The organism is Corallincola holothuriorum (assembly GCF_003336225.1).
GTDB classification, from domain to species: Bacteria; Pseudomonadota; Gammaproteobacteria; order Enterobacterales; family Neiellaceae; genus Corallincola; species Corallincola holothuriorum.
The window spans coordinates 461,371-576,713 of sequence record NZ_QPID01000002.1 but is presented as its reverse complement, the minus strand read 5'-3'; the positions used below and the strand labels follow the sequence as shown (position 1 = coordinate 576,713).

At 49.4% G+C, this 115,343-nt stretch carries 114 protein-coding genes and 3 tRNA genes (2 of these 117 only partly in view); 35 read left to right on the top strand and 82 right to left on the bottom strand.

Annotated features, from left to right (window positions below):
* A protein-coding gene (locus DU002_RS05515; RefSeq protein WP_114337352.1) for a GNAT family N-acetyltransferase crosses the window boundary here: on the bottom strand, nt 1–9 show its 5' end (the start). Its footprint begins 510 nt before the window's first position; 9 of the gene's 519 nt are visible here — the first part of the coding sequence; its start codon is at nt 7–9; its stop codon lies beyond the left edge, outside the window.
* A 221-nt stretch (nt 10–230) separates the two neighbouring features.
* Here DU002_RS05515 and DU002_RS05510 point away from each other — a divergent pair, with 221 nt between their 5' ends.
* The 9 genes from DU002_RS05510 to DU002_RS05470 all read left to right on the top strand — a co-directional run bounded on the left by DU002_RS05510 (nt 231) and on the right by DU002_RS05470 (nt 7,883).
* Nucleotides 231–584 carry an MbcA/ParS/Xre antitoxin family protein gene (locus DU002_RS05510; RefSeq protein WP_114337351.1) on the top strand — a complete coding sequence of 118 codons (354 nt, stop codon included), beginning with the start codon at nt 231–233 and terminating at the stop codon, nt 582–584.
* The gene (locus tag DU002_RS05505) at nt 581–1,327 is read left to right on the top strand and encodes an RES family NAD+ phosphorylase (protein WP_114337350.1); all 747 of its coding nucleotides are present in this window, start codon (nt 581–583) and stop codon (nt 1,325–1,327) included. Before DU002_RS05510 ends, DU002_RS05505 begins: the two co-directional genes overlap by 4 nt.
* Nucleotides 1,328–1,578: 251 nt before the next feature.
* Entirely contained in the window at nt 1,579–4,368 is a 2,790-nt protein-coding gene (locus DU002_RS05500) for a monovalent cation/H+ antiporter subunit A (protein ID WP_114337349.1), read from the top strand.
* On the top strand, nt 4,368–4,736 hold the full coding sequence (locus DU002_RS05495) for a Na+/H+ antiporter subunit C (RefSeq protein WP_114337348.1): 369 nt from the start codon (nt 4,368–4,370) through the stop codon (nt 4,734–4,736). The genes DU002_RS05500 and DU002_RS05495 overlap by 1 nt, the downstream gene beginning before the upstream one ends.
* A complete protein-coding gene (locus DU002_RS05490) occupies nt 4,733–6,235 on the top strand; it encodes a monovalent cation/H+ antiporter subunit D (RefSeq protein ID WP_114337347.1) in 1,503 nt (500 codons plus the stop codon). Before DU002_RS05495 ends, DU002_RS05490 begins: the two co-directional genes overlap by 4 nt.
* Nucleotides 6,235–6,735 (top strand): Na+/H+ antiporter subunit E, encoded by a 501-nt coding sequence (locus DU002_RS05485; protein ID WP_114337346.1) that lies wholly within the window; start codon nt 6,235–6,237, stop codon nt 6,733–6,735. The genes DU002_RS05490 and DU002_RS05485 overlap by 1 nt, the downstream gene beginning before the upstream one ends.
* Nucleotides 6,729–6,998: a K+/H+ antiporter subunit F gene (locus DU002_RS05480; protein WP_114337345.1), complete on the top strand. Its 270-nt coding sequence runs from the start codon at nt 6,729–6,731 to the stop codon at nt 6,996–6,998. Before DU002_RS05485 ends, DU002_RS05480 begins: the two co-directional genes overlap by 7 nt.
* Before the next feature lie 9 nt (nt 6,999–7,007).
* Entirely contained in the window at nt 7,008–7,394 is a 387-nt protein-coding gene (locus DU002_RS05475; RefSeq protein WP_114337344.1) for a Na+/H+ antiporter subunit G, read from the top strand.
* A gap of 42 nt (nt 7,395–7,436) precedes the next feature.
* Nucleotides 7,437–7,883: a phosphate-starvation-inducible PsiE family protein gene (locus DU002_RS05470; RefSeq protein ID WP_114337343.1), complete on the top strand. Its 447-nt coding sequence runs from the start codon at nt 7,437–7,439 to the stop codon at nt 7,881–7,883.
* Between the two features lie 48 nt (nt 7,884–7,931).
* On the opposite strand, the gene DU002_RS05465 is transcribed toward DU002_RS05470, so the two are convergent.
* From DU002_RS05465 to DU002_RS05450, 4 genes are all read right to left on the bottom strand, one after another.
* Nucleotides 7,932–8,156, bottom strand: a complete 225-nt coding sequence (locus tag DU002_RS05465) for a DUF2375 family protein (protein WP_158537969.1) — start codon at nt 8,154–8,156, stop codon at nt 7,932–7,934.
* 220 nt (nt 8,157–8,376) lie between these two features.
* On the bottom strand, nt 8,377–10,221 hold the full coding sequence (locus DU002_RS05460) for an alpha-amylase (protein ID WP_199405168.1): 1,845 nt from the start codon (nt 10,219–10,221) through the stop codon (nt 8,377–8,379).
* Nucleotides 10,222–10,472: 251 nt separating this feature from the next.
* Nucleotides 10,473–11,387 (bottom strand): cation diffusion facilitator family transporter, encoded by a 915-nt coding sequence (locus DU002_RS05455; RefSeq protein ID WP_158537968.1) that lies wholly within the window; start codon nt 11,385–11,387, stop codon nt 10,473–10,475.
* Nucleotides 11,388–11,560: 173 nt separating this feature from the next.
* On the bottom strand, nt 11,561–12,889 hold the full coding sequence (locus tag DU002_RS05450; protein ID WP_147271779.1) for a DUF5610 domain-containing protein: 1,329 nt from the start codon (nt 12,887–12,889) through the stop codon (nt 11,561–11,563).
* 299 nt (nt 12,890–13,188) lie between these two features.
* On the opposite strand from DU002_RS05450, the gene DU002_RS05445 reads away from it, so the two are divergent.
* The gene (locus tag DU002_RS05445; protein ID WP_114337338.1) at nt 13,189–14,361 is read left to right on the top strand and encodes a cation:proton antiporter; all 1,173 of its coding nucleotides are present in this window, start codon (nt 13,189–13,191) and stop codon (nt 14,359–14,361) included.
* A gap of 12 nt (nt 14,362–14,373) precedes the next feature.
* Here the strand turns inward: DU002_RS05445 and DU002_RS05440 are convergent, their stop codons facing one another.
* The 3 genes from DU002_RS05440 to ylqF are packed head-to-tail and all read right to left on the bottom strand — an operon-like array spanning nt 14,374 to nt 15,903.
* Nucleotides 14,374–14,673 (bottom strand): TfoX/Sxy family DNA transformation protein, encoded by a 300-nt coding sequence (locus DU002_RS05440; RefSeq protein ID WP_114337337.1) that lies wholly within the window; start codon nt 14,671–14,673, stop codon nt 14,374–14,376.
* Nucleotides 14,654–14,941, bottom strand: a complete 288-nt coding sequence (locus DU002_RS05435) for a DUF1244 domain-containing protein (protein WP_114337336.1) — start codon at nt 14,939–14,941, stop codon at nt 14,654–14,656. Before DU002_RS05435 ends, DU002_RS05440 begins: the two co-directional genes overlap by 20 nt.
* A 41-nt stretch (nt 14,942–14,982) precedes the next feature.
* Nucleotides 14,983–15,903: a ribosome biogenesis GTPase YlqF gene (gene ylqF / locus DU002_RS05430; RefSeq protein ID WP_114337335.1), complete on the bottom strand. Its 921-nt coding sequence runs from the start codon at nt 15,901–15,903 to the stop codon at nt 14,983–14,985.
* Nucleotides 15,904–16,278: 375 nt separating this feature from the next.
* On the opposite strand from ylqF, the gene DU002_RS05425 reads away from it, so the two are divergent.
* From DU002_RS05425 to DU002_RS05410, 4 genes are all read left to right on the top strand, one after another.
* Nucleotides 16,279–19,647: an esterase gene (locus tag DU002_RS05425; RefSeq protein ID WP_114337334.1), complete on the top strand. Its 3,369-nt coding sequence runs from the start codon at nt 16,279–16,281 to the stop codon at nt 19,645–19,647.
* A gap of 178 nt (nt 19,648–19,825) precedes the next feature.
* Nucleotides 19,826–20,047, top strand: coding sequence for a hypothetical protein (locus tag DU002_RS05420; RefSeq protein WP_114337333.1), 222 nt, complete (start codon nt 19,826–19,828; stop codon nt 20,045–20,047).
* Nucleotides 20,048–20,076: 29 nt separating this feature from the next.
* Nucleotides 20,077–20,463, top strand: a complete 387-nt coding sequence (locus DU002_RS05415) for an RNA recognition motif domain-containing protein (RefSeq protein WP_325048490.1) — start codon at nt 20,077–20,079, stop codon at nt 20,461–20,463.
* Nucleotides 20,456–20,719: a VF530 family protein gene (locus DU002_RS05410; protein ID WP_114337332.1), complete on the top strand. Its 264-nt coding sequence runs from the start codon at nt 20,456–20,458 to the stop codon at nt 20,717–20,719. The genes DU002_RS05415 and DU002_RS05410 overlap by 8 nt, the downstream gene beginning before the upstream one ends.
* A 35-nt stretch (nt 20,720–20,754) precedes the next feature.
* Here DU002_RS05410 and DU002_RS05405 read toward each other — a convergent pair whose 3' ends face one another.
* The 8 genes from DU002_RS05405 to ffh all read right to left on the bottom strand — a co-directional run bounded on the left by DU002_RS05405 (nt 20,755) and on the right by ffh (nt 27,169).
* On the bottom strand, nt 20,755–21,045 hold the full coding sequence (locus DU002_RS05405; RefSeq protein WP_114337331.1) for a SelT/SelW/SelH family protein: 291 nt from the start codon (nt 21,043–21,045) through the stop codon (nt 20,755–20,757).
* A gap of 5 nt (nt 21,046–21,050) precedes the next feature.
* Nucleotides 21,051–22,187 (bottom strand): bifunctional chorismate mutase/prephenate dehydrogenase, encoded by a 1,137-nt coding sequence (gene tyrA, locus DU002_RS05400; RefSeq protein ID WP_199405167.1) that lies wholly within the window; start codon nt 22,185–22,187, stop codon nt 21,051–21,053.
* Between the two features lie 16 nt (nt 22,188–22,203).
* On the bottom strand, nt 22,204–23,277 hold the full coding sequence (locus DU002_RS05395; protein ID WP_114337330.1) for a 3-deoxy-7-phosphoheptulonate synthase: 1,074 nt from the start codon (nt 23,275–23,277) through the stop codon (nt 22,204–22,206).
* Between the two features lie 305 nt (nt 23,278–23,582).
* Complete coding sequence (rplS, locus tag DU002_RS05390; protein WP_114337329.1) at nt 23,583–23,930, bottom strand: 50S ribosomal protein L19; 348 nt, start codon at nt 23,928–23,930, stop codon at nt 23,583–23,585.
* 30 nt (nt 23,931–23,960) lie between these two features.
* Complete coding sequence (trmD, locus tag DU002_RS05385) at nt 23,961–24,707, bottom strand: tRNA (guanosine(37)-N1)-methyltransferase TrmD (RefSeq protein WP_114337328.1); 747 nt, start codon at nt 24,705–24,707, stop codon at nt 23,961–23,963.
* A 19-nt stretch (nt 24,708–24,726) separates the two neighbouring features.
* Entirely contained in the window at nt 24,727–25,257 is a 531-nt protein-coding gene (gene rimM / locus DU002_RS05380; protein WP_114337327.1) for a ribosome maturation factor RimM, read from the bottom strand.
* Between the two features lie 24 nt (nt 25,258–25,281).
* Complete coding sequence (gene rpsP / locus DU002_RS05375; protein ID WP_114337326.1) at nt 25,282–25,533, bottom strand: 30S ribosomal protein S16; 252 nt, start codon at nt 25,531–25,533, stop codon at nt 25,282–25,284.
* A gap of 268 nt (nt 25,534–25,801) precedes the next feature.
* Nucleotides 25,802–27,169: a signal recognition particle protein gene (gene ffh / locus DU002_RS05370; protein WP_114337394.1), complete on the bottom strand. Its 1,368-nt coding sequence runs from the start codon at nt 27,167–27,169 to the stop codon at nt 25,802–25,804.
* A gap of 209 nt (nt 27,170–27,378) precedes the next feature.
* Here ffh and DU002_RS05365 point away from each other — a divergent pair, with 209 nt between their 5' ends.
* Together DU002_RS05365 and DU002_RS05360 are read left to right on the top strand one after the other, a co-directional pair.
* Nucleotides 27,379–28,185, top strand: a complete 807-nt coding sequence (locus tag DU002_RS05365; protein ID WP_114337325.1) for a cytochrome C assembly family protein — start codon at nt 27,379–27,381, stop codon at nt 28,183–28,185.
* Nucleotides 28,186–28,252: 67 nt separating this feature from the next.
* Entirely contained in the window at nt 28,253–29,530 is a 1,278-nt protein-coding gene (locus DU002_RS05360) for an HlyC/CorC family transporter (protein ID WP_114337324.1), read from the top strand.
* 72 nt (nt 29,531–29,602) lie between these two features.
* On the opposite strand, the gene DU002_RS05355 is transcribed toward DU002_RS05360, so the two are convergent.
* Complete coding sequence (locus DU002_RS05355; protein WP_114337323.1) at nt 29,603–30,145, bottom strand: lipocalin family protein; 543 nt, start codon at nt 30,143–30,145, stop codon at nt 29,603–29,605.
* A gap of 10 nt (nt 30,146–30,155) precedes the next feature.
* On the bottom strand, nt 30,156–30,773 hold the full coding sequence (locus DU002_RS05350; RefSeq protein ID WP_114337322.1) for a transglycosylase SLT domain-containing protein: 618 nt from the start codon (nt 30,771–30,773) through the stop codon (nt 30,156–30,158).
* A 214-nt stretch (nt 30,774–30,987) separates the two neighbouring features.
* Between DU002_RS05350 and DU002_RS05345 the strand changes: the two genes are divergently transcribed.
* The gene (locus DU002_RS05345) at nt 30,988–31,632 is read left to right on the top strand and encodes a LysE family translocator (protein WP_114337321.1); all 645 of its coding nucleotides are present in this window, start codon (nt 30,988–30,990) and stop codon (nt 31,630–31,632) included.
* 24 nt (nt 31,633–31,656) lie between these two features.
* Here DU002_RS05345 and gshA read toward each other — a convergent pair whose 3' ends face one another.
* The 4 genes from gshA to DU002_RS05325 form a co-directional block, all read right to left on the bottom strand.
* Nucleotides 31,657–33,222, bottom strand: a complete 1,566-nt coding sequence (gene gshA / locus DU002_RS05340; protein WP_199405166.1) for a glutamate--cysteine ligase — start codon at nt 33,220–33,222, stop codon at nt 31,657–31,659.
* Nucleotides 33,223–33,323: 101 nt separating this feature from the next.
* The gene (locus tag DU002_RS05335) at nt 33,324–36,197 is read right to left on the bottom strand and encodes a M16 family metallopeptidase (RefSeq protein ID WP_114337320.1); all 2,874 of its coding nucleotides are present in this window, start codon (nt 36,195–36,197) and stop codon (nt 33,324–33,326) included.
* 137 nt (nt 36,198–36,334) lie between these two features.
* Nucleotides 36,335–36,754, bottom strand: coding sequence for a YqaA family protein (locus DU002_RS05330; RefSeq protein ID WP_114337319.1), 420 nt, complete (start codon nt 36,752–36,754; stop codon nt 36,335–36,337).
* The gene (locus DU002_RS05325) at nt 36,751–37,710 is read right to left on the bottom strand and encodes an NADP-dependent oxidoreductase (RefSeq protein WP_114337318.1); all 960 of its coding nucleotides are present in this window, start codon (nt 37,708–37,710) and stop codon (nt 36,751–36,753) included. The genes DU002_RS05330 and DU002_RS05325 overlap by 4 nt, the downstream gene beginning before the upstream one ends.
* A 107-nt stretch (nt 37,711–37,817) precedes the next feature.
* On the opposite strand from DU002_RS05325, the gene DU002_RS05320 reads away from it, so the two are divergent.
* Nucleotides 37,818–39,086 carry a dicarboxylate/amino acid:cation symporter gene (locus DU002_RS05320; RefSeq protein WP_114337317.1) on the top strand — a complete coding sequence of 423 codons (1,269 nt, stop codon included), beginning with the start codon at nt 37,818–37,820 and terminating at the stop codon, nt 39,084–39,086.
* An 18-nt stretch (nt 39,087–39,104) separates the two neighbouring features.
* Nucleotides 39,105–39,275 carry a hypothetical protein gene (locus DU002_RS19415; RefSeq protein ID WP_165569518.1) on the top strand — a complete coding sequence of 57 codons (171 nt, stop codon included), beginning with the start codon at nt 39,105–39,107 and terminating at the stop codon, nt 39,273–39,275.
* A gap of 63 nt (nt 39,276–39,338) precedes the next feature.
* Here DU002_RS19415 and DU002_RS05315 read toward each other — a convergent pair whose 3' ends face one another.
* The 12 genes from DU002_RS05315 to recA form a co-directional block, all read right to left on the bottom strand.
* Entirely contained in the window at nt 39,339–40,469 is a 1,131-nt protein-coding gene (locus DU002_RS05315) for a sodium ion-translocating decarboxylase subunit beta (protein ID WP_114337316.1), read from the bottom strand.
* 12 nt (nt 40,470–40,481) lie between these two features.
* The gene (gene oadA / locus DU002_RS05310) at nt 40,482–42,254 is read right to left on the bottom strand and encodes a sodium-extruding oxaloacetate decarboxylase subunit alpha (protein WP_114337315.1); all 1,773 of its coding nucleotides are present in this window, start codon (nt 42,252–42,254) and stop codon (nt 40,482–40,484) included.
* Between the two features lie 16 nt (nt 42,255–42,270).
* Nucleotides 42,271–42,513 carry an oxaloacetate decarboxylase subunit gamma gene (locus tag DU002_RS05305; RefSeq protein WP_114337314.1) on the bottom strand — a complete coding sequence of 81 codons (243 nt, stop codon included), beginning with the start codon at nt 42,511–42,513 and terminating at the stop codon, nt 42,271–42,273.
* A gap of 445 nt (nt 42,514–42,958) precedes the next feature.
* Nucleotides 42,959–43,035, bottom strand: a tRNA-Arg gene (locus DU002_RS05300).
* Between the two features lie 55 nt (nt 43,036–43,090).
* Nucleotides 43,091–43,167: transfer RNA gene (locus tag DU002_RS05295), tRNA-Arg, on the bottom strand.
* A gap of 15 nt (nt 43,168–43,182) precedes the next feature.
* Nucleotides 43,183–43,275, bottom strand: a tRNA-Ser gene (locus DU002_RS05290).
* 168 nt (nt 43,276–43,443) lie between these two features.
* A complete protein-coding gene (gene csrA, locus DU002_RS05285) occupies nt 43,444–43,638 on the bottom strand; it encodes a carbon storage regulator CsrA (protein WP_114337313.1) in 195 nt (64 codons plus the stop codon).
* Nucleotides 43,639–43,769: 131 nt separating this feature from the next.
* Nucleotides 43,770–44,996: an aspartate kinase gene (locus DU002_RS05280; protein ID WP_114337312.1), complete on the bottom strand. Its 1,227-nt coding sequence runs from the start codon at nt 44,994–44,996 to the stop codon at nt 43,770–43,772.
* Nucleotides 44,997–45,013: 17 nt separating this feature from the next.
* A complete protein-coding gene (alaS, locus tag DU002_RS05275) occupies nt 45,014–47,641 on the bottom strand; it encodes an alanine--tRNA ligase (RefSeq protein ID WP_114337311.1) in 2,628 nt (875 codons plus the stop codon).
* Between the two features lie 186 nt (nt 47,642–47,827).
* A complete protein-coding gene (locus DU002_RS05270) occupies nt 47,828–48,580 on the bottom strand; it encodes a hypothetical protein (protein WP_114337310.1) in 753 nt (250 codons plus the stop codon).
* Nucleotides 48,581–48,657: 77 nt separating this feature from the next.
* Nucleotides 48,658–49,062, bottom strand: a complete 405-nt coding sequence (locus DU002_RS05265; RefSeq protein WP_114337309.1) for a regulatory protein RecX — start codon at nt 49,060–49,062, stop codon at nt 48,658–48,660.
* 29 nt (nt 49,063–49,091) lie between these two features.
* On the bottom strand, nt 49,092–50,132 hold the full coding sequence (gene recA, locus DU002_RS05260; protein ID WP_114337308.1) for a recombinase RecA: 1,041 nt from the start codon (nt 50,130–50,132) through the stop codon (nt 49,092–49,094).
* 302 nt (nt 50,133–50,434) lie between these two features.
* On the opposite strand from recA, the gene mutS reads away from it, so the two are divergent.
* Nucleotides 50,435–53,020, top strand: coding sequence for a DNA mismatch repair protein MutS (gene mutS / locus DU002_RS05255; RefSeq protein ID WP_114337307.1), 2,586 nt, complete (start codon nt 50,435–50,437; stop codon nt 53,018–53,020).
* 103 nt (nt 53,021–53,123) lie between these two features.
* Here the strand turns inward: mutS and rpoS are convergent, their stop codons facing one another.
* The 14 genes from rpoS to rlmD all read right to left on the bottom strand — a co-directional run bounded on the left by rpoS (nt 53,124) and on the right by rlmD (nt 67,229).
* Complete coding sequence (rpoS, locus tag DU002_RS05250; protein ID WP_170308591.1) at nt 53,124–54,116, bottom strand: RNA polymerase sigma factor RpoS; 993 nt, start codon at nt 54,114–54,116, stop codon at nt 53,124–53,126.
* Between the two features lie 63 nt (nt 54,117–54,179).
* Complete coding sequence (locus DU002_RS05245) at nt 54,180–55,043, bottom strand: peptidoglycan DD-metalloendopeptidase family protein (RefSeq protein WP_114337306.1); 864 nt, start codon at nt 55,041–55,043, stop codon at nt 54,180–54,182.
* A gap of 12 nt (nt 55,044–55,055) precedes the next feature.
* A complete protein-coding gene (locus DU002_RS05240) occupies nt 55,056–55,634 on the bottom strand; it encodes a YqaA family protein (RefSeq protein ID WP_114337305.1) in 579 nt (192 codons plus the stop codon).
* Entirely contained in the window at nt 55,634–56,275 is a 642-nt protein-coding gene (locus DU002_RS05235) for a protein-L-isoaspartate(D-aspartate) O-methyltransferase (protein WP_114337304.1), read from the bottom strand. Before DU002_RS05235 ends, DU002_RS05240 begins: the two co-directional genes overlap by 1 nt.
* Nucleotides 56,272–57,027: a 5'/3'-nucleotidase SurE gene (gene surE / locus DU002_RS05230; protein WP_165419325.1), complete on the bottom strand. Its 756-nt coding sequence runs from the start codon at nt 57,025–57,027 to the stop codon at nt 56,272–56,274. The genes DU002_RS05235 and surE overlap by 4 nt, the downstream gene beginning before the upstream one ends.
* Nucleotides 57,028–57,032: 5 nt before the next feature.
* A complete protein-coding gene (gene truD / locus DU002_RS05225) occupies nt 57,033–58,067 on the bottom strand; it encodes a tRNA pseudouridine(13) synthase TruD (RefSeq protein WP_114337302.1) in 1,035 nt (344 codons plus the stop codon).
* The gene (ispF, locus tag DU002_RS05220; RefSeq protein ID WP_114337301.1) at nt 58,064–58,540 is read right to left on the bottom strand and encodes a 2-C-methyl-D-erythritol 2,4-cyclodiphosphate synthase; all 477 of its coding nucleotides are present in this window, start codon (nt 58,538–58,540) and stop codon (nt 58,064–58,066) included. The genes truD and ispF overlap by 4 nt, the downstream gene beginning before the upstream one ends.
* Nucleotides 58,531–59,244, bottom strand: coding sequence for a 2-C-methyl-D-erythritol 4-phosphate cytidylyltransferase (gene ispD / locus DU002_RS05215; protein WP_114337300.1), 714 nt, complete (start codon nt 59,242–59,244; stop codon nt 58,531–58,533). The genes ispF and ispD overlap by 10 nt, the downstream gene beginning before the upstream one ends.
* Nucleotides 59,237–59,530 carry a cell division protein FtsB gene (ftsB, locus tag DU002_RS05210; protein ID WP_114337299.1) on the bottom strand — a complete coding sequence of 98 codons (294 nt, stop codon included), beginning with the start codon at nt 59,528–59,530 and terminating at the stop codon, nt 59,237–59,239. Before ftsB ends, ispD begins: the two co-directional genes overlap by 8 nt.
* 118 nt (nt 59,531–59,648) lie before the next feature.
* Nucleotides 59,649–60,950, bottom strand: coding sequence for a phosphopyruvate hydratase (gene eno, locus DU002_RS05205; protein ID WP_114337298.1), 1,302 nt, complete (start codon nt 60,948–60,950; stop codon nt 59,649–59,651).
* 85 nt (nt 60,951–61,035) lie between these two features.
* Nucleotides 61,036–62,673 (bottom strand): CTP synthase, encoded by a 1,638-nt coding sequence (locus DU002_RS05200; protein WP_114337297.1) that lies wholly within the window; start codon nt 62,671–62,673, stop codon nt 61,036–61,038.
* Nucleotides 62,674–62,813: 140 nt separating this feature from the next.
* The gene (gene mazG / locus DU002_RS05195; RefSeq protein ID WP_114337296.1) at nt 62,814–63,614 is read right to left on the bottom strand and encodes a nucleoside triphosphate pyrophosphohydrolase; all 801 of its coding nucleotides are present in this window, start codon (nt 63,612–63,614) and stop codon (nt 62,814–62,816) included.
* Between the two features lie 40 nt (nt 63,615–63,654).
* Nucleotides 63,655–65,850, bottom strand: a complete 2,196-nt coding sequence (gene relA, locus DU002_RS05190; protein ID WP_114337295.1) for a GTP diphosphokinase — start codon at nt 65,848–65,850, stop codon at nt 63,655–63,657.
* Between the two features lie 5 nt (nt 65,851–65,855).
* Nucleotides 65,856–67,229, bottom strand: coding sequence for a 23S rRNA (uracil(1939)-C(5))-methyltransferase RlmD (gene rlmD, locus DU002_RS05185; protein ID WP_114337294.1), 1,374 nt, complete (start codon nt 67,227–67,229; stop codon nt 65,856–65,858).
* Between the two features lie 103 nt (nt 67,230–67,332).
* Between rlmD and barA the strand changes: the two genes are divergently transcribed.
* Nucleotides 67,333–70,068, top strand: a complete 2,736-nt coding sequence (gene barA / locus DU002_RS05180) for a two-component sensor histidine kinase BarA (RefSeq protein ID WP_114337293.1) — start codon at nt 67,333–67,335, stop codon at nt 70,066–70,068.
* Between the two features lie 36 nt (nt 70,069–70,104).
* On the opposite strand, the gene acpS is transcribed toward barA, so the two are convergent.
* The 11 genes from acpS to rpoE all read right to left on the bottom strand — a co-directional run bounded on the left by acpS (nt 70,105) and on the right by rpoE (nt 79,033).
* On the bottom strand, nt 70,105–70,485 hold the full coding sequence (acpS, locus tag DU002_RS05175) for a holo-ACP synthase (RefSeq protein ID WP_114337292.1): 381 nt from the start codon (nt 70,483–70,485) through the stop codon (nt 70,105–70,107).
* Nucleotides 70,486–70,487: 2 nt separating this feature from the next.
* A complete protein-coding gene (pdxJ, locus tag DU002_RS05170; protein ID WP_114337291.1) occupies nt 70,488–71,225 on the bottom strand; it encodes a pyridoxine 5'-phosphate synthase in 738 nt (245 codons plus the stop codon).
* On the bottom strand, nt 71,222–71,953 hold the full coding sequence (recO, locus tag DU002_RS05165) for a DNA repair protein RecO (RefSeq protein WP_114337290.1): 732 nt from the start codon (nt 71,951–71,953) through the stop codon (nt 71,222–71,224). The genes pdxJ and recO overlap by 4 nt, the downstream gene beginning before the upstream one ends.
* Nucleotides 71,954–72,856 carry a GTPase Era gene (gene era / locus DU002_RS05160; protein ID WP_114337289.1) on the bottom strand — a complete coding sequence of 301 codons (903 nt, stop codon included), beginning with the start codon at nt 72,854–72,856 and terminating at the stop codon, nt 71,954–71,956.
* Complete coding sequence (gene rnc / locus DU002_RS05155; protein ID WP_114337288.1) at nt 72,846–73,523, bottom strand: ribonuclease III; 678 nt, start codon at nt 73,521–73,523, stop codon at nt 72,846–72,848. Before rnc ends, era begins: the two co-directional genes overlap by 11 nt.
* Nucleotides 73,524–73,550: 27 nt before the next feature.
* Nucleotides 73,551–74,468: a signal peptidase I gene (lepB, locus tag DU002_RS05150; protein ID WP_114337287.1), complete on the bottom strand. Its 918-nt coding sequence runs from the start codon at nt 74,466–74,468 to the stop codon at nt 73,551–73,553.
* 9 nt (nt 74,469–74,477) lie between these two features.
* Entirely contained in the window at nt 74,478–76,274 is a 1,797-nt protein-coding gene (gene lepA / locus DU002_RS05145) for a translation elongation factor 4 (protein ID WP_114337286.1), read from the bottom strand.
* Between the two features lie 63 nt (nt 76,275–76,337).
* Complete coding sequence (locus DU002_RS05140; RefSeq protein ID WP_114337285.1) at nt 76,338–76,823, bottom strand: SoxR reducing system RseC family protein; 486 nt, start codon at nt 76,821–76,823, stop codon at nt 76,338–76,340.
* Complete coding sequence (locus DU002_RS05135) at nt 76,823–77,809, bottom strand: MucB/RseB C-terminal domain-containing protein (protein ID WP_114337284.1); 987 nt, start codon at nt 77,807–77,809, stop codon at nt 76,823–76,825. Before DU002_RS05135 ends, DU002_RS05140 begins: the two co-directional genes overlap by 1 nt.
* A complete protein-coding gene (locus DU002_RS05130; protein ID WP_114337283.1) occupies nt 77,810–78,436 on the bottom strand; it encodes a sigma-E factor negative regulatory protein in 627 nt (208 codons plus the stop codon). It lies immediately after the preceding gene.
* Between the two features lie 18 nt (nt 78,437–78,454).
* Nucleotides 78,455–79,033 (bottom strand): RNA polymerase sigma factor RpoE, encoded by a 579-nt coding sequence (rpoE, locus tag DU002_RS05125; protein WP_114337282.1) that lies wholly within the window; start codon nt 79,031–79,033, stop codon nt 78,455–78,457.
* Nucleotides 79,034–79,220: 187 nt separating this feature from the next.
* Here rpoE and nadB point away from each other — a divergent pair, with 187 nt between their 5' ends.
* Nucleotides 79,221–80,831: an L-aspartate oxidase gene (nadB, locus tag DU002_RS05120; RefSeq protein ID WP_114337281.1), complete on the top strand. Its 1,611-nt coding sequence runs from the start codon at nt 79,221–79,223 to the stop codon at nt 80,829–80,831.
* Here the strand turns inward: nadB and DU002_RS05115 are convergent.
* Together DU002_RS05115 and DU002_RS05110 are read right to left on the bottom strand one after the other, a co-directional pair.
* Complete coding sequence (locus DU002_RS05115) at nt 80,828–81,295, bottom strand: protein YgfX (RefSeq protein WP_114337280.1); 468 nt, start codon at nt 81,293–81,295, stop codon at nt 80,828–80,830. The genes nadB and DU002_RS05115 overlap by 4 nt on opposite strands.
* Nucleotides 81,282–81,533 carry an FAD assembly factor SdhE gene (locus DU002_RS05110; RefSeq protein ID WP_114337279.1) on the bottom strand — a complete coding sequence of 84 codons (252 nt, stop codon included), beginning with the start codon at nt 81,531–81,533 and terminating at the stop codon, nt 81,282–81,284. The genes DU002_RS05115 and DU002_RS05110 overlap by 14 nt, the downstream gene beginning before the upstream one ends.
* A 128-nt stretch (nt 81,534–81,661) precedes the next feature.
* Here DU002_RS05110 and ygfZ point away from each other — a divergent pair, with 128 nt between their 5' ends.
* Nucleotides 81,662–82,645 carry a tRNA-modifying protein YgfZ gene (gene ygfZ / locus DU002_RS05105; protein ID WP_114337278.1) on the top strand — a complete coding sequence of 328 codons (984 nt, stop codon included), beginning with the start codon at nt 81,662–81,664 and terminating at the stop codon, nt 82,643–82,645.
* Nucleotides 82,646–82,668: 23 nt separating this feature from the next.
* On the opposite strand, the gene DU002_RS19265 is transcribed toward ygfZ, so the two are convergent.
* The 5 genes from DU002_RS19265 to prfB all read right to left on the bottom strand — a co-directional run bounded on the left by DU002_RS19265 (nt 82,669) and on the right by prfB (nt 88,349).
* The gene (locus DU002_RS19265) at nt 82,669–82,908 is read right to left on the bottom strand and encodes a hypothetical protein (RefSeq protein WP_130566478.1); all 240 of its coding nucleotides are present in this window, start codon (nt 82,906–82,908) and stop codon (nt 82,669–82,671) included.
* A gap of 310 nt (nt 82,909–83,218) precedes the next feature.
* Entirely contained in the window at nt 83,219–83,713 is a 495-nt protein-coding gene (gene ilvN / locus DU002_RS05095) for an acetolactate synthase small subunit (protein WP_114337276.1), read from the bottom strand.
* Nucleotides 83,713–85,431, bottom strand: a complete 1,719-nt coding sequence (locus DU002_RS05090; RefSeq protein WP_114337275.1) for an acetolactate synthase 3 large subunit — start codon at nt 85,429–85,431, stop codon at nt 83,713–83,715. Before DU002_RS05090 ends, ilvN begins: the two co-directional genes overlap by 1 nt.
* Before the next feature lie 303 nt (nt 85,432–85,734).
* Nucleotides 85,735–87,216 (bottom strand): lysine--tRNA ligase, encoded by a 1,482-nt coding sequence (gene lysS, locus DU002_RS05085; RefSeq protein WP_114337274.1) that lies wholly within the window; start codon nt 87,214–87,216, stop codon nt 85,735–85,737.
* Nucleotides 87,217–87,251: 35 nt separating this feature from the next.
* Complete coding sequence (gene prfB / locus DU002_RS05080; RefSeq protein WP_114337273.1) at nt 87,252–88,349, bottom strand: peptide chain release factor 2; 1,098 nt, start codon at nt 88,347–88,349, stop codon at nt 87,252–87,254.
* 228 nt (nt 88,350–88,577) lie between these two features.
* Here prfB and DU002_RS05075 point away from each other — a divergent pair, with 228 nt between their 5' ends.
* A complete protein-coding gene (locus tag DU002_RS05075; RefSeq protein ID WP_114337272.1) occupies nt 88,578–89,639 on the top strand; it encodes a PLP-dependent cysteine synthase family protein in 1,062 nt (353 codons plus the stop codon).
* A gap of 278 nt (nt 89,640–89,917) precedes the next feature.
* On the opposite strand, the gene DU002_RS05070 is transcribed toward DU002_RS05075, so the two are convergent.
* Complete coding sequence (locus DU002_RS05070) at nt 89,918–90,679, bottom strand: outer membrane protein OmpK (RefSeq protein WP_114337271.1); 762 nt, start codon at nt 90,677–90,679, stop codon at nt 89,918–89,920.
* Nucleotides 90,680–90,911: 232 nt separating this feature from the next.
* Here DU002_RS05070 and DU002_RS05065 point away from each other — a divergent pair, with 232 nt between their 5' ends.
* From DU002_RS05065 to gltS, 4 genes are all read left to right on the top strand, one after another.
* Nucleotides 90,912–92,153 carry an O-antigen ligase family protein gene (locus DU002_RS05065; RefSeq protein WP_114337270.1) on the top strand — a complete coding sequence of 414 codons (1,242 nt, stop codon included), beginning with the start codon at nt 90,912–90,914 and terminating at the stop codon, nt 92,151–92,153.
* 83 nt (nt 92,154–92,236) lie between these two features.
* On the top strand, nt 92,237–93,472 hold the full coding sequence (locus DU002_RS05060; protein ID WP_114337269.1) for an O-antigen ligase family protein: 1,236 nt from the start codon (nt 92,237–92,239) through the stop codon (nt 93,470–93,472).
* Nucleotides 93,469–94,533, top strand: coding sequence for a patatin-like phospholipase domain-containing protein (locus DU002_RS05055; RefSeq protein ID WP_114337268.1), 1,065 nt, complete (start codon nt 93,469–93,471; stop codon nt 94,531–94,533). Before DU002_RS05060 ends, DU002_RS05055 begins: the two co-directional genes overlap by 4 nt.
* 70 nt (nt 94,534–94,603) lie before the next feature.
* A complete protein-coding gene (gene gltS / locus DU002_RS05050) occupies nt 94,604–95,803 on the top strand; it encodes a sodium/glutamate symporter (RefSeq protein ID WP_114337267.1) in 1,200 nt (399 codons plus the stop codon).
* A 75-nt stretch (nt 95,804–95,878) separates the two neighbouring features.
* On the opposite strand, the gene DU002_RS05045 is transcribed toward gltS, so the two are convergent.
* Nucleotides 95,879–96,787: an ROK family protein gene (locus DU002_RS05045; protein WP_199405165.1), complete on the bottom strand. Its 909-nt coding sequence runs from the start codon at nt 96,785–96,787 to the stop codon at nt 95,879–95,881.
* A 287-nt stretch (nt 96,788–97,074) separates the two neighbouring features.
* Here DU002_RS05045 and cspE point away from each other — a divergent pair, with 287 nt between their 5' ends.
* Complete coding sequence (gene cspE, locus DU002_RS05040; protein ID WP_114337266.1) at nt 97,075–97,281, top strand: transcription antiterminator/RNA stability regulator CspE; 207 nt, start codon at nt 97,075–97,077, stop codon at nt 97,279–97,281.
* Nucleotides 97,282–97,366: 85 nt separating this feature from the next.
* On the opposite strand, the gene DU002_RS05035 is transcribed toward cspE, so the two are convergent.
* Entirely contained in the window at nt 97,367–98,260 is an 894-nt protein-coding gene (locus DU002_RS05035) for a LysR family transcriptional regulator (RefSeq protein WP_114337265.1), read from the bottom strand.
* A 95-nt stretch (nt 98,261–98,355) separates the two neighbouring features.
* Here DU002_RS05035 and DU002_RS05030 point away from each other — a divergent pair, with 95 nt between their 5' ends.
* Nucleotides 98,356–98,796, top strand: coding sequence for a PACE efflux transporter (locus DU002_RS05030; protein WP_130566470.1), 441 nt, complete (start codon nt 98,356–98,358; stop codon nt 98,794–98,796).
* Nucleotides 98,797–98,839: 43 nt separating this feature from the next.
* Here DU002_RS05030 and recJ read toward each other — a convergent pair whose 3' ends face one another.
* From recJ to DU002_RS05010, 4 genes are all read right to left on the bottom strand, one after another.
* Entirely contained in the window at nt 98,840–100,573 is a 1,734-nt protein-coding gene (gene recJ, locus DU002_RS05025; RefSeq protein WP_114337263.1) for a single-stranded-DNA-specific exonuclease RecJ, read from the bottom strand.
* 9 nt (nt 100,574–100,582) lie between these two features.
* Nucleotides 100,583–101,335 (bottom strand): bifunctional protein-disulfide isomerase/oxidoreductase DsbC, encoded by a 753-nt coding sequence (gene dsbC / locus DU002_RS05020; protein WP_114337262.1) that lies wholly within the window; start codon nt 101,333–101,335, stop codon nt 100,583–100,585.
* Nucleotides 101,336–101,502: 167 nt separating this feature from the next.
* Entirely contained in the window at nt 101,503–102,408 is a 906-nt protein-coding gene (gene xerD / locus DU002_RS05015; RefSeq protein ID WP_425455758.1) for a site-specific tyrosine recombinase XerD, read from the bottom strand.
* Nucleotides 102,401–102,880: a methylated-DNA--[protein]-cysteine S-methyltransferase gene (locus tag DU002_RS05010; RefSeq protein WP_114337260.1), complete on the bottom strand. Its 480-nt coding sequence runs from the start codon at nt 102,878–102,880 to the stop codon at nt 102,401–102,403. Before DU002_RS05010 ends, xerD begins: the two co-directional genes overlap by 8 nt.
* Before the next feature lie 83 nt (nt 102,881–102,963).
* Here DU002_RS05010 and fldB point away from each other — a divergent pair, with 83 nt between their 5' ends.
* Complete coding sequence (fldB, locus tag DU002_RS05005) at nt 102,964–103,491, top strand: flavodoxin FldB (RefSeq protein WP_114337259.1); 528 nt, start codon at nt 102,964–102,966, stop codon at nt 103,489–103,491.
* Between the two features lie 85 nt (nt 103,492–103,576).
* Here the strand turns inward: fldB and brnQ (DU002_RS05000) are convergent, their stop codons facing one another.
* Both brnQ (DU002_RS05000) and brnQ (DU002_RS04995) read right to left on the bottom strand, forming a co-directional pair.
* Nucleotides 103,577–104,902 carry a branched-chain amino acid transport system II carrier protein gene (gene brnQ / locus DU002_RS05000; RefSeq protein WP_114337258.1) on the bottom strand — a complete coding sequence of 442 codons (1,326 nt, stop codon included), beginning with the start codon at nt 104,900–104,902 and terminating at the stop codon, nt 103,577–103,579.
* A gap of 38 nt (nt 104,903–104,940) precedes the next feature.
* On the bottom strand, nt 104,941–106,290 hold the full coding sequence (gene brnQ, locus DU002_RS04995) for a branched-chain amino acid transport system II carrier protein (protein WP_114337257.1): 1,350 nt from the start codon (nt 106,288–106,290) through the stop codon (nt 104,941–104,943).
* A 256-nt stretch (nt 106,291–106,546) separates the two neighbouring features.
* Here brnQ (DU002_RS04995) and srmB point away from each other — a divergent pair, with 256 nt between their 5' ends.
* From srmB to DU002_RS04975, 4 genes are read left to right on the top strand one after another with little or no spacing between them, the layout of a single operon-like run.
* Nucleotides 106,547–107,845 (top strand): ATP-dependent RNA helicase SrmB, encoded by a 1,299-nt coding sequence (srmB, locus tag DU002_RS04990; RefSeq protein WP_114337256.1) that lies wholly within the window; start codon nt 106,547–106,549, stop codon nt 107,843–107,845.
* 23 nt (nt 107,846–107,868) lie between these two features.
* The gene (gene dmeF / locus DU002_RS04985; protein ID WP_114337255.1) at nt 107,869–108,912 is read left to right on the top strand and encodes a CDF family Co(II)/Ni(II) efflux transporter DmeF; all 1,044 of its coding nucleotides are present in this window, start codon (nt 107,869–107,871) and stop codon (nt 108,910–108,912) included.
* A 30-nt stretch (nt 108,913–108,942) separates the two neighbouring features.
* Complete coding sequence (locus tag DU002_RS04980) at nt 108,943–109,386, top strand: hypothetical protein (protein ID WP_114337254.1); 444 nt, start codon at nt 108,943–108,945, stop codon at nt 109,384–109,386.
* Nucleotides 109,387–109,425: 39 nt separating this feature from the next.
* The gene (locus DU002_RS04975; protein WP_114337253.1) at nt 109,426–110,289 is read left to right on the top strand and encodes an MOSC domain-containing protein; all 864 of its coding nucleotides are present in this window, start codon (nt 109,426–109,428) and stop codon (nt 110,287–110,289) included.
* A gap of 45 nt (nt 110,290–110,334) precedes the next feature.
* On the opposite strand, the gene DU002_RS04970 is transcribed toward DU002_RS04975, so the two are convergent.
* The 7 genes from DU002_RS04970 to DU002_RS04940 form a co-directional block, all read right to left on the bottom strand.
* On the bottom strand, nt 110,335–110,928 hold the full coding sequence (locus DU002_RS04970; protein ID WP_233496424.1) for a class I SAM-dependent methyltransferase: 594 nt from the start codon (nt 110,926–110,928) through the stop codon (nt 110,335–110,337).
* 141 nt (nt 110,929–111,069) lie between these two features.
* Nucleotides 111,070–111,339, bottom strand: a complete 270-nt coding sequence (locus tag DU002_RS04965; RefSeq protein ID WP_114337251.1) for a hypothetical protein — start codon at nt 111,337–111,339, stop codon at nt 111,070–111,072.
* A gap of 178 nt (nt 111,340–111,517) precedes the next feature.
* A complete protein-coding gene (gene yaaA / locus DU002_RS04960; RefSeq protein ID WP_114337250.1) occupies nt 111,518–112,291 on the bottom strand; it encodes a peroxide stress protein YaaA in 774 nt (257 codons plus the stop codon).
* Between the two features lie 73 nt (nt 112,292–112,364).
* Nucleotides 112,365–112,790: a tetratricopeptide repeat protein gene (locus DU002_RS04955; protein ID WP_114337249.1), complete on the bottom strand. Its 426-nt coding sequence runs from the start codon at nt 112,788–112,790 to the stop codon at nt 112,365–112,367.
* Between the two features lie 177 nt (nt 112,791–112,967).
* On the bottom strand, nt 112,968–114,389 hold the full coding sequence (locus tag DU002_RS04950) for an alanine/glycine:cation symporter family protein (protein ID WP_114337248.1): 1,422 nt from the start codon (nt 114,387–114,389) through the stop codon (nt 112,968–112,970).
* Between the two features lie 41 nt (nt 114,390–114,430).
* A complete protein-coding gene (locus DU002_RS04945) occupies nt 114,431–114,952 on the bottom strand; it encodes an O-acetyl-ADP-ribose deacetylase (protein ID WP_114337247.1) in 522 nt (173 codons plus the stop codon).
* 43 nt (nt 114,953–114,995) lie between these two features.
* Nucleotides 114,996–115,343, bottom strand: partial view of a response regulator gene (locus DU002_RS04940; RefSeq protein ID WP_114337246.1) — the 3' end only. 1,287 nt of this gene lie beyond the right edge of the window; only the last 348 of its 1,635 coding nucleotides appear in the window; the start codon falls outside the window, past its right edge — the gene reads right to left on this strand; it ends in the stop codon at nt 114,996–114,998.

Genomic DNA, 115,343 nt, shown 5'->3' with positions numbered 1-115,343 from the left:
GATGATCATATTTTCACCATTAGAGGAGTTCTTCAAAGAACGAGATTTCCCGGATAAATAACCAATTTAAACCGTGCAGGTAAAGGCTATCCAGTGCCAGCAAATCCTATCTCATCATCAAATGAGTATGCTGAGCCCAACGCACTGAATCTAAGACAAACAAGAACAGAGCTATGCAAACGCAACATTATGAACTATATTGTGCATATGCAACATATTGGAGTGTCGCTATGTCCGCTATCCCCCATGCATCACCTGAACATGTGCTTGCCAAGGCAGTGAAAAATGCCGCTAAGCAGTTAGGTTTATCTCAGTCTGAATTATCAGAAGTGATAGGTAAAGATCGCAGTGCTATCAGCCGCAATGGCATCCATATCGAAAGCAAGCCAGGGCAATTGGCTGCCCTGCTTATCCGCTGCTATCGCAGCTTGTATGCACTGATGGGAGGCGACACTGCGAATATGCGCCACTTTATGCAAACCGAGAACAAACTTACCCACGGTATTCCTGCCCAGCAGATCCGCGATGTCCAGGGGCTGGTCAGGGTCACTGAATTCCTTGATGCAATGCGAGGGCGTGGATGAAGCTCACTATGGACTTCACCTTCTCATCGGTAGAAGGGGAATTGATACGGATCGTCGAAAGTCAGCAACAAATCGCCACCATGCAACTGGTGGATGATCTGGCCGAACAGTATCTGCTCGAGCAACTACTGGAACAATCTAAGCCACCTCTGCCGGCTCACGCCGCACACCTGCACTTTCTGCTTGCCACCTCATTTCGTTATCCACCATTAAAATGGGGTTCCCGTTTTGGTACGGTGCACGAGCCTAGCTTGTTCTATGGCGGCCTATCGGCCACCACAGCGATGGCAGAAACCGCTTATTACCGTCTGGTATTCTGGCACAGCATGGCCAGTGCGCCACCAAACCCGATTAAAGCACAACACACAGTATTTACTGCCAGCTATGCCTCCCATGCGGCGGTAGATCTGCGTCAGGTAACATTCACAGAGGGTAATATTGATACCGCTGATCCTATTGATTACACCGCTTCGCAGGCCGTCGGTGCCCTGCTTCGAGAACAAGAGGCCGAAGTGATCATCTATCCGTCGGCGAGGGATCCACAGCATGGTCTAAATATCGCCCTGTTTACTGCCGATGCTTTCGCCTGTCCGACACCACTGGCGCAATGGCCTATGCTTTCTTTTGTGGATGGTGAGCGAGTACAGTTTCATAGCACAGCCAAGCAGTTTGGCATGCCAGAGATCTGCGCATTTACCCTGCCACAATTTCAAATTAATGGCGTGCTTCCTCATCCAGCATAAAGGCCTAGATGTTGCTTTTAATCAACGAAAGCCGTGGATAATCACTATTTAGAGAACTTTTTTACTAATTGGTTATCGGAGAGTAGACGCTTATTTTAGAACAGACAGATGATCATCATGCGCGTTCAACTATCGCACTATCATTTTGTCATCATGGTATTGCAGAATGAGTTTAAGTAGCGATGGCTGGTGTAACTAACTATTATGGCTAAATATTTTATTTCCTCACTATACTGGAGCACCCACTACAGATGAGTTTGTTCCTAATCCCCCTGTTGCCCTTAATAGGCATTTTGGTTCCTCTTTTCACTGAGCGTTTGGGCCGCAATGCCTGCGCTACTGCAACGGCAGTACTGCCAGCCTGTTCGCTAGCATTGGTGTTAATGGCAGCGCCTAACGTATTTGACGGTGTGGTGATCCAGCAACAACTGGGCTGGATCCCAGCTTTAAATTTAGATCTTTCATTCCATCTGGATGGTTTGGGTTTTCTATTCAGCTTGCTGATCTTGGGTATTGGCCTGTTGGTGATCCTGTACGCGCGTTATTACCTCTCGGAAAAAGAGGCTGTTGGACGTTTCTACAGTTATCTCATTATGTTTATGACAGCCATGCTTGGCGTCGTATTGTCCAGCAACCTGATCCAGCTTTGGTTCTTCTGGGAACTAACCAGTGTGAGCTCCTTCCTGCTTATCAGCTTCTGGGGTCACAATACCGATGCCCGTAAAGGTGCACGGATGGCATTGGCGATCACAGGTGCTGGTGGTTTAGCACTGCTAGCGGGATTATTACTAATAGGTAATCTCGTCGGTAGCTATGATCTGCGCGCAGTACTCGATAGTGGCGACATCATTCGTAACAGCTCGCTCTACCCAGTTATCTTGTTACTGGTTTTAGGCGGAGCATTCACCAAATCCGCCCAGTTTCCATTCCACTTCTGGTTACCCCATGCAATGGCGGCACCGACACCGGTCAGTGCCTATCTGCATTCAGCGACCATGGTGAAAGCTGGCGTGTTCTTACTAGCGCGCTTTTATCCGGTGTTAGCAGACACAGAACTGTGGTTTCTCATTGTCACATTAACGGGATTATCCACTCTGTTAATGGGCGCATATATCGCTCTGTTTAAACACGATTTAAAAGGTCTGCTGGCCTACTCCACCATTAGTCATTTGGGCCTAATTACCCTGTTATTTGGTCTCAATACTGAGCTGGCAGCCATTGCGGCCGTGTTCCACATCATTAACCACGCGGTCTTTAAAGCCTCGCTGTTTATGGCTGCTGGGATTATCGACCACGAATGTGGCACCCGAGATATGCGGGTAATTAATGGCTTGTGGAAGTACATGCCAATCACTGCCACGCTGGCAATGGTGGCAGCAGCATCAATGGCGGGTATTCCACTACTGAACGGCTTTTTGTCGAAAGAGATGTTCTTCGCCGAAACACTCCATCAAAGTACCCTGGGCGCTTTATCCTGGTTGATACCGGTATTGGCCACGGTGGGGGGCGCACTGGCGGTGGCCTACTCACTGCGTTTTATCCACGATGTGTTCTTTAATGGTGAGCCAAAAGAGATTCCGAAGAAGCCCCACGAGCCGCCACGATATATGCGGGTACCGGTGGAGATCCTGGTCGCTATCTGTTTGCTCGTAGGCATCTTTCCGCAATGGACCGTTGGTCCCTTGTTAGATGCCGCATCCATGGCTGTACTTAACGCGCCACTACCTAAATTTGACCTAGCGTTGTGGCATGGTATCAACCTGCCTTTGATGATGAGCCTGGTGGCCGTTGTTGCAGGTAGTACGCTCTATTATCATCGTAGAAATCTGTTCCGTTTTCAGGCTCAGTTTCCTGAAGTGGATGCCAAAGTCGTCTTCCACAATGTCGTCAACGGCATCATGTTGTCGGCAAGAAAGCTCAATGCAAAACTAGAGAATGGCTCGCTACAGCGTTACGCGTTTTTACTCTTACTGTTTGCCCTACTGCTGGCTGGCGCGCCGTTACTGTCTTTGGATCTGAGCTCATACGCGGAGACCACACCACCCGATGGTGTTTTTATCACCGGAACGATTCTGCTCATGCTTGGCTCTATCATGACTGTCTTATGGAGCCACAAACGCATTGTCGCTTTGCTGATGTTATCTCTGGTGGGGGTGATCGTGTCTGTCGCCTTTGCCTACCTGTCTGCGCCCGATTTAGCCTTAACCCAACTTTCGGTCGAGGTCGTGACAATTATCTTGTTACTACTGGCGCTGTTCTTCCTGCCGCAAGAATCATTGATGGATCGCACCAAACCGAGCCATATCGTCCGTGATCTCAGTTTGGCGACGTTGATAGGCAGTGTGGTGGGTACCATCAGCTATGCGCTGCTAACCCAACCACTAGACAGCATCTCTACCTTCTTCCTGGAGAATAGTAAGAGTGGCGGTGGCGGTACCAACGTAGTCAACGTGATTCTGGTCGACTTCCGCGGCTTTGACACCATGGGTGAAATTGCCGTTCTTGGGATCGCCGCACTGGGGATCTACAAATTGCTCGCAGGCATGACCTTATATATGCCATCAAAAGATATGGCTAACCGCCCTTGGGCAAAAGAAAAGCATCCGATGATCTTATCTGTGGTTTCTCAGAGTTTGCTCCCTCTGTCACTGCTGATCTCCGCTTATATTTTCCTTCGTGGACATAACTTACCGGGTGGCGGCTTTATCGCTGGTCTGGTGACGGCAGTTGCATTGATCCAGCAATACCTCGCACACGGCGTCGAATGGATGAGTAAGCGGGTTAAAATCAGTTACCACAGCATGATTGGTGTCGGCCTATTAATCGCATTGCTCAGTGGCTTAGGAAGTTGGCTGTTTGACCGCCCATTCCTGACCAGTTGGTTTGATTATTTCTCACTACCAGTGGTGGGTAAATTTGAGCTCGCCAGTGCCATGGTCTTTGACTTAGGGGTATATCTGACGGTGATTGGCGCGACACTGCTGATCCTCGCCCATCTGGGTAAATTGACCACCACCGAACGACTGGAGGAGAAGTATTAATGGAAGCCTTATACGCAGCCTGCGTCGGTCTGATGACCACCTGCGGCATCTTTATGATGCTACGGGGTCACACATTTACCCTAGTGATGGGTCTACTGATGTGCTCATACGCAGTGAACCTGTTTCTGTTTGGCAGCGGGGGCTTAACTCTGGATGCACCTGCCATTTTGGGACAAGCAAAACAGCATGCAGATCCACTGCCTCAAGCCTTGGTCTTAACCGCCATCGTGATCGGCTTCGCGATGACAGCCTTTGCGGTCATTTTGGCGATGCGTGGTCGCGCTGATTTAGGCAACGACCATGTTGATGGCGAAGAGCCAATGGATCCATTAGCCAAACCTTCAGTCCCAACTCAGGAGACGAAATGAAGTTAGTCGATCATATCGCCGTTCTCCCTGTACTGCTGCCATTCCTCGCAGCGATCTTACTGATCCTGCCTCCTTTGCAAGGGCGCATACAGTGGCAACGTAGCTTTGCTATCGCAGCTAACCTGCTGCTATTAATTATCTCTGTTTGGCTATTGGTAACGATCAATAATCAGGGAATTCAAGTGTATGCGCTGGGCAACTGGCAGGCACCATTTGGCATTTCACTGGTTGCCGATACGATGGCAGCTTTGATGCTATTGCTTACCAGTGTGCTGGGACTCTCTGCTCATCTGTATGCCTGTGCCGGTGACGATGCTCGCGGCAGCTTTTTCCATCCGCTGTTCATGTTTCAGTTAATGGGTATCAACGGTGCATTTCTAACTGGCGATGCTTTCAATATGTTCGTGTTCTTCGAGATCCTGTTGATCGCCTCCTATGCACTCATGATCCATGGCGGCGGCAAACAGCGTACCCAAGCGAATATTCACTATGTATTTTTAAACCTCATCGGTTCCACGCTATTTCTATTTGCCTTAGGCACGCTTTACGGCACCCTAGGAACGCTTAACTTTGCCGACATGGCGGATAGAGTGGCCTATTTGCCAACCGAACAGTTACCTCTGGCGAAAGCTGGAGGCCTGTTACTACTTGCGATATTTGGCCTTAAAGCCGCGCTATTACCATTACAGTTCTGGTTGCCCCGTACCTACAGCGCCGCAACACCGGCGGTTGCGGCACTGTTTGCGATCATGACCAAAGTGGGTATCTACAGTATTTGGCGTATTCATGGCGTGATTTTTGGTGAACAAGCCGGTGAGCTGGCCAATATGGCACAAGCCTGGCTATGGCCGTTGGCATTCTTAACGCTAGCCATGGGCTGTATTGGTGTCTTAGCCAGCCAAAGCCTGCGTTTACTGGTGGCTAATTTGGTCATTATCTCTGTCGGTACTTTGCTGATGGCTGTCGCGATCAACACCGAACAAACAACGGCGGCTGCGCTTTATTATCTAATCCACAGCACGCTCGTCGCCGCAGCGCTGTTTCTAATCGCTGGTATCGTGCAACAACTGCGCGGTAAAGCGGAAGATCGCTTTGTCACCGCCAGAAAGATCGCCAAACCAGCTTTTATTGGCACCTGCTTTTTTATTGCGGCATTGACGGTTATCGGCATGCCGCCATTTTCCGGCTTTGTCGGTAAAGCACTATTACTGAAATCTACCATCGACCAGCCGCAAATGGCTTGGTTTTGGGGAGCGATATTGATTGCCGGACTTATCTCCTTAGTCACCTTGGCTCGGGCAGGTACTACCCTGTTCTGGCGCTCCCAAGGCAACCAAGTCACCAGCGAATCAACACCTGCTTTGCAGATAGTTGGCGTGGTTATACTACTGGCTTGCTTCCCGTTACTGGTCGCCTTTGGTGGGCCTGTAACTGAGCTGACTCAACAAGCCGCGGCACAACTATACCAAGGCATCACATTAACAGCAGGAGCCATGTAATGAAGATACACCGCAGTTTTGCCCTGCTGCCAACCCCATTTCATAGTTTGTTGTTATGGCTGGTATGGCTGGCGCTAAATGATTTTTCTGCTGGCCACATGGTGCTTGGCGCATTTTTAGCCATAGGTATTCCATTGTTGGTGTCGCCCTTGAGTGCCGATGAACCTGTGGCGAAGAAGCCGCTGGTCGCATTGCGCTATTTCTTTATGGTGCTGTGGGATATCGTCGTATCGAACATAGAGATGATGAAACGGGTGCTGGGACCGATTAAACGCCTGAAACCAGGTTTTATTGTGGTGCCATTAGATCTCAGTGGCGAACTGCCTCTAACCATTTTCACCAGCACTATTTCATTAACACCGGGGACTGTCAGCGTCGAATTTTCTGAAGATAAGAAGTGGCTCTACGTTCATGCTCTGCATATCGATGACGAACAAGCGATGGTGGCACATATTAAGCAACGCTATGAGCAGCCACTAAAGGAGGTATTTGGATGTTAACCATCAGTATTATGATTGCCTGCGGAATGGTGTTAATAGCGCTAATTCTGAACTCCTGGCGGCTGGTTGTTGGGCCCAATACACCAGACCGGATCATCGCGGTGGACACTATGTATATCAATAGCATCGCGTTGATTTTACTACTAGGTATGTATCGTGGATCACCACTCTATTTTGAAGGTGCTCTGTTAATCGCGCTGCTGGGCTTTATCAGTACCTCAGCATTCTGCAAATACCTGCTGCGCGGCGACATCGTAGAATAAGGAATCGTTATGCCATTTTGGATAGAGGTCATTGCCTCGGCTTTACTGCTACTGGGCGCATTCTTTATGTTGCTTGGCTCAATCGGCTTGGTCAGGCTACCGGACTTTTTTACCCGTCTGCATGCGCCAACAAAAGCGACAACATTAGGCATAGGTGCCACCTTGTTAGCCTCTTTATTGATGTTTACCTACCAGACGGGTGAATTCGGTATAAAAGAATTACTTATTACCATGTTCCTGTTTATCACTGCGCCAGTGGCAGCCCACTTACTCGCCAAAGCGGCACTACATCACCGAGTTACCGTTTTAGGTGATGAAAAGACTCAGCAACGAATAGTCCAAGCGAGAAAGCAAGCACCGCCGGTAGACGAACCTTTGGACACGAAAGTTGACTAACTAGTAGCAACCTACTGAAAAACAGAGGCTAGGAGTCGATAGATGAAGTTAAATAGGGATGACAAACTAATCAATCGACTCCATGTTGTTATTCACTGGTCAGTCAAAGTGCTCGCCATATTGATGGTATTTGTTATCGTCATGGGGGTAATTGACGTAGGTTGGACGCTATACGAAAAACTGACCACGCCACCAACCTTTATCTTGACCATCTCGGATATGCTGGCGACTTTTGGTGCCTTTATGGCGGTACTGATCGCTATCGAGATCTTTATCAATATCACGGTGTACCTTCGTGATGACGTCATCCACGTAAAGATCGTCATGGCTACCGCATTGATGGCGATAGCCCGAAAGGTAATAATTTTAGATCCTGAGAAACTCAGCCCTGAATATACCGTGGCTATTGGTATTGTATTCTTAGCTGCAGCGATTGCTTATTGGGTAACAAACAAGATACCAAGAAAAGAGCAACTCGACGATCAATAGCCCTGACTCGGTTCAACGAGCTAGCATATATGCAGGCAAAATCGCTGCCTATACATACTCCACTTCACTCACCCCGTCATAAAACTCGGCGTTCACGGTGATGTCATCAACTTGACCATCAAGTACCGCCACTAACAATTTTCCTTCGTTAAAGCCGGACGGCAACTTAACCCGCCCCATAGGATCAAGCTGCAGGTTATTAAAGACCTGTTGACACATACGCCCCAAGCCATCCTGCAGAAAGTAGATAACAGTCACTGTTTTGCTGTTCACTTGACTCACCCCAAAATTAATCACGGAAATAATTAAGTGTGCGGAGTTTGAAGGATTTCGCAGGTTGTTTTTTGAGCACAATCAATTTTGGTTAGCAATTAACCGCTAAATAACAGGCAGGTTACTGCGGCACAACACCAAGATAACAGCCACTTCTAGTGAAGCGGCTTGAAAGATAAAAAAAGCCGCCAAACGGCGGCTTAATAAAAGCTAAACAACGTTACTCTGGTTGGCCAGCAAACACCACGACCACGGCATCATCACCGGCATAGCGAGCAAACGCATAAGGCGCGTCACTGATCTGCTCATGGCTACCGGCACCGATAGCATAGTGCCGCTTGCGGAACTGGCCAACTTTCTGCCAATGAGCCAATAGCTCTGCACGTTCATCAACAATCTGATCCCAATTCATATCAGACCGAGTCCCTTGATGCTTATCAGAGCCGGTAACTCCAAACGGACGTGCAGTTTCATCTCCGTAGTACACCTGAACAGCACCAGGCAAGAGCAAGAACGGTGCTGCAATTCGCTTATAGGTACTCAAATCACTCTTTGCGTCTTTGTGAAAGAACAGGCGGGTATCGTGAGATGACAGGTAGCTCAAGACGTTAAACTGAGTATCGCTATTCACCTTATTGGCATAACGCTGGAACGTCGATTCTGCATTGCTGAAACAACGCATCGCCTTATCCGCATCTTCAGTTTGATAGGTAAAGTTAATAATGGAATCAAATTTACCGTGGCTGAAATAACCTGATTTAGTGACACCATGCCCCCAAACTTCACCCGTCGTCCAGAATGGTAAATCATCCAACTTCTTGTCAGGGTTGTTGGCTTTCCATTCTGCCAGCGCAGCAACACCCGCATCCTTTAGTTCCGCCCATGCATCCATCTCTACATGCTTAGCGGTATCGATCCGAAAGCCATCAACACCGTATTCACGCACCCAGTCAGAAAGCCATTTAACTAAATACTGGCGTACCGTATAACCTGGAATTTCAACAGCTTTGGTATCAGGTTTATTCTTATAAAAATTAGGCAGCCCGGACTCGTTAGATGACTCAGTCTTAAAATCTGGTAAGTAAGCCAGCGACATTTTCTGTTCGCTCTCTCCTGGCGAATCGTAACCAGCGATCCCGGCACGGACCCAGGCTTGGCCCCACCAGTTACCCCATTCACTGCTTTCGTAGTTGATATAACGGTTGAAGTAATGGTAATTCTTACCCTTTGGCGGCTCCCAATCAGTCCAATGCTCTTCTACGCCGAGCACTTCTTCCGTAGATTTAACCGTTGCACGCATCTTACCGAACTTGAACTCCTGCATATCTTGCAGTGTCGCGTAGCCTGGGTGGTTCATAACGATATCCATCACCACGCGGATACCACGCTCATGGGCCGCGTCTACAAAGGTGCGAAAATCTTCTTCGGTACCCATGTTGGCATCCATCGTGGTGTAATCCATGGCGTAGTAGCCGTGATACGCGTAATGCTTAAAATCACCGCGAATACCACCACCAGTCCAACCATGCACCTGCTCATAAGGTGCGGTCACCCAGATAGCATTAGTACCTAGTGAAGCAATATGATCCAGCTTACTCGTGAGGCCCTTCAGATCACCACCATGAAACGTACCGATCTCATTCGCACCATCGGGCTTACGCCCGTAGCTGTTATCATTTGAAGGATCGCCATTTTCAAATCGGTCAGTGATAACAAAATAGACATTGGCGTTATCCCAGCTAAAGCTACTCTCCTTACTATCCACCCGCTCCAATAGCAATAAACCTTCGCTGTCGGCGGCAGGCGTCAATGCCACCTTGCCATTGCGTACCGTAGTTTCCTGACCAGAATAGAAATCTCGAATCAGTTCGCCGTCACTGAACGCTTTAGAAACATTGACACTGACCTCCTCTCCGTTCCAACGTGAGCACTGAGCTTGGGAGACTGAGCCAGAACTGGCCACAATCGGACCAGTAGTTGCTGTATCGACATCGCCTGTCGCACAAGCGCCAAGCATTAAGGTAAGAGCGGAGGCCATGGCCGCGTAATGGAACGGGTGTTTCATATCCATATCCCGATAAGATAAATTGAGAAAGAGTAGAGAAATAACTTCTTTACTCATAAAGTCATGTTAGTTGCTCAAAAATAGCACGATGTTAGTGATACCGAATAGCATTAGAGTCAAAAAATTTGCATTCAATGCGTCAAAAAATATCCCCCTGGTAAACTAAAACCGATAGATTAATACAAAGGCAGACGCCGAAAACGGCTTACCATCCACTCCTATTCAGAAACCGCCCCACGACAACGCAACGATTACAACCAGCGCCGATTAGCGGTGAAACTCACCGTTAACCACAAATCGGATTGCTGCTGTTGCAAATCTTGCCATAAGCGGCGCCGAATGAAATCTTGTTCCGCCATCGACAATTCACAATCCTGAGCGACTAAGAAGTTCACCTCCAGATCGTAGCGCCGACCGGAGCGAGAAAGGTAATGACGGTAGCCTCGCAGTTCATGCTGCCTTTTAACAACCGCCAACTTACATGGCAGCTGTTGGGCAAAATCGTCGTCTGGTGCCATCGCGAGTAGATCTTTTAAGCTCCGAAACAGCACCCTGAGAGGTAGAATTAAAGCGACACTGCTTAATAACAGCATCAATATCGGGTCAACAAACCTAACCCAGCTTTCGAAGCCAAACCAAGTTAGCCCCTGCGCCACAACAAAGCCGGCGAGTACGACGCTACTTAACAAACCATCCACTAGCCACTCATGACTATCGATCTCTAGCAACGAGGAGCCAGTGCGACGGCTCTCACGCCGCATAAAAGCGTAACAACACCAACACAACAGGCTACTTAGCAAGGCATAAGGTAACGCGAACGCCAACGCAACATGATGCCCACCAGACCAAATGGCTTCGACACCATAAAAAATAGCAAAACCACACATGAGCAAAATAGCGATGCCATTTAGAGTTGTCACTAAGGGTTCAATGTAGGCATAACCGAACTGAAAGCGCCGATCTTCGTCGCGCGTTACCAAGTAACTGGTTATAAGGCCAAGGCCTGTCATTGCAGTGCTAAAGAGAGAGAAAAAACCGTCGAGCAAAATAGCGGAAGAGCCGGAGAGCAAGCCAAAGCTGATGCCAAGAGCAACCATTATCAAAGTCGCAATCAAAGATATTTTTAGGGCAAGTTGCTCCCTACTAATGCCATGGCGAAAAGCCATAAATCCTCCCATAACAAGTCTACGTGGAGAAAAGTATAGCGGTTAGTAAGCAAGCAAGCCCGTCAAAATCTAGCCTAGTCGGAGGGGGTCCCCCCTTAGAAACCTCTGCGCCAGATATAAAAAAGGGCCAGCAATGCTAACCCTTCTTGCTACCCAATAGGGATTGCTAGCAACTATTCAAGCGGCGCTTGAACCGGTGCTTCTAACTGCTCAAGAGCTTGCAGCAACCGTTGGTTAAACTCCTGAAAACGATTGGCCGCGTCCTGCTGCTCTGGCTGCAGGAATGGCAGAATTTTTTCAGCTACCTGGTCAATAGCCGCAGTCGATTTCTCAGTGGATTCTGCAAAAATAGACTCGCTTTGCTCTATCAGCTCTTTAAACTGTTTAATGTATTCACTAAGTGGCTCCATGATGTCATACAAGGAACTCGCTCCCGCACCAGGCTGTGTGGTTGCTGGCTGATCTTGTACCTGCTGGTACACCTTCGCAGCCGCGATCGTTTGGGTTTGTTCCAAACTCATTGAGAATGATGCAATTTGTGAATCATCAAAGCCCAGTTCATTGGCTTTATCAAACGCTGCATCAAAGTCCCCAGCAAAGAATGAATCGGCAACGCCTGCCACCTGATTAATAAAATCAGTGATCGCTGCCATCTCCTGTTCACTTAGATCGCCTTCGACGGAAAAAGAGAAGCCAAACGAAGACTCATTGCTGTAGCTAGAAATAAGTGCTTCGCCGTTATCATTCGAAGCATATCCCATCCCCATAGAGCTGGCTTGTAACGCATTAAAACTGATAGCGATCTTATCCCCCTCTTTGGTGAATAGCTCCAAAGAAGCACTGTTTTCAACCCGATAGGAGGCAGCCTGCCCCACTAACTGCGCGCCACTGAAGTCGCCACCGCTGCTATAACTTTCTGTGGAACTACTACGGGTCACCTCTACTTGCGGTGAAGATAACGCCACTTCATCACCAGCAAACAGCTCTTTCTCGAACTCGCCTAAACGTTGCTGGATCAAGTCATAGCTCTTATCTATGCCATTCCCCAGCTCTTCGCTCATCATGCCCATATCTTCAAGTTCGTCGCGCGCTTCACCGAAGCCTTGATCTACACCGATGCGAGCCTGCGCCATCATATCTTCGAGATACTCATCGCTTTCACCGCGCTCCCGCGCTTGGTTAACAGCCTTTTCGATATAGGAAGTCACATTGTTAGCCACGAGCTCGTAATCAAAACCACCGGTATTTTCTTCGACCGGAGCCTCTGACGATGCTGCTTGTTGCGGCGAAAATGGCAAATTTTTATAGACTGAATCGGCCAAAGAGCGCATCGCAACTTGAAATGGCGAACGCAAAGAAACATCTTCGCCGGGTTGCGAAACCAAACCCGGGGCCGACTTCAGACCACCCGCGGCATCATTCTGTGGCTGACCCAGGCGGCCGGCACTTCCCGGCTGTGGACGCAACAGATTCATCAGGTCTGGGATCTTATTCATCATCATACCTTAGCCCTATGTACTGACTAGCCAACCCATTGCCATCAATGAGCGGCTTTATGATCAGCCATCGGCATAAAAAAGTTAAAATTACACGCTTAGGTTATCGGCCAAAATTGTACAGACTTTAATCATTTTTGAATGATAGTATAACTCACTGAAACAGCACATTTTTTCCAACGTGGATCACATTTATGAAAGACTATCACCGTGTCTTTGCTGAGAAGAATATTGCCAATTGATACCCATTTCCGGTTATTCTGCAGATACGGATGAAAGCAGTACCCGCAGGATAAAGATAAATAATGCAGATCAGCTTTGACACCATCGTCATACAGCTTTCCATGATAGTGGTCAGTGCTGCCATTATTGGCACTGCATTCCTGTACGCTCGCCAGCCAATCATTCTTGCTTACATTGTTGCCGGGATCCTCATCGGCCCATCCGGCTTTGACTTGATCCCTAATGCCAACAACATTGAACAGATCGCCCATGTGGGTGTGATCCTGTTGCTGTTTTTGCTTGGCTTACATCTGCAACCCAGAAAGCTGTTATTGCTGTTTCAGAAAACAGCACTGATTACCCTCGGCACCTCCCTGCTATTTTTTAGCGCCAGCTTTGTGTTTGCCCTTAGTATGGGAATGCCGCTAAAAGAAGCGCTGGTGATAGGTGCGGCACTCATGTTTTCAAGCACCGTCATTGGCCTGAAACTGATCCCCACAACGGCCTTGCATCACAAACACATTGGTGAGGTGATGACCAGTGTACTGCTGCTGCAAGACATTCTGGCTATCATGGTGATCCTGTTTTTGAATATTGATGCAGGTGAAGCGATGCTCACCACATTCGCGATGCTGCTAGTGAAATTAGTTGGCATCGCCATACTGGCCTTTGCTGGGGTGCGCTTCATCGTGTTGCCACTGTTCCGCCGCTTTGATGTGATCCAGGAATACACATTTGTCGCTACTCTGGCGTGGTGTCTGTTTTGGGCGGAAGCCGCCCATCAACTTGGTCTCTCATACGAGATTGGCGCCTTTTTAGCTGGCCTATCGATTGCTGTCAGTCAAGTGGCGATGGCCATCGCTGAGCACCTGAAACCATTAAGGGAGTTTTTCCTGATCCTATTTTTCTTTGCCATCGGTGCGCAATTTGATGCTGGAATGGCACCATTTTTAATGTTGTCCGGCTTCTGTTTCGGCGTAGTATTAGTAGGGCTGAAGGTACTTAGCTTTAAAAAAGCATTTATCTGGACGGGTGAAGATAGAGCGATATCTCAACAGCTTGGGGTTCGCTTGGGGCAAGCCAGTGAATTCTCTATGTTGGTGGCCTTTTCCGCGCTAAGCAGCGGCGTATTAAGCAGCGAAGGAGCTACCTTAATACAATCTGCAACCATAGCGACCTTTATCTTTTCTACCTATTGGGTGGTTAAGCGTTACCCCACACCGATCTCCACCAAACCTAAACTACGCAGAGACTAAGCTCACGTATCTTTATGCCTTAAGCGCTTGCCGGGCAGCATCTAACTCCAGAATAAGCTGCCCTCCCATCTCCCGTTTAACAGTGCACCAATGGGTGTTAACTAGCGCGCCTTCAAGCGCATAAAGCAGATTCAAGCTGGGTGGCTTTAACAACTGCTGCTCGACCCGCAGAAAACAGCGAACAGCCCCTAATGCCTGTAATTCAGTCAAAGAAGCGATACCAGCTGCAAGTAACATTTTCGCCGATACAGTCCCCAAGTTTGGCAGCGCAGCGATCTCATCCCACGCCTGACTATTTTTTCTGGCTGGCATTAAAAGCGGCCAACTGTTCCGGGGTGGCTTCTTTTTGATACTTCGCCTTCCATTCACTGTAAGGCATACCGTAAATGTGTTCTCTGGCCTCGTCAGGGTCAACCGCTACATCCAGCTGAGCAGCCTCTGCCACCATCCATTTTGATAGGCAGTTACGGCAAAAACCCGCTAGGTTCATCAGATCAATATTTTGAACATCTTTACGACTGTCTAAATGAGCTAATAAACGACGTAACACCGCCGCTTCAATTTCAGTCTGCTTTTCCATCGTGACCATCCCTCCTCAATTCTTCTCGGCCCAAAGCCCGTTTAACGACGGCCTTTAAATTTAGCTTTGCGTTGTGCATCCTTCGCCGCTTTTTCCGCTAGACGTTTTGCTATCAAGGCTTCTTCGTCAATCACCATATCCGGAGTCTCCATGGTGATTTTTCCTAGCGTACCTGCGCGTACTTCATGTAACAGAAGATCCGCCGCTTTATTCATTTCGACCTTGCCACCGGAACGTAAACAGCCACGCTTACGCCCTATCATTTCCAACAGATCCCAGCCAGTCTCCGGTAACTCTGGCAACTGATAGCGCTGTTTCAGTTGCTCAGGGTAAGCCAGCAACAAATAGTCCGCTGCATACATACCCACGTCATCAGACTCCATTGCGGTGTCTTTAACAGCCCCTGTCACAGCTAAGCGATAACCACTATTTTCGTTTTCCACCTTAGGCCATAGCATGCCCGGGGTGTCTGTTAGCACCACACCATTCTGCAGATTGATGCGCTGCTGCGCCTTAGTTACTGCCGGCTCGTTACCGGTCTTGGCAATAATACGATCAGCAAGAATATTAATCGTGGTCGACTTACCCACATTGGGGATCCCCATAATCATGGCGCGAATATTTTTGCCAGCTTGGTCCCGGTGAGGTACCAATTTACGGCACAGTTCGATGATGGTTTTAATTTCAGACGGCTGCTGCGTTGTCAGGGGCAAAGCTCTAACCCCGGTTTCCTGTTCCAAATAGTCCACCCAACGGGCTGTTAGGAGCGGGTCGGCAAGATCGCGCTTGTTTAGAACCTTAATTACCGGCTTATCGCCACGTAACTTAGTGATCATTGGATTACTACTACTGTAAGGAATACGGGCGTCCAACACTTCGATAATCAGATCCATCTGTGGCATCACTTCAGCGATCTCTTTCTGCGCCTTGTGCATGTGTCCCGGATACCATTGAATCGCCATCTAACTGCCCCTTGCCGTTTGCTGTAACTTGGATTTCCCGTTGCGCGCTAGTTTAACCTGTTGCTGTTCAAAATCAGAACTTATCTAAAGCTTACTTCAAACGCTCTGTACACTTCGCCAATGACTCCCCAGCAATAAGCGCACTGATGGGGAGCAGCATATCTCAATATGTAAATCCTCTGCTTGTAACCAACCAGTTACAAAAACTTACGCTTGGTAATCTGCCAGCGGAGCGTGATCACCTTTTTTAACTGCCCATACTTTTAACATTTTCTCCTCCAAAGCCCTTATATATCAACAAGTTCTTATGTTAAGCCTTGGTCTACCCTATATCTTTCAACGTGATGTCGACTACAAACTAAAAGGAAGGAATCGATGAATCCAACAGTGTTATCCAAGCACCGTCTCGCCACCGCAGTGCTCATATTAGCCAGCGGATTTAGCCTAGGAGGCTGCTCTGACGACGATGACGACACTCTCACCTGTGATCCTCCGCAAGTCATTAATGACACAGGTGATGCGTGTATCGATCCTGAGCCTACTCCCCCTTATGCCGTTGATCTTTTCCTCAAAGGGGAATTCAGTGGCTGGGGGGCTGAAGAAGAATATATGCTCACATTTGAACAGGATGCTTACTATCTCCACAACGTAGAGATGGTTGCAGGCGTTCCTCAGTTCAAAGTAGCCGATGCTAACTGGACGTTGGAAACAACATTCACTGCCGATGTAGATAATTTGACAGAAGTGGTACCGGGCGAAAGTTACGTTCTACAAACTGGGGACGGCGCGGCCAATATGGCCATGGTATTGGAACAATCAGGGATCTACGATTATAAACTTGAAGTCGGTGATGATTTACTTCACCCCACATTCAGTTTTTCTCAGGACGTAGCGCCCTTGGATTATGACATCTATCTACGTGGTGGCTTTAACGGTTGGACCACAGACAACCAGTTACGGTATGTCGGTGACAACAATTATCAGATGACCATGCAGATCACCCCTGGCAACCATGAGTTCAAAGTTGCTTCCGCAGATTGGTCCAGTGAATGGGTGTTGGATCCAGACGTATCGGTTGTCGCGGAATTAGACACAGATTATGTCATGTATCCTGGCGGCCCAAACAGTAGCTTTTTTGTCACAGAAACCGGTTACTATCGCTTCAATGTCGATGCCTCTGAGCCCACCGCATTGGTACTGCACATCACAGAAACTGATGGTGATGATGGCGTAATCATCAATCCTCACGAAGGCCACGAAGTCCGCCAAGAACTCAGCTTCACCACGTTCGACGATCAGCAAGAAACCGTGACATTTTCCGCTGAAGTTGCCGACGCCGAGTTCCGTAGTTATGCCCAATCAACGACCCAAGACCTACGCGATCCAGGCGACCCTTACGTGCTCTATGAAGAGGTCGCAGGCAAACCCAAAAGCCGTACCGGGAACTTAGCATTTGACGCATTGTTTGCACTGTCCGTGCACGAAACAGCAGAAAATAGCGTGAGCGAAATCCGAGACGATAGCTATAACGGTGGCGACCCTATCCCCTGCGATTGCTTTGAGACCGGCGCAAAGTGGCACTACGTATGGACCCGTGACCTTTCTTATGCAGCCAACCTGGGTTTAGCACTGTTAGATCCTGAGCGTGTCAGAAACTCCCTGCAATTTAAATTATCCGGCTATCGCGCCGGCACGGCCAAACCAACCGCTGCCGCCGGAGACGCGAGCGGCATACAGATAGTTCAAGACACAGGTTCAGGTGGTAGTTGGCCGATCAGTACCGATCGGGTGACCTGGGCGTTAGGTGCAGAGAAAGCGCTTAATGGTTTACCAGCCACGGAGCGAGCCGCATTTGCAACGCAAGCTTACCAAGCGCTGGTCAATACCGTTGAAAATGATCGCATCGCTGCATTTGATAGCGATGACGGACTTTACCATGGTGAGCAATCCTTCTTAGATTGGCGTGAGCAAACCTACGCCAGCTGGATCGTGAACGACATTGCCAGCTTGGGTAGTGCAAAGGCCCTGTCTACGAACGTCGCGCATTACAAAGCGCTGCAATTAACCGCAAAACTGGCTCAAGAACAAGGTGATGCAACCGCGTCGGCGAAATATCAAGGCTGGGCTGATGCCCTCAAGATCGCCATCAATGATGGTTTTTGGCTCGCAGATGCAGGGCTGTATAGCAGCCTGACGGCTGGTCATCAGAGCACTGCACCATTACACAAATTTGACTGGTTAGGCCAGGCGCTGGCAGTCACCAGCGGCATCGCCGATGCGGCGACGGCAGAAATGGTCGTCGCTAACTACCCTCACGGCGACATGGGCGCTCCCGTCATCTTCCCACAACAACCTGATATCGCGGTGTATCACAACCGTGCTATTTGGCCATTTGTAACCGCCTACGGCTTAAGGGCTGCTATTCAAACAGGCAATACAAAAGTGGCGGATGCCGCTTACACCACGCTGATACGTGCGGCCTCACTCAACATATCAAATATGGAGAACTTGGAGTGGCTATCACTACAACCCAACCTGCTTGATTTTGATAACCCTGGCTTATCAGGACCGGTGATTAACTCGACGCGCCAGCTTTGGTCTGTCGGCGCCTATGTCGGTATGGTCATCGAAGGTGTGTTTGGTGTTAGCACCACAGACACTGGCATCGAAATCAACCCATTTGTAACCAACAACTTGCACGCAACCATGTTCGCCGATAGTACATCTCTTGCGTTACAAGGCTTGGTGCTGCAAGGCAAAACCATCAATCTCACGCTGAATTTGCCAGCGTTAACCGATACCGAGGGCTCTTACAGTGTTGCCACGATAACCTTAAACGGTGACGCAGCAACGCAACAGCTAAGCTGGGCAGAGCTCAGTGAAAGCAATGACATTGTGGTTACGTTTGGCGCGCTGACCAACACAGAAAGTAGCCTAACCGCTGTCACTGCAGAGCCGTTAAGTACAAATGATCCCGCCGTATTTGCTCCACTGGAGCCCACTATCAGCCGTGTGTTTGTCAACACCGACAATCTGCTCGCCGTAGAGTTTAACGATGACAGTAACCAAGGCAACTTGGCCTACCATTTGTACCGGAACGGCATGCTGATCCAAGAAAATGTGGCAGTCGGTATTGTCACTGACAACATCGGTGTGACAGCAGGCCAAGGTTATTGCTATACCATTGAGGCCGTTTACACCGATTCGGGTAATCGCTCTCACCATAACCAGCCTGCTTGTTATGACGCCGCACAGGAGATCTCTGTAGCCAATGCTAATGTCACGTCAAATCTAACCGTTAGTCCGGCGGATGATATTATCGATGAGAGCTACCTAGGTGACTGGGGAGCGATGACTGACACCCTGGTTGTCAGCAATGTTGCTATCGCCAATGATGGCGACTACGACATCCAGCTCAAATACCACAACAATTACAACGCCATTAACCTGGGTATCACTAACGGTGTTAAATGGTTACAGGTGAAAGACAGTGATGGTGCCGTCGTCGCTGAAGGCGTGATTCAAATGCCCCATGCACTAACTTCTGCAGGCACTAAGCCTTTGGTTTATTCCACCCCGCTGACGGCCACGTTAACGGCAGGTAGCTACTCATTGGAGTTAATGGACTTCTACAATATGAGCTACCTGAGTAGCAATGAAACATTTACGGGGAACGGCGGCGACAATGGCCCAGTGAACCGTTTCGACATAGCTGCAATACGGCTACAACCTGCTATCGACTGATCCACGCATACGCAGTTAACGAAGCGCAAAAGCCGACCAAGGGGTCGGCTTTTTCTCGTCATTAGTCCCTGGATAAGTACATTTTGAAACACAAAACTATTAACGTACTAAGCCAGCGAGACTAAAATCTACGCAACAATAAAGACATCCCTTTTTTGACTAAGCAAGGATGATGATAATGAACTGGTTAGCGGGCATATCGATACTCATAGTGAGCATAGTCAGCACGGGGTGTAGCCAAAAGCAGGCCTATCATGGCGTCAGGGCAAATCAAAAAAGTGAATGCCAACGCATTGAGGATCCAGACAGATACCGTGACTGTATGGATGAGGCCGATCAATCTTATGAGGATTATCAACGAGAGCGCGAGATCTTGATTAAAGAAAAATCAACGCAATAACTGTTTGGCTCGATGGCAGCAGCAGGAGGATGCGAAACGCGCTCTACCATGATGGTTCCCTGTTCTCCCAAGGGCGTAAGCTGTATAGTGCCAACCTCAAACAATTGTTCGGTACCCCCATGAAACTATTGATCCGCAACCTTTCTCGCAGCACGACAGAGTCTCAACTGCGGGCGTTATTTCAGCCCTTCGGAGAGATCCAGTCATGTACGTTAGTAATGGACAAAGAAACTGGAGAATCAAAAGGGTTTGGTTTTGTTGAGATGCCCAAGTTCGGTCCCGCAAAAATAGCGATGAAAAGTCTTAACAACCAAGAAGTTGATGGTAGTCGCATCCGAGTGAAGTACGCCCAGACAGACGTAGCAACTGAGGCTGAAGCAGTGACTAGCACAACGGGAAAACAGCGCCGTGACTGAACAAAACGACTCTGCTGCCAGTCAGAAAGATCCGCTTCATGGCGTGACGTTGAAAGCATTACTCAGCTGGCTGATCGAACATTACGGCTGGGAAGAGCTGGGGCAAAAAATTCCAATTAACTGTTTTCTCAAAGATCCCAGCCTTAATTCATCACTGAAATTCCTGCGAAAAACGCCATGGGCGAGAACAAAAGTAGAGGCGCTTTATATCAAAGCACAGCAACAAGCGAAGAGCATTTGGGGGAGTAATACTTAGGTAAAAGCCTATTCAGGCAAATTGGCGGTTATTGGCTATTTACGATCGCTATGGCCAAGATCTCGTTCTGGAGCAACCAGGTCCCTGATCTTTTGCTTTAGTGGCTTCAGCTCGGGAAAACCACCCATCTCTTTACGGCACCAAATAAGCGCCCCGTCCAACCAGATATCAAACTGGCCAGCATCGCCGGGGCCAATTGCCACACTATCAAGTTCTTCCGAAAATGTGTTTAGCAACTCTTGTGAGACCCACGCTGCACGCATCATCCAGCGGCAGCGAGGACAATAGCGGATCTCAATCTTGTTCAACCTAATCAGCTCAGACATGTTACTTAGTCAATATGGCGGCGATCATGGGCGACCAACAACATTTGCCGACTTTCCCCCATAAATTGCTCGGCATATTGGCCAAACCAATCAGCCACTTCACTGAACTGACGGATAAAACCATCGCGATCATTATTTTCTAGGCAACTGATAGCATCACTGAAGCGCTCGATATAACGGCGGAACATACCAAGTGCATCAGGTGAAGAAAGGATGATATCCGCGTAAAGTGCTGGATCCTGAGCAAACAAACGCCCCACCATCGCCAATTCAAGGCGATATATCGGTGAGCTGAACGCCAGTAGCTGTTCGATATCAGCATTTTCTGACTTCAAATGCATCCCATATACAAAGCTGGAAAAGTGGCGCATCGCCTGTACTAGTCCCATCGCTTCATCATGATCTTTTGCTGTAGCAGATTTGAGTTTGGCACCCCATAAAGCAAACTGATCCAGTAGCCATTGATAACGTTCGCTATCGCGGCCATCACAAACCACAATCACCTGCTTGGCAAAACTACTGATATCGGGTCCAAACATCGGATGCAACCCAACCACGGGTCCCTGATGTACACGAAGCATTGCGTTTAATGGGTCACTCTTGGTACTGGTGAGATCACATAAGATACAATCAGCAGGCAGTGTTGAGAACTTCTCAATGATCTCGACCGTGCGGGTAATAGGCACGGTCACCATCACCACACTGGCGCCAGCTAGAATATCATCAGCTTGCGCCCAATCCTGACTTCCCAACACTCGAACTTCATAACCAGACAACTCGAACATCTGTACAAACAACCGCCCCAGTTGTCCTTTACCACCAACCACGACGATAGGACCCGCCGCAGGGTTGACGGTTTTAAAACCGGTATCTTTTTCACTGCTATAAGATTCTCTCATCGCACGACGCAGGATATCTTCAATCAAATCAGGGGGTACCCCTAATGACTCTGCTTCCTGGCGACGGCGAGCCAACATCGCAGCTTCCCGGGAAGGGACGTAAATAGGTAAGCCATGCTCACTTTTAACCTCCCCCACCTCGGCCACGAGTTTTAGGCGCTGAGCCAGCAGCTGTAACAGCTGCTGGTCGACATCATCGATCTTGTCACGCAGGCGCAATAGCGCCTCTGGAGAATCATTCACTAACAGTTATTCCGTCTTAGCCCTGCACGCGAGCTTTCAAAGGCTTTGAAAGCTGCTCAGCCATGCCGCGCAGAGAGGTTTCAGTGGTTTCCCAGTTAATGCAGGCATCAGTGACCGATACACCGTACTTCAATTGATCACGGGGAAGGTCGGCACTCTGAGCACCCTCATTAAGATGGCTCTCCAACATGATACCAATGATTGAACGGTTGCCATCCAAAATTTGATGCATAATGTTTTCGGCCACCAATGGCTGAACACTGTAATCTTTGTTTGAATTGCCATGACTACAATCAACCACCAAACTCGGGCTTAATCCAGCGTCAGTCATTGCCTGCTCACACTGCGCTACATTCACCGAATCATAGTTAGGTTGCTTACCACCACGTAAAATTACATGGCCGTCTGGATTGCCTTCAGTTTGAATCACAGAGACCTGACCGTCACCGTTAATACCCATGAAACGGTGACCTGATGCCGCCGCCTTCATTGCGTTGACGCTGTGGCCCAAGTTACCGTCAGTACCATTCTTGAAACCAACTGGCATAGACAAACCACTGGCCATTTCACGGTGGGTCTGGCTTTCGGTGGTACGCGCACCAATGGCTGCCCAGCTGAACAACTCGGACAGGTACTGTGGACTGATCGGATCCAGCGCCTCGGTTGCCATTGGCAGACCAAGTTCAGCGATCCACAACAGCAGCTCACGCGCTTTATGCAATCCTTCTTCTAAAGCAAAAGTGCCATCCATATTCGGATCGTTAATCAATCCTTTCCAACCGACAGTGGTACGCGGCTTTTCAAAGTAGACGCGCATAACCAGGAACAGTTCGTCTTTCAACTCGTCATGCAATTTCTTTAACTTAAGTGCGTACTCTTTTGCCGCTTCCACATCATGGATAGAGCAAGGGCCGGTCACAACCAACAAGCGTGGATCTTTACGATGAATAATGTTCGAGATGACGTTACGAGCATCAGCTACAGACTGCAGAACTTCATCACTGGCTGGGATCGCCTGCTTCAGTTGTTTCGGGGTGATCAGTACCTCTTGGGCGCTGACGTGTACGTCGTTAACCGTATCGTTATGCATTTTACAAAAACTCCTACATGCACCCTGTCTGTTCGATAAAGTTATCGCAGCACAGCTAAAAATCAGGGCACATATCTAATATCAGGCCCATAAATGAGTCCCGATTATTAAACGGATTGCGAGGAATGTATAGGCATAAAATGCATAAAATTGCATTTTTATTGATTAATAATTGAATTTTTATGCAGTGATGTCGTGCATGTTCACAACAAACAGATAAGACGCGATCAGTTTACCGAAAACAAAACAGCCCGCACAAGTGCGGGCTGCTGCTTCTAGCCATTGGGAACCAGGTGTTAAACGAATTAGCTAAGCTTTTCTTTAATACGTGCAGCCTTACCGGTACGACCACGCTGGTAGTACAGTTTAGCTTGACGTACGTCACCACGGCGTTTGACAGCAATGCTGTCTACTTGCTTACTGTGGGTCTGGAATACGCGCTCAACACCCTCACCGTTAGAGATTTTACGTACGGTAAATGCGCTGTGCAGGCCACGGTTACGCTTGGCAATAACTATGCCTTCGAAAGCCTGCAGACGCTCGCGGTCACCTTCACGTACTTTCACCTGCACAACGACTGTGTCGCCAGGGGCAAAAGTAGGAAGGTCCTGCTTCATCTGTTCTTCTTCAAGTTGCTGGATAATTTTATTCATATCTCGCATCCTAGGTTAAACTGAATCACTCTACTGTTTGTTGTTGTTTTCATTAACAAACTCGGCAAGCAACAAAGCTTGCTCGTCAGTCAGAGCTAGGTTGTCCAAAAGTTCCGGACGTCGCAGCCAAGTTCGGCCTAAAGCCTGCTTGAGCCGCCAACGGCGGATCGATTCGTGATTGCCACTCAATAATACTGAGGGCACCGTTTCGCCATCAAGTACCTCAGGGCGGGTGTAGTGAGGGCAATCCAAAATTCCATCAACGAAAGAATCTTGCTCTGCTGATTCACTTTTCCCCAGCACCCCCGGTATCAGTCTTGCCACAGCATCTATCAAGGTCATTGCGGGGAGTTCACCACCGCTGAGTACGTAATCACCAATAGACCATTCCTGATCTACCTCTGACTGAATAACGCGCTCATCAATCCCTTCATATCGCCCAGCGACTAACACCAGTTTTTCGCATCCTGCCAGTTCCTGAACACCCTGCTGATCCAGCTTGCGTCCTTGGGGAGAAAGGTAAATCACCTTAACCCCATCACCGGCAGCCTGCTTAGCTGCTTGAATAGCGTCGCGTAATGGCTGCACCATCATCAGCATGCCTGGTCCACCACCGTAAGGGCGGTCATCAACAGTGCGATGCTTATCATGGGTGAAATCTCTTGGATTCCACGTTTGCAGCTCTATTAAGCTGTTTTTGATGGCCTTGCCCGTTACCCCATGCTCACTAATCGCGGTAAACATATCGGGAAACAGAGTCACCACACCAAACCACATGGGGGTTTCTCCTTGCCGGTTAAAAACCGGGTTCCCAGTCCACTTCGATCCGCTTCTGCACGAGATCTACGTTTTTAATCACTTGGCCATCGAGAAACGGGATTAACCGCTCTCTTTTACCGAAGGCATCTTTGCTGTTCGCTTTCACTTGAAGCACGTCATTTGAACCGGTTTCCATCAGTCCAGTAACAACACCCAGGTCATACCCTTTGTCTGTCACTACCTGCATTCCGATCAAATCCCGCCAATAGAACTCATCTTCTGGCAGATCAGGCAGTTGCTCTGGCAGCACGGAAATTTCCAGGCCCACCAAAGCCTCAGCCTGTGTTCGGTCTTCAACCTCTTCGAACTTAACAATCAAACCATTATTGTGGCTACGCCACTTGCTGACTGTCAGTTGTTTCCCTGATTTTTGGTCTCCCAAAATCCAAGGGGATAACGCAAAGATATCTTCAGCGTTGTCTGTAAAGGAGTGAATCTTCAACCAGCCTTTGACACCATAAGGTGCACCGAGGCGGCCCAGAATCACATTTTCAAGTGGCTCTGACACTGCCCACTCCTTCTTAATGGTTAATTAAGCAGCCGCTTTCGCAGCGTCTTTAACCAACTGTGCTACACGGTCAGACAGGGACGCACCCTTATCTTGCCAGTGTTTAACACGCTCCAGGTCCAAGCGAAGACGCTCGGCTTGGCCGCGTGCAACAGGATTGAAGAAACCAACTTTCTCGATGAAACGGCCGTCACGTGCGCAACGGCTGTCGGCTACGACAACCTGATAAAATGGACGCTTTTTAGCGCCACCACGTTGTAAACGAATGGTTACCATACGTTCCTCTTTACCCAATTTGGCGGTTCCAGGCACCCCAAAAAAGCATGGGGCGGGCTAGAAGCGCGCTAATTCTACGCACAATCCATAGAATTGCAACCAAAACGACGGATAAAAAACGTTCAACTGCGGCGCTATATAAGTAGCAGCGAAGATAGTCAGAAAGCTTGGCGTAGTTGAGTAGGGAGGATGATCAAATGAGGGTCAATGAAAGAAAGCAAAAGGGAGCCACGTGGGCTCCCTTGTTAAGGATTTGAAGTGATGGTGCTTAGCGTCGTGGCATCTTCATGCCCGGTGGCATCATGCCGCCCATACCGCGCATCATTTTAGCCATGCCACCGCCCTTCATCTTCTTCATCATCTTTTGCATCTGGGTAAACTGCTTCAACAGACGGTTTACGTCTTGGATCTGCGTACCAGAGCCTGCCGCAATACGACGTTTACGAGAGCCCTTGATAATCTCAGGACGCTCACGCTCACCCGGCGTCATCGAATTAATAATCGCTTCCATACGGACGGTCATCTTATCGTCCATCTGCCCTTTAACAGCATCAGGCAGATTACTCATACCAGGCAGCTTATCCAGCATGCCCATCATGCCACCCATATTCTTCATCTGTTGCAGTTGCTCGCGGAAGTCTTCAAGGTTGAATCCTTGTCCCTTCTGCACTTTCTTCGCCAGCTTGGCTGCTTTTTCCCGATCAACGTTCTGTTCAATATCCTCGATCAGTGACAATACGTCACCCATACCAAGGATCCGCCCAGCCAAACGATCTGGGTGGAAAGGCTCTAAAGCGTCAGTTTTTTCACCAACACCAAGGAATTTAATCGGTTTACCTGTGATATGACGAATAGAGAGTGCCGCACCACCGCGGGCATCACCATCGGTCTTGGTCAGGATCACACCGGTTAACGGTAGCGCCTGGTCAAACGCTTTAGCGGTGTTGGCTGCGTCTTGCCCTGTCATTGCATCAACCACAAACAGGGTTTCGACTGGATCCACTGCAGCATGCAGCGCCTTGATCTCCACCATCATCTCATCATCAACATGAAGGCGACCGGCCGTATCCACCAGCAACACATCGAAGAACTGCTTACGTGCTTGTTCTATCGCACCAGAGACAATCGCTACCGGCTTTTCATCTGCACTACTGGGAAAGAATTCGACCCCAATATCATTGGCAAGGGTTTCAAGCTGTTTGATCGCAGCAGGGCGGTAAACATCCGCGCTTACCACCATCACTTTCTTTTTCTCTTTCTCTTTTAAGAACTTGGCCAGTTTACCGACACTGGTGGTTTTACCCGCACCTTGCAGGCCAGCCATCATCACAACCGCGGGTGGTTGTGCATTGAGCGCTAGCGCTTCATTGCGCTCACCCATCGCCGCTTCTAACTCACTGCGGACGATTTTAATAAATACCTGACCAGGACTCAGGCTTTTAGTCACCTCAGTGCCGACCGCACGAGATTTAACCTTGCCGATAAAGTCACGTACCACAGGTAAGGCAACATCGGCCTCCAGCAATGCCATACGTACTTCACGTAGCGTATCTTTGATATTGTCTTCGGTAAGACGACCACGACCGCTGATATTTTTCAGTGTCTTGGACAAACGATCGCTAAGGTTTTCAAACATCTTTTTCGAGCCCGGTTTTGGTGACGAGTTGCGCATTATAACTAAACCAGCGCTGCTGGGTAGATGTCTAAGTGTTGGCAGGGTGAATTCTCGCGGTATACTCAGCGTTTAAGAAGCGCAAGATCAATAAGATGACGCTACTTTAAATACAATTAGTACGACAGCTTTTTAATTAGACTTCGCCTTATTTAAGGACTTCGAAACCAACTATGCTGTTCTCATCCAGCTTTTTTGCCGTTGCCGCCATCATCCTCTACCTGACACTAGCGGGCTGGTTAGGCGTGCGCATGATGCAAGGACGACTTCCTCACCGTAGCGGGTTGCTGCTCATTGCAGCGATTACACTGATGCTGCATCTGGTCACACTATTTCTGAGTATCCATTCCCAGGATAGTGGACAAAACCTAAGCATAATGAACATTGCATCTCTTGCTTCTTGGGTCATCACGCTACTCATCACCCTGCTCTATATAAAGAAACCGGTACAGATACTGCTGCCTTTCACTTACGCATTCGCAGCACTGATCAATTTGGCGGATATATTCAGTACGCATACCTACCTGGCTCATATCGAAACCCATCCCAGCGTGCTGATACACATATCGCTCTCCTTGCTCGCTTACTCAATACTCACTATTGCGGCGCTGCTGGCTATCTTGTTGTCGGTCATCAACCGTCAGCTGAAGGAGAAAAAACGATTCGCCTTAAATCCTGTGATGCCACCCTTGATGGTCGTTGAAACACAAATCTTTAATCTGATCCTTGCCGGCACTATTTTGCTTTCTGCCGCACTGGCAACCGGTTTGTTTTTCCTCGACAATTTTCTCGGTAGTGGCAAAGCGCACAAAGCGATACTGAGTGCAATTGCGCTAGCGATTTACGTCTCAGTGTTGTGGCAGCATTACCACCAGGGCGTGCGTGGAAGGTGGCTTATCATCGCCACAGTCACTGGCGCAACCTTGCTCACACTGGGGTATTTTGGCAGTCGCCTGATGCGAGAAGTGGTATTGACGTAAAATTTACCACTATTCTTTGTTTTTTCGGATAAGATAGCGACTTAATTGGTAATAAAGGAATCCCTCGTTGGACGAGATTTCGACGAGTTCCCTGTTTATAACACTGGGCATACTCATACTTATCTCCGCGTTTTTCTCCAGTAGCGAAACCGGAATGATGTCGATTAACCCCTATAGGTTAAGGCATCTAGTCAAAAAGAATCATAGCGCGGCGAGACGAGTACATAAGCTGCTCGACCGACCCGACCGACTGATCGGCGTTATTCTGATCGGTAACAACCTGGTTAATATCATGGCGTCGGCGATCGCCACCATCATAGGTATGCGTTTATACGGTGATGCTGGTATTGCGATTGCCACTGGTGTATTAACGCTGATCATACTGCTTTTTGCGGAGGTCACGCCAAAAACCTTAGCCGCCATGTATCCAGAGAAAATTGCTTTCCCCGCTTCTCTGCTACTTAAAGTCCTGCTCAAGCTAATGTATCCGGCAGTCTGGCTGGTAAATGTTGTCAGTAACGCCATGCTCGCCGTGTTCCGAATAAACCCAACTAAGCGCGCCAGTGCCCACCTTAGCTCAGACGAATTAAGGACCGTGGTCCATGAAGCAGGCACGATGATCCCTCGGCGCCACCAAAATATGCTGCTATCTATTTTGGATCTGGAGAAAGTCACGGTTGAAGACATCATGGTGCCACGGAGCGAAATCATTGGCATCGACATCAATGATGATTGGAAAAAAATCGTCAAACAGCTGACCCAAGGCCAGCACACCATGTTGCTGCTTTACCGCGACAGCATTGATGATGCCGTTGGCTTCGTACACGCTCGTGACGCACTGCGCCTGCTATCGAGAAATCAGTTCAACAAGTCAACGCTGGCACGAGCAGCAAGAGAACTGTACTTCATTCCTGAAGCCACACCGCTCAATGTTCAGCTACTGAAGTTCCAACGCAATCGCGAACGTATTGGTCTGGTGGTCGATGAATATGGCGATATTCAAGGGCTGGTCACGTTAGAAGATATTCTGGAAGAGATCGTTGGTGATTTCACCACCACCGACGCCCCCTCACCAAGCGAAGAGGTTCATCCACAACAAGATGGTTCTTATGTGGTTGAAGGTGGCGCCAATATCAGGGAAGTAAATAAAGAGATGGGTTGGCACTTTCCAACGGACGGCCCTAAAACCCTTAACGGCTTGATCCTGGAATATATGGAAGAGATCCCGAACGAGGGTATCAGCCTAAGATTGGCGGGCTACCCCATCGAAATCCTTGAGGTTAAAGACAACATGGTGAAGTCCGCTCGCGTGATGCCAAGCCTTTATTCACCGCCAGTACAATAAACCCAGCAAATCGACGCCAATAAAAAAGCCTGATGCATCACATCAGGCTTTTTACTTCAAGCTAACGGTCGCTCATTCAGCACGGTCTGAAGCTGATTGAGTCACCCATATCAACTCATCGGCAGCAAAACCTAACTCCGTGGCCTGATGAACAAATTCCGCTTTCAGCTCATCACTGATCTCTGGGGTACGAGCCAACAACCAAAGATATTCCCGACTATTGCCAGCAACAAAAGCATATTGATAATCAGCTTTGTCCAGCTCAAAAATGACATAGGAACCGTAAAAAGGGCCAAAAAAACTGACTTTTAGATAGCCCTCATCGGGCTGAGCAACAAAATACGCCCTGCCCTCGGCTTCACGCCATTCATCATCAGCGGCTTTAAAACCGCGGTTAATAACACGAATGCCACCGTCATCGCGCAACGAGTACTCTGCAGACACCTGACTCATACCGCGCTCAAAAGAGTGATCTAAGCGGGCTATCTCATACCATTTGCCAAGGTAACGATCGGTATCCACCCCTTGCACAGGCACAACCCCCTCAGGGATCCCCAAACAGCCCGATAGCAACAGCACAGCGCCCAAAAAACAGGCGAACCTGAGTACTTTCATGGATCTACTCCTAGCCAAAGAACAATCGGTACAACCAGCTACTATCAAGCTCATCCTTACAACTCTTATATTGCGAAGAGTATTTAGAAGCCCTGTTGGCCACTTTTCGTGACGTGGTCATCAACCACTTCTTGCTTTTGTAAGTACCGCGTTTATAGCCCCCCCAACCCTCGTGGTAATTGAGGTACTGTCCATAAGCATCCCATTTTGATATGCCGTTGATCTTATGAGTTTTGGTAATAAACCAGCCCATAAAATCGATGGCATCATAAAAGTCCTCACGATCAGCACCAGAACTACCCGTTTCTCTGATGTAATCACTCCAAGTCGGCGTTTTCGCTTGCGAGTAGCCGTAGGCACTGCTCACCCGTCCCCATGGAATGAAACCAAGCAGATATTTCCGCGGTGGGGCTGCATCATGACGAAATGAGCTTTCCTGATACATCATCGCCATAGGTACTTGGATCGGCACGCCCCACTTATCATTCATATCCGTAGCGGCGTCGTACCAATCACGTTTTTCACGAAATATTTCACACAGGTTTTCAGGGTTGGATGGCGGTGAAGTCGCACAGCCAGACACCAACAACAGCGTAAGTAAGGCTAAGAAAATTCGCATCGGATCCATTTCTGCAGGGATGGTTACCACCAGTGTAACCAAGACGGTGTTGTCATTCGACAGAGCAACCGCAAAATTTTTACCAAATTTAAGGAACTTGCGCGTATTTATCCACTCTCAATCTATGAACGGCGATTGCTTGTTCAAGAACTATCCCTGGGTTTGGAGCTATCACATTAGATAGCTCTTTTTTTTTGCCTCAGATACGTCTAGCATTCCGCCAATGACAACGCACTCGCTTCTGTTATTCAGTGCTGTATCGCTGGGATTAATTATCGTTCCCGGTCCACTGATCTTGCTCACCATATCAACTGCACTGCAGTTTAGATTCAACGGTGCCATCTGGTTAACCTTAGGTAGTGTAACGTCTGGGGCAATCAAAGCGGTGCTGGCTATGACAGGCATAGCAGCGTTACTGCAGCTAAATCCCGTACTATTGAGCGGACTGCAGGGAGTAGGAGCACTTTACCTGCTCTGGTTAGCTTGGCAGCTCTCTCGCACTACTGATGAAAAGCAAACCCCGACAGCAACGGCTATCAACCACGCGACCAAACGGCAGCTCTACATGCGGGGGCTGTTCTCAGCCTTAGCTAACCCAAAGGGGATCCTGTTCTTCGCCGCACTGTTTCCACAATTCATCGACTCCGAACATGCGCTCTGGTCACAAACTCTAACGCTGATGCTGATTTTCAGCAGTATAGAGATCACCGTGATGCTGCTTTATGCGGCTGCCACCGTTTGGCTAAATCGTAGCATGGGGGTGTTGAATGGAGGAAAGCTAGTGGGGCAAAGGATCACCCCAATGGTGTTACTGCTGTTGAGCATCATGATGTTTTGGGAGCTTTTCGCCCCCATCATGGTGGAGTGATAGCAGCTGGTTAGCTATTTAGGCTCAGGCAAAATAGTCTGCCAAGAACTGTTCAAAATCGACACTAGACTCAGATTCGATCTCTTTTTGTGCCTCGACACTCAGCTGCGCCACCTTCTGCAGCGCATCGTCGCTGTAGAAGTTACTTCCCTGCTGTGCCAATAATTCTGCCTTATGACTCTCTGCGTAGTGCATACCTAAACAGCCATTATCCATGGACCGCTGCTGCATCTCATTGAGCAGACGTGCGGAAGGAGTGAGATCTGGGTCTTCAACTTTGGCCAACTGCTTTGCCAATGCTGCCTGATAGTCATAACCACCGGCAGCCTTATCCATCACTTCAGCAACCGCACGCATTTCTGACAACAACTGCATTGCTCTGACCTTAAGTCCAACGAGCTGACCAGAAACCTCAACTTGTGCATTAGGATCCCGACCATATAGCACAGTGGTCGTAATATTGCGGGTGGCTTCGCTCAAGCCATCGCAATCCAGCACAGGGCTTTCCTGCAACAAACAATAGACCAGCATCACATCAAGAAAGCGGATCTCATCTGCACTGACCCCTGTCTGGTGGAAAGGACTGACATCCAATGCACGCACTTCAATATATTCGATGCCTCCACGCGCCAAGGCTTCACTCGGCTTCTCACCGCTCTCTGCGACACGCTTCGGTCGAATTGGCGCATACAGCTCGTTCTCTATCTGCAATAAATTACTGTTGAGCTGGCGGTACTCACCATCAACTTTGACACCAATTTTTGCAAAGCGGGGTTCTGGCGTATGTAACGCCCGGTCGACACTCGCCAGATAGCCGGTCAATGAGTTGTAATCCACCTGCAAGCGCGCTTGTGCGCGGTTGGTATAACCCAGATCGCTCATTCTCAGTGAGGTAGCATAAGGCAGGTAATACGTTCCCTGCCCCATCTTCTCAAAGGGTAATGCGGAGTTTTTCTGCTGCAAAAAAGAGCCGCAAAGTGCCGGAGAAGCACCAAACAGGTAAGGTACAAGCCAACCAAGACGGCGATAGTTGCGGAGCATCGCCAAATAGCCAGCAGACTGACTTTGTTGTAACGACTCGGCTCCGGCTTGCCATTGATGCCATTGCTGCCAAAAGTGTGCAGGCAAAGAAAAATTGAAATGCACACCGGCAATCACCTGCATCACACTGCCATAACGATGGTGTAGCCCTTTACGATAAAGAGTCTTCATCTTGCCGATATTGGAGTCACCATATTCGGCAATGCGAATATCAGCTTCGCCGCCAACGAAGCATGGCATGCTCAGCGGCCATAGCAGCTCACTTCCCATCTGCTGATAGGCAAAGCGATGGAGATCTGCCAATTGCCCCAGCGTCTCGTCAATGTTGTCACTTACTGGAGTAATAAACTCGACTAAAGACTCGGCAAAGTCAGTGGTCACCAGAGAGTTGGTCAGTGCTGAGCCAAGTCCACTCGGATGACTCTCTTGGGACAACTTGCCATCAGGCGAAATTCGCAGGCTCTCTTTTTCAATACCGTGCTGAATACCCTTGAGTAACTCAGGCTGAGCAGAGAGCAGGGAGATATAGCGAGTCAGTTGAGCAGTCAATTTGAAGTCCTTGCCAGATCAGGCGTTATCGCCGAAGCATAAACCGATAAAGGGCAAGCGTCTATGCTCACCCTTTGCGCTAATGTACTGATAAACCATATTTAAGGCTGCATAGTGATGGTTTCAATGGGCAAGCCTAACGATAGCAACTGAGGTAAAACCTTCGCCGCGTCACCAACGATAACGATCTGCATCGTATCAGGTTGCAGCCACTTAGCCGCCAACGCATTCAGCGCAGGCTTATCAATAGTAGCCACAATCTCTCCCTGAGTTTGGGCAAAGCTAGGATCCAACTGATAGTTTAACATCTGACGCAGGAAGCCCGCCTTCTGCGATGGTGTTTCATAGCTCAACGCTTCGCTCTGTGACACAGCTTGACGTAAAAACGCCAGCTCCCCCGCGTCGATACCTTGCTCACTATATATCGCGAGTTCGTTAAGGATCTCAGTTAACGCCAACCCTGTCACATCCTCACGCACAGAGGTAGATACTGAAAAACGACCGAGCGTCTTGCCACCGCTAAATCCGGAACGGGCACCATAGGTATAGCCCTTCTCTTCCCGCAGGTTCATATTGATACGAGAGTTAAAAGCCCCGCCCAACGGAAAGTTCATCAGCCCCGCCTTAAAATAATCCCCCGTGGCATCGTAAGGCATTGCTCTACGAACAACCCGGATCGCCGATTGCGCCGCTTCAGGCAGATCCACGACATAGATAGTCGACTTATCGTACTGCGGAAAATCCTGGTAATCGGCAAAGCTGAGGGATTCTCCTGCCCATTGTCCTAACCAATCAAGTTTCGGTAGCCACTGTGCTTTACTTAAGCTCCCCACCACCACAAGCTGCGCCGCTTTGGCGCTGTAGTTCTGTAGATAAAACTGCTGCACATCTTGCAGACTGATCCCTTGCACCGAGCTGAATATGCCGCCATCGGGTAAGCCGATCCGCTGCTCGCCATATAGCACTTGCAACTGTGCCCGAGAAGCTAAAGCCCCAGGATCTTTCGCCGACTGCACAAGCGATTGCAAGGTCTGTGCTTTCAAACGCTCAAAGTCAGCAGCATCAAACTTTGGTTGTAATAGGATCTCTTGTAGCAGCAGTAAAGTCTCGTCTAAATGACGCGCCAAACTAGACACCGCGATCTCGGTGTAACGGCCACTGGCGCGCGCTGAAATGCGGCTACCTAACTTATCTAATGCCAGCGCCATCGCTTCGCCACTGCGCTGCTGTGTCGCTTCGTTAAGCATCGCCGCGGTTAAACTTGCAGTTCCAGCTTTGCCTTCAGGATCGAGTAACGGTCCACCTTCAATGCTCAGCAACAAGGTCACCGTTGGCGTTTCGTCTATTTCACTGCCGATCACAGGAATACCGTTATCCAAGGTAGCTCGCCATGCGTCAGGTACATGAACGACGGGTGAAGGGCCAGCTTCAGGCACCTTATTACGATCGAAAGTTTCAGTCACCGGACGCAGAGCTAACTGCGCCGCTGTCATCTCCTCGGCTTGCGGGATTTGGCGTGCTGCAGGCTTAAAGTTATCTGGCGCCGCTATCAGCGCCAGTTGCCCTTGGGGCACGATACTCATTACAACAGCTGGCTTATCTTTGATGTAGGTGCGATAGACCCGCTCCACATCCGCTTTCGTCACAGCTCGATAACGGGCTAAATCATCAGCGATCTGATCAGGACTGTCAGCAAAGGTCTCGTTAAACGCTAAAGTCGACACCTTGCCAGACACACTTTGCAAACCAAAAATTGTCGAGGCTTCAAACTGCGCTTGTACCTTATCCAAATCATCTTGCGTGACGCCACGCTGCTCAAAGTCATCAATCGCAGCTCGCAACGCCTTCTCCATATCAGCTAAAGAGGGCATTTTTTCTGGATTAGCCAAGGCGTAGAGATTGAAACTACACGCCAGCTCCTGACAAGGGTGACTCACACCGGCCTGCACGGCATAACCGGCTTTCACTAAGTGCTGATAAAACAGTGACTGTTTGCCACCACCCAACACATCAGCAAGCAGATCCAGCGCGGCTTCATCTTCATGACGCCCATAAACAGTAGGGAAGGAGATATATAGCAGCGGTAGATGTACCCTATCTTCCATACTGATATAGCGAGTATCAGGTAACGTCACTAGTGTCTTAGCATCACCATCGACATCGGGGCCAGCGGCAATAGGACCAAAGTACTTGGCCACCCACGCCAGCGTCTGTTCCACATCTATATCACCGCCAATCGTTAAGGTGGCATTGTTGGGTCCATACCAGCGCAGGAAAAATGCCTTTAAGTCGTTAACATTCACCCGATCCAGATCTTCTACATAGCCAATGGTTGGCCAGGAGTAAGGGTGATTTTCCGGATATAGTGCCTGGCTCACGCGTTCGTATAACAAGCCATAAGGCGCATTGTCGTAGCGCTGAGCACGCTCGTTTTTCACCGTCGCTCGTTGTACTTCAAATTTCTCCTGGGTCACGGCCTCTAACAAAAAACCCATACGATCGGATTCTAACCAAAGCACCTTCTCCAATTGATTGGCTGGCACAGTTTGGTAGTAGTTAGTGCGATCACTGTTGGTCGTGCCATTCAGGGTTCCCCCCGCTTCCGAAATAATCCGAAAATGCTGTTCGTCAGCAACATGCTTGGAACCTTGGAACATCATATGCTCAAAGAAATGAGCAAAGCCTGACTTACCTAGCTGCTCACGTGCCGAACCGACATGGTAGGTGACATCAACATGAGTAATTGGATCCGAGTGGTCCTGATGCAACAACAGCGTTAACCCGTTCTCCAACTGGTACTTCTCGTACGGTAATACAGGATCGCCATTGTTATCGACGGTAGCACTCACCGCTTCGACAAAATGAATACCTTCTGGCAATACCACGCGATCTTTTGGCTGCTGGCTGCAAGCGGCCAAAACCAACAACGAGAGAAACAGGGATGTAAACAGAGTCACGCGACTAGGTCGAAACATGGAAAGGTCCTGACAAAACAAGTTGCTGTCATTATCCGTAACGAGCGCGTGACCGCAAGGGCTGACAAAACTATTAACAATTTATACGCGCCAGTCAGGGTACAGAGCAGCAAACGCTACAAAAGTGCGCTGAGAGTTCACCCCCATGGTGTCGCCAAGAGCAAAACCAGCAAATAACGTAGCGCTTTACCGAGCGTGATAAACAACAAGACACCACGCCAATTAAGTCTGAGCCAGCCCGCCAACAAGCACAGACCATCCCCCACCAGAGGTAACCAACTCATCAGCAATATAGGGCTGCCATGCTTTTGTAGCCTGAGGTGCCATCTTAACTGCCATGCGTGTTTGGGCTTCGGCGGTCGCGACCTTGCTACCACTCGCCCCATCCACACCGTGACCACCGCCCCTAAAGTATTGCCCAACGTAGCCACCAGCCACAGACTGACGGCAGGCTCATTCCCCTTTAAGTACAGTCCGACCAAAATCACCTCAGAGCCGCCAGGAAGCAGAGTAGCCGCAGCAAAGCTGGCGATAAATAGCCCCCAGAGCTCAATCATTCTGGTGTTGCAGGGGCTCGGCAGTCCAGTATCACTTTCCCTCGTGTATGGCCTGTTTCAACCTGACGGTGGGCAAGGTTGGCGTCGGCCAAAGGGAAAGTCGCTGCAACGGCCACCTTAATGACACCATCAGCCAACAAGGTAACCAGTTGTTTCAAACGGGCTGGATCCGGCTGGATCAACATACCTGTGACGTGACAACCTGCCGCATCACCAGCCTCAATAATTGCATCTGCAGTGACCGTAGGTAGCGTCACGACATCTGTACCGCAAAGCAGCTGCTTAACAAGTGATAAACCAACCTCACCACCCACACAGTCGATAACGAGAGAGGCATGTTCTGCTACTAGCGCCTGCCAGCCAGGCTGGCCATAATCGACACAACAGTCGGCCCCTAGCGCAAGTAACCACTCATGGTTTTGCACACGAGAGATAGCGGTCACCTTGGCGCCCTGCTGTTTGGCTAACTGCACCACTAAATGCCCGACACCACCAGCAGCGCCTAGCACAACGACCTCTTCCGCGTCACGAAGATCACCAAATCGAGACAGTGCCTGACTCGCAGTTAGCCCTGCTAATGGCAAGGCGGCTGCCTGACGCAAATCGACATTGTCGGGCAGAGCAACCCACTCATCTTGAGGTGCTGAAACATGTTCAGCATAGGCCCCGCCCATAAAAGGAAAGCCGATCAGTCCACAAACATGCTGACCAGAGCCTTTGCCATCAGCTGTCAGTAACTCACCGGCCACATCATAACCAGGGCACCAAGGCAACTTGTCGGCGTTTTCCTTCGCCGCCCAGCCTATACCTGCACGTGTTTTGGTATCAATGGGATTAACACCAGCAAACGCCACCCTGACAACGGGTGCTTGAGTCTGCAGTGAGATCTCGGTAAGCGTTAAGCGTTCCGGTTCACCAAAATTACTGATTTGAACTTGATGGGTATCGACTTCCATTAGCTTCCTTTTTCTCTTCAGGGAAGAGCAGTGCCTTAGGGCTTAGGTTCAATTTCAATAACAGGTTAGAATAAACCAGTTATCTACTGAATTCACTTGAGATCACTATGTCCAGTCCTGCGCTCGCTGTCTACCGTTCTATTCCCTTTTGGCAAAAGGTACTCGCAGGGTTTGTGCTGGGTGCGACCGTTGGCTTACTGCTACCAGAGTTTGCGGTACAGCTTAAACCCCTCGGCGATCTATTTATCAACGCCATTCGCATGCTGGTTGTACCGTTAGTCTTTTGCTCTCTGGTCATGGCGGTTACCTCCCTAGGTGACGATAACCGCCTCGGACGAATAGGCATTAAAACCGTTGGCTTATTCTTGTTAACCGCAGTGATCGCCAGCGCACTTGGCCTACTCATTGGCAGTATGATGAACTTCAGTGCCGAGCTATCGCTAACAGCGAGCAGTGTGCGAGAACGGGATATTCCTCCATTTGCGCAGGTACTAGTGGATGTTGTGCCACGGAACCCTATCGCGGCCATGGCCGAAGGCAATATCCTGCAAGTACTGCTCTTTGCAGTATTGGTTGGAGTGGCCATCAATCAAGTGGGTGACAAAGCTGAACCCGTGAAGCGCTTTTTACATAGTGGTGCAGAAGTGATGTACCAGATCACCCGAATGGTGTTGGCCTTAACCCCCTATGGCGTATTTGGCCTTATCGCCTGGATGCTTGGCAGCTTCGGCCTAGACTCACTATTACCGCTGGCGAAATTCGTTGTTGCCATCTATATCGCCTGCTTGATTCATATCGTGCTGGTTTACGGCACTGCAGTACAACTGTTTGGCGGGATTTCGATCCGCCAATTCTTCAAGGCGGTCTTTCCTGCCCAACTGGTTGCCTACGCCAGCGCCAGCAGTTACGGCACACTCCCTGTCAGTACTCGCTGTGTGACTGAAGGATTAGGTGTGTCCCGCCAATATGCCAGTTTTGTGCTGCCCATGGGAGCCACTATCAACATGGATGGCTGTGGTGGTATTTACCCTGCTATTGCAGCGATATTTATCGCTCAAATTTACGGTATACCATTAGGCTGGATCGACTACGGCATCATCATGGCAACAGCCACACTCGCTTCCATCGGCACCGCCGGCGTTCCCGGCACCGCGATGGTGATGCTTACCGTCACCCTAAATGCCGTCGGTCTGCCATTAGAAGGGATCGCCTTTGTCGCCGCAATTGACCGCATCATTGATATGATGCGTACGGCAACCAATGTCACTGGCGATATGATGGTGGCTAGAGTGATTGGTTATCGTGAAGGTTTGCTGGTTACCAATGAGCCCACTACGACGATTAACGAACAATCGGCAACTAATGAAGCTAATTAAGCGACAGGAGGAAAATGGATGGCTCGTTTATTCTTAATCCCGATAATACTATGCCTGCTATGGATTGTTTTTTTACGCGCCAATGACCTTCCCCTTAAGGCGGGCAAGAAAGGGTTTATCTATATTGCTACAGGCTCGACAATTCTCTTTCTGTTCCTCACCCTGATGCTTTGGCTGACCAAACCATAAAAAAGCGAGCCTAAAGGCTCGCTTTTTTAACTGCGGCTCATAGCCACCTGGTGAAGCTAGCGCTTATTGAACTAGCGCAAGTAAAACACCAGCCGCAACAGCTGAACCAAGTACACCAGCCACATTTGGCCCCATGGCATGCATCAGCAAGAAGTTATGGGGATTAGCTTGTAAACCAACTTTATTCACCACACGAGCGGCCATAGGGACTGCAGATACACCAGCAGCGCCGATCAATGGGTTGACCTTGCCCCCGGATAAACGGTGCATCAATTTACCCATCAACACGCCTGAAGCCGTACCAATAGAAAACGCCACCGCACCCAGCGCCAAAATACCCAGAGTTTCCACAGTCAGGAACTTATCCGCCGACAATTTCGAGCCCACGGCTAATCCCAGCAAGATCGTAACGATATTAATGATCTCATTCTGTGCGGCCTTAGATAGACGCTCTACCACACCAGACTCGCGCATCAGATTACCGAGACAGAACATACCCACAAGTGGAGTCGCCGCTGGCAAAAATAGGATGGCCATCAACAACACGATCAGTGGGAAGAAGATTTTCTCTTTGCGGCTAACCGGACGCAACTGCTCCATCGCCACATTACGTTCATCTTCCGTCGTCAGGGCTTTCATAATTGGCGGCTGAATAATGGGTACCAACGCCATATAGGAGTATGCAGCAACAGCAATGGCGCCAAGTAGATCAGGCGCTAACCGGCTGGCAACAAAAATAGCCGTTGGACCATCCGCTCCACCAATAATCGAAATAGCTGCAGCATCCGCCAGCGAAAATTCAAATCCTGGCACCATATTGAGAGCAATCGCCCCAAACAAGGTGGCAAAAATACCAAACTGCGCAGCAGCCCCTAGGAACAAGGTCTTAGGGTTAGCAATCAAAGAGCCGAAATCGGTTAACGCACCTACGCCCATAAAAATAAGCAGTGGAAAGATGCCCGTTTTCACACCCACTTCAAAGATGTAATAAAGCAGTCCACCGGGCTCAGTAAAGCCAGCCATCGGAATATTGGCTAGCACACAACCGAAGCCAATAGGCACGAGCAGCAAGGGCTCAAACTTACGAACGATCGCCAGATACAACAACAGACAGCCAACCAACAGCATCACTATTTGGCCCGGCGTAAAATTGGCGAGACCGGTGTCTCGCCATAGGATAGTTAAACCTTCCATTCAGTGTCCCTATTAACCCAGACCAAGTAGCGCATCACCAACGGCAACAGAGTCGCCCTCTTTAACGTTCAGCACGGTCACAGTGCCGCTTTGTGAAGCTCTGACTTCTGTTTCCATCTTCATCGCTTCCAAAATAATCACGACATCGCCTTCGTTGACCTGCTGCCCAACACTAACATTCACTTTGAAAATGTTACCTGCCAATGGCGCGGGCAAAGAAAAAGTACTGCTTGCTGGCGCAGGGGCAGCAGCAGGTGCGCCACCTGCTGCAGGCGCAACACTGGTCAATGCACCGTCAGGCGCAACTTCTACCTGATAAACCTTGCCATCTACACGAACACTGTATGCTTCTGCCTGGCCACTAGCGGCTGCAACAACAGGCGCAGGCTCTGGCTCGGTACCAGGTGCCGGTTCAAATGCATCTGGGTTGCCACGATTTTTAAGGAACTTAAGACCGATCTGAGGAAACAGTGCATAGGTCAGCACATCATCAATCTTGTCTGTTGCCAAAGAGATCGCTTCTTTCTGAGCAACATCATCAAGTTCAACGCAAAGCTTATCCATCTCAGCATCGATCAAATCCGCTGGACGACAAGTAATGGCTTCGCCACCTTCAAGTACGCGAGCTTGCAGGTCTGCATTAACCGCTGCTGGGGACGCACCATATTCTCCCTTAAGCACACCTGCGGTTTCTTTAGCGATCGACTTGTAGCGCTCACCCGTCAGTACATTTAGTACTGCTTGCGTGCCAACAATCTGAGAAGTTGGAGTAACCAATGGAATAAAGCCAAGATCTTCACGTACACGTGGGATCTCTTTCAATACTTCATCCAACTTGTCTGCAGCACCCTGCTCTTTCAGCTGGCCTTCCATATTCGTCAGCATGCCACCAGGCACTTGCGCTGTAAGAATACGTGCATCAATCCCCTTCAGGCTGCCTTCGAATTTGGCATACTTCTTCCTTACATCACGGAAGTAGCTGGCGATATCTTCCAGCCCTGTAATATCGATGCCGGTATCACGCTCTGTGCCTTCGACAATGGAGACAATGGTTTCCGTGGGGCTGTGGCCATAAGTCATACTCATAGAAGAGATCGCCGTATCGAGAATATCGATACCAGCATCAATCGCCTTCATATGGGTGGCGACACTCAGTCCTGTAGTCGCATGGCAATGCAACGCCAGTGGCAGTTCTAATTCTTCTTTCAAGCGGCCAATCAGTTCTTCAGCCTCGTAAGGCTTCAATAACCCCGCCATATCCTTAATACAGATTGAATGACACCCTAGGTCCTGAAGGCGCTTACCCATATCAAGCCAAGTATCTAACGTATGCACAGGGCTAGTCGTGTAAGAGATGGTACCTTGAGCATGTGCGCCGACCTTCACCGCCGCTTTCACTGCCGTTTGGAAGTTACGAACATCGTTCATCGCATCAAAGATACGGAATACATCCATACCATTGGCATGAGCTCGCTCAACAAACTTCTCTACCACGTCATCGGCGTAATGACGATAACCCAATAGGTTTTGCCCGCGTAATAGCATCTGCTGGCGAGTGTTTGGCATCGCCTTTTTCAACAGACGAAGGCGCTCCCAAGGATCTTCACCAAGGAAACGAATACAGGCATCAAAAGTAGCCCCGCCCCATGATTCTATTGACCAATACCCAACCTTATCCAGCTTCTCAGCAATAGGCAGCATATCTTCAATACGCAAACGGGTTGCAAGCAATGATTGGTGGGCGTCACGAAGCACCACATCAGTGATGGCTAGTGGCTTTTTCATACAGGATCGCTCCTTGTTAGTCCTTGGTCGTATTCCGGTATTTGTGCACGGCAGCAGAGATCGCCGCGACAACGTCGGGGCTTACCCCAGTAGTTTGGGGGGGCGGCGTCGCATTCGCAGTCAAAGGTTCAGGCCCACCGGCAAATCGCGCAAGTAACTTCACGCCAACCACGAGTAAGCTTAAGAACAAAAATACGAATATCATGCCAACAGCCATGATACCTGCTGCTTCCAGTAACAGTTCGCTGATACTAGTCATCAGAACTCATCCTGTAATTAATTTTCAGTTTCCTGACGATATTGCCTAGAAGTACCATGACATATTGTAAAAATCAAACAAGATGTGCATAGATAGTCACTTTTACACGCATAAATACCGTTTTCAGGGCAATAGTCACACAAAACTGTAATTTTCTATGCAAAAGCTATCTGACACATTTGACACTATTTCTCGCACCCACGCTAGCCTCATTCGCCATTCAAACGAATGACGCGGATCAAAAGCAAATGGTTAACTTTCAAGCAAGTGATAAAACCGCGGGCAAACGCACATTTGTTCAGGGTGATAGAACATCTACCGCTACAGATAACGCTCATCAGCGAAATAATAACTCTAGCCCACAAACTCATAGGTAAGGCATTGTAAGAAAGGTATAAGCCAGATACAAAAATGCCCAACATCTCTGTTGGGCATCTCTGAATAATGGCGCGCTCGGGAGGACTCGAACCTCCAACCGCCTGGTTCGTAGCCAGGTACTCTATCCAGTTGAGCTACGAGCGCGTAATCGGTGCAATTGACATAGTCTAGTACATCAATTTTGAAACTGTTTAGTTAATGGCGCGCTCGGGAGGACTCGAACCTCCAACCGCCTGGTTCGTAGCCAGGTACTCTATCCAGTTGAGCTACGAGCGCGTTACATCAAACTAATGGCGGTGAGGGAGGGATTCGAACCCTCGATGGGGCTACAAACCCCATACTCCCTTAGCAGGGGAGCGCCTTCGGCCACTCGGCCACCTCACCTTTAGTGGCGCTGAATTCTAATGAAACTGGCGCTTATGTCAAACACTTTTTGGGAGCTTTTTGGTACTTCAATCGAGTTTTCACTTATACGTGCAAAAATCGAACATTTTGTTGCCATAAAACGAACAAAGCCGACATGAAGTCGGCTTTGTCTAATCTATTCACAGGCTAGTAGTTCTGATTACCCTCATCATCACCCTTCTCAGCCTGAATACGCATATAAATCTCTTCGCGATGCACAGAGACCTCTTTCGGCGCATTCACACCGATACGAACCTGATTACCTTTAACACCCAATACCGTCACGGTGACTTCATCACCAATCATCAGGGTCTCACCAACTCGACGAGTTAAAATTAGCATTCGCTTGCTCCTTCATTCCTTAAACTCTGAGTGGCCACTCTGGGGCGCCTTTAAAACTCAGGATTATTATTAACTTAGCTTATAGACAACGATTAGCTAGTAAAAGTTTAAACTTTCTTAACGGTAACTGACTACTGCACCGGTTCTTTATCCAGATTGAAGGCTGCATGTAAGGTTCGCACAGCCAGTTCTAAATATTTTTCTTCAACCAACACCGAGATCTTAATCTCTGATGTCGAAATCTGTTGAATATTAATTCCTTCATCGCCAAGCGACTCAAACATCGTCACAGCAACACCGGCGTGGCTCTTCATGCCCACACCCACCACGGAGATTTTAGCGATATGATCGTCGCCCTGCACCCCTTTAGCTCCCAACTTTGCACAAGTTTCGTCTAAAATAGCCTTTGCGCGTGCAAAATCGTTCCGGTGTACAGTAAAAGTAAAGTCTGCTGTGTTATCACCTACCGCATTCTGAATGATCATATCAATATCGATATTCGCTTTGCCTATAGGTGCGAGCACTGAAGCAGCAACATTTGGCTGATCAGGAACCCCCAGTATAGTTAACCGTGCTTCATCACGATTAAACGCAATGCCCGATACCAGCGGCTTCTCCATATTCAATCCCTCATAGGTGATCAGCGTGCCTTGCCCCTCTTCGAAGCTAGACAGCACGCGCAGTGGTACATTGTATTTACCGGCGAATTCAACTGAACGGATCTGCAGCACTTTGGCGCCCAGACTTGCCATCTCCAGCATCTCTTCGAAGGTAATGGTATTCATCTTACGTGCCGAAGGCTCAACCCGCGGATCAGTGGTATATACACCATCCACGTCAGTATAGATCTGGCACTCATCAGCTTTTATTGCAGCGGCTATCGCCACCGCCGTGGTATCTGAACCGCCACGGCCAAGGGTGGTGATGTTGTTATTCTCATCTACGCCCTGGAACCCTGCGACGATAGGCACAACGCCTTCGCCAAGACGTTGATTAAGTAAGCTATGTTCAACATCTAAAATGCGTGCTTTGCTATGGGAGTCGTCAGTTAAGATCTTAACCTGATCTCCGGTAAAAGACTGCGCAGCACAGCCACGCTTATTCAAGGCCATTGCCAGTAAGGCAATCGTTACCTGCTCGCCAGTGGAAACCAGAACATCGAGCTCACGAGCTGAGCCATCGGGATCAATCGCATTGGCTAAGCCTAACAGGCGATTAGTTTCACCTGACATAGCTGAGACCACCACCACGACATCGTCGCCGGCGGCACGGTGCCGCACAACGCGCTCCGCAACAGCTTCGATGCGTTCAACAGTACCAACCGAAGTACCACCAAATTTTTGAACTATCAGTGCCACGCTTATTGCTCCTTGCTCTAGAGTCGTTCAGTCAGCCAAGGGCTCACGGACGCTAAGGCAGCAGGTAAAGCTGCCGCATCGCTACCACCAGCCTGCGCCATATCTGGACGTCCACCACCTTTACCGCCGACCTGCTGTGCGACCATATTCACCAGTTCACCAGCTTTCACTTTACCAGTCAGATCTTTTGTAACCCCAACAATCAAGCTCACCTTACCGTCGCCCGGAACACCTAATACAACAACACCAGAACCAAGACGGTTTTTAAGGTCATCCACCATACCGCGTAAGCTCTTAGGGTCTGCTCCATCTAACTGGCTGACAAGCACTTTGACACCATTGATATCAATCGTCTCATCGGTCAAGCTTGCGCCTTTATGTTTGGCAAGCTCAGCTTTGAGTTGCTCAACCTCTTTTTCCAGTGAGCGCATACGATCGACGGTCTGACGAACACGATCAGCGATAGAATGGTTATCACCCTTAACCAATGTGCTCATCTCTTCCATCTGCTTGCCGATAGCATGCATCATGTCAATCGCGGCCTGTCCGGTAACCGCCTCAATTCGCCGCACCCCAGCTGCAATCCCAGCCTCTGTAGTGATTTTGAAAAAGCCGATATCGCCGGTTCGCTCAACGTGTGTACCACCACAGAGTTCGGTGGAAAACTCACCCATACCAACGACACGTACATCGTCGTCGTACTTCTCGCCGAACAGTGCCATTGCGCCAGCGCTCTTCGCTTCATCGAGATTCATCAACTGCGTCGTCACCGGGTTATTCCGTCTTATCTGTTGATTAACGAGGTGTTCTATTTGGCGAAGAGTACCCATGCTCAGACTTTCAAAATGGCTAAAATCAAAACGCAGGCGTTCCGGCCCAACCAGTGAGCCTTTCTGCTGAACATGCTCACCTAACACTTGGCGTAAAGCAGCATGCAATAGGTGAGTAGCAGAGTGGTTAAGTGCGGTTGTTTTTCGATGACGCTCATCGACGTCAGCGGTTAACTCTTCGCCAACGTATATCTCACCAAATTCAACATAACCATTATGAACAATAGCTTTACTCGACTTCTGCGTATCAGTCACAGCAAATGCGCCATCGTTCATCCGCAGCGAACCGATATCGCCCTTTTGACCACCACTTTCACCGTAGAAAGGGGTGTTATCCAAAATGACAATACCCTCTTCTCCGGCCTTCAATTTTTTGACTGACTCGCCAGCTTTCGTCAGTATCTCTATCACTTTTGAGTTCATAGTCAGATTGTCGTAGCCGACAAATTCCGTGCAATGACTGATATTTAGGTCGGCGTTATAATCTTTATCAAAGTTACTCGCTGATTGTGCACGTTTACGCTGTGCCGCCATCTCAACATCAAACCCAGCTTGGTCTATGGTCAACGAGCGTTCACGGGCAATATCTGCCGTTAAATCAGCAGGGAAACCGTAGGTATCGTATAGTTTGAAAACCAACTCGCCAGGCACCACATCACCCTGCAGCGCTGCTAGCTCATCATCCAAGATCTGTAATCCACGGTCCAGAGTGCGAGCAAATTGCTCTTCCTCTACCTTCAACACTTTTTCGATAATAGGCAACTGACTATTCAGTTCATCAAACGCCGCGCCCATCTCGTTTGCGAGTACCGGGACTAAACGGTGGAAGAACACACCCGTCGCCCCCAGTTTATGTCCATGGCGCACCGCTCGGCGGATAATACGACGTAAAACATAACCCCGACCTTCATTGGAGGGCATCACGCCATCGGCGATCAAGAAAGAACATGAACGGATATGGTCGGCAATCACCCGCAACGATTTATCTTCTAAATCTGTCGTACCGATAATCTGAGCAGCATGCTTGATCAGGGTTTGAAAAATGTCGATCTCGTAGTTTGAATGCACTCCCTGCAGTATCGCGGCAATCCGCTCCAACCCCATGCCGGTATCCACCGATGGATTAGGTAACGGTTCCATAGTGCCGTCTGATTGGCGATTAAACTGCATGAAAACAACATTCCAGATCTCGATGAAGCGATCGCCATCTTCTTCTGGTGAACCGGGAGGTCCTCCCCAGATATGTTCACCGTGGTCGTAAAAGATCTCGGTGCAAGGGCCACATGGGCCGGTATCACCCATTTGCCAGAAGTTGTCTGATTCAAACTTCTTATCAGCGGACTTGTCTCCTATACGCACAATGCGGTCCGCAGGAACGCCAATCTCATTAGCCCAGAGTTCAAATGCCTCGTCGTCAGTTTCGTAAATGGTAACTAACAAACGTTCTTTAGGCAGTTTCAACGTATCGGTGAGAAACTCCCAAGCAAAACAAATCGCGTCGCGCTTGAAATAATCACCAAAACTAAAGTTACCCAACATTTCGAAGAAAGTATGGTGGCGAGCGGTGTAACCTACATTTTCCAAATCATTGTGCTTACCGCCGGCGCGAACACAACGCTGTGATGAGGCGGCACGGGTGTAGCTGCGCTGCTCTTTGCCAAGAAATGCATCCTTAAATTGGTTCATACCTGCGTTGGTAAACAGCAGCGTTGGATCGTCGTGCGGCACAAGTGAGCTACTGGCAACAAGCTGATGCCCTTTCGTTCTGAAGAATTCGAGAAACGCTTCTCGAAGAGCGGCACTGGTCATATACATACAAGGATCCCGGCAAACAGGTATTTATCACCGCAAACAAAAACAAGCACGTTGGCGGCACGGCATAAATTTAAACCGCCAATTATATGCCCTAACAAGCACGGAACAACCACTTAACGATTTTCAGAGCAAAATTAGATCAAAAAAGGGGCCATTTAGGCCCCTTTTATATGTTTTTTATGGAAACTAGCCAAAAAACGGTGTTCGAAGTCTAAAATCTAACAAGGTTCCGCTGGGAATTTCTATATGATTCTTACCAAACAACACTGATGCACCCAATCCAACTTTAGCCCCCGTCTTGGCACCATCTCCGCCATCAATTAACCCGCCAATGACGGCTCCGCGAGCAGTCCGCCCAACAGTGTTGCGCCCAGCGCTGTCGCCGGAGGCTTGCAGCTGGCCGGTAACAATAGGTTTCATTTGATTGTTCACCATCACTTCGGTCAGCTCAAGTACGATGGAAGGCTTACCAGCCAATCGGCCAGAAGAGTCTGCTTCAATCACACGACCGTAAACCTGACTACCTCGGGGAGCAATCACGCTACCGTTTGAAGCCACTAAATCGGCTTCCAATACCGCAGTAAAGCGCTGACCTTTGCCTGTTTTTCGCGTATCTAAGGTATCACTCAAGCGCACCGTTAGCTGAGTGCCCGCGGCCACTTCTGCGGGTGCGGAGGCTTGTGGCGCCGGGGCTGGTGCAGCGGGGGCCTGTGCAGCAGGAGCTTGCGCAGTTGGCGCAGCGTCACCGAAGTCGATGCCTGCAACCTGTTCAGTTGGGAACCATTGGTCTTGGCCGTTGACATTGAAAGTCACCATATTCTGATCCCGCGCGACCATTGTGCCTTCAATGACTCGTCCATCTTTCAATCGCAATGTATCTGCAACCGCAGTTCCCACCAATAAGCTCATCAAAAAACTTAAAGTCACCAAACGTCGCATGCTCACTCCCGTGCCTTTAACACTATGAATATTTACCAATTTTAGTCGACATTATGACCAATAAATCGAGAATTAGTTCAGTTATCACCCAATTGTTGGATCAAGTCATGATTAAATCCACGGTAAAGCAAAAAACGGAGCTGTTTCGCACGCTCTTCTCTTTGCGCTGATAGGCTGTCAAAGCGACGCTGAATACAATCACTAAGGACGAGTTGCCAATCAACAGAACACTGCTTTAGTGCATCAGAAATCAACGTCTTATCAATACCCCGTTGAATTAACTCTGCTCTGATCCGCTGCGGCCCATACCCTTGCTGACTGCGGCGACGAATGTAACTATCGCAAAAGCGAGGTTCATCGAGCCAACCGTGCTCTGCACACTTGTCTAGGACGGTGGCGATGTCAGAAGAAGAAAAGCGCCGTTGGCGAAGCTTATTCGCCAACTCTTGGTGGGAGTGATCACGCCGCGCAAGCAAGCGCATGGCGGCGTTTAAAGTGTCATTCTCTGAACTCAGAGTTCCTCTCCAATCTCAGCTAATTGCTCCTCTTCTTGAGCAGCTTTCGGCTTAAGCAACAGCATATCGCGAAGTTTCGCCTCTATCGTCTGCGCTACCTCGGTATTTTCCTTGAAATAACGCAGCGCATTCGCTTTACCCTGACCCACTTTGTCGCCGTTATAACTATACCAGGCACCCGCTTTTTCGATCAGTTTGTGTTGTACACCCAGATCAATCAGCTCACCCACTTTAGATACGCCTTCCCCGTACATGATTTGAAATTCTGCCTGCTTAAACGGAGGAGCCACCTTATTCTTCACGACCTTTACGCGAGTTTCATTACCGACAACTTCGTCGCCATCTTTCACTGCACCCGTGCGACGAATGTCCAAGCGAACCGAAGAGTAAAACTTCAGTGCATTACCACCCGTCGTCGTCTCAGGGTTACCGAACATAACACCGATCTTCATTCTGATCTGGTTGATGAAAATACATAGAGTGTTAGAGCGCTTAATGTTACCTGTCAGTTTACGCAGAGCCTGAGACATCAAACGTGCTTGCAAGCCAACATGGGTGTCACCCATATCTCCTTCAATCTCCGCTTTCGGCGTTAATGCTGCCACTGAGTCAACAATCACCACATCAACAGCGCCAGAGCGCACTAACATGTCACAGATCTCCAGAGCTTGCTCGCCGGTGTCAGGCTGTGACACAAGCAACTCATCAACATTCACACCGAGCTTGCCGGCATAAACAGGATCAAGAGCATGTTCTGCGTCGACAAAAGCGCAGGTCTTGCCAGCCTTTTGTGCTTGCGCAATCACTTCCAAAGTCAGTGTCGTTTTACCACTAGACTCCGGACCATAGATCTCAACAATACGGCCCATTGGCAAGCCACCAATGCCCAAAGCGATATCCAAACTAAGCGAACCAGTAGAGACTGATTCAATATCCAATGCCTGGGAGTCACCCAGTCGCATAATTGAACCTTTACCAAATTGACGTTCAATTTGTGACAGTGCTGCGGATAGCGCTTTAGACTTGTTGTTATCCATTATTTTCTCCAATTGAGCCAGCCGGCCCCTGACAATTACTGGCAAGTATACTGTATGAGCATACAGTATCAAGTCCTGTACAAAATAATTTTTTTAGTGCTTTATTTTCAAATTGTTAGCAATCTAATCAAAGATAGTCTCAGACCTATACAATGAGTTATTTGAATAGAATCATACGCAGTTATACAGGCCTTTGACTGTTGTTAACGGTTTCGGTTGTAATCAGGATCACGTATTCTATTGCCCATGAAAATGACCCCTGCGTCGCCACTCGCATAAGCCAACAGAGACATCGACAGTTCATGACCAGCAAGCAGCTTTCTGACGCCGTACTTTCCCAGCATACTCCTATGATGCAGCAATACCTGCGTTTAAAAGCTGAACAACCCGATATCCTGCTTTTTTACCGTATGGGGGATTTTTATGAACTGTTTTTCGACGATGCCAAACGTGCCAGTGAGCTGCTAGATATCTCATTGACTCATCGCGGCCGTTCAGCCGGAGATCCTATACCTATGGCTGGCGTGCCTTACCATGCAGTAGAAGGGTATCTTGCTCGTATGGTACAGCTCGGCGAGTCTGTCGCTATTTGCGAGCAGATTGGCGACCCGGCAACCAGTAAAGGGCCTGTTGAACGCAAAGTAGTACGCATTGTTACACCAGGCACGGTCACCGATGAAGCTTTATTGGAGGAGCGCCAAGATAATCTTCTCGCTGCCGTCTGCTACGGCTCTAGTAAACACGCAGAAACGTTCGGATACGCCACTTTAGATCTCAGCAGTGGCCGATTTCTAGTATGCGAACTGACCACTGAAGAAGCATTACTGGCAGAGATACAGAGAACACAGCCAGCAGAACTATTGCACCCCGAACAGTTTAATCCCCACTGGCTTGATAGTGTCAAAGGCCAGCGCCGGCGTCCAGAATGGGAGTTTGAACTTGCCACAGCACATAGTCAGTTGTGCCAGCAGTTCGGCACCCAAGATTTACAAGGGTTTGGCGTAGAATCTATGCCACAAGCGCTTTGTGCTGCTGGCGGCCTGCTGCAGTACGTCAAAGATACACAACGTACAGCTTTGCCTCATATCGATGCGATACAAGTTGAACAACATGATGACGCAGTCATTTTGGACGCCGCCACACGGCGAAATTTGGAATTAACACAGAATCTCGCTGGTGGGATCGAAAACACGCTCGCCACAATTCTTGATGGTACGGCAACAGCGATGGGGAGCCGTATGTTAAAGCGCTGGCTACATCGCCCACTGCGAGACCGCGCACTGATTAATGGTCGGCAAGAAGCGATCGCAACTCTGCTGGAAAGCATGGTGATTGACGAATTACAGTCGCTATTGAAAGGGGTCAGTGATATCGAACGGGCGCTGGCACGAGTAGCACTGCATACTGCTCGTCCAAGAGATTTCACCCGGCTGCGAGCAACCCTGGCCCTGTTACCCGAGCTGCATGAATTACTGGCGCCATTAGGCTGTGTAAAATTGGCCGCATTGCTGGCAAAGTGCCAACCGCAACCTGAGTTACATAACCTGTTGGTACAGGCGATCGTCGAGCAACCGCCTGTACTCATCAGAGACGGCGGCGTCATAGCCACTGGTTACAATGCAGAACTCGACGAATGGCGAACATTGGCTAAGAATGCTGGCCATTACCTGGAAGAACTCGAAGCAAGAGAGAAAGAGCGCACCGGGATCCCAACCCTAAAAGTTGGCTTTAATCGGGTACATGGCTACTACATAGAGATCAGCCGCAGTTACGCTGACTGTGTCCCTGCCGAATATGTGCGCCGCCAAACCCTGAAAAACAATGAGCGCTACATCATTCCTGAGTTAAAAGCGTATGAAGATAAAGTGCTCACCGCGCAAGGCAAGGCTTTAGCACTGGAGAAGCAGTTATACGAAGCGCTATTTGATCAGATCATGCCGCAACTAAAGTCGCTGCAGCAGATGGCACAAGCTTTAGCAGAAATTGATGTGTTGAACAACTTGGCCGCTAAGGCCGACGCTCACATGTATTGTCGTCCTAGCTTGAGTGACACACCAGGGATCCATATTGACGGTGGGCGTCATCCGGTCGTCGAACAAGTGATGAAGCAGCCTTTTATCGCCAACCCTGTAGAGCTCACCAGCCAGCGTCGAATGCTGATCGTTACTGGCCCCAACATGGGAGGTAAGTCAACCTACATGCGACAAACGGCGCTCATTACATTGCTCGCTTATATTGGTAGCTACGTACCTGCAGAGCAAGCCACGATAGGCCCCGTTGATCGCATCTTCACCCGAATAGGTGCCTCTGATGATCTTGCCAGCGGTCGTTCTACCTTTATGGTTGAAATGACTGAAACAGCCAATATCTTAAATAACGCCACAGCAAATAGCTTAGTGCTGATGGATGAAATTGGTCGCGGCACCAGTACGTATGATGGTTTGTCGTTAGCTTGGGCTTGCGCAGAGCAGTTAGCTTTAAACATCAACGCCATGACGCTGTTTGCAACCCATTACTTCGAACTCACGGCACTTCCTGAGCGGCTGCCATCACTGGCCAATGTGCACTTGGATGCCGTCGAACATGGCGACACTATCGCTTTTATGCATGCTGTTCAGGAGGGCCCAGCAAGCCGCAGCTACGGCTTACAGGTGGCTCAACTTGCCGGCGTACCAAAACGTGTGGTCAAAAGAGCACAAGCGAAACTGGCCGAGCTTGAAGCCAACCCGACAGCAACCCCCGCGGCCAGCAGCCATCCTCAGCAGCAACAGCTAGACATGCTTGACGATCCCCATGAGGCGATCACGCTACTAGAGACAATAGACCCAGACCAGATGACACCAAGAGACGCCCTCAACGCTCTCTATCAACTAAAAGCATTGCTGTAGTATCAAAACACCCTAAGCTCTAACTAAAAAAGCCAGCGCTCATCGGCGCTGGCTTAATCAAAAACCGTCTATCTACTATCGGACGGCATCATTCAATCAGTTATCAGATGCGAAACAAACTATCGACTGACAACCCCTGACTCATCAGAATATCGCGTAAGCGACGCAGCGCTTCCACTTGTATCTGTCGCACCCGCTCACGAGTAAGACCGATCTCATGGCCCACATCTTCCAGTGTAGATGGCTCATACCCCAGCAGGCCGAAGCGGCGCGCTAACACTTCACGTTGTTTTGAATTCAATTCACCCAGCCAGTGCACGATACTGTCTTGGATATCTTTATCCTGCAGGTTTACTTCTGGGCCCCCATCATTTTCATCGGCAATGATATCGAGCAGCGCCTTATCTGTCTCACCACCAATAGGTGTATCCACAGAACTGATTCGCTCATTCAGTCGCAGCATGCGGCGAACATCATCCACCGGTTTTTCCAACTCATCTGCGATCTCGTCGGGCGTGGGCTCATGATCGAGTTTGTGCGCCAATTCACGAGCGGTTCGCAGGTACACATTCAGTTCCTTGACCACATGAATAGGTAACCGGATGGTGCGAGTCTGATTCATGATCGCCCGCTCAATGGTTTGGCGGATCCACCAGGTCGCATAAGTCGAAAAGCGAAAGCCTCGCTCAGGATCAAATTTTTCTACCGCGCGGATTAACCCTAGGTTGCCCTCTTCGATGAGGTCTAACAAAGCAAGCCCACGATTGTTGTAGCGGCGTGCGATCTTAACCACTAATCGCAGATTACTTTCAATCATTCGTTTTCGAGAAGCTGCACATCCACGCAGCGAACGGCGGGAGAAATAGACCTCCTCTTCAGCTGTTAATAGCGGAGAAAAGCCGATTTCACTTAAATAGAGTTGCGTCGCATCTAAGTTCTTTTGTAGATCTTCCTGCGTCGCATCATCGCTTAGCAGCGATGCCTTTTTCGTCTTAGTTGATTTTTTCGCCCCAGCATCAGCACTTTTTGAGCTTGATTGCTCATCTTCAACCGAATCAATAACCATCTCATCTTCAGAGATATTTACCTGGCCCATACGCAGTCTCCCAATCCTGTCCTACTTTCAAGACAAAACTACGAATAAGTAACGCTGATAACATCAGCGTTTTGGCAGATATCGCGTCGGATTAACCGACGTTCCCCGATATCGGATTTCGAAGTGCAGCTTCACTCGCTCAGCACCACTACTTCCCATGTCGGCGATATGCTGCCCCGCCCTCACCCACTGCTGCTCTTTAACCCGCAGCCTACTGTTGTGGGCATAGGCACTTAGGTAGTCTTCGCTGTGCTTTATTATTATTAGTTGACCAAAACCTCTTAATGCACTGCCCGAGTAAACTACTTTGCCATCTGCGGCAGCGTAAACCGGGTCACCCTTCTTACCTGCAAAATCAATTCCCTTGGCTCCCTGCTCCTTGCTACTGAACCAAGTGATGACTTTACCTCTGGAGGGCCAGCGCCAACCACTTACCTTAGAGGGATAAACCTCTTTAGAAGCGGGTTTTGGCTTGGTGTTTTTTTCACCACCATTGCCAGAGTAATCCTTGCCTTTTTTGGGATCAACCTTGGTGGGTGATGGCTGAGTCACAGTTTTGCCGCTAACCTTAGGTTTTGTCGGCTTTCTTGACACTTTCGGTGCAGCTTTCGCTGTTGAGGCACGTAATTTCAGTACTTGACCAGGATGGATCACGTAGGGCGAAGGAATATTATTGATGCGAGCCAATTCACGCACATCGCTGCCAGCAGCAAAAGCGATGGCGTAAAGTGTCTGCCCTTTTTTTACCGTATGGGTGGCGCTTTTTAACACCCCACGTTTATCTTCGGTATAGGCTGCAGGAGTACTTAACTCGCTGACAGGGGCGGGCTTATGAGTTTTATTGGAGCAGGAGAGCAGGCCGACGGCTGTTAACAGCAGTAGCCCAAGTACACCTCTCTGTGATCTGACGCTCCTTAAACTACTCACACATTCCCAATATCAGCGAAGAATCAAATAAGCCCCAACGGCAGCAACCACCGTCAACCAACCCATCAAATCAATATTGTCTCTTAGCTTGGCTTCCATTTTGGCTCCGCCCCAACGCATCAAAGCGCTAACCAAAAAGAAACGCATCCCACGGCCACAAATTGACGCCAGTACAAATGGGAAAAACACCATCTGTAACATGCCCGCAGAAACAGTAAAAACCTTGTACGGAATCGGAGAAAAACCAGCGAGGAACACGACCCAGACTCCCCAGCGTTCAAACCAACTGATGGCATGGGCAAATTTATCTTGGTAACCAGCGGCATTAATCGCAGGCTCAACCAACACATCGAACAGAAAATAACCCAACCAATAACCGACAATACCGCCAAGCACGGAGAACACCGTAGACCAAGCTGCGTAATGCCAGGCTTTCTCTGGTTTTGCCAATGTCATCGGTGCGAGCATGACATCTACAGGGATAGGAAAAAACACCGATTCGGCAAAGCTCATACCATACAAATAGGCAGGCGCATGACGATGGCGGACTTTCACCATCACCCAGTTGTACATAGGAGAAAAAAGTTTCATTAACCTGGTATTCCTTTAACCAGTGGTACAAAACGAACGGATTCGATCTGTTCGCTATAAAATTTATCACCTTGGCGGGTGATCCGTTGCAATACTTGTTCGTTGCCGCCAACAGGAATAATCATCCGACCGCCGTCAGCCAATTGCTCCAGAAGCGCGGTAGGTACATCATCCGGTGCCGCTGTTACCAGAATGCCATCAAAGGGGGCTTTTGTTTCCCACCCCTGCCAGCCATCACCAAATTTCATCGATACATTATGCAGGTCCAACTGCCGCAATCGGCGTTTTGCCTGGTATTGCAGCGTTTGGATACGCTCTATCGAACAAACCTGAGGCACCACTTGCGCCAACACTGCCGTCTGATAGCCAGATCCAGTGCCGACCTCTAACACTCTGTTCAGCGGTCCGCCCTGCAACAACAGTTCGGTCATCTTCGCCACTATATAGGGTTGGGAGATGGTCTGCCCCACACCGATAGGCAACGCCGTATTATCGTAAGCCTTATGCGCTAACGACGCATCCATAAAACTTTGCCGAGGCACAGCTGCGATAGCGGCTAACACTCGGGGATCGGAGATCCCTTCCTGTTGCAGAATTTGCAATAGCCGCTGCAAGCCCGGCGATGTTACTTGATCACTCATAAACGAATTGCTGACACCCAATGTTGTAATGCTTCGCGCTGATGATGCGCAGTTAAATCTATCTGCAGCGGTGTCACAGAAACATAGCCCTGCTCTACCGCATGAAAATCAGTGCCTTCACCGGCATCTTGCCCTTTACCCGCAGGCCCAATCCAAAACACCTCTCTAGCGCCAGGATCTAACGCGCGCACGACAGGCTCAGAACGATGGCGCTGCCCTAACCGAGTCACTTTTACGCCTCGCAGCTGCTCATATGGCATATCTGGCACATTAACGTTTAACAGTTGATCCGATGGCAGTGGGTTCGCCAACAGTTGTTCAACGAGGCTAACCGCAACCTTTGCCGCAGTATCATAGTATTTTGGTGCTCTGGATACCGAAGAGATGGCGATAGCCGGGCGTCCAAGAAAACGTCCTTCAATCGCCGCAGCAACGGTTCCCGAGTAGATGGTGTCATCACCTAGGTTGGCACCGGCATTAATACCGGCAACCACCATATCAGGTTCATCCTCTAACAGGCCATTGACCGCGAGGTGAACACAGTCAGTAGGCGTGCCTCTTACAGAAAGAAAACCATTTTCCAATGCTTGTACCCGCAACGGCTCTTCTAACGTCAGCGAGCTACTGGCACCACTACGATTTCTGTCGGGCGCCATGGTGACGACATCGGCGATCTGCGACAAAGCAAGATAAAGCGCCTTTAATCCCGGCGCATAAACGCCATCATCATTGCTTAATAGGATCCGCATGATTACATCTACTCCTGAAATCGAACCACTTCCCGCAGCACCGCTGTGGCATAGCAGCCAGTGGGAAGCTGGAATGAGAGTAACAGATCATCACCTTGCTGTTGCCAGCTAAATTGTTGCGGGTGGATCATTAATGGACGGCGTTCCTGCTTTAAACCTTGAGCCACCAACCCATCAGCAAACTCAGCAAACTCAGCAACGACCTCTTGCTCAATGAGTTGTGCATCAGAGCTCGATGACAGCTCCCCTTTACCCCACAGGGGTACAGAATATTGAATGTCACCAGAGGTCAATCTATCGACGATGGTGTCGTCAATCTGGTCAGCGGTGAAGTAGCTCCGTGTGCCTGACAACATAAAACACTCACCCGCTAACGGTTGTACGCCACTCTCAATACGCTTAGAAGCCACGCGATTGAATAACAGACTACGCGCGGCAGAGAGCGCCATACTCTTTTGATTACGGGACTTAATCCGTTTGCCGGCAAACAATGCCTGGGCTTGCAGTAGATTCTTACCGCCATGACCAAATCGTTGGCTGCCGAAATAATTTGGTGCACCTCGCTGCGCGACTGTGCGTAAAGCCTCTTCGGCTGCTGCCATATCTGACACTTGACGTAGGCGGATCTCAAATCGATTCGCTTTATGGGTGCCAGGGCGCAACTTCTTGCTATGGCGCTGTTGTGCGATCACCTCTACACCGGGCGCAATCTCGCCACGCAAATCCGGGGCGTCCTGCCCAGGCAGTTGCACAGATATCCATTGTTGAGTGACCGCCCAGCGATCTTTCAAACCAGAGTGTCCAATAACCTTAGGAGAGGCTTTCAGTAAGCCAGATAAGCGTGTGATCACATCCGCTGTATTGGCATCCTTCTTTCGGATCTGCAGCCAGAGGTGTTCTCCCTCGCCATCCGGTTCGAATCCCATCACTTCATCAACGAAGAAATCTTCCGGCTTCACTTTGAAATTGGCCTCAGCGGAAGGCTTCTGACCTAATCGATAGGCCAACGAATGCCATGCCAATTCAAGATCTAAATGATTCATGATATAGCCACCAAAAGTACGACCGCATGGCAAGCAATCCCCTCTTTTCGGCCGACATAACCCAGCTCTTCGGTGGTGGTGGCCTTGACATTAATTTGCGACACGGTCGAATCAAGGTCATCCGCAATCAGTGCGCGCATACTGTCTATATGAGGACGTAGCTTAGGCGACTGCGCCGCTACGGTGACATCTAAGTTGCCAATCTCAAAACCGAGCGCCTGCACTTGGGCGAAGCACTCTCGCAATAACACGCGACTATCCGCACCTTCATAAGCAGGATCAGTGTCAGGAAAGAGTTTGCCAATATCTCCTAAAGCAACTGCGCCTAACAGAGCATCACAAATCGCATGCAACACCACATCGCCATCGGAATGAGCGATCAATCCTTGCGAATAAGGCACGGTCACACCCGCCAGCACTAAAGGCTTATCACTACCAAATTTATGAACATCGAAGCCGTGGCCTATGCGCATCCAAGATTGTCCTCATGCTGTAAATAAAAGCCGGCTAACTTAAGATCAGCCGGTCGAGTCACTTTGATATTAGTGTCGTTTCCTATGACAAGCTTAGGGTGATGACCCGCCCACTCCATTGCCGACGCTTCATCTGTCACAGGAATATTTGCCGCTAACGCCGCAGCAACGTTACGTTGCAAACTCTTTGTAGGAAACAGTTGCGGCGTCAGGGCATGCCAAAGCCCCTCTCGGTTCACAGTATGATCAACGAAGCCATCAGGTGAAGCTCGCTTCATTGTATCTCGGACTGGCGCAGCTAATAAGCCGCCATCGTCATCCGCAGCCACCTGCTCGAGTAAACGCTCAATATCATCAACCAATAAGCATGGGCGCGCGGCGTCATGGACTAAAGCCCACTGCGCTCCCAGCGCCAACGCTTTGTTCAGGCCATTAAGCACGGAATCCGCACGTTCAACACCACCATCCACCCTGAGTACCTTTGGATGATTGGCCATGCTCAGTTTTGAGAAATAGGGGTCGTCTGCAGACACCGCAACAATTACTTGACTCACCAGCGCGCACGACAACAGCTTTTCAATGGTGACATCTAAAATAAAACGTCCATCCAAGGTCAAATATTGCTTGGGACGATCCGCCTCCATGCGGCTGCCAACACCTGCGGCAGGCACAATGGCCACCAATGAGGGATATATTTTATTCATTGTTTACTTGCTTAGGGCTTTCGATAATGCGGTAGAAGGTCTCACCCTGCTTGATCATACCGAGCTCGTTGCGAGCACGCTCTTCGATCGCTTCATTGCCATTACGCAGATCATTGATCTCCGCATACATCAGCTCATTACGCTGTTGTAACCGATTATTCGCTTCAGCCTGAACGGCGACCCTATCATGCACAGACACGGCATCACGAATGCTATTTTTACCAAACCACAGACGCTGCTGTAACAAGGCAAAAATAATCAGCAATATGATCCAGAGCAACCGCATAGCAAGCCTATAGATAAAATTCTGTCGCTATTATGCGGGAGGGGATGGTGTGGGAAAAGAGCTGATAGCAAAAAGCCGCCCATCAGGGCGGCTTTTTCAGAGTTTGATCAGCTTAAGCTTACGCTTGGCCTTTAACTTCTTTCAAACCGTTGTAAGGTGCTTTTGAACCCAAAGCTTCCTCGATACGGATCAGCTGGTTGTATTTAGCAACACGGTCAGAGCGGCTCATAGAGCCGGTCTTGATTTGGCCAGCACAAGTACCTACCGCCAAATCAGCGATAGTTGCATCTTCAGTTTCACCTGAACGGTGAGAGATAACAGCAGTGAAACCTGCATCTTTAGCCATCTTGATCGCAGCCAGAGTTTCAGTCAGTGAACCGATCTGGTTGAACTTAATCAGGATAGAGTTAGCAATACCGTTGTCGATACCACGCTTCAGGATCTTAGTATTAGTAACGAACAGATCGTCACCAACCAACTGGATCTTGTCGCCAAGCAGCTTAGTCTGATGTGCGAAACCATCCCAGTCAGACTCGTCCAAACCGTCTTCGATAGAAACGATTGGGTACTGCTCAACCAAACCAGCAAGGTAATGGTTAAACTCTTCAGCAGTGAAGATCTTGCCTTCACCCTTCATGTTGTAGTTGCCCGCTTCTTTGTCGTAGAACTCAGATGCTGCACAGTCCATGGCCAAAGTAACGTCTTTGCCCAGCTCGTAACCTGCAGCTTCAACCGCTTCTTTAATCGCAGCCAATGCCGCAGCGTTTGATTCCAGGTTAGGTGCGAAACCACCTTCGTCACCTACAGCAGTGCTCATGCCCTTAGACTTAAGTACTTTTGCCAGGTTGTGGAATACTTCAGCACCGACACGCAAACCTTCTTTCAAAGTCTTAGCGCCAACTGGCTGGATCATGAATTCTTGGATATCTACGTTGTTATCAGCGTGCTCACCACCGTTGATGATGTTCATCATTGGCAGAGGCATAGAGAACTGACCTGCAGTACCGTTCAGTTCTGCGATGTGCTCGTACAAAGGCATACCTTTAGCTGCTGCAGCTGCTTTAGCGTTAGCCAAAGAAACAGCCAAGATAGCGTTTGCGCCGAAGTTAGCTTTGTTTTCAGTGCCGTCGAGATCGATCATGATTTGGTCGATAGCAGCTTGGTCTGCAGCGTCTTTACCTACAACCGCTTCAGCAATTGGACCGTTAACTGCAGCAACCGCTTTCAGTACACCTTTACCCAGGAAACGTGACTTATCGCCATCACGCAATTCCAGCGCTTCGCGAGAACCGGTTGATGCGCCAGAAGGGGCAGCAGCCAAACCGATGAAACCACCTTCCAGGTGAACTTCAGCTTCAACAGTAGGGTTACCGCGTGAATCGATGATTTCACGGCCAATAATTTTGACGATCTTAGACATGGTCTTCCTCGTTAATTTACGAATTACTAATTAAAAAACAGCACGGACTCACACAGGGGTGAGAGTCCACAAATTCTTAGTCAAATTAGTTTAGGTGGCGCTTCTGATAATCTCCAGCCGCCGCCACAAAACCGGTAAACAATGGGTGTCCATCGCGCGGTGTAGAAGTGAATTCCGGATGGAACTGACACGCTACAAACCAAGGATGTTCAGGGATCTCAATGATCTCAACCAGTTTCTTATCTGCGCTTAGGCCTGTTATCTTCAGACCCGCTTTTTCCAACTGCTTACGGAAATTGTTGTTCACCTCATAGCGGTGACGGTGTCTCTCTTCGACGGTAGCGTTGCCATAAAGTTCCCGAGCACGGCTACCATCCAATAAATGACAAAGCTGAGTCCCAAGACGCATGGTGCCACCAAGATCAGATTGCTCGGTACGTTGTTCAACATTACCTTCCGCATCCAACCACTCGGTGATCAACCCCACCACAGGATAAGCACTTTCAATATCGAATTCGGTACTGTGGGCGCCTTCCATGCCAGCAACATGACGAGCGTACTCAATCAACGCTACCTGCATACCAAGACAGATGCCTAAATAGGGCACGCCGTTTTCACGGGCATACTGGGCAGCGAGGATTTTTCCTTCAACGCCACGCTCACCAAAGCCACCGGGTACCAAAATTGCGTCGACACCTTCGAGCACTTCGACGCCTTTGGTTTCGACATCTTGCGAGTCAACATACTTAATATTGACGTTTTGACGACTTTTCAAGCCACCGTGCTTCAACGCTTCATTCAAAGATTTATAGGCATCAGGCAACTCAACGTATTTGCCTACCATAGCAATGGTGACATCGTTGGTCTGATTACTCTCTTCGTAGAGCACCTGTTCCCACTCAGACAGATCGGGTTCCGCACACTCGAGACCAAAGCGTTTCACCACCAAGGCATCAAGCCCCTGGCCACTCAACAGAGCTGGAATACGGTAGATGCTATCAACATCTTTCAAAGAGATAACCGCACGCTCTTCGACGTTAGTAAACAGGGCGATCTTAGCGCGCTCATTTGCAGGAATATTGCGGTCACTCCGACAAACAAGAATATCAGGCTGAATACCGATAGAGCGCAGCTCTTTCACTGAGTGCTGAGTCGGCTTGGTTTTCACTTCGCCAGCGGCAGCCAAATAAGGCACCAATGTCAGGTGCATAAACATGGCGTGATCACGCCCAAGTTCAGTACCCAGCTGACGGATAGCTTCTAAAAACGGCTGCGATTCAATATCACCCACAGTGCCACCGATCTCGACAATAGCGACATCATGGCCTTCAGCACCTTTGAGCACACGGGCTTTAATTTCATTGGTGATATGTGGGATCACCTGAATGGTTGCCCCTAGATAGTCACCACGGCGTTCACGACGAAGGACATCTTCGTAGACACGACCCGTAGTGAAATTATTACGGCGACTCATCTTGGTACGAATGAAACGCTCGTAATGGCCTAAATCTAGGTCAGTTTCTGCGCCATCTTCGGTGACGAACACTTCGCCATGCTGAAACGGACTCATGGTCCCTGGATCAACATTGATGTAGGGATCTAGCTTCATCATGGTGACCTTAAGGCCACGTGCTTCCAGGATGGCAGCCAATGATGCAGCAGCGATACCCTTACCGAGGGAGGACACAACCCCGCCTGTCACAAATATATAGTTCGTCGTCATTCTGAACCTGAGAAATTGAAAGTTGAAGGGACACTCAAGACGGGGCAATAGTATAACAAAGCCACGGCTCCCACTCAACGAAACGCGATTCTAACGGTGAAATAAATTGTCAGCATTGCGCCACATCAATGTGATCGCTGTCACGGGTTGAGTTCGGTTTTGGCTTCGCACCATGCGTTTTCAAGCTGTTCTAGTGAGTAATCACTTAGCTCTTTACCCCCGACACGTAAGATTTTCTCTACATAACGGAAACGATTTTCAAATTTATTATTAGCCTGACGCAGCAGTTGTTCCGGATCTTTTTTCAGATGACGTGCTAAATTTACCGCGGTAAATAGCAGATCCCCCAACTCTTCAGCGATATGCTCCATATCATCACTGGCCAGCGCTTCAACCAGTTCCAACTGTTCCTCCGCCAGCTTATCGACTACACCGCTGATATCAGGCCAATCGAACCCTTGATGTGCCGCCCGCTTCTGCAACTTAGCTGCTCGGCTTAAAGCCGGTAACGCAGCAGGAACATCATCCAACGCACTTGGCGCAACATCTTGGCTTTTCTCTGCTCGTTCTGCGGCTTTAAAATTCTCCCAATTTTTCTTTATTTCAGCTTCATCTGCGACATCCAGTTGCGCAAAGACATGGGGATGGCGGCGAACTAATTTCTCACTGACGCCATCAACAATGGCATCAAAATCAAACAGCCCCTGCTCTTTGCCTAATTGGGCATAAAACACCACCTGAAACAGCAAGTCCCCGAGTTCATTCTGCACCTCAGGCCAATCCTCGGTTTCAATGGCATGGGCCACTTCATACGCTTCTTCCAGCGTATAAGGCACGATTGAGGTGAAGCTTTGCTTAAGATCCCAAGGACAACCACCCAGGGGATCTCTTAACTGTGCCATGATGTCGACGAGCTTATCGATAGACGGCTTATTACTCACCAGCAGATCCTTTCATCGGTTCATTTAGACAAAAAATCGCTCAAAGGCGCTTCGCTTCCATCACATCGGGAAGCTGACCCAAACGCGTTAATACCCTCGACAAAGAATCCTTGTTATAGATCTCCAGTTCCATATCGATGATCGCCGTCTGCTGGTTCACGTCTGAGCGACTTTTCACCCCCAACACATTGATCTTGTCATTAGCCAAAATGGTGGTGATATCTCGCAATAAGCCGCTTCGGTCGGTAGCTAACAAGCGAATAGTCAACGAATATCCGGCGGCGTAATTTTCACCCCACGCAGTTTCCATACCGCGTTCAGGTTGCGCTTCCAATAGATCGGCCAGCTGATCGCAGTCTTGACGGTGGATAGAGATCCCCCGCCCTTGCGTGATATACCCCATGATAGGATCACCAGGCACCGGCTGGCAGCAACGCGCCATGTGGGTCATCAGATTGCCGACCCCTTCAACAAGCAACACATCTTTCGGTGGCTTACGTGTCACATTAGCGGTTTTCTTTAATACCAGTTCATCCGCTTCTTCGTCTGACGGTTTCTGCAACTTACTTTGCAGGTGATTGACTACTTGGTTGAGTTTGACGTCTCCCCCACCAACGGCCGCCAGTAGATCATCAACATTGGTGACATTAAAACGATCCACCGCTTCTGACAGATCCGCTAACTTGAGACCGACACGGCTCAATTCGGTATCAAGCATCTCTCTGCCAGCAGCAATATTCTTGTCTCTGTCTTGTTGCTTAAACCAGTGTTGTACTTTGGCGCGAGCGCGGGATGATTTCAGGTAGCCCAGATTGGGATTGAGCCAGTCACGACTAGGGTTGGGCTCTTTGGCAGTAATAACTTCCACCTGATCACCCGTTTGCAGCATGTAGGTGAATGGCACTATCTTGCCGCCAATCTTAGCGCCGATGCAGCGATGTCCCACCAAACTATGGATATAGTAAGCAAAGTCGAGCGGTGTTGAGCCCGTCGGCAGATCAACAACGTCACCCTTGGGGGTAAATACATACACCCGATCTTCGAATACCTGGTTACGCAGCTCTTCAACCAAGTTACCGCTCTCGGCAACATCATCTTGCCAGGCAAGGATCTTACGCAGCCAGGCGATGCGCTCCTCGTAACCACTCTTTGCAGCGCCACCGCCCTCTTTATATTTCCAATGGGCGGCAACGCCCAACTCGGAATCCTGATGCATCTGTTCCGTGCGGATCTGTATCTCGACCGTCTTACCTTGCGGCCCAAGCACCACGGTATGGATCGATTGATAGCCGTTAGATTTTGGATTCGCGACATAGTCATCAAATTCACTGGGCAAATGATGGAACAGTGTGTGCACGACACCTAAAGCGGCATAACAGTCTTGCAGACGATCCACAACGACCCGCACTGCGCGTACATCGAACAGCTCGTCAAACGCCAACTCTTTGCGCTGCATCTTCTTCCAAATACTGTAAATATGCTTTGGACGCCCTTGCACCTCGGCGTTGATCCCTTCCTGCTTGAGGGCTTTCTCCAGGCTTTGCAGAAACTTGGCGATATACTCTTCACGATCCAGACGCCGCTCATCGAGCATTTTAGCGATCTGTTTATAGGTCTGTGGGTGCTGATAACGAAAGGCGAAATCTTCCAGCTCCCATTTCAATTGTCCTATGCCTAAACGATTCGCTAACGGGGCATAGATATCGGAGGTTTCACGAGCGGCCATCACCCGCGTCTCTTCATCGGCATTTTTTACCGAATGCAGATAGCAGATCCGCTCGGCTAACTTAATCACCACCGCACGTACATCCTCGACCATGGCGAGTAGCATGTGACGGAGGTTGTCCACCTGCTGCAAAGTCGGCTGACTCGAAGAGACGATCTGCAGAGAGCGTATCGCTTCCATACGCTCTACATTATCCAAAAGTTGACTGACCTTTTTGCCATAAAACTCATCGGCCTGCTCACGACTTACAATACCTTCCTGCACCAGCGGATATAACATCGCCACGCGGTAAGCGGTCAGATCCATTCCCATGGTCGCTAGGATCGCGATCATCTCCCGGCTACTGAGCAGTAGCGATTCACCCTGTTCGTGCTCAGCAACCAATCGCTGGCATAAGGCGTAAGCCTGCTTCACGCCCTCACGGGTATCTTTGATTAGACCCAAGCCGATCAACCAATCATCAATACTCTGATTGAGTTTGCCTGTTTGCGTGTCGCGAACTGAAACCATAATGACTATTTCCTTACCTTAGCCTTTCCATCTTTGCGAAACAGGAGCATAGATTCAAGATGTGTTGTGTGTGGAAACATATCTATGATGCCCGCTTTCTCAATTCGATACCCCTGAGAGCAGAGTATTTCAGTATCTCGTGCCAAGGTAGCGGGATCACAAGAAACATAAACTAGCCGATGGGGAGCGAGCAAATGTATCTGCTCGGCAACCGCTTGTGCGCCTGCGCGAGCAGGATCTAACAGTACACCATCAAAAGGGCCATGGTTCTGTGCAAACTCGGTTAAGTCGCCATTCAAGTCAATCGTTTCAAATTGACAGCGGTCGGCCAGCTCCAAGCGCTCGGCATTAGCCGCCGCCCGTTGATTCATCACTTCAATCCCCTCCACGCCAATCACCTTGGCACCGACAGAGGCGATGGCGAAACTAAAATTGCCTACACCGGAGAACAGATCGGCAATGGTTTCACCTGCTCTTGGCGCCAACCAGTCAACCGCCTGTGTCACCATGGCACGATTGACCTGCTCATTGACCTGAATAAAGTGATTAGGCGCAAAACCGATATCCAGTGCTTGCTCCGCAACCGTTAGCTGATAATGGTAGATAGGCGCGGCCTCTCCCGTTAGCGTCTGCAGTGCACCACTATTACTCTCAGTTAACAGCTGCAGTGAATGTTGCTCAGCAAACTGCTGTACCAGGGTCAAGTCATCACTCCGCAAGTGGTCAAGTTGGCGCAGGATCCATACCGTCCCCTCTTGCGACTGACAAACCTCCAGATGCGAGAATACTTTCGGACGCTTTAAACGCACTAACAGTTGGCGCAATAACTTAAAGCTAGATTGCAAAGATTCAGCCAATACCGGGCAGCTGTCGATCTCCACCAATGCCTTACTGCTTCGCTGACGAAAACCCACTTTGAATTCGTTCTTGCCTTTACCAAACCAAATACTAATTCGGGCGCGACGACGGTAGCCCTGCGTCTCGCCAAAGATAGGTGCGTGCCAGTCTTCAGGTTCAGCGACATGGTGATCAGCCAACACTCTGGCGAGCCGTTTTTGCTTCACAACGCGCTGTCCTTCGGCTGACAGGTGCTGCAATGCACAGCCACCGCAATCACCAAAGTGGCTGCAAAATGGAGTGACCCGTTGCGCCGAGGCCTCGACTACTTTAATCAGCTTGGCGGTTTGAAAGCGCTTACGGCTGTCCGTCACCCGAGCCTCAACACGCTCGTTTGGCAGGGCACCATCGACGAACACGACGCGACCGTTATCTCTGGCAACGCCTTCCCCCTGATGATTAAGATCATCCACTTGCAACAGTAGTGGCTGTTTACTGCTAGCAGCTTTCGACCGCTTGCTCGGCTTAAATATCTGCACCATGAAACGTTTACCTCGTCACGCCTTCGTTGTTCAGGCGGTACTCATTTTCTATCGAATATGACATTATTACCCGCATTGTAACGGCAGGGGTGAAGGAAACACCATGGCGACACTGGGCTTACGCTCTTGGGTGCTCATATTAACGCTGGCACCGACGGTATTGATCGGAGTCTTACTCGGCAGTTATTTCACCTTTCATAGCTTTCAACAGCTTGACGAGGAGTTAATTGAGCGAGGCAGTAATATTGTCGAACCACTGGCTATCGCCAGTGAGTATGGCATGCTGCACAACAGCCGCGAGATGCTTAAGCGCTTGGTCGGTGTGTCTCACCGTCGTCACTCTGAAACCGTGCGCGCCATCGCCATCTTCGATACTCGCCATAAGGTCTTTGTTACCAGCAACTACATACGCAACTTCAATACATTACGTTTGCCGCCAGGCTCCACCGTGCCACCGAATACCATGCTGGAGTACACCAGCAACGGCGATCTGATCCTGCGCACACCGATCCATCAAGAGTCTAACTTGTATGGCCTGAAGCCAGATGAACCCACGCCGATCATCGGCTATGTCGTTGCACAGTTGAATTCCGATGGCGCCGTACTGGCGCAACATAGATCCGCACTGGCCGCAGGTATCATTGTAATGGTCGGCGTGATCCTCAACTTACTGTTCACCTTCCGTTTAGTAAAACAGGTCACCGAACCTATTTCGGAGATGGTAGATGCGGTAGATATGATCCGCCGTGGTCGACTCGACACCCGTGTCGCCGGTCCATTGATCGGCGAACTCGATGAACTGCGTCAGGGCATCAATGCCATGGCCAAATCTCTCGATGAATCCCACCTCGAGATGCAGCAGAATATCGATCAGGCCACCTCTGATCTGCGGGAAACGCTAGAACAGATCGAGATCCAGAATATTGAACTGGATATGGCGAAAAAACGGGCACAGGAAGCAAACCGGGTGAAATCCGAATTCCTTGCCAATATGAGTCACGAGTTGCGTACGCCGCTCAACGGGGTGATCGGCTTTACCCGTCAGCTGCTGAAAACGCCAATGACACCACAGCAAAAAGATTATCTGGTGACCATTGAAAAGTCCGCCAACAACCTGCTAACCATTATCAACGATATTCTCGACTTCTCTAAGCTCGAAGCGGGCAAGCTGCAGCTTGAGCAGATGCCGTTTATGTTGCGCGATACGATTTATGAAGTGGCCACGTTATTGGCTCCCAACAGCCATGAAAAAGGCTTAGAGATGGTTGTGCGGGTGATGGATAAAGTACCGGACAACCTGATTGGTGATGCCTTCCGTATTAAGCAGGTACTCACCAACTTAGTAGGTAATGCGGTGAAGTTCACTGATCAAGGCTCGGTTGAGATCAGTAGTAAGCTGCTGAAAGAGCATGAGGATAAAGTCACCCTCAAGATCATGGTGACAGACACAGGGATCGGGGTAAGTGAAGAGCAACAGAAATCTCTGTTCCAGGCCTTTGGCCAGGGGGATACCAGCATCACTCGTCGCTTCGGCGGCACCGGTTTAGGCTTAGTGATCTCACAACGGTTGGTTCACCAAATGGGCGGAGAGATGGGCTTTGACAGCACGCCCGGAGAATCCACTACCTTCTGGTTTACCTTATGTTGTACCCGCAGTCCGCTGCCACTAGGAGAGCCGCTACCACTAGATGCCGTATTCGAACAGTCCGTGTTGATTTACGAGCCCCAAGCCGCCAGCCGTCGTGCCCTGTCTGAACCACTGCTGAATTGGAATATCAATGTCGTCAGTGTCAGCGAACCGTTCGAATGGCAGTATCAGCTCAATTCCGGTCAGCGTTTCCTGGCCACATTGATCAGCTGCGCCTCATGCGAAAAAGATATGTCACAGATGGGGCAACTGATCCGACAGGCTAAAGTATGCAGCAACCAAGTCATCGTGATCACCAATCACAGCGATCCGAATATCCACGACCGATTACGTGAACAGGGAGCCGATTATAGCTTGGCCAAACCGGTATCCCCTTCTAAAGTTTGCCGCTTAGTAGGCAACTTTAAGCCAGCAGAAAAAGTACAGCCAGTGAAGGTCGAGAGTAAAATCACCCGCCATGATGCGCGAGTGATGGCCGTCGATGACAACCCGGCGAATCTGAAACTGATTGCCGCTCTGCTGGATGATATCGTCAACGAAGTTGAGATCTGTGAAGATGGTGAATTCGCTGTCGAGAAAGCGCAAAAGCAGAGTTATGACCTGATCTTGATGGATATTCAGATGCCACGTATGGATGGCGTGACAGCGACCCAGGAGATCCGCAAAACAGAGTTAAATCGTTCAACCCCGATCATCGCAGTTACCGCCCATGCCATGAGTGGCGAACAGGAACGACTGCTATCTAAAGGAATGGATGACTATCTCACCAAACCAATCGATGAGGAGGCGCTGCAACGCCTGCTACTACGGTGGATCCCGAAGCTCAACAGTCAAGGTACCAGCTTGGCGACAATAGATGGGATCGACTGGAGCCTCGCCCTCAAACGTGCTGGCGGCAGAGAAGCTCTCGCCCAAGAGATGCTACAGATGCTGCTGGATAGCCTGCCTGAGGTCAAAACATCCTTAGATAACGCCTATCAGGAACAAGACCGAGAGCAGCTACTGCACCATGTTCATAAGCTCAATGGCGCTTGCTGTTACACTGGCGTACCGCAGCTCAACAAACTAGCAAATCAACTGGAAACACTACTTAAGCAGGGAATTGAACTACCGGACCTAGAGCCTGAGCTGTTGGAGATGCATGATGAAATTTCACTGCTATTGGAAGCGGCAAAAGCCACACAGGCTTAATGGCGACTAGGATATAGAAGGAAAGGCCTGAGCCACTCAGGCCTCAATCAACACGGTTGCAACTGCAAAGTGGCGCTCATCACTGATACTCAACAGCCAATGAGTCCCCCCCAAGCGCTCAGCTTGTGCCAAAGCCGCGCCCGTCAGAGTCAGTTCAGGTTTACCCGCTGCATTATTGCCGATATGCATATTCTGAAAACTGACACCAGCAGCAATACCTGTACCTAACGCCTTTGCCGCCGCTTCTTTTGCAGCAAACCGTTTCGCTAAAAAGCGCGCCTGCTGCGATGTTTGCAGAAAGCGCTCCATTTCAACGGCGGTCAAAATACGTTCGGCAAAACGCTGGCCGCTACGAGCAAGCGCACTCTCAATACGCTCGACTTCAACGATATCCGTTCCCAGCCCAACAACTGGCATCTCTAAATTCCCAGTCTTGCTTCTTTCATCAACCGGCGCATATCAGCAACGGCTGTTGCCAGTCCATCAAAAGCAGCACGGGCGATGATCGAGTGGCCAATGTTAAGCTCTTCCAGCTCAGGGATCGCCGCGATTGGTTTGACGTTGTGGTAATGCAAGCCATGGCCGGCATTAACTGTCAGGCCGAGGCCATCGGCATAGGTCGCCGCTTCAGCAATACGCACAAGCTCTGCTTGCTGGACTTGCTCATCGGTTGCATCAGCATAATGGCCAGTATGCAATTCAATATAGGGCGCACCAGAGGCCTTCGCTGCATCAATTTGGGCTTTGTCTGCATCGATAAACAGCGACACCTTAATACCCGCCGCGGCTAGTTCACTCACCACCTGTGTCATCCGTGGCAACTGCCCTGCCACATCCAAGCCGCCTTCAGTGGTCAGCTCTTCGCGCTTCTCAGGCACTAGGCAGACAAACGTTGGCTGAGTTTCAATGGCGATCTTCACCATCTCATCGGTCGCAGCCATTTCCAGATTCATGCGGGTTTTCAGCGTATGCTTCAACAACGCCACATCACGATCCTGAATGTGTCGGCGATCTTCCCGCAGATGCACAGTAATGCCATCGGCACCGGCATTTTCAGACACTGCAGCCGCGTGAACAGGATCGGGGTAATTTGTGCCTCGGGCCTGACGGAGCGTGGCGATATGGTCAATGTTGACGCCCAGCAAAATCTCTTTCAAGGTCGTTTTCCTTTTAAAAAATGTGCAAATAGTTCACGGCTTTTTAATGGGCGCGAGCCTAGCTGTGATGATAGTGCCTGGCGACAAATCAGCTTGGCGCTGCGCTGAACAGCTTCATTATCAAACGCTCCTCGCGCAATTGCCAGCAGATGTGCTCCAGGGTAAACACCCGTTACGGCAACGTCACTATGGCTTACTTGTGCTAGCCATCCCTGCTCAGGGATCCAGCGGTAACTCAGCTGCTCAGATAGACAATGCCCTTCAGTATCACTCTGAAAGTCAATGCCAAAGCCAAGGGTGTCTAATAGTAGGAGTTCAAATGGTCGCAGGATCTGATCTGGCACCATCTCTGTTGCCATTTGCGCTAACGCCGCCAACGCATCGCTATAAGAGGAGAATAGTTCAGAAACCGGCTCACTCTGTGGTAACAAGCGCACCAATAATTCATTCAGATAAAGAGCGGTATAAAGCGCACTGCCGGTGAATTGATAGGCGGGTCCATCGGCTTCAGCATGCCTCAAGGAGAGCAGTTCTCCGCGTCCAGAAAGCTCGACGAGTAGCGGTGTAAAGGGCTGCATTAACGCAGCGGTTCCTTTCGACTTCGAACGCGCGCCGCGGCATACCGCCCTGACATAGCCCAGATCCAGATGGAACAGGTCAACCAGCAAGCTGGTCTCCCGATATGGACGACGGTGCAGTAAAAAAGCGGATGCCGACTCGGCCGTCACTTAGTCCTCGCCATACCCCAAGCTACGTAATGCCCGCTCATCATCTGCCCAGCCACTCTTCACCTTTACCCATAGGTTCAAATTGACGCGACAATCAAATAGCGGCTCCATATCCAGACGTGCTTCACGGCCAATGGTTTTCAGCTTCTCTCCGCCCTTACCTATCACCATGCGCTTCTGGCCATCCCGCTCAACCAAGATCAAGCCGTTGATCTGAGCAACCCCGTTGGGCTGCATCTTAAACTGTTCGATCTCTACCGTGACTGAATAAGGCAGCTCCTGCCCGGTAAAACGCATCAGTTTTTCCCGAATGATCTCCGCCGCCATAAAACGCTGCGAGCGGTCGGTAATATAGTCTTCCGGATAGAAATGCTCACACTCAGGGAGAGAATCAATAACGAACTGACGCAACTCATCAACATGTTCGCCTTTACTGGCAGAGATCGGCATCACTCGTTCAAACGAAAAATCGGCAGCCAGTTTTTGAATGTGGGGCAATAACTCAGCTTTGTCCTTCACCTGATCTACTTTATTGATGGCCAAAACCACCGGCACTTTTTGCGCTTGGCGGAGCTTAGTTAGCACCATCTCGTCATCTTCTGTCCAATGGGTGCCCTCAACCACGAAGATAACCATTTCAACATCAGCCAACGCACTAGACGCCGCACGGTTCATAAAGCGGTTGATCGCCCGCTGTTCTTCAATATGCAGCCCTGGGGTGTCAACAAACACAGCCTGCACCGGGCCTTCAGTCAAAATACCAAGAATACGATGACGTGTGGTTTGCGGTTTCTTTGAAGTAATTGAAACCTTCTGCTCCAGCAGCGCATTAAGCAATGTTGATTTACCAACATTAGGGCGGCCAACAATGGCAACGAGGCCAGCGCGAGTATTATCGCTCATGGGAAAGCTTCTCCAGGACCTGGGCAGCGGCATCTTGCTCTGCTTTACGTCGGCTCGGACCAGAAGCGGTGACCGCCTCATTCAACGGGCTGACCTGACAGGACACAGTAAATGTTTGATTATGTGCTTCACCTTCAATGTTGAGCACAGCATAGTCCGGTAGAGGTAATTTGCGACTCTGCAGGAGTTCCTGCAGTTGCGTTTTGGCATCTTTCTGGTGTTCACCAGGCTTGATCGCCTGCAACCGACTATCGTACCAGCTCAGTACTAAGGGCTCACACACCTGCATACCGCCATCAAGGTAAACGGCACCAATAATAGCTTCAACCGCGTCCGCTAAAATGGAAGCGCGACGAAAACCACCGCTTTTCAGCTCACCAGAGCCCAAACGTAAATAGTCTCCGAGCTTAAAGTCTAACGCCAGTTCAGCCAGCGTGGTGCCTTTAACCAGCGTTGCCCTTAATCGGCTCAGATCACCTTCGCTCGCTTTCGGAAACTGCGCATAGAGTTTCTCTGAGATCACAAGACTAAGAATAGAGTCGCCAAGGAACTCTAACCGTTCATTATGACGACTACCGGCACTGCGGTGAGATAGTGCCTGTTCAAGCAACGCAATGTCCTTGAATTCATATCCCAATGCACGGCTTAAACGAGCAAGATTATCCATAGTTAACCACGCTACTATACAGTTGCACTACTCAATACCGCCAATACGACTAAAGCGAACACCGGTAGGTACCCAGCTGAAAAAGCTGTTGGGATCACGGTCAAATTCAAAGCTCATCCAGATAGCGACAGCCTGACCAACCAAATGAGTTTCAGGAACAAACCCCCAGAAGCGGCTATCAAGGCTATTGTCGCGGTTATCACCCATGACAAAATAATGCTCTTTAGGTACTAACCACTCACCGGGACGTGAGCCTCGCTGACGGAAATAATTGACCCAAGGTTCACCACGGTCACGGTAGATAAGGATCTGATGGCTGACCTCACCTAACTTTTCTTCAAGACGATCGACAACACCACCGGCTGGATCTTTAAACTCATTGCGACCAACCACATCGGAAGCAACCAGCTTCAGCTCTGGGCAAGGCACCTGATCAACACAAGCGGGCTGGATATAAAGCTTCTTGTCTTTGTAGATGACGCGATCACCCGGTAAACCAACGACACGCTTGATGTAATCGATCTGCGGCTGAGGCGGGTGCTTAAACACCACAATATCGCCCCTTTTAGGCTCACCTGTTTCCAGAAACTTAGTCCGGTTCAGCGGTTCACGCAGACCATAACTAAACTTCTCGACCAAGATAAAGTCGCCCACCAACAGAGTAGGCATCATTGAGCCTGACGGGATCTGGAACGGTTCATAGATAAATGAGCGCAGTACCAGCACGATCGCTATGACAGGAAAAAGTGATTCCGCGAACTCAAACACTCCTGGCCGAGGTGCCACGCGTTCTCTTGCTTCTTCATCAAGCTCTGTGCCTGCCGCAGTTTCGGCGGCGGCAACAGCCAACTTACGTTTTGGCGCGAACATCAACGCGTCGATCAACCACAAAACACCGGTGATCAGCGTGGCAAATACCAAAATAGATGAAAATATTCCCGCCATCTTACTTCCTTAAGACTTCTTTCCTACCTGAAGAACGGCGAGGAAGGCTTCTTGTGGTACTTCCACATTACCCACCTGCTTCATCCGTTTCTTACCCTCTTTCTGCTTCTGCAGCAGCTTCTTCTTACGACTAACATCACCGCCGTAACATTTGGCGATTACGTTCTTCCGCAACTGCTTCACCGTACTACGAGCAATAACATGATTACCGATAGCTGCTTGAATAGCGATATCGAACATCTGCCGCGGGATCAGCTCTTTCATCTTATCGACCAGATCGCGACCACGACCCAGCGAATTATCTTTATGGGTGATCATAGCAAGCGCATCAACGCGATCACCGTTAATCAACACATCAACCCGTACCATATCCGCCGGTTCAAAGCGGACAAAATTGTAATCCAACGATGCGTAACCGCGACTGGTAGACTTCAAGCGGTCAAAGAAATCCATCACCACTTCGGCCATTGGGATCTCATAGGTCAGCGCCACCTGCTTACCGTGATAATTCATCTCTTTTTGCACGCCACGCTTTTCGATACAAAGCGTGATGACATTACCCAAGTACTCTTGTGGCACTAAGATATGTGCTTCAACGATCGGCTCACGGATCTCGTGAATATTATTCACTGGCGGCAGATCAGACGGATTGTCGACGCTAAGTAGCTCGCCATCGGTAGTTTCTACCTGATAGCCCACCGTCGGTGCGGTGGTGATCAATTCAAGGTCGTACTCACGCTCTAAGCGTTCCTGAATGATCTCCATGTGCAACATGCCCAAGAATCCAATCCGGAAACCAAAGCCAAGAGCGTTAGAGTTTTCAGGTTCATAGAACAGTGATGCGTCATTCAGGCTCAATTTAGCCAAGGCATCACGAAACGCTTCATAGTCATCCGAGCTTATTGGGAACAAGCCAGCATAAACCTGAGGCTTTACCTTTTTGAATCCTGGCAACGGTAACTCTGCACCGTTGCGTGCCAAGGTCAGGGTATCGCCCACTGGCGCGCCGTGGATCTCTTTGATGCCACAAACCACCCAACCCACTTCACCGCAATTCAAACCGTCAGTATCTTCTCGCTTCGGCGTAAAAATACCGATGCGATCGATGCCCCAGACCTGGCCGGTACTCATCACCTTGATCTTGTCGTGCTTCTTCAACGAGCCATGCTTAATCCGCACCAAAGATACGACGCCAAGGTAAGAGTCAAACCAAGAATCAATAATCAAAGCCTGAGTTGGCGCTTCTGGATCACCTTCAGGGGCTGGAATGTCGCGAACAATGGTTTCAAGCACTTTGTCTACGCCCAAGCCGGTTTTCGCTGAACAGGTCACAGCATCAGTGGCTTCAATACCAACAATGTCTTCAATCTCTTCCGCCACCCGCTCAGGATCTGCCTGTGGCAAGTCGATTTTGTTCAGGACAGGAACAACTTCCAGATCCATCTCAATGGCGGTGTAACAGTTCGCAACGGTTTGCGCTTCTACCCCCTGACCTGCATCCACCACCAACAAGGCACCTTCACAGGCTGCCAGGGAACGCGAAACCTCATAGGAGAAGTCGACGTGTCCCGGTGTATCAATGAAATTCAGCTGGTAGGTTTCACCATCCTGCGCTTTGTAGTTAAGCGTAACGCTTTGCGCTTTAATTGTGATACCACGTTCCCGTTCCAGATCCATAGAATCCAGAACCTGAGCTTCCATTTCGCGGTCACTTAGGCCACCACAGGTATGAATAAGGCGATCAGATAAGGTCGACTTACCATGGTCAATGTGGGCGATAATTGAAAAATTACGGATATGCTTCATGTAGGCAGAAACCAGTTAAACCGAAGGAGTGCGTTAACAAGCGGGCAATTCTACCCTGTTTAATCAAACGTCGCTATCTTGCTGTGTCGAAGAAAGCGTCAATGGCACTTCATCACCCTGTAAAATCTTAATCTGACAGGCAGGATCCCGTTCATATTGGCGTGCCCGGTGACGAGCAAATAGCCAGCCAGCAACACCGCCTAACACAGCAGCAACAATCTGCATTGGTTCGTTATGGCTACCGCTAAGCTGCTGAACCATAGAGATAATGATGGCACCAAACAATGCGCCAGCAATGGGCGATAGATAGACTAAAACAGCGCCGGTAATCAAGGTTCTTTCAGGTAATGCAACGCGAACAGTTTGTCCCTGTTGCAAATGGCCGGGATCTGGCAGCAGCATTCGGTGCAAACGGTGGCCAAACGCTTTTGCTACCACGCCGTTGCCACAACCTTTATCACTACAGGCATCACAGGCGCTTTTTTGCAGGCTTTCCAGCTCAACCCAGCCGTCATGACATCGCACTACCCGTGCTTCTTCAACAAACATTAAGGCCGTTCCTTAGGTTTAGGTTTGTTTACCACAGGATAAATGGTTTCAGCGATACGTTGAGCTGTTTCCGGCGGCAACCTGCCAACAACGGTGATCTCAATACCGGAATTAATCAAACTAAATAGAGAAAGAGCGCCTCGAGTGACCAAGCTGCCACGTTCTTCTGTGTCATCAACCTTGTTGATATAGACAGAGAACTTTATTAGCCCATCGCTGAACATCATATAATCGACGACGTCATTAATCAGCGCCAGACGATGCTGGTCTTTACCAACAAGTTCAAACCCTGAGGGTGTCCAGCCCACCCGCCACTCAACCAACTCTCGTTCTGTTGACTTGGCTGGTGTAGCAACTGTTTGTGGGAACTCGGAGGTCGCAATAGCTTTGAGATGAGCCGACGGTTTATCTAACAGTTGCAGGGATACCACTTGCAGTTGCTCGACCAGATCCCCTTCACTGCTAATCACATCTGCACGCAGCATGAAACCAGTTTCAATATCTGCCCACACTAAAAGACCAAACCGATCCGCTTCATTAGGTGTAATGCGGATCAACTGGGCAATACGACCAGCGGTGCGACTACGTCCGCCCAAAACAAACTGATAGTTCTCAGCAATAGACTTAAAGCCACGTAAGAAAGCCCGAGGAATGGGACCATCCATCTGCCCAGCCTTCAATGAATAAGCAGTGCGTTCGGACTCCAAGTAAGAAACCGTTTCCCCTTTACGCACGATATCCCGCATAGGCCCGTTGAGGTAGCTCAAATGACTAATCTCGACGCCATCAACAAAGCCATGTTCGAATCTCAACGGCTCAATTCGGCCACCGAAATTCTGTACCATAGAGATTACATAGGTTTGCTGGCGGAAAGCATCCACCATACGACTTAAAAGAAGTTCGGGCGCTTCAGCGCCCGATGCAGAAAAAACAGTGCAGGAGAGTAACAGGCCGGTGAACAACGACCTGATTAGAGGTAACTTCATCTAGCGTTCTTCAGATCCTTTATCAGTATCTGTGGCTAACTCATCAGCAGGATCAAGCTGTTCCATCGGCTGTAAACGGCGCTGCTGTTCATGATCTTGCAAGTAAGCGTTGATACGGCGGCGCTGCTCAATAATTCGCATCTGTTGCGCTTTCGCTTCGTCACTCGGCTCCGCTTCTACTGGTGCAGCAGATAAACTGACCGGTGCAGCTAAACCAGTTAATGGCGTGGTATTAAGTACAGGTGTTGGAATTTCACTATTACCAGGCTGATTATACTGTTGCACACCAAGCACAGCTACCGCAGCGACAGTCGCAGCAATCGCATATTGCCCCAGCTGCTTGAATAGCGGCACCACCTTGCCCGGTTGCACAGCCGCCGACGGCTCGCTTTTAGGCGCAAGGATAGTCGGTTCATCTTCCAAAGCTGCCGCAACTCGGCTAGTCAAATCAATATCGATTGCTGGCGGCATCTCACCGCGGATAGCATCGCCAATCAATTGATAGCGCGAATAGGTATCCTGCAACTCTTGATCTTCGAGCAACGCATCGATCATGTCATCACTGATAGCGTCATCAACCTGATTATCTATCCAAGATGAAAGACGTTGCTGTTTATCTGCAGCCATTTTTATCTACCTCTGACGTTAACGTTCTATTAACGGCTTAACTTGTTTGTCTATCGCTTCGCGAGCCCGGAATATACGAGATCTCACCGTACCAACCGGACACTCCATCACTTCAGCGATCTCTTCGTAACTCAATCCTTCCAGCTCACGCAGGGTGATCGCAGTTTTCAAATCCTCGGGCAAAGTATCAACAGTATCGAAGACCATTTGTCTGATCTCATCTGTTAACACCAAGCTCTCTGGCGTTGATACATCGCGTAGTGCGCTAGCCCCTTCATAATACTCAGCCTCTTCCGGCTCAATATCATTCGCGGGTGGTCGCCGCCCCTGTGATACCAAGTAGTTCTTGGCGCTATTCACAGCAATACGATACAACCACGTATAAAACGCACTTTCGCCTCTAAAACCAGGTAATGCCCGATATGCTTTTATAAAAGCTTCCTGCGCTACATCAGGCACATCGCCTTGATTTTTAACGTAACGAGAAATCAGGTTAATTACCTTGTGCTGGTATTTTTGTACCAACACATTAAAGGCTCTCTTGTCCCCTTGCTGGACACGTTCGACCAGCTTCTGGTCGATTTGCTGCTCGCTCATTCGAGCTTCCACTCCACTTGAATTACCGCTTCCGAACTGGAGGCTCTAAGCATGCACACATTCATAGACTGCCGTTAAATTAATTAGTTCGAAAGAATGTTAAATAATTTTACTTGATGACAGAAAGTGTATCTCAGGTCACAGTTCAGCTAACATAGGCATCTGAATTAATTGACCATGATAACGTATGACGGAGCAAATTGAACACAGCTATGATGTGTTGATTATCGGTAGTGGTGCTGCGGGGCTCTCCCTAGCGCTACAATTGGGTCAACACGCAACCGTTGCAGTCCTTAGTAAAGGGCCTGTTCGTGAAGGTGCAACCTTCTACGCTCAGGGCGGCATCGCCGCGGTCTTCGATGCCAGCGATAGCGTTGATTTTCATGTTCAAGACACACTGACGGCGGGTGCTGACCTTTGCGATGAAGCGGCGGTGCGATATACCGCCAGCAGCGCCAGAGAAAGCATCCAGTGGCTAATCGATCTAGGCGTGCCCTTTGACCAGGTTGATTCACCCGGCGATGAACCCACTTACCATCTCACTCGTGAAGGCGGCCACAGCCATCGCCGCATTCTTCATGCCGCCGATGCCACCGGCAAAGCAGTACAAACCACTTTGGTTGATCGGGTAAAAGCTTGCGATAACGTGACCCTACTCGAGCGCTACAATGCTGTCGACCTGATCACCGGCCAGAAACTGGGCACCGACAACGATCTCTGCCACGGCGCTTATGTTTGGAACCGTAACAAAGAGGTCGTCGAAGTGATCCGCGCCCGTTTCGTCGTCCTTGCGACGGGTGGTGCCAGTAAGGTGTACCAATACACAAGTAATCCGGATGTCTCCAGTGGCGATGGTATCGCCATGGCTTGGCGTGCTGGCTGTCGGGTGGCAAACATGGAGTTCAATCAATTCCATCCAACCTGTCTGTTTCATCCCGAAGCCCGTAACTTCCTACTCACCGAAGCCTTACGAGGCGAAGGCGCAAAGCTGAAACGTCCTGACGGCACCCGTTTCATGCCTGACTACGATCCGCGGGAGGAGTTAGCACCCCGGGATATTGTGGCCAGAGCGATAGATCATGAGATGAAGAGATTAGGCGCTGATTGCGTCTATCTCGATATCTCCCACAAGCCCGATGAATTTGTCAAAGACCACTTCCCAACCATTTATGCTAAATGCCTAGAGCTAGGCATCGATATTACCAGTGAGCCAATTCCGGTAGTGCCGGCCGCACATTACACCTGTGGTGGTGTAATGGTCGATCTGCATGGGCGTAGCGATCTCAACAACCTCTACGCGATCGGTGAGGTCACCTACACCGGCCTCCATGGCGCCAATCGTATGGCCAGCAACTCGTTGTTAGAGTGTGTTGTTTTTGCCCATGCCGCCGCCAAAGATATTTTGCAAAGATTAGATTCGCAGCCAAGTGCCCCAACATTGCCCGCCTGGGATGAAAGTCAGGTCACCTGTTCAGACGAGGAGGTAGTGTTACAGCACAACTGGCACGAACTTCGGCTATTTATGTGGGACTATGTTGGTATCGTGCGAACAACTAAGCGTTTAGAGCGTGCGCTACGCCGCATACAATTGCTCAAGCAGGAGATCTTTGAGTACTACAGCTACTTCAGGGTAAGTAACAACCTATTGGAACTAAGAAACTTAGTCGAGGTAGCGGAACTGATCGTCCGCTCGGCTATGGAGCGTAAAGAGAGTCGTGGTCTGCACTACACCTTGGATTATCCAAAGACATTGCCTGCCAGTAAACCGACGATTTTGGATCCTAGGAAAGCACCTTAGGTCTGAGACGACTTTCCGTGAGTGGTGTTGGTATGCCGCTGATACAATAATACACGGCACAGTCGGCGGTAGTCTGTATCTGACAGGCTATCGCGCCAGATCCAAGGTTGTCGCCAATTTTTTGGTAAATCACGTTTATCTTCAGCACTGCAAAGCGCCACACGGCAGCACCAATCATTCACCAAGCAGCGATCTGTTAAGCTGACGGATAACGGCGTATCACCCGGCAGAAGCAATGTAACGCGGTTATCGTAGCCGACAACGATGCGTCCACTAGCGCTTAGGATCTGGCGGTGGAAACCTATCCCCCACACAACTAACAGTGCGCTGATAACAGCGACGATTAGAGCGCTCAGCAAATTCGATGCAGATGCGCAAAGCACTACAACGACAAAACAGAGCAAAAACCAAAACAACCTCAATGCTATGGTGCTAGGTTGAATAACGAGTTCAAATCGCTCCACTGTGGTCACGAACCCGTTTAATCATGGCCGCCAACGCCTCATCATCACAATGCTCATGCCCCATAAACCAAGCAAAAAGCTCAGGGTCATCTCTAGTCAACAAGCGTTCGAAAGTCTGCTGGTCCTGTGCAGAAAGGTTAGGATATTCAGGAACGAAGGGCTCTAGAATAACATCCAGCTCTAACATACCTCTGCGGCAAGCCCATTTAAGTCGCGCCAGCTTTTCTCTAAGTTCCATATGGAGTCATCACATCGTTATTTGATCAACTGGGCTCATGCTAACATAGGCCCAATCGCAGACGTATCCCTTGAAAGCGAAACTGTGAGCCCCCAATTAGTAGCTTCAAATCGTTAAGGATCAAAGTCATGAGTCTAGCCGCCACCTCTTTAGAACAGTCTAACAACAAGCTGTTAGCTGATATTGTTGTCGCTCCACTCAATTCGTTAGCGATCACTGAGATTTCCGGTGAGGATAGGCGCAGCTACCTGCAGGGACAAGTGACTTGTGATGTCAACCAGCTGCTACCTGGGCACTATCAATGGGGCGCGCAGTGCGATTTTAAGGGCAAAGTGTGGACAACATTCTTGCTCTCGGAAAATGCCGAGACACTGCTCATGCTGCATGGGCAAGCAAGCCAATCCCCCGCATTAGCTGAATTGAAGAAGTTTGCTGCGTTTGCCAAAGCAGAAATCAACGACCAGACAGAGCAGTGGCAGCGTTTCGGCATTATGGGGGACAAAGCCACCACACTGCTTAAAACCTGTTATAGCAAGCTACCAGACAGTAACGAAACCGTCGTAGCCTGCTCTGACGGCCTAATTTTCTATATTCCATCCCCCAAACCTAGATATTTACTGTTATTACCAACGGGGGCGGTTCTTCCTGCGCCACTCAATGCTGCACCACAAGAGAGTGAACAATTGTGGCAATTGCTGGACATTGAAGCGGGCTACCCCAACTTAGAGCCCCCCTTAATACAAAAATACGTCCCGCAAATGCTAAACCTGCAGGCACTCGGCGGTATTAGCTTCAAAAAAGGCTGCTATATCGGCCAGGAAACCGTCGCCAGAATGAAATACCTGGGAAAAAACAAGCGAACCATGTTTATTCTTCAAGGCAACTTTGGCGCGGAAGTACAGGCCGGAAGTGAGTTAGAACAGGCAACAAACGATAGCTGGCGACCAGCCGGGCTTGTGCTATCGGCTGTCAGTATCAATGGCTCAGGTAAACTGCTGGCAGTGATGCCATCTGATAGCTCAGCAGACAGTGAGTATCGGATTAAAACGGAAGCAGACAGTCGTGTAACCATAGCCCCTCTGCCCTACCCATTAGTAGAGCAAGAGAGCTAGTTAAGCAAGCGTAAGCAAGTTGGTCAATGGCGAACGGGATCCCGCTTGCCATCACTATGCCGTCGCTTCACTTCGGAACTAGATATTAGCGGTATATTTTGCCGCTTCATCAAATATTCCAACCCCAACATACAGGAAGAGAACAGCAGCGCAGACGCGCTTAGAAACGCGAAGCTGGTTTCCTGACTTGCTTGATACACCCAGAATCCAACCACGGGTGATAACAGCAAACAACAGATAGAAAGTAGTAAAGGTGAGCGCATGTTCAATCCTCCATGACACAGCGCAAGCCACACAATTGAGCGTAGACCTAAAACTAAACTTGCTCCAGAAATTGCTTAAAAACAAAATAATATGGCTAGCACGATCGCAGTACTGCTGCGTAGCTGAGTAGTCAATTTTCGCAAACAAATATGGCCATTTGACACGCTCCTTCCACGCCCTTTCAGCGCTCTCCGCCACAGGAAAATATACACAGGGCGTTAACTCACGTACCGCAGCCAACAAGCTGGCTCACAAGCATAAAAAAACCACCCGCAGGTGGTTTTTATTAACGTCGATGAGCGATAGGTATTAGGGTCTTAATGCTCGCTCACCACGAGAGATGCCTGAAACACCACTGCGGACGACTTCAACTATCTCTGTCGTTTCTTTCACGGCATCAATGAAAGCGTCCAACTTATCTGACGGCCCGGCAAGTTGCACGGTGTAGAGAGTCGGTGTTACATCAACGATCTGACCGCGGAAGATATCACTGGTACGCTTGATCTCTTCGCGAGTATCACCGCTAGCACGCATCTTCACCAACATCAGTTCACGCTCAATATGAGCCGCTTCAGACAGGTCGGTGATCTTTAACACGTCGATTAACTTATTCACCTGCTTGGTGATCTGCTCAATCACATGGTCATCACCAAAGGTAGTCACAGTGATCCGTGACAAGCTACGATCATCGGTCGGTGCTACCGTCAATGACTCAATATTGTAACCACGCTGGGAGAACAAGCCGATAATGCGGCTTAACGCGCCAGGTTCATTCTCCAACAATATAGAAAGAATACGCCGCATTAGGTTCGCTCCGTCTTCGATAAAAACATTTCATCCATCGCCCCGAACTTGATCTGCATCGGGTAGACATGCTCCGCTTGATCCACATGAATATCTAGGAACACCAGCTTGTCTTTCATTGCGAACGCTTTTTCCATCGCCGGCTGCAGCTCTTCAGGCTTAGTCACCTTGATACCAACATGGCCGTAGGCTTCTACCAACTTCACCCAATCTGGCATCGACTCCATGTAGGAATGGCTGTGGCGATTGCTATAGAACATATCCTGCCACTGCTTCACCATGCCAAGTTGCGCATTGTTCAATGACACAATCTTCACTGGGATGTCGTACTGCAAGCAGGTGGATAGCTCCTGAATATTCATCTGAATACTGCCATCGCCCGTAACACAAGCGACCTGAGCATCAGGAAACGCACGTTTTACACCCATAGCGGCTGGGAAGCCGAAGCCCATGGTGCCTAGACCACCAGAGTTGATCCAACGGCGTGGTTTATCAAACGGGTAGTAAAGCGCTGCAAACATCTGATGCTGTCCGACATCAGAGGTGACATACGCATCACCATCAGTTGCCTTGTACAGGGCTTCAATCACCTGCTGTGGCTTTATTTTCTCATCGCTTTTGACGTAATCCAAACAGCGGGCTTTGCGCCAACCGTCGATAGTTTGCCACCAGCTTTCCAGACTCGCTTCATCTAACGAAGCACCAGAACCATCTAACTGCGTTAGCATCTGCTTCAGCACGGTATCGGCAGCACCCACAATAGGCACATGAGCCATGATAGTTTTGGAAATCGATGCAGGATCGATATCAATATGCAATACCGTCGCATCAGGACAGAATTTGGCAACGTTGTTCGTCACTCGGTCATCAAAGCGTGCGCCGACTGCTAGAATGCAGTCGCTGTGATGCATCGCCTTATTCGCCTGCAAGGTACCATGCATCCCTAACATACCAAGAAACTGATCATGGGTACCTGGAAACGCCCCCAATCCCATCAAGGTATTAGTGACCGGTAAATTGAGGCGTTCAGCCAGCGCAGTTAATGCTTCTGAAGCTTCGCCGATGACCGCTCCACCACCTGCGTATAACACAGGTCGCTTGGCCTGCAGCAGAATATCCAACGCTTTCTTAATCTGCCTTCCATGCCCTTTGGTAGTCGGGTTGTAGGAGCGCATCTTAATATCGGTCGGCAGATTATATTCAAATTTATGCAGCGGATTCTGGCAATCCTTAGGCAGATCCACCACCACCGGGCCAGGGCGCCCAGTCGACGCGATATAAAATGCTTTTGCAATCGCGTCTGGGATCTCTTCTGCTTTCTTTACCAAAAAACTGTGCTTAACGATAGGACGAGAACAACCGAACATGTCGGTTTCCTGAAAAGCGTCCATTCCGATCAGAGACGTAGGCACCTGCCCCGACAAAACAACCAGCGGAATGGAATCCATATACGCGGTCGCAATACCCGTCAGCGTATTTGTCGCGCCAGGGCCAGAGGTTACGAGCGCCACACCCACCTTACCGGTAGCTCGAGAAAAACCGTCCGCGGCATGCACTGCAGCCTGTTCATGACGCACCAGAATATGTTCCATATCTGGCTGCTGAAACAACGCATCATAAATATCCAGAACTGAGCCACCAGGGTAGCCAAATATAGACTTTACGCCGAGGTCCTTCAGGCTTTGGACCACCATTTCGGCGCCAGAGAGCATCTTCACCGTCTCTTCCTCTTATTCTTTGAAATTATCAATACAGCCATTGTCAATATTATTTATCAAATTTACCAAGTTAAGCTCAGTAAACCTGGCTGTACGCAGAGTGACAGACTCGGCTATATGAGGTTGAAAGTCAACCGGATCTCGCCGTAAAACACCCTATCAAAAACCAGTTTAAACAGGCATAGGCATTGATAAATCGATGGAAAACAAATGGGAGGCCTAAGGCCTCCCATTTAACGTCAATCATTTAGCACTTATAGCGCGCTGTTTGAAACAAACTCGTGCTGAAAAAGTGGCGTCAAATTAGTTCTGTGGACGCAATGCTGGGAACAACACCACATCACGAATAGTATGACTGTCAGTAAACAACATCACCAAACGATCGATACCAATGCCCTGCCCAGCTGTTGGCGGTAAGCCGTGCTCTAGCGCCGTAATATAGTCTTCATCGAAGAACATCGCTTCATCATCACCGGCGTCTTTCTGCTCCACTTGATGACGGAACCGATCCGCCTGATCTTGTGCATCGTTGAGCTCCGAGAAACCATTAGCGATCTCACGACCACCAACAAAGAACTCAAAACGGTCAGTGATAAACGAGTCGTTGTCATTACGACGAGCCAGCGGCGACACTTCCGCCGGATACTCGGTAATAAAGGTAGGTTGAATTAAGCGATGCTCAACCGTCTCCTCGAAGATCTCACAGATAACCTTGCCTAAGCCCCACGACTTCTGCACTTCGATCTTCAGATCTTTAGCCACTTCCGTCGCCGTTTCCAAAGAGGCTAATTGCTCCATGGTCACTTCAGGGTTGTATTGCAAAATCGATTCTTTCATCGGCAAACGAATAAACGGCGCACCAAAATCAAACTCTTCTTCACCGTACTTAACCACACTGCTACCCAAGACTTGCTGAGTCACGCTACGCAGCATCTCTTCAGTCAGATCCATCAGATCATTGTAATCCGCATACGCCATATAGAATTCCATCATGGTGAATTCAGGATTATGACGTGGCGATAGGCCTTCGTTGCGGAAGTTACGGTTGATTTCGAACACCCGCTCAAACCCACCAACGACCAAACGCTTCAGATAAAGCTCAGGCGCAATACGCAGGTACATATCGATATCGAGCGCATTGTGGTGAGTGATGAATGGACGGGCAGATGCACCACCAGGGATCACCTGCATCATCGGCGTTTCTACTTCCATAAAATCGCGCTGATTCATGAACTGGCGGATCGCTTCAATGATTTTTGAACGCACCATAAAGGTTTGGCGAGACTGCTCGTTCATAATCAAATCAACATAACGCTGGCGATAGCGCTGTTCCTGATCGGTCAAACCATGAAATTTTTCCGGTAGCGGACGCAGTGCCTTAGTGAGCAACTTGTACTCTTCCATATTGACGTAAAGATCACCCTTGCCGGATTTATGCAATGCGCCTTTTACGCCAATAATGTCGCCGATATCCAGACCGCCGATCTCTTTCAACTCTTTCTGTACGTCTTTAGCGGCATAAGCTTGAATACGGCCACTCATATCCTGTACGGCAAGAAAAGGACCGCGCTTTGCCATCACCCGACCGGCAATCGCTACCTGCAAACCTAAAGCTTCCAACTCTTCTTTGCTCTTATCGCCGTGCTCAGCCTGCAGGTTGTTGGCCAAACAATCTCGACGCCAATCATTAGGGTGACCATTGGCTTTACAATCCTGACGGATCTGATCGAGTTTGCCACGCCGTTCGGCGATCAGTTTGTTTTCGTCCTGTACCTGCTCAGTCATTTCTCAACCTTTAGGATAAATTTTGATGCCAGCCATTACAGGCCAGATTTTAAACTTGCTTCAATAAATCGGTCTAAATTGCCATCCAGTACCGCTTGGGTATTTCGGTTCTCCACCCCGGTACGTAGATCTTTAATCCGGGAGTCATCCAACACATAAGAACGGATTTGACTACCCCAGCCGATATCGCTTTTCGTCTCTTCTTGCGCCTGCTTTTCGGCATTCTGCTTCTGCATCTCTAACTCAAACAGTTTTGCTTTCAACTGCTTCATCGCCTGCGCTTTATTTTTGTGCTGCGAGCGATCGTTCTGACATTGCACAACAGTATTAGTTGGTAAGTGCGTTAGGCGTACCGCGGAATCGGTCCGGTTAACGTGCTGACCACCCGCTCCAGAAGCACGATAGGTATCTACTCGAAGGTCGGACGGATTAATCTCAATCTCAATCGAGTCATCAATCTCAGGATAGATAAACGCCGAGGCAAACGAGGTATGTCGACGGCCGCCGGAATCAAAAGGGCTTTTGCGCACTAACCGGTGTACGCCAGTTTCCGTGCGGAGCCAACCATAAGCATACTCACCTTGAACTCGCACGGTAGCACTTTTCAGCCCAGCGACTTCACCTTCTGACAGTTCAATTATCTCAGTTTTAAAACCTTTATCTTCCGCCCAGCGCAGATACATTCGCAACAGCATGTTGCACCAATCTTGCGCCTCTGTGCCGCCAGAGCCCGCCTGCAGATCGATATACGCGTCCATACCGTCCTGCTCTCCGGAGAACATACGGCGAAACTCCAGCTTGTTCAGCTTGGCTTCCAGATCATCGAGCTCAGCCACCGCCTCATTGAAGGTATCTTCATCTTCCGCTTCAACGGCAAGCTCTAATAAGCCTTCAACATCTTCCAATCCTTGCCGCATCTGGACAATGGTATCAACAACGGCTTCAAGATCTGCACGTTCCTTACCCAATGCCTGCGCCCGATCCGGCTCATTCCAGACATCCGGTTGTTCGAGCTCTCTGGACACTTCTTCCAGACGCTCTTTCTTCACGTCGTAATCCAGATAACCCACCAGCGACTCATTGCGCTCGCGGAAATCATTGATTTTGTTCTGTACCGGATTAATCTCGAACATATAACTGGTATACCATGGAAATTTAACCGCCGGATTCTACCGGAACCGCAACCGAAGATACAGATATTTACCAGCGACATGCGGTTATTTGACAAGCAAAAACCACCGCGACAGCACTTCACAACTTGTTACATATACTGACAACAAAGATAAATAGAGATCATGGTATCCATAGCCACAAGCTTTTAGGCTAACTCAGTGTTCAGATAACAGACCGATGAAGTCCATATGCGCAACTCAAACCGTCTCTGGGAAAAGCAAGCGATCGCCCTGATTGAAGCGGATTTCAATCGCAGCGCCGATACCCATTTAATCAAACTCAATATTCCTAGCTGCCCAGAGATAGACCTCTACTTGAAGGATGAATCGACCCATCCAACTGGTAGTCTGAAACATCGGCTAGCCAGGTCACTGTTCCTCTATGGCATTTGCAACGGCTGGATCAAAGCCGAACGCCCGGTAATTGAAGCGTCCAGTGGCAGCACCGCCGTCTCAGAAGCCTATTTTGCCCGCATGCTTAATTTACCCTTTATCGCTGTCATGCCAGCATGCACCTCACAAGAAAAGATCGACAAAATCAGCTTCTATGGGGGTCGCTGTCACTTAGTAGAGAACGCCGGGGATATATCAGCGGAAGCGAGACGTTTGGCGCAGGAAACCGATGGCCATTTCATCGACCAATTTACCTACGCCGAACGTGCAACCGACTGGCGGGGAAATAACAATATCGCCGAAAGCATCTTTGCCCAGATGGCCGACGAACCTCACCCGATACCGCGCTGGTTAGTGATGAGTGCCGGAACCGGCGGTACCTCAGCCACATTGGGACGTCATGCGCGATACCATAAAACCGACACGAAGCTTTGTGTCGTTGATCCTGACTTTTCAGCCTTTTATCCCTTTTTTAACAGTGGTGATTGCGGCATTAATACAGGTAAAGGCTCACGTATAGAGGGGATTGGTCGCCCAACCGTAGAGCCCTCTTTTATGCCTGATGTCATCGACCGTATGATCCAGGTACCAGATGCCGCCAGCATCGCTGCGATAAGACTGTTAGAGCAGGAGCTTGGCCGAAAATGCGGCGGTTCTACCGGAACCAATCTATACGGCAGCTTACGACTCGCATCCGAGATGAAAGCACGGAATGAAACCGGCTCTATTGTGACGTTGATTTGTGACAGTGGTGAACGCTACCTCAATACCTATTACAACGATATTTGGTGTCAGCAACAGCAACTAGATATCTCCGGCTACAAAAATGAATTAACGCAGCTATGGTTTGGTAAGTAATGGGTTGTTGCGACGTTACACAGAACAAGGGCAGAGGTTTAATAGTGGGTGAGATAGCTCATATCTCCTAAACATCCCAGCTTCTATACGTTAGTACACCCCGCGTAGTGCTGTGGGTGCCATGCATTCGCAGCAAAGCTCACCCCGCGCAGCGTTTTGGGTGGACGTTCGCCATGGATGGAGGAAACATCTAAAACGCAGGACGCTGTTTTAAACCGTACATCCTGTACATAAAAGGCGCCGAAAGGCGCCTTTTATACTTGAAATAATCAGCTTATTTAAAAGTGATATTTCACGATAGCCGAGACAGCATCTTCCTGGTCGACATCAAATGGTACATCATCGCTGATGCCGTATTTGTTGCTCCAGTAGTCGTATTCAATACCGACATAAAGCTGACCTTTGCTTTCCGCACCCCAAAGGCTCATGCCTAGGTCATACTTGATCTGCGGGTTGATATGCAGGTTTTCTTCGTAGTTGCTGTTATCTGATTTGAATACCCAATCGATATAGCCATCAACAACTAACTCTGATTGACCTACTTCGAATGTCGCCTTCCATACTGGCGTTAACTGCCAGCCTTCGCTGTCATTGTTGTTAGGGTCACGCTTGTAGAGGTTCAGTTGGAAAAAATCGAAACCTGGCAGCGCCAGATCAACCGCAGGACCATAAAGCACACTTTCTACATTGCCCTTACCAAATTCGTAAGTAAATGTAGCGAGCACATCTTGAACAATGCCAAACGAAAGATCTTTATCAAAAATCTTGCCGGCACTGAAACGTGGGGAAATTTCACCATACTGGCCATCATTTAGCGGGCTATCGTGATAGGTGATGTAGTCAAAGAACATGAAAAAATCACCATACTTGTGGCCATTCACATGCTCGAATGTCACGGTTGTCTGATCTTCAGAATCAACTTCGAAGTTTGTTCCGTGAAGCAGTGTCAAACTGGTATCAGACCAGAAGAAAAAATCTTCAGCGCTGGCTGGTGCGGCAAACACCAAAGCTGCACCACACAAAGCGGCTTTGTAGTTCATAGGGGGCCCTTAAAAAAGATATTGGTTTATAGCTAAGCTATGCGGGCGCGGATTCTACAGAGCCGCGCCATTGCTAGCCAGCCAAAAACGTCAATAGAATGATCTAAATTAAACAGAAAGGATAATTTTTAACCACCATTAATAACAACTACGTCACGATTTATTACATATCCAATATAAAAAGTAGCCGTTATGCTTACAATGCGCGCGAGTAAATTCATAAGGTTAGCCATTGAATATCTTTCGCTTGAGCTACTGCGGCCTGCTGCTGGTACCATTTATCGCTCTCATCCCTGATCGCAATGGCACCAGCCTGACGCTCCTTTTGATTTTGATGAGCGGTGCAGCCTGGCTGCAACAAGGCGCGCCATTGCCCCCTCTTCGACAGCAAAAAGTAGTTGCAGGAATTTTGGTGGCTTATGCCACCGCTCTCGGCTTAAACATTTTTCTTGTGAGTGAGCCTACCCGTATTGATCCACTTCATCAGTCTCTGCGAGCAGGGACTTACTTGGCACCTATCGCGGGTTTGTTAACTCTGCTCGCGTTGGCCAATATCACACTGCCCTGGCGCAGGGCATATTTAGCATTTCCATTCGCAGCAATCGCATCCGGCCTCATGGCTCTATTCCAACGTTTAGTTCTTTCGGTCCACCGAGCCGAGGGCTTTACGAACGCCATTTTATTTTCAGATATCTGTGTCGTCTTAGTCGCTGTCGCGTTAGCGACACGTTCTCTCTGGGCAATATCCGAACGCGCTGCCCGTATTCTATTTTGGTCATCAACTCTGTTAGGCATTTGCGCTATCATCATGTCTGGTTCTCGAGGCAGTTGGTTGGCAATCCCTGTGCTTGGCGGACTCTTGATTCATGGGCAACTATCAGCCCGTCCCAAACTCTACTGGCGCAGCATGGCAGGCCTAATCGTTAGTTTACCGCTGACGTATTTATTCCCGATGGTCAAACTCCGTGTTGACCTAGCCATTGTTGAGGTATCTCGTTATTTTCATGAAGCGCATATTCATTCGTCTGTCGGCGCTCGACTTGAAATATGGCGGATCTCGGTCTTCGAATTATTTCCTCAGAACCCCTGGTTTGGTGTCGGCATCCACCAATTTAAAACCGCGTTGAACACCTTGGCAGAAAACAGGGCTATCGATCCGTCCTTCACTTGGATCAGTCACCCCCATAATGAATGGCTGTATGTCCTAGTAGAACAAGGATTAGTCGGCGTCTTTGCCTTACTCACTCTTTATGGCGGCAGTTATTTCATCATGAGCCATAGCCTAAAAAATCATGACCAGAGGCAACCACTGCTATTGGCTGCCCGCTGTTTATATGCAGGCATGCTTATCTTCGGAATGACAGATGTCATGATGGGAAACCTGATCACTGCCACTTTCTTCTGCGGGATGATGTGCTGGCTATCTCTATGCTCTAACAACCTGAAACGCCCTATTTTAGCCTCAACTAAGTAAGCGTTTAGCGGCTTCTCCCCGCTGTATATTCCATCGTATGATGGTTTGAGATATGAATATCGCCTTCAGAAATAGGAATTCGCATGGTACTAAGACGCCCTCAACTCGCCTTTGTTAGCCTTTTTATTCTTCCATTCGCCATTGTCATTCCCAACCGAGATGGTACTTTTCTGTTTTTCTTAGCAACAATATTGGCCGTCATGAGTTGCGCTTCTATCTTGGATAAAAAACACGAATCTCCTATGGATCTCCGCTGGCTTCTTATCCTATTGCCTTGGCCAGTATGGGTGATTGTTAACGCACTATTTAGCGGCACCTTCCAACACGTTTTAGACATTGGAAAAAACCTCCGAAGCTTAAGTTATCTGGCACCGCTATTAGCCTTGCTATTACTTTTTAGTGCCCCCAAACACGCTTCCAGAGCTACCATCGCCCTACCTATCGCAACCTGTCTGGCAGGTATCGTTGCTCTCGTACAAAAAGTCTATTTCGGACAGGAAAGAGCCTTTGGAGGCACACATCCAATCCTTTTCGCAGACATCACCTTAATACTGATTTGCTTGAGCTGGGTAACACGAAGCTACTGGAACGTGACGGCTCAGACATGCCACAGACTGATGGCATTGGCCACATTATTTGGAGGGATTGCGATAATCACATCAGGCAGCAGAGGCTGCTGGCTCGCTCTCCCAGTCATGGGGTTTCTGTTATTACACTATCGACTGCGCGATAACCGCAAACAGATGGCTGTCGCAATGGGCACCATGCTGATCTTAATCCCTATGTTGTACTTCATACCGCAAGTCCAGCAGCGAGTGAATACAGGCATAGAACAAGCCAGCAACTACTTCAATGGCAGCGATTACAATAGTTCTGTTGCGGCGCGCTTTACCGTATGGGAGTTATCAATTTACGAAATGATCCCTAGTTCACCAATCACGGGAACAGGCTATCAAGGGTTTAAATCTAAGCTTCACACTCTTGCCGTATCGGGCAAGACACATAGAAAATTCACTTGGATCAGTCACGCGCATAATGAAATACTTCACGTGTTAACGGAACAAGGTATTGTCGGCCTATCTGCCTTCCTCATTATGTATATCGGCAGTTATCGAATGCTGATCGGCAACGCTCAGAAAAGCAAAGATAATCAAAGACTTAAATTGGCAGTACGATTACTCTTTGCTGGCTTCATTGTCTATGGTCTAACCGATACCATGACAGGCAACCTGATCACCCACACATTCTTTTGTAGCATGATCGCATGGTTAAGCTTAATTATTGATCAAACAAAAAGATTCCAAAGGTTGAACCCATGACTTCTGCTTTACGCGTATTAGCTGGAAAAACAGCACGCGAGCATATTCAACAGAAAGGCCTTTCTCCGGACGATATAAAAGTCTTAGTGGGCGCCAGTGGTGGGCCGAAATGGTTTGTTCTCGCCCCATTAGATCGCTATCTGGGGGGCGACTACTTCAAGTCAAGAAAAACACCACTGCAGCTATTGGGGTCAAGTGCTGGGGCATTCAGATTCAGTTGCTTAGCACAGGACAATGCGCCTGCTGTCACCCAGCGCTTTCTCGACGGCTATACACAACTGCGCTATCCCGAAGGATCTTCTGCTCAGCAAATTACAGAAATCAGCCAACAACTGTTAGCCCACGTATTCACTGAAAACAGCATCGAACAGATACTGAACCACCCCACCATGCGTCTTAATGTCATCGCTGCTCGAGCCAAACATATTAATAGCAGCGAACGAAAGGCATTGCAGATGATAGGTCTGGGCCTGACCGCCAGTGCGAATGCAGTTCACCGTCGCTTACTAGGTGGCTTTTTTGAACGCACCATATTTCATCACCCCAAGGATAAGGCAGACTTTCTCTCTGTCAGGGATCTGCCGACACAAACCGTCGCACTCAATCAAAGCAACTTGATTGATGCTGTGATGGCCAGCGGCTCAATACCCATGATAATGGAAGGAATAAAAAACATTGCCGGTGCACGGCCTGGCAACTATCGCGACGGTGGTATCACCGATTACCACTTTGACCTGCCGTTTTGTCACGACGGTATCGTCCTGTATCCACACTTTTCTAGTAAAACCATTCCAGGTTGGTTCGACAAAGGGTTACGTTGGCGAAAGCCTAATCCAGCGCACTATGACAATGTCATTATGTTGGTACCCAGTGAACAATTTATTGCCAAGTTACCCAACAGAAAAATTCCAAATAGAAAAGACTTCTCGACTATGGATGATCATACGCGGCTGAAAGCTTGGCGAATGGCGATTGCAGAAAGTGAACGGCTCAGCGACGAGTTTGGCAACCTCATCGCCAATCCTGCAGCCTTATTGGCGGCATTAGAGCCGCTGAACTAAATTGATTTAGGGAACGTTTTTAATTAGTTACTATCGAAATACCGTATTACAGGCTCAAGGAACGCTTTAGATGACTGAAATTACCGTCCACGGTTTTGTCTCCTTTACCCTTGCCATCATTTTACTGTTCATCGGTAAAGTGGCATTGATGAAATCACCCACCTTACGAAAGTTTAGTATTCCAGAGCCCGTCATTGGTGGTTTCCTCTGTGCTATGGGGGTGGGATTACTCTACTTTATCTTCGACTGGCAAATTAGCTTTAAGCTTGATGTACGTGACTGGCTGTTACTCTATTTCTTTGCCGGTATCGGCTTAAAATCAGATATCAAAACATTGATATCCGGTGGCAAACCTTTGGTCATTCTCACCGTATTGGCGACCACTTTTATCTTTTTGCAAAACATTGTCGGGGTCAGCATCGCTGACCTTTTCGGCATGGATCCTAAATCGGGTCTGATGGCCGGCTCTATCTCATTAATCGGAGGGGTCGGTACCGCCATCGCTTGGACTCCCACCTTTGTTGAAGAATTGGGTATCACCAACGCATCTGAAATTGGTATCGCTGCGAATACTATCGGCCTTATTAGCGCCTGCTGTATTGGTGGGCCAATCGCTGGCTATTTAATTAAAAGAAACCAACTAAAAACCGGTGATCACGGCACGCTGGATATTGGTGTGACCCACGATGCTAGCCATACCAGTGTCGATTACTACGGCATTTTATGGGCCTGGCTATGGCTCAACATCGCCCTGATTATTGGCCATTTCCTCGATATGGGATTAACCGAAATAGGCATCAGCCTGCCTAAGTTCGTGAGCTGCCTAGTGGCCGGTATCGTCATCAGAAACGTCTTTTCCCCTATGTTCCCTAAATTGCGCTGGCCAGGGCAGGAGCAAGGTTTGTCACTGATCTCTGATATTTGTCTGGGCATGTTCCTGACGATGGCTCTGATGTCACTGCAACTATGGGAACTGAAAGGCGCACTGCTGTTCCTTTCTACCGTCATGGCTGCACAGATCCTGATATCAGTACTCTTCACCATTTGGGTAGTGTTCAGACTAATGGGCAAAGATTACGAAGCCAGTGTGATCTGTTCAGGCTTCGGCGGTATCACGCTAGGTTCAACCGCCACGGCAATCGTCAACATGACCGCCGTCAGTCAACAACATGGTGCTGCTCACCGCGCGTTTATTGTGGTTCCGCTGGTGTGTGGTTTCTTTATCGACATTATTAACGCCATCATTATTAACTTTTTTGTCGGGTTCTAACCTCGACACCACCAATAAAGAAGCCCGATGGCAACATCGGGCTTCTCTTTGTTCCTTTCAAAGCAACCTTGCAGCTTAAGGCCAAAGCCAAGCAGCTCCGCGCACGCCACTGGAATCACCATGCCGGTTTTTAACTATCGGCGTTGAACACTCGCCACCAAAAACATAATCCCCTAGGCTGTCAGGTATCAGGTCATATAAACGATCAATATTCGACACTCCGCCGCCCAAAACTATCACCTGTGGGTCAAGCAGGTTGATAACATGAGCCAGCCCTTTACAGAGATCCAAAACGTAACGCTTAAATACTGAGTCCGCAGCTGGGTCACTGTTCAAAGCGATAGCCAGTTCTTTAGCGGAAAGCTGACGGCCGGTTTCACGAAAACAGCGAGCAGCCAACGCTGGGCCACTTAAGAACTGTTCGATACAACCCTGCTGACCACAATAACAACGACCCACTGCAGCCCTTTGGACATCATCTATCCAAGGCATAGGATTGTGCCCCCATTCACCTGCCACACCGTTAGGCGATGGCAGTAGGCGCCCGTGCACAGACACACCAGCACCGACCCCAGTCCCCAAAATAACGCCAAACACACTGTCATAACCGGCACCCGCACCGTCGCCAGCTTCAGAGCTAACAAAGCAATCTGCGTCGTTGGCCACACGGATCTCACGGCTGAGTTGCTGTGCCAGGTCTTCCCTGAGGGGCTGACCTATCAAACAAGTTGAATTGGCATTTTTTACCCTGCCAGTGACCTCTGAAATCGTACCAGGGATACCAACACCAACGGTTCCCTGCTGGCCCAATACAGATTCAGCCTCCAGTACTAGCTGCGTGATCCCTGACAACGTGGCGTAATAGTCGCCTTTAACGGTCATCATCCGCTGGCGATACAACTCAACGCCATTGCTATCCAAAGCGATAATTTCAGTTTTAGTACCACCTAGATCGATACCTAAACGCAATGCTGACCCATTCATTGATGCCTTAATGACCACAGAGAACTGATTGAAAGAGCTTAATTTAGCGCAAGAACATCCATCAAGCTCAATTTGCACATTTTTTACCCATCCATTTGTTGACAAGGTCAGGGATTGCTTTAGTATCGACTTTGCGCTCGGATGCGCGGTTACATTATTTGTTACGTTACGATGCTATGTCTGTAGACTCTGTCCTGACCCAGTCGTCTTGTGTTCAAATTAGTGAACTTCGCAAACAAGCGGTAAGCCAAATTTGGCACTGTTAATTAATGTTCTAGGAAAGATTTATGTCTACTGTTACTGGCACTGTAAAATGGTTCAACTCTGACAAGGGTTTCGGTTTCATCCAGCAGGAAAATGGCCCTGACGTGTTTGTTCACTTCCGTGCTATCACTGGCGCTGGCTTCAAGACTCTTGAAGAAGGCCAGAAAGTTGAGTTCACTGTAACTCAAGGTCAGAAGGGTCCACAGGCCGAAAACGTAACTGTTGTCTAATTTCAGCCTAACCGCTGAGTATTAGAGAAATTAAGCCGGTGAGCAATTTGCTACCGGCTTTTTATTTGCCTGTCATTTACCCTACTCAATGAATCACCCCCGCTAATTTTCCCATCAACCACTTCAGCACCTCGTCACGCTGCAGATCAAAACGCCAAATAAGATCCGTCGCTTGCTCCCACACAGGGGCCTCCATTGTGGTATGCAATATTTTTAGCTTTCCCTGAGCCAAGGCTGCCCGCGCAGCATATTCCGGTACGCTCGTCCATCCCACGCCCATTTTGGCCAGTTCCACGGCACTCCAAATGTTACCCGCATGCCAGCAGGAGGGTGATAACTGCCAATGACTTGCTTGCTGCCGCCTGACACTCACCAGCACCTGCCGATAGCGACTTAACGTGGATACTTCAATTGCTGATAGCCCGACTAACGGATGCTCAGGATCTGCGACACAAACCATCTGCGTCATACCGTGGCGCGCAAAAGCGAGATCATCATAAACCTGGGACATCTGCACTGTCAGTCCAACCTGCGCCTCACCGTTTCTCACCATGGCCGCCACCTCTTCCAGCACCGGATGAACCAAGTCCACCGAAAGCGTAGGAAAACGCTGCGACAAATGCAGCATGGTTTTGTCAAAACTTCCGTCCAACGCCATCTCGTCAGCAGCGATCACCAATCGTGTCCGTTGTTTCGCTTGCAACGATGCCGCTATCCCGGAAAGGTGATCCGCTCGTAACAATAGAAAACGCGCTTCATCAAGGATCGCCCGTCCAGCAGCCGTTAACTGCGGATAACGGCCGCTGCGCTCAAACAACACCACATTGAGATCCAGTTCCAGATTTTGTATCTGATGACTGATCGCGGACTGCGCTCGACCTAGCTTTCTCGCCGCCGCAGAGAAGGAGCCGCTGTCTACCGCTGCGATCAACACCCGCAGCTGCTCCAGGGTGTAGTGACCTGCCAGTTTACTCATCATCCCCGCTCAATGTATCTAATTTATAGATACATTGTAACTTTGATACAGCTGGCTATCGAATACTATCTACCCATTATCGACATCCAGAGATGAAAATGAGAGCACGCAACGATAGGATCCGTCATAGCATCGGTTACCAATTGGGATCACTAGGTGTATTGATGCCACTAATCAGTTGGCTAACAGGCCACCCGATGCTCAAACTAGGAGTTTTGGCACTCTGCTTTGCATCTTTGTGTGCCTGTTGGAACTATCTTTTTAGCGGCTGGTTTGATCGTGTTATCTACCGACGTTATGGCCGCACAGATAAACGTTTCATCGAACGTTGCCTTCACGCCTGTGGTATCGAGATGGGTATTCTTTGGCTGACAACGCCACTCATCGCCTGGTGGCTAAAGCTATCTCTGCTGGATGCGCTGATGATGGATATCGGACTCGTAGTACTCTATCTGGTGTACACGCTTGCTTATAATTGGCTATACGATCTGCTGTTTCCAGTACACGGCCATCTCGCTATCCCTTATGAAGTGAAATAGGATCAGGGAAAATACGCGGTAGAAAGTAGCGTTGCGCGAGGGATCAGCCAGCGATCCCTTGCAAATACTGCACAACAAACTGCAGTGTCACATTGCCACGAAACTCATTAGCATCCAACTGATAGGCAACATGTACTTTGCGGATCGAGGGATCGGGCCAAGTTTCAGTATCAACATTAAAAGCGATAGCATCGATGGCAGTAACACCATTGTCAGGCGACAACACCATTTTCAGGTGGCGCTGACCAACAATGCGCTGCTGCAACAACCAAAACTCCCCATCAAATACCGGTGCAGGAAATGCTTGTCCCCAAGGACCCGCATCCCGCAGTTGATACGCGGTATCCAAGGTCAGCTCTGATAGCGAAAGTTCACCATCACTGAGCACCACGTTACTTAAGTCACTCGGTGTGAGCGTTGCTGCAACTGTTTGCTCAAAAACCTGCTGAAAGCGGGCATAGTTATCAGCGTGGATACTCAAGCCTGCCGCCATGGCGTGACCACCGAACTTAATAATCAACGCTGGATGCTGACTGTCGATCTGCTCCAACAGATCGCGCATATGCAAACCAGAGATAGAGCGCGCAGACCCCTTTAACTCACCATTTCCAGCATCGGCAAATGCCAGTACCGGACGATAGAAACGCTCCTTAATACGGGAAGCGAGGATCCCTATCACGCCTTGGTGCCAGTCTGGTTGAAACAGACATAAGCCTAACGGCAGATCCGCTTCATCGACATCCAATGCCGACAGAGCCGCCAGCGCTTCCTGCTCCATTCCCTGTTCGATCTCGCGACGAGAACGGTTAAGCGTATCCAACTCCTCGGCCATCTGTTTAGCCTGCTGGAAATCATCACAAAGCAAACAGTTAATACCAAGAGAGATATCATCCAGCCGTCCGGCTGCATTGAGGCGCGGCCCTAAAGCAAAACCCAGATCAGATGCCGTCATCTCCCGCTGTTTACGCTGAGAGAGATCAATCAACGCCTGGATCCCTGGACGACATCGACCGCTGCGGATCCGCTGCAAGCCTTGATGCACCAAAATACGGTTGTTCTGATCCAGCGGCACCACATCAGCGACGGTACCTAAAGCAACAATATCCAACCAATCAGCCAGATTGGGCTCAGCTAACTGCTGCTGGGCAAACCATCCTCGCTGGCGCAACTCTGTGCGTAAGGCTGACAGCAGATAAAACGCCACACCGACGCCCGCTAACGATTTACTCGGAAACTCACAACCAGGCTGATTGGGATTCACAATGGCATCCGCAGCAGGCAGTTGTTCACCAGGCAAATGGTGGTCGGTGACCAGCACCTGCATACCTAACTGCTTAGCTTTCACCACTCCTTGAATGCTCGAGATACCATTATCAACAGTGATCAGTAACTCTGCCCCTTGTTGATGGGCAACATCAGCGATCTCAGGACTCAACCCATAACCATAATCAAAACGATTGGGCACCAGGAAGTCGACAAACTTTGCGCCCATAGCACGCAGCGCCAAGACACAAAGAGCGCTCGACGTCGCACCGTCAGCATCAAAATCTCCAACAATTAACAGCCGCTTCTGCGCATTCAGTGCATCGGCAAGCAACACCACTGCCGGTTGCATGCCTTTAAGCTCGGTTGGTCGAGCCAGGTGGGAGGTTTGTCGTTCGAGCTGCGGCGCGGCAGTAATACCACGGCTAGCGTAGATACGTTGCAGAAGAGGCGGTAATCCAGCAATAACAGCATCAGCCGCTGGCAGCGGCCGACGCTCTATGGTCATAGACATCTAAAAAAATTATTGCTGTTCAAGCGTAGCAAGCAGCTGACGTGGTGGCAGATAACCGCCCAACATCTCACCGTTCGGACGAATAATCGCTGGCGTTCCGCGCACGCCGAACACGCCACCCAGTTTATAATGTTGCGCAACTGGGTTATCACATTTAGCTTTCTTCAGAGCCTTACCTGATTTGGCATTGGTCATCGCCTGCGCTGGATTGTCAGCACACCATACAGAGGCAATCGTATCACCACTTGGGGAGTTCGGACCCGAACGAGGGTAAGCCAAGTAACGTACGGTAATACCCAGATCATTGTACTCTTCCATCTGGCTATGCAGCTTGCGACAATAACCACAATCAATATCAGTAAAGATAGTCACCACATATTTTTCATTCTTTGCCGGGTAACTGATCATACTATCTTCTACAGCAGCTAAGCGCTTCAACCGTTCTCCGGCCATCGCCGACTCAGTCAAATCTTTTGGCTGCCCATCGATGTTGTACACTTTCCCTTGGATCAGCAAAGCGCCATCAGAACTGATATAGAACACGCCAGTATCGGTCAGCGCCTGATAAAAGCCTTGGATCGGCGATGGCGTTAACGTAATCACTTCCGTATTCAGTAACGCATTCAACTTATCCGCAAGCACCTGCTGCTCAGGATCAAACTTTGCTGTCGATTCCGACGCAGTTGATACCACGAAATACGCCGACGTCAATAACGCTGCGCTCACCAACAGCAACCACTTAAATATCTTCTTACCAGTCATCAAAAAAACCTGCTTCAATGGGATACCTATTAGACCCCGTTCACCGAGAAAAATTACATATCGAAGTGGGTATTTACAAACCACTTGGGTAATTGCCAAAAGCCACTTCTCAGAAAATAGCTAGCCCGCAGTTTACCTCCGCTGCTAGCCACTGACCAGCAGCGATTTTACGCTCTGGGGTGGTGCTCACTATGCAACGACTTTAAGCGCTCTCGTGCAACCTGGGTATAGATCTGTGTTGTTGATAAATCACTGTGACCCAACAACATCTGCACTACACGCAGATCGGCACCATGATTTAACAGGTGCGTAGCAAAAGCGTGACGCAGCGTATGAGGTGATAAGTCGGTGTTTATCCCAGCCATCTGCGCATATTTCTTAATCCGGTGCCAAAAGGTTTGCCGGGTCATCGGTTGGCCATAGCGTCCGGGGAAAATCACATCGCTCTCTTGATGTGGCCCCAGCAGCTCTCGTCGCCCATTTGCGAGGTACTTTTGGAGCCAATCCAACGCAACTTCACCTAGCGGCACCAAGCGCTCTTTATTGCCTTTACCACTGACCCGCACCAATCCCTGCCGCAGTGAAACTTCCGATAGGCGCAAGTTAACCAACTCAGACACGCGTAAACCAGAAGCATAGAGCACCTCTAACATCGCTCTATCACGCCAACCAATCGCCTCGGATAACAACGGCGCTTGCAACAAGTTATCGACATCCGTTTCACTGAGCGTTTTCGGCAAACCGGCAGGCAAACGCGGCCCCTCTAATAGCGCGGTCGGATCCAGATCGGTCCATTCATGGCGACGAGCAAATTTATAGAAGTGACGCAACGTACTGAGCAGCCGGGCATTACTGCGAGCGCTCAGCCCTTTTTCCAATCGACTACCCAGGTATTGCTGCAGATGCAGATGATCTAACACAAATGGCGTGAGCTCCTGCCCTTGCAGCCAACTGAAAAAGTGATTCAGGTCGGTTTGATAGGCCGCGATGGTGTGCTTACTCAATCCCTTTTCTAACAACAAATATTCCCGGAACCGCCGAATATATTTATCGCACTCTAGGTTATCATTCACTGCTAACCGCTCCCTCATGGCACAACAGCCAGCGTTTAATCTCCAGCATAGGCCCTTGCCTTGCGCCAGAAAAGCCGCCCAAGCTGCCGCTGGCAACGACGCGATGACAAGGCACAACCCACGGCAACGGATTACGCCGACACGCGCCCCCCACTGCCCGCGCGGCACTGCCCAGTGCCGCCGCCATTTCACCATAGGTTTGCACTTCTCCAACCGGAATAGCTAACAGCTGCTGCCATACCTTGGATTGAAACTCGGTGCCTTGCGGCAGTAACGGCAAATCAAAGCGAAAAGCAGGCTCCTTGAGGTACGCCGCCAACTGACGCTTAACCTCACGGGTCAATGCACTTGAAGCACCTAGTGCTGAGCTTTCAGGCAGGTAGATCAGTTTCTCTAACTCACCACCGTTATCAAAGATGGCGACGCGGCCAAAGGGGGCATCAAAATAACCGGAAGGCAAAGGCTCTAACATGGATACCGCTATGTGCAGGGGAAAGGGATTTGATACCATTGAGTGATAGTCTGGGTAAAGCGTTAGTTTAAAGAAGTGATGTGATGAAAATAGGTTTGTTTTTTGGCTCCAGCACTTGCTACACCGAAATGGCGGCAGAAAAGATCCGCGATCAACTGGGTCATGATCTCGTCGATCTCCACAATATCAAAGAGGTGTCTTTAGCTAAGACTGCCGACTATGAGATGTTAATCTTCGGCATCAGCACCTGGGACTATGGTGAACTGCAAGAGGATTGGGAGTCGCACTGGTCAGACATTGATGACCTCTCATTGAACGGAAAGATAGTGGCTATCTTTGGCATGGGAGATCAGGAGGGCTATGGTGAATGGTTCTTAGATGCGATGGGCATGTTGCACGACGCCATTGCACCGCAAGCTCCAGAGATACTAGGTTACTGGCCAAATGATGATAGTTATCAGTTTGCTGGCTCAAAAGCGTTAACCCAAGATGGCAAATATTTTGTCGGCTTAGCACTCGACGATGAAACCCAATATGAGCTCAGTGACAGTCGTATAGCGACCTGGTGCGATCAGCTACTCAACGAACTGAATGCTCTCAGCGCAGAGTGAGATCTCATTGGCTCATTTAGGCCGTCAATAAAAAAGCCGCTTCCAATGGCAAGCGGCTTTTTTAATGCAAAACAACTTCATCTCATCAAGAATTAGTCACCGCAGCTTTAGGCATCATAAACGAGCCAACCAACACCACGGTCACCGGCAACAACCAAGCAAGGCCATAACTAAACAGAGGCAGGGCTTGAGCAAATGCCAGTCCTTCATCTTCAACCAATCCAGTCACCTTTATCGCATCCAGCAGAGCCATCAATAGCGCAATAGACAGCACGGCATAGAATGCCAACTTCGGATTGGGCAACTTATCAACCAGCAGGTTGAGGATAACCAAGGCAATCGCCACAGGATAAAGCGCAAACAGCACAGGTACAGAAACGGCAATCAACTGAGTCAGACCCACATTTGCCACGATGGCACACAACACGGCGATGATAATAACCCAGCCTTGATAACTGACTTTTTGCCAAAGACGATTGAAGTAATCAGCGCATGCACTGATCAGCCCAACGGCAGTGGTTAAGCAAGCCAGCGTCACAACGGCGGCCAAAATCAGCTTACCAGGCCCCCCGAACATCGCCTGCACATAACGTGCAAACACCTCGCCACCATTGGCTGCATTGGGCGCGACATCATTGCTGGTTACACCTAAATAGAACAAAGACATATAAACAAAAGCTAAGCCGCTAGCAGCAATAATACTGGCAAATATCAGGTAGCGAGTTTGTAACTTCACATCGCTGATCTCTTTCTTGCGCAGTACGTCAACGATCAGCATGCCAAACATCAAGGCACCAAAGGTGTCCATGGTGTTATAACCTTCAAGAAAGCCTTTAGTGAACGGTTGGCTGACGTAGTCCCCTACGGGTGCGACGGCATCTCCCAATGGGTTCATCAATACAGTGACCGATAACACCAATAGCAACAGGATCAAAACAGGCGTGAGGACCTTACCGATATAGTCGATCAGATTCCCCCTATGCAAGGCCAAGGAAGCAGCCACAATGAAAAAACCAATAGAATAGGTCAGCAACACCCAAGCTTGTGGCTCTGCTGAAGATAAGAATGGTTTAAAACCCATTTCAAAAGCCACAAGGCTGGTGCGGGGCGTAGCGAAGGCGGGGCCAATAACAATGAAAATAGCCAAGGTGATGGCAATCCCCACACCCTTAGGTAACAGGCGGGTCATTCGGGGCAACCCACCACCGGCTTTTGCACAGGCCAACAAAGTTAGTAACGGTAACCCCACTGCGGTAAACAGAAAGCCCGCCATCGCTGGCACAAACTCCGTACCCGCTTGCTGCCCTGCTAACGGTGGAAAAATAATATTTCCCGCCCCCAAGAAGAAAGCAAAGGTCATAAAACCTAAAGCAAATATATCAGTGGTAGATAGCTGTTTAGTCTCTGACATTTTAGTTTAACTTTTTGATAAATTAATAAAATTATAAGTTACGAATCGCCATTATCCTGCACTGCCGAGGTTTCTGTAGGGGCTTCTTCTCGCGGCCCAATCACAGTTAACACCACCACCAACAACACCGGAACAACCCAACCTAAACCTAAATCGAACAGCGGCACACTATCCAACAACTCAATCCCTGGGATCTTATCGAGTATGCCAAGAAATCTTGCCGCGTCACACAAACCAAAGAGCAAAGCAAATACCGCAGCCCAACAAAACGTACGCGTCGGAGCCGGTAGCCATTTGGCTGACAAATTGAGTAATACCAAGACAATCGCCAATGGATACACAGCAAACAGCACTGGGATAAAAGCACCAATAAGTGCCGATAACCCGATATTGGCGACCAAGGTACAGATGGCGACTAAAACAAACAGCGTCGGACGGTAGGAAAGCTTTGGCCAGCGCTCAACAAAATACTCAGCACAGGCACTGGTGCCGCCAACAGCCGTTGTCAGACAGGCAAGCCCCACGACAAACGCCAGTACCAGTTGCCCACCCAAGCCCATCGATGCTGACATATAAAGGGTAAACACTTCACCGCCATTGGCAGCGCCTGGCGCCACACTATGGCTCGTTGCCCCCATGTAGAACAAGATGATGTAAACACAGGCTAAACCAATAGCGGCAATAGAGCCGCCTAAAATCAAACTGCTGTATTGATGACGTTGTGCTTCAACACCTTTGTCTTTCAAAGTATTAATAATCAATACGCCAAACAGCATGGCTGCCAGCAGATCCATGGTCATATAACCTTCAAGAAATCCTTTGGTAAACGGCGTCGCAACAAACTCACCCTGCCCCTCACCAATCGGTGCCAGTGGTGCGGTAAACACCACATAGCCAAGTACTGCAATCAATACCAACATCAACGGCGCAATAAATTTACCAATGCGATTGAGTAACTTGCTCGGATTTAACGCCAACCAGAAGGTCAAAGAGAAATAGCCAAGAGAGAAACCGGCCAATAAAAAATCTTGGTTCACTTCAGTGAAAAAAGGCTTAAACCCCATCTCAAAAGCAACCAAGGCCGTGCGGGGAATACCAAATCCTGGCACCATCACGATGTAAATCGCTAACGCCAACAGTAAACTGGCGCCCGCAGGCAAGTAACGGCCCAACTGGGCTAAACCACCTCTAGCAGCAGCCAGCGAGATCACTCCCAGTAGCGGTAAGCCAACGGCCGTGATCAAAAAGCCCAAGGTAGCAGGCAACACTTCGTGCCCCGCTTGCTGTCCCGCCATCGGCGGAAAGATCCAGTTTCCTGCCCCTAAGAAAAAGGCCAATAACATAAAACCTAAACCGAGCGTATCAGCGGTATTCAGTGGACGGGACAAGCGATTACCTCATTTGGATAATTCAAAACATGGTCGCCGTATTGCCTACACGGGCAAGCAAAAACCACCAAGCTTTAGTAACTAATTAACGAAAAACATTAACACGCTGACAAGTTTGCGCAAACCAAGGCTGCCATAAGTTAGGCCATTTTTTCCAAATCATGCTGTTTTTATTTACTTCACAGCCAGATAGCTGCTGCCGGTTGCCGCAGCCTGAGTTAGAATAGAGCTATTGTGCCGTAAAATATGACCAGCCATGACGCCAGATTTTGAATCCTTAGATATCGCTCCCGAACTGATCCGTGCCTTAGCGGAGTTAGGCCACTCTCGCCCAACCACAGTGCAACAGGAGATGATCCCGTTCGCCTTAGATGATCGTGACGTGATGGCGTCCGCCCCAACAGGCACGGGGAAAACAGCGGCGTTCTTGTTACCGGCACTGCAGCATTTGATCGATTTTCCCCGCAGAAAACCCGGGCCGCCCCGAATTCTTGTCTTAGTGCCAACCCGAGAATTAGCCCAGCAAGTGCTGGATTACGCCATTACCCTGACCCAGTTTACTGAGCTGAAATGCGCTTCAATCACCGGCGGGGTCGAATATGAAAAACATGTCGGTACCTTGCACGGCAGTTGTGATCTGGTGGTCGCGACACCTGGGCGATTAATGGAGTATATCAACAGCGAAGTGTTTGATTGTCGTGCAGTTGAATGCCTGATCCTGGACGAGGCCGACCGCATGCTAGATATGGGCTTCATCGCTGAAATGGATCGCATCGCCGACGAGACCCGTTGGCGCAAGCAAACGTTGCTACTGTCAGCCACATTGGAAGGCAAAGGTTTAGAGAAATTTGCTCGCGATGTGCTCAAAGAGCCAGCCTTGGTTCATTCCGAGCCTCCACGCCGCGAAGCCAATAAAATTGTGCAGTGGGTGCACCTAGCAGACAACCTTAAACATAAACAAGCGTTACTCGCATCCATCCTAACAAATGAAGAAACGCAACGTGCCATTGTCTTCGTTAAGACACGTGACCGCCTGATGGAGCTGTCTGCAGCCCTCGACAATGCCAATATTGTGCATAGTTGGATCCGTGGTGAAATGGCACAAGATCGACGGAACGAGGCACTGCAGAAATTCCGCGACGGCGATACTCATATATTGCTAGCCACCGATGTGGCCGCTCGCGGGCTGGATATCCCAGAGATCTCTCATGTCATCAACTATGACTTGCCACGCACCGCCGATATCTATGTCCACAGGATTGGTCGTACCGCACGGGCCGGACGCAAAGGGATCGCTGTCAGTCTGATTGAAGCCCACGACATGGCCAACTTGTCACGTATCGAGCGTTATACCGAGCAGCAGTTAAAACGCCGAACCATAAAAGGCTTGGCGCCACAAAACCGGGAAGCCCGACTGCCCGGTAAAGGGAAAGGCAAAGCCGGTAAGAAGAAGCTCACCGCCGTACAAGCTAAGCGCAAAGCCAAGAAGCAACTAAAACGCGCAGTAAAAAAGTCGGCAGCGAAGAGCAGTGCAGCTAAAACTACAGACTCTTAAAGCGTCTGCATTCACAGTGAGTTATGAACCAGAAAAACGTGGTACCAAGCTGCCCCAAACATAGATATCAGCCAGACCATACTCAGGGAGAAAAACGTACCTGGTATGTGCTTTGGCTGACGGCTGTCACTATGGTCATCGAGATCATCGCAGGCACCGTATATGGCTCGATGGCACTATTGGCCGATGGCTGGCACATGGCGACCCACGTTGCCGCCTTTGCTATCACGCTATTTGCCTATCGCTATGCCACCCGCCATGCGCAAAACGCCACCTTCACCTTTGGTACAGGCAAGGTCAGCTCACTCGGTGGCTTTGCCAGTGCGGTCGCCCTCGCGGTGGTCGCACTATTTATGGCGATGGAATCGGTAGAAAGGCTCATATCTCCTTCCGAGATCCGTTTCAATGAAGCCATTGTTGTGGCCATTATCGGTCTGTCGGTCAACCTGTTAAGCGCCTGGCTATTGATGGGGGCAGGCGGCCACCACCATGGCCATGATCACCACGGGCATAACCATCATCATACTGAACATCATGCTCACAACGAGCATGCTCCTCATGGCCACGCCTCCCATAAAGAGCATCATCATGACCACAACTTACGTGCCGCTTACATGCATGTGCTGGCAGATGCGCTGACCTCAATAACGGCGATATTAGCGCTGCTGGCAGGCAAATGGATGGGTTGGTACTGGATGGACCCCTTAATGGGGATTGTTGGTGCAGTTGTCATCAGCCGTTGGGCATTAGGGCTACTGAAACAAACCAGCGAAGTGTTGCTCGACCATGCCCCCAAAAAGGCTCGATGTGAGGCGATCGTAGAAGCACTGCACGCAGTAGAACAAACCCGCGTTACCGATCTGCATCTGTGGCAAACAGCGCCCAATCAATATGCCGCCGTCATCAGTCTAAGAAGCCATGCGGCAAACTCAATTGAAGATTTCCGCGCTCGGCTCAAACCTTTTACTGAGATCAAACACCTCACCATAGAACTCGATGCTATCGTCGACCCTGGTGACCATGGTGGTGAAAATAACCACTCACATTGTGCTTCACATAACCACTAACGATAACCAGCACATAGGGGAGTACTGGCAATGCAAGAACATGGGCAAGCACAATGTCACGCATTTGGTCAGGTTCTCTGGATCACCGTCGAAGGTAGTGTCAATCAGCTATTCTCGGAGAGTTATCGAGACAGAGTGATCGCGGCAGCATTGCCCCTTGCTGGCAAGCCTTGGGTTCGCGTCACGGATATCCGGCACTGGCAACTTGGTGGCCCAGAGATTATGCCGGCGTTAAACGAGCTGATGCAGTGGTGTGAAACCCATGAGATGGCACACAGCATCAACATCGTGTCGCTAAAAAACCTGCAGGTACACCTGCTCGATAAGATGATGGCGGGTGTCAGTCGACATTCACAAAGACATGTGCTGCAATCACCAAAGCAAGCCATAGTGCAGTTAGCGACGCTCGGCTACCCACTAGAACCGAGCCAGGTGATGACCGCCCTCTACCCGGGGTTGCCTAATTTAGACTAACCTATGCCCCTGCATCGCCTTTATCAACGGAGTCTTGTCATGTCATGTGTGGTCACCCATCTGTATATCTATCCGGTGAAATCACTGGCTGGCATCTCTTTAACTGAAGCGCAGTTAAGCGTCGAAGGTTTGCAATATGATCGGCAGTGGATGCTGGTCGATAGCAAAGGGCGTTTCGTCACCCAGCGTCAATGTCCCGCCCTGGCAGCGATCAAAACAGCCATAGAACCAGAACAACTGCTCCTAAGTGCCGAAGGCCATGAACCATTCAGCATCCCCCTTAAGCGCACGACACACGTGCCGTTGCCGCTGATGGATGTCACGGTATGGAAAGATCAGGTGGAAGCAACGGATGAAGGTGACTCAGTTTCGCAATGGTTAGCCAAGGTACTTGGTACACAATGGCCCCGCCCGTTACGCTTGGTTCGTTTCGCTGAGCAAGCCCAGCGACCGGTCAGTCAGAGCCACCTTCGCCAAGGGGAAAGTGCCAATACCCATTTCGCCGATGGTTATCCATACCTACTAGCTAATCAAGCGTCACTGGAGGTGTTCAACAATGTGCTGGCAGCACAAGGGTTACCAACAATACCGATGAGTCGTTTTCGTCCCAATATCATTGTCACCGGTTGGTCAGCCTTTCAGGAAAATCATGTCTCAGAGGTGAGCCATGATGACTACAGCTTGGCACTGCGCAAACCGTGCGAGCGCTGCCCAATGATCACGGTTGATCAACAGTCAGGTAAGCGCCAAGAACCAACGGGACAGCCGCTACGCGCATTGACCGAGATGGCCACCCTAGGCGACGTAAAAGCAGGCGCATTTTTCGGCCAAAATGCGATATTGGTTGATGGTGTATCAAAAACAATCAAGGTCGGAGACCAATGGCAATACCAGGCAAAGTGACGCCTGACAATGGGGTTCATAATGAGTTAGGTCGGAGGTTCAGAGCTATTGCCTAAGCGTGCCGATCGCCTGCACTACGGCGCCTACACCATGATGATTAATGCCTTCCACCACTTCGCGCTCCAGCTCTTCAAGGTGACTGAATGTCAGATTAGGCAACTCTTTAACTAACGTTTCCTTTGCTATCATCATCTCTGCAACAGGTGGTCCGCCTGTTTTATATGCCAATTGCGCTGGCCGATAGCCTTCAAGTAAAAAAACACCGTTAGGCTTAAGTGCACGTTCAATACGTTTGTACAGATCTTGCCTCAGCGCTGGTGGCAAATGGCAATAGATAGACACTATGCCATCCCATTGACTTTCTCCGAGCTCAAATGTGGCCAAATCTTCACAAATAAGTTCGATATCCACAGCGCTTTGTTCAGCCAATTTTTTAGCTTTTTCCAGGCCGACCGAAGAGATATCGACGGCCGTTGCCGCATACCCTTGCTTCGCCAGAAAAACGGCGTTTCGCCCTTCTCCTTCGGCCAGTAAAAGCACCCTGCCCATTGGAGTGGCTTGATAGCGCTCCTTTAAAAAATCATTGGGCAATTTGCCATACACATACTGCTCAGTGGCATACTCTTGATCCCACATCATCACTCTCTTCTTCGATTTTCTAGCGGCAAGCTGATGTCATCCCCTCGTTTAGCCCAGACATCGACAGGGCGGGAGAATAATCTTCCATTTGAACAACATACATCGACACTTTCTGCGGTTGCGCTCCTAGACTACCTCTATTCACTCAACCTGACTCACGGTAAATTGGCCATTTGGATCTCGCTTAACACGATATTTTCCAGCATTACATTTTACAACCCAGTCATTATCACCGGCACTTTTTACGTTAATGACTTGGTGACAAGAAAAACCCGCGCTGCGGATCGCCGCACGCAAGTCCCCACTCGCCACTTCTGAAGCGTTAGCAAAAAAAGCCACGATAAAGAGAATGATAAAAACAGCAGATGAAGTTACCGATTTTTGCATATTGTGAAGCTGAATATTTGGCATAAAGAGAGTCTCCTGAGACTAAATGTCCAGATGAATGAAGTCAGTGAACGGATAACTCTAATGGTAGAAGCAAATTCTGCTCTGAGTGCGGCAAATACCCATGTCGCGGTCACATAGTTATGATGGCAAAAGACAATCTTCCAGACCTGTCGTTTGCCATCAATTTTAACGGCTTAAACTATGTGTGATCGCGCTTAAACACCCACTGATATTCAGTGGAGTCTGGGCCCGAGAAGTAATACCCACCTTCGCCAAACAACTTCAACTGCTCAGGGTCCTGGATCCTGTTTTGCAGAATATAGCGCGCCATCATGCCGCGGGCTTTTTTCGCGTAAAAGCTAATCACCTTGTATTGCCCATTTTTCAGATCTTTAAACACAGGTGTAACCACGTAGGCTTTCAGCGGCTTAAGTTTTACCGATTTAAAATATTCGTTAGACGCAAGGTTGATCAACACCCTGTCGTTTTGTGCTGACAAGGCTTTGCTGAGTTGTTCGGTAATGATGTTGCCCCAAAACTGATACAGATTATTGCCTCTGCCAGTATCTAATTTGGTTCCCATCTCTAAGCGATAAGGCTGCATCAAATCGAGTGGTTTTAGTAAACCATACAACCCAGACAGAATACGTAAGTGATCCTGTGCCCAAGCAATATCATCATCACTAAAACTGGTGGCATCCATCCCGTCATACACATCCCCTTTAAATGCTAGCAGGGCTTGCTTAGCATTCTCTGGGGTGAAATCCGGCTGCCATTCCTGAAAACGGGCGGCATTCAATCCTGCCAGCTTATCGCTAATTTTCATTAACGAAGCGATCTGATCTGGACTGAGTTGACGACAACGCTGGATCAACTCTTGCGAGTGTTCCAGCAGCTCTGGCTGTGAGTAGTAGTCGGTGATTGGCGGGGTTTCATAGTCCAGCGTTTTAGCTGGCGAAATAACAGCGAGCATCAGGCATTCCAGAGCAGAAAATCAAGCCCTGACTATATCATAGCGGCCTGCCTCGCCAAGCCCTTTGTGCTCTCTACGAGCGACTATTTAGCACCACCAGCGCGGATTTCTTATCCAGTTTATCAAGTAAAAAATACGCTTTAGCGTCCCCCTGCTCTGATGCCTGAATAAGCAATGTGAATGCCAGCGAGATATTCGTCTCCAAACCGCCTGCGCCACGCAGATGATATAGCGCTAACGCGCGTTTAGCCGGAGCATACCCCTGCAGCGCTGCGCGCTGATACCAATCATAGGCGGTGTCAAAGTCAGACCAATGATAGAACTGATAACGACCCATCCAATATTGTGCCGCGGCATCACCGCTCTCTAGGCGAGATTGGTTTTGTGCTAAGCAGGTCTGATTCAAGGCCGCACATGACACTTCAAAGTCGTTAGCAGAAACCGCTTGGGCGGTGATTAAAGGCAAAGATGAGAGAAAGAAAAGCACTGTCCTTGTCATATTAAGCTCGCGTATCCGTTCACAAGATAACGTTAATATAGACGATCAGGAAAAAAGCGTTAGTTTTGGCTCTATTTCTGAGCCCCTGTGAGTTTAAAGCTTGGACATTAAAAAGGAGACTAGTCGTCTCCTTTCTTATCCCATCGATCATTGCTCGATACCGCAGCGATGCTCGAACTAGTTTTTATTTTCCCACACACCAGGAGCGATCTGCTTATCCAGCTCAGGGAACTGTTTACGGTCAAACGTTGGCACCTTGCCTTCGCGCTGTTGTTGATGGTAATCCCGCGCCAAGGTGACCACGACCTTCGATAACAGCAAGATCGCGACCAAGTTAATAATCGCCATCAAGCCCATACTGGTATCCGCCAGACTCCACACCAGGTCGCTTTGTGCCAAGGCGCCAAACACCACCATGCCTAGCACGAACAACCGGAACAAGTTCAAACCGGCAAGGTGTTTATGCTCAAGAAACACCAAATTACTTTCAGCATAGGCATAGTTTGCCACGATCGAGGTAAAGGCAAAAAACAGCAAAGCGACGGCAACAAAACCCGCCCCCCAGTTACCAACCAACGAAGAGAGTGCCAGCTGGGTCAACTGCACACCACTCACACCATCGGCACCTGAGGTATCGGCAATCAAAATCACCGCTGCGGTCGCCGTGCATATCACCAGCGTATCGATAAACACCCCTAACATCTGCACATAACCCTGAGATGCCGGATGCGGAGGATAAGGCTCTGCACTGGCCGCCGCATTAGGTGCGCTACCCATACCGGCCTCATTGGAGAACAAGCCGCGCTTGATACCGTTCATCATCGCTGCCATCACGGTATACCCCAATGCCCCGGCACCCGCTTCATGCCAGCCAAATGCACTACCTATGATGTTGCTAAGCACCCGTGGCATTTGATCAATATTAAACAGCACAACACCAAAGGCGATAATGATATAAGCCAACGCCATCACCGGAACGACCAACTCGGCAAACCGAGCGATAGTGCGCATGCCGCCAAAGACAATGAAACCCGCCAAAACAACCATCACCCCCGCACTGACGATTCGAGGCACCTCAAATGCTTGCTCCATCGCCTTGCTAATCTCGTGGGCTTGCACGGCGTTAAATACCAAACCAAAGCAGAGGATCAACGCGATGGCGAACAGTATTCCCATCCACCGCTTACCCAAGCCGGCTTCCATATAGTAGGCAGGACCACCACGATAAAGCCCCTGATCATCTTCCACCTTATAGACCTGAGCTAACGTCGATTCCGCAAAACTGGTGGCCATCCCAATCAATGCAATCAACCACATCCAAAAAACAGCCCCCGGGCCACCAGCAATGATCGCCGTCGCGACGCCGGCTAAGTTACCCGTACCGACACGGGCTGCCAAACTCGTACATAACGCCTGAAATGATGAGATACCGTGGCTGCTGCTCTTGCGTGAATGACGTAAAACGGTAAAGGTATGACCAAAGTGGCGAAACTGAATAAACCCTAAACGCACGGTAAAGAAAATACCTGTTCCGAGTAACAGATAGATCAACAGGTTTCCCCACAACACGCCATTAATAAGGTTAATAAAATCCAGCATTTTTCCTCCATCAGCCACGGACTGATAATAAATGATCTAACTTATTCTGCGCCGCAGTCTGCCAGAACCCGGCTCATCACTTGCTGATCGTTGTCAGCAAAGGCAACCAGAAACACTTTTTCTGGCAAGCCAGCGCCTTGTCGGCGGCACTGCTCAATAGTTTGGATCGCCACCTGAGTTGCTTGCGCCAACGGATATCCATAGATGCCACAACTAATGGCAGGGAAAGCAACGCTCTGCAGTCGGTGTTCGGCCGCCAATGCCATCGCTTGCCGATAGGTGCTGGCTAACAGTTCAGCTTCACCTCGCGTGCCGCCATGCCAAACCGGGCCAACGCAATGAATGATATAGCTAGCAGGCAAGTTAAAACCAGGGGTGATCTTAGCGTCACCAGCAGCGCAACCACCCAACCGACGACATACGGCCAGCAATTCAGGCCCTGCGGCACGATGAATAGCGCCATCAACGCCACCGCCCCCCAACAAACTGGGATTAGCGGCATTGACTATGGCATCAACGGTAAGCTTGGTGATATCTCCAGAGACTATCTGTATTGGAAGCATGGTGGCTTTGTTTACGGAAGGGAATATAGCAAAGCGTAGCAGGTTAGCGCGGAGAACTAAGGACGCTCTCTAACTCCTTCTTGATAGCGTCATAGCGCTTGGCGTTATGCTCAGTCAAAGGCGATTGTTCAATCACAGATTTACAGCGCTTCCCTAGCGCCAAAACTTGTAGCCGAGAGAGCTTTGACGACCAGGCTTTGCTTAAGGCTTGTGCTAAGTTCAGCGCCAAACTGGCGCTGTGAGGCATCATATCAAATGCCTCGATGAAGCAATCCAATGCTTCGCCATACGCACCAATCTGATAGAGCTCCATGCCATCACTATTGAGCTGACGGATCTTGTCATTGAATACCCGCTGCCGCTGTGACTCTCGCTCAACAATCACCCCGAG

What these genes read in the sequence shown, in the direction of transcription:
- DU002_RS04965 (WP_114337251.1), bottom strand. Translation starts at nt 111,339, where the DNA reads ATGCCAAATATTCAGCTTCACAATATGCAAAAATCGGTAACTTCATCT.
- DU002_RS04980 (WP_114337254.1), top strand. Translation starts at nt 108,943, where the DNA reads ATGCAAGAACATGGGCAAGCACAATGTCACGCATTTGGTCAGGTTCTC.
- oadA (WP_114337315.1), bottom strand. Translation starts at nt 42,254, where the DNA reads ATGAAAAAGCCACTAGCCATCACTGATGTGGTGCTTCGTGACGCCCAC.
- gltS (WP_114337267.1), top strand. Translation starts at nt 94,604, where the DNA reads ATGACTGAAATTACCGTCCACGGTTTTGTCTCCTTTACCCTTGCCATC.
- DU002_RS05455 (WP_158537968.1), bottom strand. Translation starts at nt 11,387, where the DNA reads ATGGCTTTTCGCCATGGCATTAGTAGGGAGCAACTTGCCCTAAAAATA.
- acpS (WP_114337292.1), bottom strand. Translation starts at nt 70,485, where the DNA reads ATGCCAGTTGTTGGGCTGGGAACGGATATCGTTGAAGTCGAGCGTATT.
- DU002_RS05140 (WP_114337285.1), bottom strand. Translation starts at nt 76,823, where the DNA reads ATGTTTGTTGAAGAAGCACGGGTAGTGCGATGTCATGACGGCTGGGTT.
- DU002_RS05330 (WP_114337319.1), bottom strand. Translation starts at nt 36,754, where the DNA reads ATGATTGAGCTCTGGGGGCTATTTATCGCCAGCTTTGCTGCGGCTACT.
- DU002_RS05405 (WP_114337331.1), bottom strand. Translation starts at nt 21,045, where the DNA reads ATGTCTGAGCTGATTAGGTTGAACAAGATTGAGATCCGCTATTGTCCT.
- DU002_RS05200 (WP_114337297.1), bottom strand. Translation starts at nt 62,673, where the DNA reads ATGACGACGAACTATATATTTGTGACAGGCGGGGTTGTGTCCTCCCTC.
- DU002_RS05425 (WP_114337334.1), top strand. Translation starts at nt 16,279, where the DNA reads ATGAATCCAACAGTGTTATCCAAGCACCGTCTCGCCACCGCAGTGCTC.
- DU002_RS05030 (WP_130566470.1), top strand. Translation starts at nt 98,356, where the DNA reads ATGAGAGCACGCAACGATAGGATCCGTCATAGCATCGGTTACCAATTG.
- DU002_RS05325 (WP_114337318.1), bottom strand. Translation starts at nt 37,710, where the DNA reads ATGGAAGTCGATACCCATCAAGTTCAAATCAGTAATTTTGGTGAACCG.
- rnc (WP_114337288.1), bottom strand. Translation starts at nt 73,523, where the DNA reads ATGGATAATCTTGCTCGTTTAAGCCGTGCATTGGGATATGAATTCAAG.
- DU002_RS19415 (WP_165569518.1), top strand. Translation starts at nt 39,105, where the DNA reads ATGGCTCGTTTATTCTTAATCCCGATAATACTATGCCTGCTATGGATT.
- relA (WP_114337295.1), bottom strand. Translation starts at nt 65,850, where the DNA reads ATGGTTTCAGTTCGCGACACGCAAACAGGCAAACTCAATCAGAGTATT.
- rpsP (WP_114337326.1), bottom strand. Translation starts at nt 25,533, where the DNA reads ATGGTAACCATTCGTTTACAACGTGGTGGCGCTAAAAAGCGTCCATTT.
- ygfZ (WP_114337278.1), top strand. Translation starts at nt 81,662, where the DNA reads ATGAGTCTAGCCGCCACCTCTTTAGAACAGTCTAACAACAAGCTGTTA.
- DU002_RS05320 (WP_114337317.1), top strand. Translation starts at nt 37,818, where the DNA reads ATGTCCAGTCCTGCGCTCGCTGTCTACCGTTCTATTCCCTTTTGGCAA.
- recJ (WP_114337263.1), bottom strand. Translation starts at nt 100,573, where the DNA reads ATGTCTATGACCATAGAGCGTCGGCCGCTGCCAGCGGCTGATGCTGTT.
- DU002_RS05365 (WP_114337325.1), top strand. Translation starts at nt 27,379, where the DNA reads ATGCTGTTCTCATCCAGCTTTTTTGCCGTTGCCGCCATCATCCTCTAC.
- DU002_RS05110 (WP_114337279.1), bottom strand. Translation starts at nt 81,533, where the DNA reads ATGGAACTTAGAGAAAAGCTGGCGCGACTTAAATGGGCTTGCCGCAGA.
- ftsB (WP_114337299.1), bottom strand. Translation starts at nt 59,530, where the DNA reads ATGCGGTTGCTCTGGATCATATTGCTGATTATTTTTGCCTTGTTACAG.
- DU002_RS05500 (WP_114337349.1), top strand. Translation starts at nt 1,579, where the DNA reads ATGAGTTTGTTCCTAATCCCCCTGTTGCCCTTAATAGGCATTTTGGTT.
- DU002_RS05420 (WP_114337333.1), top strand. Translation starts at nt 19,826, where the DNA reads ATGAACTGGTTAGCGGGCATATCGATACTCATAGTGAGCATAGTCAGC.
- csrA (WP_114337313.1), bottom strand. Translation starts at nt 43,638, where the DNA reads ATGCTAATTTTAACTCGTCGAGTTGGTGAGACCCTGATGATTGGTGAT.
- DU002_RS05055 (WP_114337268.1), top strand. Translation starts at nt 93,469, where the DNA reads ATGACTTCTGCTTTACGCGTATTAGCTGGAAAAACAGCACGCGAGCAT.
- ffh (WP_114337394.1), bottom strand. Translation starts at nt 27,169, where the DNA reads ATGTTTGAAAACCTTAGCGATCGTTTGTCCAAGACACTGAAAAATATC.
- DU002_RS05355 (WP_114337323.1), bottom strand. Translation starts at nt 30,145, where the DNA reads ATGAAAGTACTCAGGTTCGCCTGTTTTTTGGGCGCTGTGCTGTTGCTA.
- ilvN (WP_114337276.1), bottom strand. Translation starts at nt 83,713, where the DNA reads ATGCGGCGTATTCTTTCTATATTGTTGGAGAATGAACCTGGCGCGTTA.
- DU002_RS05060 (WP_114337269.1), top strand. Translation starts at nt 92,237, where the DNA reads ATGGTACTAAGACGCCCTCAACTCGCCTTTGTTAGCCTTTTTATTCTT.
- lepB (WP_114337287.1), bottom strand. Translation starts at nt 74,468, where the DNA reads ATGGCGGGAATATTTTCATCTATTTTGGTATTTGCCACGCTGATCACC.
- DU002_RS05485 (WP_114337346.1), top strand. Translation starts at nt 6,235, where the DNA reads ATGAAGATACACCGCAGTTTTGCCCTGCTGCCAACCCCATTTCATAGT.
- eno (WP_114337298.1), bottom strand. Translation starts at nt 60,950, where the DNA reads ATGTCTAAGATCGTCAAAATTATTGGCCGTGAAATCATCGATTCACGC.
- DU002_RS04950 (WP_114337248.1), bottom strand. Translation starts at nt 114,389, where the DNA reads ATGCTGGATTTTATTAACCTTATTAATGGCGTGTTGTGGGGAAACCTG.
- DU002_RS05435 (WP_114337336.1), bottom strand. Translation starts at nt 14,941, where the DNA reads ATGGAAAAGCAGACTGAAATTGAAGCGGCGGTGTTACGTCGTTTATTA.
- nadB (WP_114337281.1), top strand. Translation starts at nt 79,221, where the DNA reads ATGACGGAGCAAATTGAACACAGCTATGATGTGTTGATTATCGGTAGT.
- brnQ (WP_114337258.1), bottom strand. Translation starts at nt 104,902, where the DNA reads ATGTCAGAGACTAAACAGCTATCTACCACTGATATATTTGCTTTAGGT.
- DU002_RS05450 (WP_147271779.1), bottom strand. Translation starts at nt 12,889, where the DNA reads ATGATGATGAATAAGATCCCAGACCTGATGAATCTGTTGCGTCCACAG.
- DU002_RS05395 (WP_114337330.1), bottom strand. Translation starts at nt 23,277, where the DNA reads ATGCATAACGATACGGTTAACGACGTACACGTCAGCGCCCAAGAGGTA.
- ispF (WP_114337301.1), bottom strand. Translation starts at nt 58,540, where the DNA reads ATGCGCATAGGCCACGGCTTCGATGTTCATAAATTTGGTAGTGATAAG.
- DU002_RS05270 (WP_114337310.1), bottom strand. Translation starts at nt 48,580, where the DNA reads ATGCGACGTTTGGTGACTTTAAGTTTTTTGATGAGCTTATTGGTGGGA.
- DU002_RS05035 (WP_114337265.1), bottom strand. Translation starts at nt 98,260, where the DNA reads ATGATGAGTAAACTGGCAGGTCACTACACCCTGGAGCAGCTGCGGGTG.
- prfB (WP_114337273.1), bottom strand. Translation starts at nt 88,349, where the DNA reads ATGTTCGAGATTAATCCGGTACAGAACAAAATCAATGATTTCCGCGAG.
- fldB (WP_114337259.1), top strand. Translation starts at nt 102,964, where the DNA reads ATGAAAATAGGTTTGTTTTTTGGCTCCAGCACTTGCTACACCGAAATG.
- mutS (WP_114337307.1), top strand. Translation starts at nt 50,435, where the DNA reads ATGACCAGCAAGCAGCTTTCTGACGCCGTACTTTCCCAGCATACTCCT.
- rplS (WP_114337329.1), bottom strand. Translation starts at nt 23,930, where the DNA reads ATGAATAAAATTATCCAGCAACTTGAAGAAGAACAGATGAAGCAGGAC.
- DU002_RS04975 (WP_114337253.1), top strand. Translation starts at nt 109,426, where the DNA reads ATGTCATGTGTGGTCACCCATCTGTATATCTATCCGGTGAAATCACTG.
- DU002_RS05240 (WP_114337305.1), bottom strand. Translation starts at nt 55,634, where the DNA reads ATGAAACTTTTTTCTCCTATGTACAACTGGGTGATGGTGAAAGTCCGC.
- DU002_RS05335 (WP_114337320.1), bottom strand. Translation starts at nt 36,197, where the DNA reads ATGTTTCGACCTAGTCGCGTGACTCTGTTTACATCCCTGTTTCTCTCG.
- DU002_RS05350 (WP_114337322.1), bottom strand. Translation starts at nt 30,773, where the DNA reads ATGGATCCGATGCGAATTTTCTTAGCCTTACTTACGCTGTTGTTGGTG.
- DU002_RS05415 (WP_325048490.1), top strand. Translation starts at nt 20,077, where the DNA reads ATGCGAAACGCGCTCTACCATGATGGTTCCCTGTTCTCCCAAGGGCGT.
- DU002_RS05480 (WP_114337345.1), top strand. Translation starts at nt 6,729, where the DNA reads ATGTTAACCATCAGTATTATGATTGCCTGCGGAATGGTGTTAATAGCG.
- barA (WP_114337293.1), top strand. Translation starts at nt 67,333, where the DNA reads ATGGCGACACTGGGCTTACGCTCTTGGGTGCTCATATTAACGCTGGCA.
- DU002_RS05510 (WP_114337351.1), top strand. Translation starts at nt 231, where the DNA reads ATGTCCGCTATCCCCCATGCATCACCTGAACATGTGCTTGCCAAGGCA.
- DU002_RS05470 (WP_114337343.1), top strand. Translation starts at nt 7,437, where the DNA reads ATGAAGTTAAATAGGGATGACAAACTAATCAATCGACTCCATGTTGTT.
- rpoS (WP_170308591.1), bottom strand. Translation starts at nt 54,116, where the DNA reads ATGGGCCAGGTAAATATCTCTGAAGATGAGATGGTTATTGATTCGGTT.
- srmB (WP_114337256.1), top strand. Translation starts at nt 106,547, where the DNA reads ATGACGCCAGATTTTGAATCCTTAGATATCGCTCCCGAACTGATCCGT.
- DU002_RS05135 (WP_114337284.1), bottom strand. Translation starts at nt 77,809, where the DNA reads ATGAAGTTACCTCTAATCAGGTCGTTGTTCACCGGCCTGTTACTCTCC.
- DU002_RS04945 (WP_114337247.1), bottom strand. Translation starts at nt 114,952, where the DNA reads ATGCTTCCAATACAGATAGTCTCTGGAGATATCACCAAGCTTACCGTT.
- truD (WP_114337302.1), bottom strand. Translation starts at nt 58,067, where the DNA reads ATGAATCATTTAGATCTTGAATTGGCATGGCATTCGTTGGCCTATCGA.
- ispD (WP_114337300.1), bottom strand. Translation starts at nt 59,244, where the DNA reads ATGAATAAAATATATCCCTCATTGGTGGCCATTGTGCCTGCCGCAGGT.
- DU002_RS05235 (WP_114337304.1), bottom strand. Translation starts at nt 56,275, where the DNA reads ATGAGTGATCAAGTAACATCGCCGGGCTTGCAGCGGCTATTGCAAATT.
- DU002_RS05305 (WP_114337314.1), bottom strand. Translation starts at nt 42,513, where the DNA reads ATGACTAGTATCAGCGAACTGTTACTGGAAGCAGCAGGTATCATGGCT.
- DU002_RS05045 (WP_199405165.1), bottom strand. Translation starts at nt 96,787, where the DNA reads ATGAATGGGTCAGCATTGCGTTTAGGTATCGATCTAGGTGGTACTAAA.
- lepA (WP_114337286.1), bottom strand. Translation starts at nt 76,274, where the DNA reads ATGAAGCATATCCGTAATTTTTCAATTATCGCCCACATTGACCATGGT.
- rlmD (WP_114337294.1), bottom strand. Translation starts at nt 67,229, where the DNA reads ATGGTGCAGATATTTAAGCCGAGCAAGCGGTCGAAAGCTGCTAGCAGT.
- alaS (WP_114337311.1), bottom strand. Translation starts at nt 47,641, where the DNA reads ATGTATATGACCAGTGCCGCTCTTCGAGAAGCGTTTCTCGAATTCTTC.
- DU002_RS05475 (WP_114337344.1), top strand. Translation starts at nt 7,008, where the DNA reads ATGCCATTTTGGATAGAGGTCATTGCCTCGGCTTTACTGCTACTGGGC.
- DU002_RS19265 (WP_130566478.1), bottom strand. Translation starts at nt 82,908, where the DNA reads ATGCGCTCACCTTTACTACTTTCTATCTGTTGTTTGCTGTTATCACCC.
- DU002_RS04970 (WP_233496424.1), bottom strand. Translation starts at nt 110,928, where the DNA reads ATGATGTGGGATCAAGAGTATGCCACTGAGCAGTATGTGTATGGCAAA.
- ylqF (WP_114337335.1), bottom strand. Translation starts at nt 15,903, where the DNA reads ATGGCGATTCAATGGTATCCGGGACACATGCACAAGGCGCAGAAAGAG.
- DU002_RS05445 (WP_114337338.1), top strand. Translation starts at nt 13,189, where the DNA reads ATGCAGATCAGCTTTGACACCATCGTCATACAGCTTTCCATGATAGTG.
- era (WP_114337289.1), bottom strand. Translation starts at nt 72,856, where the DNA reads ATGAGCGATAATACTCGCGCTGGCCTCGTTGCCATTGTTGGCCGCCCT.
- lysS (WP_114337274.1), bottom strand. Translation starts at nt 87,216, where the DNA reads ATGACTGAGCAGGTACAGGACGAAAACAAACTGATCGCCGAACGGCGT.
- DU002_RS05460 (WP_199405168.1), bottom strand. Translation starts at nt 10,221, where the DNA reads ATGAAACACCCGTTCCATTACGCGGCCATGGCCTCCGCTCTTACCTTA.
- cspE (WP_114337266.1), top strand. Translation starts at nt 97,075, where the DNA reads ATGTCTACTGTTACTGGCACTGTAAAATGGTTCAACTCTGACAAGGGT.
- dmeF (WP_114337255.1), top strand. Translation starts at nt 107,869, where the DNA reads ATGAACCAGAAAAACGTGGTACCAAGCTGCCCCAAACATAGATATCAG.
- DU002_RS05130 (WP_114337283.1), bottom strand. Translation starts at nt 78,436, where the DNA reads ATGGCTGCAGATAAACAGCAACGTCTTTCATCTTGGATAGATAATCAG.
- DU002_RS05315 (WP_114337316.1), bottom strand. Translation starts at nt 40,469, where the DNA reads ATGGAAGGTTTAACTATCCTATGGCGAGACACCGGTCTCGCCAATTTT.
- recA (WP_114337308.1), bottom strand. Translation starts at nt 50,132, where the DNA reads ATGGATAACAACAAGTCTAAAGCGCTATCCGCAGCACTGTCACAAATT.
- DU002_RS05345 (WP_114337321.1), top strand. Translation starts at nt 30,988, where the DNA reads ATGACAACGCACTCGCTTCTGTTATTCAGTGCTGTATCGCTGGGATTA.
- DU002_RS05265 (WP_114337309.1), bottom strand. Translation starts at nt 49,062, where the DNA reads ATGCGCTTGCTTGCGCGGCGTGATCACTCCCACCAAGAGTTGGCGAAT.
- dsbC (WP_114337262.1), bottom strand. Translation starts at nt 101,335, where the DNA reads ATGACTGGTAAGAAGATATTTAAGTGGTTGCTGTTGGTGAGCGCAGCG.
- DU002_RS05505 (WP_114337350.1), top strand. Translation starts at nt 581, where the DNA reads ATGAAGCTCACTATGGACTTCACCTTCTCATCGGTAGAAGGGGAATTG.
- yaaA (WP_114337250.1), bottom strand. Translation starts at nt 112,291, where the DNA reads ATGCTCGCTGTTATTTCGCCAGCTAAAACGCTGGACTATGAAACCCCG.
- DU002_RS05495 (WP_114337348.1), top strand. Translation starts at nt 4,368, where the DNA reads ATGGAAGCCTTATACGCAGCCTGCGTCGGTCTGATGACCACCTGCGGC.
- DU002_RS04955 (WP_114337249.1), bottom strand. Translation starts at nt 112,790, where the DNA reads ATGACAAGGACAGTGCTTTTCTTTCTCTCATCTTTGCCTTTAATCACC.
- DU002_RS05490 (WP_114337347.1), top strand. Translation starts at nt 4,733, where the DNA reads ATGAAGTTAGTCGATCATATCGCCGTTCTCCCTGTACTGCTGCCATTC.
- DU002_RS05010 (WP_114337260.1), bottom strand. Translation starts at nt 102,880, where the DNA reads ATGTTAGAGCCTTTGCCTTCCGGTTATTTTGATGCCCCCTTTGGCCGC.
- DU002_RS05070 (WP_114337271.1), bottom strand. Translation starts at nt 90,679, where the DNA reads ATGAACTACAAAGCCGCTTTGTGTGGTGCAGCTTTGGTGTTTGCCGCA.
- trmD (WP_114337328.1), bottom strand. Translation starts at nt 24,707, where the DNA reads ATGTGGTTTGGTGTGGTGACTCTGTTTCCCGATATGTTTACCGCGATT.
- DU002_RS05440 (WP_114337337.1), bottom strand. Translation starts at nt 14,673, where the DNA reads ATGCCAGCCAGAAAAAATAGTCAGGCGTGGGATGAGATCGCTGCGCTG.
- DU002_RS05075 (WP_114337272.1), top strand. Translation starts at nt 88,578, where the DNA reads ATGCGCAACTCAAACCGTCTCTGGGAAAAGCAAGCGATCGCCCTGATT.
- rpoE (WP_114337282.1), bottom strand. Translation starts at nt 79,033, where the DNA reads ATGAGCGAGCAGCAAATCGACCAGAAGCTGGTCGAACGTGTCCAGCAA.